This window comes from Myroides profundi, assembly GCF_000833025.1.
GTDB classification, from domain to species: Bacteria; Bacteroidota; Bacteroidia; order Flavobacteriales; family Flavobacteriaceae; genus Flavobacterium; species Flavobacterium profundi_A.
The window spans coordinates 1,095,758-1,211,100 of record NZ_CP010817.1 but is presented as its reverse complement, the minus strand read 5'-3'; the positions used below and the strand labels follow the sequence as shown (position 1 = coordinate 1,211,100).

General features: G+C 34.3%; 95 protein-coding genes and 1 other RNA gene (2 of these 96 running past the window's edge). 40 read left to right on the top strand and 56 right to left on the bottom strand.

Going from position 1 to position 115,343, the window contains the following annotated elements:
• From MPR_RS05455 to MPR_RS05440, 4 genes are all read right to left on the bottom strand, one after another.
• On the bottom strand, positions 1–119 hold the 5' portion of the coding sequence (locus tag MPR_RS05455; protein WP_235280569.1) for a phage tail-like protein. 1,282 nt of this gene lie to the left of the window's left edge; only the first 119 of its 1,401 coding nucleotides appear in the window; its start codon is at positions 117–119; the stop codon falls past the left edge of the window.
• A gap of 553 nt (positions 120–672) precedes the next feature.
• The gene (locus MPR_RS05450) at positions 673–1,212 is read right to left on the bottom strand and encodes a phage tail-like protein (RefSeq protein WP_041890022.1); all 540 of its coding nucleotides are present in this window, start codon (positions 1,210–1,212) and stop codon (positions 673–675) included.
• Positions 1,213–1,225: 13 nt separating this feature from the next.
• Positions 1,226–4,468 carry a DUF8202 domain-containing protein gene (locus MPR_RS05445; protein ID WP_041890020.1) on the bottom strand — a complete coding sequence of 1,081 codons (3,243 nt, stop codon included), beginning with the start codon at positions 4,466–4,468 and terminating at the stop codon, positions 1,226–1,228.
• Positions 4,469–4,513: 45 nt separating this feature from the next.
• Complete coding sequence (locus MPR_RS05440) at positions 4,514–5,641, bottom strand: phage tail-like protein (RefSeq protein WP_041890016.1); 1,128 nt, start codon at positions 5,639–5,641, stop codon at positions 4,514–4,516.
• A 925-nt stretch (positions 5,642–6,566) separates the two neighbouring features.
• On the opposite strand from MPR_RS05440, the gene MPR_RS05430 reads away from it, so the two are divergent.
• A complete protein-coding gene (locus MPR_RS05430) occupies positions 6,567–7,094 on the top strand; it encodes an NADPH-dependent FMN reductase (protein ID WP_041890010.1) in 528 nt (175 codons plus the stop codon).
• Between the two features lie 44 nt (positions 7,095–7,138).
• Here the strand turns inward: MPR_RS05430 and MPR_RS05425 are convergent, their stop codons facing one another.
• Positions 7,139–7,504 (bottom strand): hypothetical protein, encoded by a 366-nt coding sequence (locus tag MPR_RS05425; protein WP_041890008.1) that lies wholly within the window; start codon positions 7,502–7,504, stop codon positions 7,139–7,141.
• A 271-nt stretch (positions 7,505–7,775) separates the two neighbouring features.
• Here MPR_RS05425 and MPR_RS05420 point away from each other — a divergent pair, with 271 nt between their 5' ends.
• Positions 7,776–8,897 (top strand): FUSC family protein, encoded by a 1,122-nt coding sequence (locus MPR_RS05420; RefSeq protein ID WP_041890006.1) that lies wholly within the window; start codon positions 7,776–7,778, stop codon positions 8,895–8,897.
• 50 nt (positions 8,898–8,947) lie between these two features.
• On the opposite strand, the gene MPR_RS05415 is transcribed toward MPR_RS05420, so the two are convergent.
• The 3 genes from MPR_RS05415 to ggt all read right to left on the bottom strand — a co-directional run bounded on the left by MPR_RS05415 (position 8,948) and on the right by ggt (position 13,505).
• A complete protein-coding gene (locus MPR_RS05415) occupies positions 8,948–10,468 on the bottom strand; it encodes a WG repeat-containing protein (RefSeq protein ID WP_041890004.1) in 1,521 nt (506 codons plus the stop codon).
• Between the two features lie 105 nt (positions 10,469–10,573).
• Entirely contained in the window at positions 10,574–11,674 is a 1,101-nt protein-coding gene (locus MPR_RS05410) for a hypothetical protein (protein WP_041890001.1), read from the bottom strand.
• 154 nt (positions 11,675–11,828) lie between these two features.
• Positions 11,829–13,505 (bottom strand): gamma-glutamyltransferase, encoded by a 1,677-nt coding sequence (gene ggt, locus MPR_RS05405; RefSeq protein ID WP_041890000.1) that lies wholly within the window; start codon positions 13,503–13,505, stop codon positions 11,829–11,831.
• Between the two features lie 141 nt (positions 13,506–13,646).
• Here ggt and MPR_RS05400 point away from each other — a divergent pair, with 141 nt between their 5' ends.
• Positions 13,647–14,369 (top strand): DUF6348 family protein, encoded by a 723-nt coding sequence (locus MPR_RS05400; protein WP_041889999.1) that lies wholly within the window; start codon positions 13,647–13,649, stop codon positions 14,367–14,369.
• Between the two features lie 77 nt (positions 14,370–14,446).
• Here MPR_RS05400 and MPR_RS05395 read toward each other — a convergent pair whose 3' ends face one another.
• The 3 genes from MPR_RS05395 to MPR_RS05385 all read right to left on the bottom strand — a co-directional run bounded on the left by MPR_RS05395 (position 14,447) and on the right by MPR_RS05385 (position 16,003).
• Positions 14,447–14,881: a hypothetical protein gene (locus MPR_RS05395; protein WP_006263158.1), complete on the bottom strand. Its 435-nt coding sequence runs from the start codon at positions 14,879–14,881 to the stop codon at positions 14,447–14,449.
• 78 nt (positions 14,882–14,959) lie between these two features.
• The gene (locus MPR_RS05390) at positions 14,960–15,469 is read right to left on the bottom strand and encodes an HPP family protein (RefSeq protein WP_006256723.1); all 510 of its coding nucleotides are present in this window, start codon (positions 15,467–15,469) and stop codon (positions 14,960–14,962) included.
• Positions 15,470–16,003: a TetR/AcrR family transcriptional regulator gene (locus MPR_RS05385; protein WP_041889997.1), complete on the bottom strand. Its 534-nt coding sequence runs from the start codon at positions 16,001–16,003 to the stop codon at positions 15,470–15,472.
• Between the two features lie 407 nt (positions 16,004–16,410).
• Here MPR_RS05385 and MPR_RS05380 point away from each other — a divergent pair, with 407 nt between their 5' ends.
• From MPR_RS05380 to MPR_RS05370, 3 genes are all read left to right on the top strand, one after another.
• Positions 16,411–17,142, top strand: coding sequence for a hypothetical protein (locus tag MPR_RS05380; RefSeq protein ID WP_041889995.1), 732 nt, complete (start codon positions 16,411–16,413; stop codon positions 17,140–17,142).
• Between the two features lie 77 nt (positions 17,143–17,219).
• Complete coding sequence (locus MPR_RS05375) at positions 17,220–18,473, top strand: hypothetical protein (protein ID WP_041889992.1); 1,254 nt, start codon at positions 17,220–17,222, stop codon at positions 18,471–18,473.
• Positions 18,474–18,541: 68 nt separating this feature from the next.
• Positions 18,542–19,183, top strand: coding sequence for a hypothetical protein (locus MPR_RS05370; RefSeq protein WP_041889989.1), 642 nt, complete (start codon positions 18,542–18,544; stop codon positions 19,181–19,183).
• 37 nt (positions 19,184–19,220) lie between these two features.
• Here MPR_RS05370 and MPR_RS05365 read toward each other — a convergent pair whose 3' ends face one another.
• Complete coding sequence (locus tag MPR_RS05365) at positions 19,221–19,511, bottom strand: type II toxin-antitoxin system RelE/ParE family toxin (protein ID WP_041889987.1); 291 nt, start codon at positions 19,509–19,511, stop codon at positions 19,221–19,223.
• Positions 19,512–19,514: 3 nt separating this feature from the next.
• Complete coding sequence (locus MPR_RS05360) at positions 19,515–19,751, bottom strand: hypothetical protein (RefSeq protein ID WP_025126100.1); 237 nt, start codon at positions 19,749–19,751, stop codon at positions 19,515–19,517.
• 141 nt (positions 19,752–19,892) lie between these two features.
• On the opposite strand from MPR_RS05360, the gene MPR_RS05355 reads away from it, so the two are divergent.
• Positions 19,893–20,114 (top strand): type II toxin -antitoxin system TacA 1-like antitoxin, encoded by a 222-nt coding sequence (locus tag MPR_RS05355; protein ID WP_235280567.1) that lies wholly within the window; start codon positions 19,893–19,895, stop codon positions 20,112–20,114.
• A 187-nt stretch (positions 20,115–20,301) separates the two neighbouring features.
• On the opposite strand, the gene MPR_RS05350 is transcribed toward MPR_RS05355, so the two are convergent.
• Entirely contained in the window at positions 20,302–21,030 is a 729-nt protein-coding gene (locus MPR_RS05350; protein ID WP_006263154.1) for a ZIP family metal transporter, read from the bottom strand.
• 4 nt (positions 21,031–21,034) lie between these two features.
• Positions 21,035–21,766 (bottom strand): class I SAM-dependent methyltransferase, encoded by a 732-nt coding sequence (locus MPR_RS05345; protein WP_041889983.1) that lies wholly within the window; start codon positions 21,764–21,766, stop codon positions 21,035–21,037.
• Between the two features lie 226 nt (positions 21,767–21,992).
• On the opposite strand from MPR_RS05345, the gene MPR_RS05340 reads away from it, so the two are divergent.
• A complete protein-coding gene (locus tag MPR_RS05340; protein ID WP_025126097.1) occupies positions 21,993–23,141 on the top strand; it encodes a THUMP domain-containing class I SAM-dependent RNA methyltransferase in 1,149 nt (382 codons plus the stop codon).
• 3 nt (positions 23,142–23,144) lie between these two features.
• Positions 23,145–23,378 (top strand): hypothetical protein, encoded by a 234-nt coding sequence (locus MPR_RS05335; protein WP_025126096.1) that lies wholly within the window; start codon positions 23,145–23,147, stop codon positions 23,376–23,378.
• A gap of 231 nt (positions 23,379–23,609) precedes the next feature.
• Here MPR_RS05335 and MPR_RS05330 read toward each other — a convergent pair whose 3' ends face one another.
• The gene (locus MPR_RS05330; protein WP_041889980.1) at positions 23,610–24,155 is read right to left on the bottom strand and encodes a GNAT family N-acetyltransferase; all 546 of its coding nucleotides are present in this window, start codon (positions 24,153–24,155) and stop codon (positions 23,610–23,612) included.
• 191 nt (positions 24,156–24,346) lie between these two features.
• Between MPR_RS05330 and MPR_RS05325 the strand changes: the two genes are divergently transcribed.
• Complete coding sequence (locus MPR_RS05325) at positions 24,347–25,717, top strand: Gfo/Idh/MocA family protein (RefSeq protein ID WP_041889976.1); 1,371 nt, start codon at positions 24,347–24,349, stop codon at positions 25,715–25,717.
• 46 nt (positions 25,718–25,763) lie between these two features.
• Here the strand turns inward: MPR_RS05325 and MPR_RS05320 are convergent, their stop codons facing one another.
• The gene (locus MPR_RS05320; protein ID WP_041889973.1) at positions 25,764–27,968 is read right to left on the bottom strand and encodes a S9 family peptidase; all 2,205 of its coding nucleotides are present in this window, start codon (positions 27,966–27,968) and stop codon (positions 25,764–25,766) included.
• Positions 27,969–28,365: 397 nt separating this feature from the next.
• Between MPR_RS05320 and MPR_RS05315 the strand changes: the two genes are divergently transcribed.
• Positions 28,366–29,775: a glycosyltransferase family 2 protein gene (locus tag MPR_RS05315; protein ID WP_041889970.1), complete on the top strand. Its 1,410-nt coding sequence runs from the start codon at positions 28,366–28,368 to the stop codon at positions 29,773–29,775.
• A 159-nt stretch (positions 29,776–29,934) separates the two neighbouring features.
• Here MPR_RS05315 and MPR_RS05310 read toward each other — a convergent pair whose 3' ends face one another.
• From MPR_RS05310 to ffs, 7 genes are all read right to left on the bottom strand, one after another.
• A complete protein-coding gene (locus tag MPR_RS05310; RefSeq protein ID WP_041889968.1) occupies positions 29,935–32,883 on the bottom strand; it encodes a S9 family peptidase in 2,949 nt (982 codons plus the stop codon).
• A 59-nt stretch (positions 32,884–32,942) separates the two neighbouring features.
• Positions 32,943–34,598: a fatty acid--CoA ligase gene (locus MPR_RS05305; protein ID WP_041889965.1), complete on the bottom strand. Its 1,656-nt coding sequence runs from the start codon at positions 34,596–34,598 to the stop codon at positions 32,943–32,945.
• A gap of 178 nt (positions 34,599–34,776) precedes the next feature.
• A complete protein-coding gene (locus MPR_RS05300; protein WP_041889963.1) occupies positions 34,777–35,109 on the bottom strand; it encodes a hypothetical protein in 333 nt (110 codons plus the stop codon).
• A 137-nt stretch (positions 35,110–35,246) separates the two neighbouring features.
• Positions 35,247–36,656, bottom strand: a complete 1,410-nt coding sequence (locus MPR_RS05295; protein ID WP_041889961.1) for a sigma-54-dependent transcriptional regulator — start codon at positions 36,654–36,656, stop codon at positions 35,247–35,249.
• A 413-nt stretch (positions 36,657–37,069) separates the two neighbouring features.
• On the bottom strand, positions 37,070–39,379 hold the full coding sequence (gene tamL / locus MPR_RS05290; RefSeq protein WP_041889958.1) for a translocation and assembly module lipoprotein TamL: 2,310 nt from the start codon (positions 39,377–39,379) through the stop codon (positions 37,070–37,072).
• Positions 39,360–44,438 carry a translocation/assembly module TamB domain-containing protein gene (locus tag MPR_RS05285; protein WP_041889955.1) on the bottom strand — a complete coding sequence of 1,693 codons (5,079 nt, stop codon included), beginning with the start codon at positions 44,436–44,438 and terminating at the stop codon, positions 39,360–39,362. Before MPR_RS05285 ends, tamL begins: the two co-directional genes overlap by 20 nt.
• A gap of 122 nt (positions 44,439–44,560) precedes the next feature.
• An RNA gene (gene ffs, locus MPR_RS18260) (signal recognition particle sRNA small type) lies at positions 44,561–44,659 on the bottom strand.
• A gap of 88 nt (positions 44,660–44,747) precedes the next feature.
• Here ffs and MPR_RS05280 point away from each other — a divergent pair.
• The gene (locus MPR_RS05280; RefSeq protein ID WP_041895196.1) at positions 44,748–45,845 is read left to right on the top strand and encodes a glutaminyl-peptide cyclotransferase; all 1,098 of its coding nucleotides are present in this window, start codon (positions 44,748–44,750) and stop codon (positions 45,843–45,845) included.
• Positions 45,846–45,946: 101 nt separating this feature from the next.
• On the opposite strand, the gene MPR_RS05275 is transcribed toward MPR_RS05280, so the two are convergent.
• The 4 genes from MPR_RS05275 to MPR_RS05260 all read right to left on the bottom strand — a co-directional run bounded on the left by MPR_RS05275 (position 45,947) and on the right by MPR_RS05260 (position 49,649).
• A complete protein-coding gene (locus tag MPR_RS05275; RefSeq protein ID WP_041889953.1) occupies positions 45,947–46,936 on the bottom strand; it encodes a DUF6985 domain-containing protein in 990 nt (329 codons plus the stop codon).
• Positions 46,937–46,998: 62 nt separating this feature from the next.
• A complete protein-coding gene (locus MPR_RS05270) occupies positions 46,999–47,673 on the bottom strand; it encodes a DUF2461 domain-containing protein (protein ID WP_041889950.1) in 675 nt (224 codons plus the stop codon).
• The gene (locus MPR_RS05265; RefSeq protein WP_041889948.1) at positions 47,670–48,167 is read right to left on the bottom strand and encodes a DNA-deoxyinosine glycosylase; all 498 of its coding nucleotides are present in this window, start codon (positions 48,165–48,167) and stop codon (positions 47,670–47,672) included. The genes MPR_RS05270 and MPR_RS05265 overlap by 4 nt, the downstream gene beginning before the upstream one ends.
• Before the next feature lie 660 nt (positions 48,168–48,827).
• Entirely contained in the window at positions 48,828–49,649 is an 822-nt protein-coding gene (locus MPR_RS05260) for a helix-turn-helix domain-containing protein (RefSeq protein WP_041889945.1), read from the bottom strand.
• Between the two features lie 121 nt (positions 49,650–49,770).
• Here MPR_RS05260 and MPR_RS05255 point away from each other — a divergent pair, with 121 nt between their 5' ends.
• Complete coding sequence (locus MPR_RS05255) at positions 49,771–50,694, top strand: GNAT family N-acetyltransferase (RefSeq protein ID WP_041889942.1); 924 nt, start codon at positions 49,771–49,773, stop codon at positions 50,692–50,694.
• Positions 50,695–50,743: 49 nt separating this feature from the next.
• Here MPR_RS05255 and MPR_RS05250 read toward each other — a convergent pair whose 3' ends face one another.
• From MPR_RS05250 to MPR_RS05230, 5 genes are all read right to left on the bottom strand, one after another.
• The gene (locus tag MPR_RS05250; protein WP_041889939.1) at positions 50,744–51,274 is read right to left on the bottom strand and encodes a GNAT family N-acetyltransferase; all 531 of its coding nucleotides are present in this window, start codon (positions 51,272–51,274) and stop codon (positions 50,744–50,746) included.
• Between the two features lie 15 nt (positions 51,275–51,289).
• A complete protein-coding gene (locus tag MPR_RS05245; RefSeq protein WP_235280566.1) occupies positions 51,290–53,215 on the bottom strand; it encodes an endonuclease MutS2 in 1,926 nt (641 codons plus the stop codon).
• A gap of 335 nt (positions 53,216–53,550) precedes the next feature.
• Positions 53,551–54,399 (bottom strand): pyridoxal kinase, encoded by an 849-nt coding sequence (gene pdxY / locus MPR_RS05240; RefSeq protein ID WP_041889934.1) that lies wholly within the window; start codon positions 54,397–54,399, stop codon positions 53,551–53,553.
• 352 nt (positions 54,400–54,751) lie between these two features.
• Complete coding sequence (locus MPR_RS05235; protein ID WP_041889932.1) at positions 54,752–55,819, bottom strand: SDR family oxidoreductase; 1,068 nt, start codon at positions 55,817–55,819, stop codon at positions 54,752–54,754.
• A 90-nt stretch (positions 55,820–55,909) separates the two neighbouring features.
• Positions 55,910–56,482 (bottom strand): Crp/Fnr family transcriptional regulator, encoded by a 573-nt coding sequence (locus tag MPR_RS05230; RefSeq protein ID WP_041889929.1) that lies wholly within the window; start codon positions 56,480–56,482, stop codon positions 55,910–55,912.
• On the opposite strand from MPR_RS05230, the gene MPR_RS05225 reads away from it, so the two are divergent.
• From MPR_RS05225 to MPR_RS05210, 4 genes are read left to right on the top strand one after another with little or no spacing between them, the layout of a single operon-like run.
• Positions 56,481–56,939 carry a hypothetical protein gene (locus MPR_RS05225; RefSeq protein WP_235280553.1) on the top strand — a complete coding sequence of 153 codons (459 nt, stop codon included), beginning with the start codon at positions 56,481–56,483 and terminating at the stop codon, positions 56,937–56,939. The two genes, MPR_RS05230 and MPR_RS05225, sit on opposite strands and share 2 nt — an antisense overlap.
• A gap of 11 nt (positions 56,940–56,950) precedes the next feature.
• Positions 56,951–57,607, top strand: a complete 657-nt coding sequence (locus tag MPR_RS05220) for a hypothetical protein (RefSeq protein ID WP_041889926.1) — start codon at positions 56,951–56,953, stop codon at positions 57,605–57,607.
• A gap of 6 nt (positions 57,608–57,613) precedes the next feature.
• Positions 57,614–58,153, top strand: coding sequence for an NADPH-dependent FMN reductase (locus tag MPR_RS05215; protein ID WP_041889923.1), 540 nt, complete (start codon positions 57,614–57,616; stop codon positions 58,151–58,153).
• Entirely contained in the window at positions 58,150–58,638 is a 489-nt protein-coding gene (locus MPR_RS05210) for a GNAT family N-acetyltransferase (RefSeq protein ID WP_041889917.1), read from the top strand. The genes MPR_RS05215 and MPR_RS05210 overlap by 4 nt, the downstream gene beginning before the upstream one ends.
• Before the next feature lie 42 nt (positions 58,639–58,680).
• Here MPR_RS05210 and MPR_RS05205 read toward each other — a convergent pair whose 3' ends face one another.
• The 4 genes from MPR_RS05205 to dnaK all read right to left on the bottom strand — a co-directional run bounded on the left by MPR_RS05205 (position 58,681) and on the right by dnaK (position 62,536).
• Complete coding sequence (locus MPR_RS05205) at positions 58,681–59,838, bottom strand: aspartyl protease family protein (protein ID WP_082027818.1); 1,158 nt, start codon at positions 59,836–59,838, stop codon at positions 58,681–58,683.
• A gap of 83 nt (positions 59,839–59,921) precedes the next feature.
• Positions 59,922–60,266: a type II toxin-antitoxin system RelE/ParE family toxin gene (locus MPR_RS05200; protein WP_041889912.1), complete on the bottom strand. Its 345-nt coding sequence runs from the start codon at positions 60,264–60,266 to the stop codon at positions 59,922–59,924.
• Positions 60,267–60,270: 4 nt separating this feature from the next.
• Positions 60,271–60,507 carry a hypothetical protein gene (locus MPR_RS05195; protein WP_041889911.1) on the bottom strand — a complete coding sequence of 79 codons (237 nt, stop codon included), beginning with the start codon at positions 60,505–60,507 and terminating at the stop codon, positions 60,271–60,273.
• A 133-nt stretch (positions 60,508–60,640) separates the two neighbouring features.
• The gene (dnaK, locus tag MPR_RS05190) at positions 60,641–62,536 is read right to left on the bottom strand and encodes a molecular chaperone DnaK (RefSeq protein WP_041889909.1); all 1,896 of its coding nucleotides are present in this window, start codon (positions 62,534–62,536) and stop codon (positions 60,641–60,643) included.
• A 405-nt stretch (positions 62,537–62,941) separates the two neighbouring features.
• On the opposite strand from dnaK, the gene MPR_RS05185 reads away from it, so the two are divergent.
• From MPR_RS05185 to MPR_RS05160, 6 genes are all read left to right on the top strand, one after another.
• Positions 62,942–64,366 carry an L-serine ammonia-lyase gene (locus MPR_RS05185; RefSeq protein ID WP_041889906.1) on the top strand — a complete coding sequence of 475 codons (1,425 nt, stop codon included), beginning with the start codon at positions 62,942–62,944 and terminating at the stop codon, positions 64,364–64,366.
• A 4-nt stretch (positions 64,367–64,370) separates the two neighbouring features.
• The gene (locus MPR_RS05180) at positions 64,371–65,549 is read left to right on the top strand and encodes an SH3 domain-containing protein (RefSeq protein ID WP_041889903.1); all 1,179 of its coding nucleotides are present in this window, start codon (positions 64,371–64,373) and stop codon (positions 65,547–65,549) included.
• Positions 65,550–65,602: 53 nt separating this feature from the next.
• Positions 65,603–66,421: a 3-methyl-2-oxobutanoate hydroxymethyltransferase gene (gene panB / locus MPR_RS05175; RefSeq protein ID WP_006256766.1), complete on the top strand. Its 819-nt coding sequence runs from the start codon at positions 65,603–65,605 to the stop codon at positions 66,419–66,421.
• Positions 66,422–66,499: 78 nt separating this feature from the next.
• Positions 66,500–67,198, top strand: a complete 699-nt coding sequence (locus tag MPR_RS05170; RefSeq protein ID WP_041889900.1) for an RluA family pseudouridine synthase — start codon at positions 66,500–66,502, stop codon at positions 67,196–67,198.
• A gap of 92 nt (positions 67,199–67,290) precedes the next feature.
• Positions 67,291–68,370: a hypothetical protein gene (locus MPR_RS05165; protein WP_041889897.1), complete on the top strand. Its 1,080-nt coding sequence runs from the start codon at positions 67,291–67,293 to the stop codon at positions 68,368–68,370.
• 106 nt (positions 68,371–68,476) lie between these two features.
• Complete coding sequence (locus tag MPR_RS05160; protein WP_041889894.1) at positions 68,477–70,003, top strand: AbgT family transporter; 1,527 nt, start codon at positions 68,477–68,479, stop codon at positions 70,001–70,003.
• 48 nt (positions 70,004–70,051) lie between these two features.
• On the opposite strand, the gene MPR_RS05155 is transcribed toward MPR_RS05160, so the two are convergent.
• Both MPR_RS05155 and MPR_RS05150 read right to left on the bottom strand, forming a co-directional pair.
• Positions 70,052–70,894, bottom strand: a complete 843-nt coding sequence (locus tag MPR_RS05155) for a sulfurtransferase (RefSeq protein ID WP_041889891.1) — start codon at positions 70,892–70,894, stop codon at positions 70,052–70,054.
• A gap of 32 nt (positions 70,895–70,926) precedes the next feature.
• Positions 70,927–71,862 carry a hypothetical protein gene (locus MPR_RS05150; RefSeq protein ID WP_041889888.1) on the bottom strand — a complete coding sequence of 312 codons (936 nt, stop codon included), beginning with the start codon at positions 71,860–71,862 and terminating at the stop codon, positions 70,927–70,929.
• 525 nt (positions 71,863–72,387) lie between these two features.
• On the opposite strand from MPR_RS05150, the gene MPR_RS05145 reads away from it, so the two are divergent.
• Positions 72,388–74,922 carry a heavy metal translocating P-type ATPase gene (locus MPR_RS05145; RefSeq protein WP_041889886.1) on the top strand — a complete coding sequence of 845 codons (2,535 nt, stop codon included), beginning with the start codon at positions 72,388–72,390 and terminating at the stop codon, positions 74,920–74,922.
• 598 nt (positions 74,923–75,520) lie between these two features.
• Here the strand turns inward: MPR_RS05145 and MPR_RS05140 are convergent.
• On the bottom strand, positions 75,521–75,826 hold the full coding sequence (locus MPR_RS05140; protein ID WP_041889884.1) for a DUF6804 family protein: 306 nt from the start codon (positions 75,824–75,826) through the stop codon (positions 75,521–75,523).
• A 217-nt stretch (positions 75,827–76,043) separates the two neighbouring features.
• Here MPR_RS05140 and gcvT point away from each other — a divergent pair, with 217 nt between their 5' ends.
• Entirely contained in the window at positions 76,044–77,126 is a 1,083-nt protein-coding gene (gene gcvT, locus MPR_RS05135; RefSeq protein WP_006260805.1) for a glycine cleavage system aminomethyltransferase GcvT, read from the top strand.
• A 101-nt stretch (positions 77,127–77,227) separates the two neighbouring features.
• Complete coding sequence (locus MPR_RS05130) at positions 77,228–77,938, top strand: YebC/PmpR family DNA-binding transcriptional regulator (RefSeq protein ID WP_041889880.1); 711 nt, start codon at positions 77,228–77,230, stop codon at positions 77,936–77,938.
• Positions 77,939–78,013: 75 nt separating this feature from the next.
• Here the strand turns inward: MPR_RS05130 and MPR_RS05125 are convergent, their stop codons facing one another.
• Positions 78,014–78,991, bottom strand: coding sequence for a helix-turn-helix domain-containing protein (locus tag MPR_RS05125; protein ID WP_041889878.1), 978 nt, complete (start codon positions 78,989–78,991; stop codon positions 78,014–78,016).
• A 120-nt stretch (positions 78,992–79,111) separates the two neighbouring features.
• Here MPR_RS05125 and MPR_RS05120 point away from each other — a divergent pair, with 120 nt between their 5' ends.
• From MPR_RS05120 to MPR_RS05110, 3 genes are all read left to right on the top strand, one after another.
• Positions 79,112–81,517 (top strand): TonB-dependent receptor, encoded by a 2,406-nt coding sequence (locus MPR_RS05120; RefSeq protein WP_041889877.1) that lies wholly within the window; start codon positions 79,112–79,114, stop codon positions 81,515–81,517.
• Between the two features lie 148 nt (positions 81,518–81,665).
• A complete protein-coding gene (gene ypfJ / locus MPR_RS05115) occupies positions 81,666–82,520 on the top strand; it encodes a KPN_02809 family neutral zinc metallopeptidase (RefSeq protein WP_041889874.1) in 855 nt (284 codons plus the stop codon).
• Between the two features lie 74 nt (positions 82,521–82,594).
• Positions 82,595–83,374 (top strand): hypothetical protein, encoded by a 780-nt coding sequence (locus tag MPR_RS05110; RefSeq protein ID WP_041889873.1) that lies wholly within the window; start codon positions 82,595–82,597, stop codon positions 83,372–83,374.
• On the opposite strand, the gene MPR_RS05105 is transcribed toward MPR_RS05110, so the two are convergent.
• Positions 83,371–84,912: a YifB family Mg chelatase-like AAA ATPase gene (locus MPR_RS05105; RefSeq protein ID WP_041889871.1), complete on the bottom strand. Its 1,542-nt coding sequence runs from the start codon at positions 84,910–84,912 to the stop codon at positions 83,371–83,373. The two genes, MPR_RS05110 and MPR_RS05105, sit on opposite strands and share 4 nt — an antisense overlap.
• 311 nt (positions 84,913–85,223) lie before the next feature.
• Between MPR_RS05105 and MPR_RS05100 the strand changes: the two genes are divergently transcribed.
• The 3 genes from MPR_RS05100 to MPR_RS05090 all read left to right on the top strand — a co-directional run bounded on the left by MPR_RS05100 (position 85,224) and on the right by MPR_RS05090 (position 91,076).
• Positions 85,224–86,372, top strand: a complete 1,149-nt coding sequence (locus MPR_RS05100) for an efflux RND transporter periplasmic adaptor subunit (RefSeq protein ID WP_041889868.1) — start codon at positions 85,224–85,226, stop codon at positions 86,370–86,372.
• A 69-nt stretch (positions 86,373–86,441) separates the two neighbouring features.
• Positions 86,442–89,591 carry an efflux RND transporter permease subunit gene (locus tag MPR_RS05095; protein WP_041889864.1) on the top strand — a complete coding sequence of 1,050 codons (3,150 nt, stop codon included), beginning with the start codon at positions 86,442–86,444 and terminating at the stop codon, positions 89,589–89,591.
• A 12-nt stretch (positions 89,592–89,603) separates the two neighbouring features.
• Positions 89,604–91,076: an efflux transporter outer membrane subunit gene (locus MPR_RS05090; protein ID WP_041889862.1), complete on the top strand. Its 1,473-nt coding sequence runs from the start codon at positions 89,604–89,606 to the stop codon at positions 91,074–91,076.
• 339 nt (positions 91,077–91,415) lie between these two features.
• On the opposite strand, the gene mltG is transcribed toward MPR_RS05090, so the two are convergent.
• From mltG to dapF, 3 genes are read right to left on the bottom strand one after another with little or no spacing between them, the layout of a single operon-like run.
• A complete protein-coding gene (gene mltG / locus MPR_RS05085; RefSeq protein ID WP_041889859.1) occupies positions 91,416–92,453 on the bottom strand; it encodes an endolytic transglycosylase MltG in 1,038 nt (345 codons plus the stop codon).
• Positions 92,454–92,461: 8 nt separating this feature from the next.
• Complete coding sequence (locus MPR_RS05080) at positions 92,462–92,986, bottom strand: GNAT family N-acetyltransferase (RefSeq protein WP_041889856.1); 525 nt, start codon at positions 92,984–92,986, stop codon at positions 92,462–92,464.
• A 5-nt stretch (positions 92,987–92,991) separates the two neighbouring features.
• On the bottom strand, positions 92,992–93,774 hold the full coding sequence (gene dapF / locus MPR_RS05075; RefSeq protein ID WP_041889854.1) for a diaminopimelate epimerase: 783 nt from the start codon (positions 93,772–93,774) through the stop codon (positions 92,992–92,994).
• Between the two features lie 134 nt (positions 93,775–93,908).
• On the opposite strand from dapF, the gene MPR_RS05070 reads away from it, so the two are divergent.
• Together MPR_RS05070 and MPR_RS05065 are read left to right on the top strand one after the other, a co-directional pair.
• A complete protein-coding gene (locus tag MPR_RS05070; RefSeq protein ID WP_041889851.1) occupies positions 93,909–95,309 on the top strand; it encodes a trypsin-like peptidase domain-containing protein in 1,401 nt (466 codons plus the stop codon).
• A 113-nt stretch (positions 95,310–95,422) separates the two neighbouring features.
• Positions 95,423–96,871: a glyceraldehyde-3-phosphate dehydrogenase gene (locus MPR_RS05065; RefSeq protein ID WP_041889848.1), complete on the top strand. Its 1,449-nt coding sequence runs from the start codon at positions 95,423–95,425 to the stop codon at positions 96,869–96,871.
• Positions 96,872–96,944: 73 nt separating this feature from the next.
• Here the strand turns inward: MPR_RS05065 and MPR_RS05060 are convergent, their stop codons facing one another.
• The 3 genes from MPR_RS05060 to MPR_RS05050 all read right to left on the bottom strand — a co-directional run bounded on the left by MPR_RS05060 (position 96,945) and on the right by MPR_RS05050 (position 101,403).
• On the bottom strand, positions 96,945–97,514 hold the full coding sequence (locus MPR_RS05060) for a TlpA family protein disulfide reductase (RefSeq protein ID WP_041889846.1): 570 nt from the start codon (positions 97,512–97,514) through the stop codon (positions 96,945–96,947).
• A 173-nt stretch (positions 97,515–97,687) separates the two neighbouring features.
• Positions 97,688–99,007, bottom strand: a complete 1,320-nt coding sequence (locus MPR_RS05055) for a solute carrier family 23 protein (protein ID WP_041889843.1) — start codon at positions 99,005–99,007, stop codon at positions 97,688–97,690.
• 134 nt (positions 99,008–99,141) lie between these two features.
• Positions 99,142–101,403: an aconitate hydratase gene (locus tag MPR_RS05050; protein ID WP_041889841.1), complete on the bottom strand. Its 2,262-nt coding sequence runs from the start codon at positions 101,401–101,403 to the stop codon at positions 99,142–99,144.
• Positions 101,404–101,705: 302 nt separating this feature from the next.
• On the opposite strand from MPR_RS05050, the gene MPR_RS05045 reads away from it, so the two are divergent.
• Complete coding sequence (locus tag MPR_RS05045; protein ID WP_041889839.1) at positions 101,706–102,170, top strand: OsmC family protein; 465 nt, start codon at positions 101,706–101,708, stop codon at positions 102,168–102,170.
• Positions 102,171–102,277: 107 nt separating this feature from the next.
• On the opposite strand, the gene MPR_RS05040 is transcribed toward MPR_RS05045, so the two are convergent.
• The 3 genes from MPR_RS05040 to MPR_RS05030 all read right to left on the bottom strand — a co-directional run bounded on the left by MPR_RS05040 (position 102,278) and on the right by MPR_RS05030 (position 107,680).
• A complete protein-coding gene (locus MPR_RS05040; RefSeq protein ID WP_041889838.1) occupies positions 102,278–105,040 on the bottom strand; it encodes a bifunctional aconitate hydratase 2/2-methylisocitrate dehydratase in 2,763 nt (920 codons plus the stop codon).
• 410 nt (positions 105,041–105,450) lie between these two features.
• Entirely contained in the window at positions 105,451–106,824 is a 1,374-nt protein-coding gene (locus MPR_RS05035; protein ID WP_041895188.1) for a peptidylprolyl isomerase, read from the bottom strand.
• The gene (locus MPR_RS05030; RefSeq protein WP_041889835.1) at positions 106,811–107,680 is read right to left on the bottom strand and encodes a hypothetical protein; all 870 of its coding nucleotides are present in this window, start codon (positions 107,678–107,680) and stop codon (positions 106,811–106,813) included. The genes MPR_RS05035 and MPR_RS05030 overlap by 14 nt, the downstream gene beginning before the upstream one ends.
• A gap of 390 nt (positions 107,681–108,070) precedes the next feature.
• On the opposite strand from MPR_RS05030, the gene MPR_RS05025 reads away from it, so the two are divergent.
• Positions 108,071–109,663, top strand: coding sequence for a peptide chain release factor 3 (locus tag MPR_RS05025; protein WP_006256798.1), 1,593 nt, complete (start codon positions 108,071–108,073; stop codon positions 109,661–109,663).
• A gap of 346 nt (positions 109,664–110,009) precedes the next feature.
• Here MPR_RS05025 and MPR_RS05020 read toward each other — a convergent pair whose 3' ends face one another.
• From MPR_RS05020 to MPR_RS05000, 5 genes are all read right to left on the bottom strand, one after another.
• Complete coding sequence (locus MPR_RS05020) at positions 110,010–110,393, bottom strand: pentapeptide repeat-containing protein (RefSeq protein ID WP_052472643.1); 384 nt, start codon at positions 110,391–110,393, stop codon at positions 110,010–110,012.
• A gap of 133 nt (positions 110,394–110,526) precedes the next feature.
• Positions 110,527–111,396, bottom strand: a complete 870-nt coding sequence (locus MPR_RS05015; RefSeq protein ID WP_432416612.1) for an IS3 family transposase — start codon at positions 111,394–111,396, stop codon at positions 110,527–110,529.
• A 32-nt stretch (positions 111,397–111,428) separates the two neighbouring features.
• Entirely contained in the window at positions 111,429–111,962 is a 534-nt protein-coding gene (locus MPR_RS18095; RefSeq protein WP_052472632.1) for a transposase, read from the bottom strand.
• A gap of 134 nt (positions 111,963–112,096) precedes the next feature.
• The gene (locus MPR_RS05005) at positions 112,097–112,612 is read right to left on the bottom strand and encodes a hypothetical protein (protein WP_006256799.1); all 516 of its coding nucleotides are present in this window, start codon (positions 112,610–112,612) and stop codon (positions 112,097–112,099) included.
• Positions 112,613–112,751: 139 nt separating this feature from the next.
• A complete protein-coding gene (locus MPR_RS05000; protein ID WP_041889828.1) occupies positions 112,752–113,408 on the bottom strand; it encodes an HAD family hydrolase in 657 nt (218 codons plus the stop codon).
• Positions 113,409–113,508: 100 nt separating this feature from the next.
• Between MPR_RS05000 and MPR_RS04995 the strand changes: the two genes are divergently transcribed.
• The 4 genes from MPR_RS04995 to MPR_RS04980 form a co-directional block, all read left to right on the top strand.
• Positions 113,509–114,051 (top strand): RNA polymerase sigma factor, encoded by a 543-nt coding sequence (locus MPR_RS04995; RefSeq protein ID WP_006256801.1) that lies wholly within the window; start codon positions 113,509–113,511, stop codon positions 114,049–114,051.
• A gap of 43 nt (positions 114,052–114,094) precedes the next feature.
• Positions 114,095–114,508, top strand: coding sequence for a hypothetical protein (locus MPR_RS04990; RefSeq protein ID WP_041889825.1), 414 nt, complete (start codon positions 114,095–114,097; stop codon positions 114,506–114,508).
• 4 nt (positions 114,509–114,512) lie between these two features.
• Positions 114,513–114,944 (top strand): hypothetical protein, encoded by a 432-nt coding sequence (locus MPR_RS04985; protein WP_041895185.1) that lies wholly within the window; start codon positions 114,513–114,515, stop codon positions 114,942–114,944.
• 246 nt (positions 114,945–115,190) lie between these two features.
• Positions 115,191–115,343 carry the 5' portion of an RsmB/NOP family class I SAM-dependent RNA methyltransferase gene (locus tag MPR_RS04980; protein ID WP_006263112.1) on the top strand. Its footprint extends 1,059 nt past the window's final position, so only the first 153 of its 1,212 coding nucleotides appear in the window; the start codon lies at positions 115,191–115,193; its stop codon lies off the right edge, out of view.

Below are 115,343 nucleotides of genomic sequence, written 5' to 3'. Positions count from 1 at the left end.
CGCGGGATCAAAACTCCTTTATTATTAGAATAAATTTCTAATTCAGATGAGTTATTGGGCAAATGGGTTCCTATTCCAGTCTGACCATACACACTACTAACTAGTGTAAAAATTATCATAATAAGAAAATGTGGTTTTTTCATTTTATTGTATTTTTTATAGTTGAATCTTAATTATTTTTTATAAAATTACAAACAATTACAAATAATAAACACAAAAAATAACAACAAATATATATTTTTGTATAAACAAAAATTAATACACAGAATAACTAAAAAACAATCAATAAAAATTATTTATTTTAATAAAAAAAACAACTAAATAGTTAAAAAAATACCAAAAACACCAATAAAAAAAACCAATATTTTACAATAAAACAATAAATACATCAAAAAAAAATATTTTAAACCAGATCAAAAAACTGTAATTTTCATTCTTTTACAATAAAACACCTCTCGCAAACAAATAGTATTATTTACTTTTTCACTTCTTCTTATTTAACATAACCGCCCCTTCTTATATGCTTCTATAATTTTAAAACTTCCATAAAAAAGAAGAGTTACCTCATCACAAGGTAACTCTTCTCAAAAATTGCGTTATAAAAAATCACACTTTCGTGTTTCGTCAATCAAAACAATCAGAATTTAAACAATACTATCTTTTACTGACAGGTTACTCTGCTGTCCAAAAAGCCCACTCCTTACCATTAAAAACACAAATCATATTTGATTTTGTATCATAGACTATCGTACCTGTTGGTGGAGAAACTATGTTTAAATGTGGGCTTTCTACTCTAGGTAAAACCAATGCTTTACTTGGGCTATCTAATACAAGAACTCCATCTATGGCCACAGAAGGGTCATTTCCTATTAAAATCTTAGCACTTGCTACTTCAGTTAATTTATCTTGTGCTATTATATTTACCTCACCTGTATTAATCGATAAATCTACCCATTGGTTTATACCATTAGAGTACTTAATTTTTTTATCTACCACATCGTAAATTAATGTTCCTTCCACTGCACTAGTCGCAAGAGCACTATTAATCTTAGGTAAAACTATTCCTCGGGTATCATTATCAGGAAACTCTAGTATAGAACTTGGAGATAAAAAATAATCTTTACTCCCAATATTTACTTGTTGGCTCCATGCAGATAAAGGGATAATACCCACACAAAACAAAATACAACTAAAAAAAATCTTATTTTTCATTTTCTTCTTGCTTTTAATTGTCAGGGCATGATTGCACTATACAAGCCCATATTTTACCATTGTACAACTTCATACACTTATTAGTTGTATCATAAACCATCATCCCTGCTATAGGGTTTGAAAACGCCTTAATCTGTGTATCAGTTAATCGAGTAAGGACAAATCCTTTAGATTTAGACTCTAAATAAAGAATTGCATTTATACCATCTTCTGCTAAAAGCTCTCCATTGCTACGATCTAAACTAGTCATGATAACAAAATCAGCATTTTTCTTTACTATACTACCTTCTACTCCCGGGTAATAACAAATTAAACTACCTCCACAGAACGGAATTGTTGGATCTAATACAGTATACGCATCATCCAAGCTCGAATTAATACATACATCCTCAGAATTTCCTATTAACTCAATACTTGCTCCAAAATCAACCACTTGAGCAATATCTGCATCAGGGACTTCACTAGGTTTAGTGTATTTATTTCCTGTTGCGGCTTCTATTATTGCTAAGAAATCCAATGCCTGTAACTCATATGTTAATTCTAAGGTACTTCCTCCATTAATATTTAAGCCTTCGACAATGTGCATTCCTTCTTCACTTTCTATAATTCCTTGTCCCAGATTAGATTGAAATTTATTAAATCTAAAGTCTTCATGATACATAAACATAATTCTCAAATCAGCAAATGTAACAGTTGGATTTGGGTTTTTTACTTTAGCCTTAATTGTAATAAGGCCATTTTCTTTATAACATTTATTCAAAACAGGCTCAATACTTATTTCAGGAGATAATACTCTGGGCTGATAGATCATTTCAACTTTAGTAGATGTACATGATGTAAAATTATTGTAATCGCAACTCTCTATAGTCAGTACCTTATTCTCATTAAGGCTTGTATATGTCAATTTCCCTCTATTCTCGTAGATCTTTGCTACAGCATCATCTTTAAAACGTACCCTTGCAGTAATTGTAGTAAAAGTCATAGGGTCTAATTTAACCTTATTTATCTCTAATTTTCTGGTTCCTTCATAATTATTAAAGATCGCATCACTAAAAGCACCTTCTGTTGACATCACTCCACCATCAACCCAAAACATTCCTTCAGGTAATTCATCCTCAATCTTAACATAACGAGGATCACATGAATAATTCCACACTTTAAATGTATACTCAAAATCACTACATGATACCACCTTTGGTGGTGCTTGTAATGTAAACTCTATTCCATCTGGATTAGGAGATGCAGGTCTTGGACAATTTAACTCCAAATCCCCAATGGCAATTCCTTGATATCCTCTTGACTTAGTTCTATAATGAATTTTATGTTTTATTTCTATTCTTGTCACCTCATGCGGAAAAGTAACAACTGCTACCCCATTTTTATTCGAAATACTAGAACGTTTTAATCCTGTGACAATACCACCACCAACAGAGAAAGTCTTTTTACTACTATTAGAACTACTCGAAATTACACCTCTATAAGTCGTATTACCACAATACCCTATTACCTCTACCATATCGGTGCTTGTATTAGTTTTATCTATCCCATAAATTTTGAATTTAGCAAAAGTAGCCCCATCTTTAAATGTAATATTCGTAATCGAATAGTTATCATCACTTCCTTTTACTCCTCTAAATTTAGACTCTAAAAGAGTTCCATTAGACACTCTTGGATATTTTGACGCTTGCATAGAAGGGGTTTCCTTACCATTACTATACGTCTTATATGTAACATCAAATTTCAATCCATTCGATGCTGCTAAATTTGATACACTTTTTAATCCAGCAGTCCATTGACGTGAACTAAAATTAAACAATCCTGTTTCGTTCGTAGTACAAGCATCACATTGTGCTATAGCTGCATCTGCTCCAAAAGTTATATATAATTCGTCACTATTAATAGGCAATCTGAACAAATGCTCATCAAGCTCCCCTCCTATATATTGGCCAGGAATAACAGTTAGCCAATTTTGATTTCTAGCATCAGTTTCTGTTTTAGCTACCAACATTTTCACATCATACCCTTGACCACTATAAGGAAAATCTTCTCCACCTGCTCTCACTTCTACTATAGTACTTCCTAAGTTAGTCTTCCTAAATAACCAAAATTTTTCATCTAATATCTCACTATATCCACATCCATGATCATTTACTTTAGTAGAAGTATATCCTTGGCCAATATTAGTTCCCCAGTAGATTGCAGAATTATCTCTATTTAATGGTTCCTCTTGAATTACCCCAAGTCCGACTTCAAACTCTGTTCCTATAGTATTTACTGTCAAAGCTGCCCCTGAAGCAGTAGAACGAGATACAGAAATACTCGTGTTAGCATCATCTCTAAAAATACCTGCTACATTATTATGATACCCTAAACCTGTTCGCCCCCATGGCCAGAAAACACTTCCATAAGATGACATATAAGCTGCATTATCTAATGTAATACCATACTTAGTTGCTAAGTAACTCTCTATTTTACTTGTCTCAGCTCCACTTAACTTTCGATTATAAACAATAATTTCTCCTATTTGTCCCATAAAGAACCCTGAAGTCAAACTCGCTCCTCCAATAATAACTCCCTCATCTGGTTTTAAAGCTCCCTTAGCTGCTCCTGTTAATTTATTTCCTTTACTATCTAATGAATATTCTGTTCCACTAAACCTGAAAGTCACATAATTAGTTGCTCCTTCTGGCACATAAGTAGTCTGTAGAGCTGTTGTATTGATCTCATATCCACCATGTCCATCTCTAGCACTAGTAAGACGTACACGTCCCCCCGTTTCTTTTGGACTGAATCCAATAGAAGGTCTTCTTGTAGATTTAGATGAAGGGTCAGTACTTCCAAAGCCCATATAATACATCCTTTTCTCATTCTTACCTTTTTCCGCAATATATACACCAAAAACAGTCAATCCATCAACAAATCCACTAATACCAAGAGGTGTAGCTAAAAATTGGCTACCATTAAACACCAATGCATTATTAAAGTTCATTTTGTAACTTCCCTTTAATAAAGCAGGCCTTTGCTTTCCTGCCTGACTTACAGCACTAAAAGTCATATTCAAATGGCTATCAGTAGTTACAGATGCATTTGCCCATTCATCAACTTCATTAGAAGAATACATTTTGATTCTATTATCTGGTTTTAACCAAAGCTGTACATTCCCTACTCCTCCAGGGTATTCTCTTTGAGCAAATAAAGACATACTTGTCAATCCTAAAAATAAAAGGGCTAAAATCTTATATAAATATTTATACATATCCTCTAGTTTAATTAATTAAAATATAAAAAGACAAAATCCCTTTTATTCTTTTATATATTCAACAATTACATAATAGTTACCAGCTGGGTTATTCTGAATAATAGTACCTGCAGTACCAATAGCTAAAACTGTCTTTGTCCCACTGACTTGTTTGCTAATCACTCCTCTAGTCATCGAATTGCTACTCTCATTAATCAATTTAGCATCTACTACTAGACCTGAGATTACCTTTGGTAACTCAACAGAAGTAAAAGAAGTAGTTTTATTTAACTTCACTATATATCGCATCACATCTTTTTCATCCCATTTCCCTATAATCTCCTCTTTAACAGTTGAATAAAAATTATCATTCCCTTTTATTGTTTTTGCAATATTTTTTATATGTTCTGTATTTTCAGCTTGATTAACAATAGTCTTAAAGTTGTTACTAACATCTTGAGATACAGTAATATATTGCGGAATAGAACTCTCATTCACATATTTATAATAAATCATACCTGCACTAGGTACATTTGGAATATTCTCTTCTACTCCTTCTTTGTTATAACGAGTTACATTCGTAACTGTTTCTTTCACAGCAGACGGAACAAAACTCTCTATATATTCTGTAAACACAGTACTTCCTTTTAAAAGCTCTGTCAACTTCACCTTATTTTCAATACCTCGCTCAGGTTTATATACCACTACAGCCTCTCCCTCATCATACACCGTAGATAATGATGTCAAAGACTCGAACGTCTTAATAACCTCACTAAGTTTCATTGTCTCTTCAGTATTAGTATCCTTATTGATCCATTTAAAAATATAGTCTCCTTTATCATATGTAATCGTAACACTATTCGGATCTGCAATTTCTTTGATATAGTGCTCTAAAGTAGTATTACAAACTAAGGCATTCCAATGATCCTCAGCCCAAAAATAGTATCCCGCTAACATAGCTTTAGTTCCTGTATGATAAACCATCAAACTTTCAGGATACTCTGTTCCAACAATAGTAGACTTATCTTTAATGTTTTTTAATTCAAGACGTGGAATTAGAACTCCTTTATCTTTAGAGCTAATCTCTAACTCAGAAGAACTACTTGGAACTTGAGTTCCAATACCCGTTTGACCATACGCTCCTATTCCAAGTGCAAATATTATCAACATAAGTAGATGTGGTGTTTTCATTATATTGTGTTTTTTATTAATTACAACCTAAATACTCTTTCAAAAATACAAATACTAACATGTTTTTGAAATTAAAATACAATCTAAATTATATTTCTACATAAAACACAACAAAACAAATAAAAAATTAACAAAAATAAACAAAAAAACAACAATACAAAAGTTATAAACACTCAACAGTTAAACATATTATTAAAAATATTTATACCCTAACAGTATATTCAACATAAATGACAAATTAAACACACTAATCATAACTTTTCATCAATACAAAAAAGCTCTAAAAATGTAATTATTATACATATACCTTAAACAAGGTGTTTATTAAAAATTATAATTTTTATAACAAAAACATTTTATTATTATAGTTTTTTGTCTCAAAAATCATATTTATCGTCCTTCAATTGAAAAATCAAGATTCATTATCACTTCAAAAAGCATTTCATATACTTTGTTGAAAATAAAACGCTAATATGATTTGCTTCAGAATCATATTATATTATCACAGAAAAAAAACTACCTTTTACCTTCCAATTTGACTTATCCAACGTTAATTTAAACTGTCCTTTGACATCTAATCCCAACGCTAAAACCCTTCTTTTACCTCTGCTCTGGTAAAGTATTCTTACTACTATCATAAAATTTATACTAAGACTAAAAAACGCTAATTTATTTAACATTATTTATAATAATTATAATTTATACAATTACATTTCACACTCTCACTTACTAAAATCCTCTATATAATAAGAAAAAATTAAAGAAATCAATTATTTGACTATCAAATATCTTATACTTTAAATTCTTACTTAATAGTACAAATTTGACTACCCTTCTCCCTATTTCTGAAAAACTTATTCTAGATTAAGTATTAATTATCTCTCCTGAAATACCTTTGTCTTATCAAAACAGAAAAACAAATAGAATGAATATATTAGCTTTTGCTGCTACCAATAGCAGTACTTCGATAAACTTAGAATTAGTAAAAAGCGTAACTACCCAATTTGAAGGACATAACATTAATATTTTAGATATCAATGACTACGAGATGCCTATTTACTCTCAAGACAGAAATAACCAGGGAGTACCTCAACAAGCATTAGATTTCAATCAAGCGATTATAGAAGCTGATGCTATTATTATAGGATTAGCAGAACACAACGGTACGTTTAGTACTGCTTTTAAAAACATATTTGATTGGGGTTCTAGAGTGGAGAAAAACTTCTTTCAGAATAAACCAATGATGTTATTATCTACATCACCTGGGCCGCGTGGAGGACAATCTGTCATGGATAGTGCTTCAAGTATATTTCCTTACTTTGGAGGGAATATAAAATGTCAGTTTTCATTACCTAGTTTTCAAGATAATTTTAGCAATGGAACAATTAATACACCTGAATTAGCTTCTCAATTAACAGAGAAAATTAATAGTTTTAAACAACAACTTTCTTAAGTCTTTAAAAAAATCCCTACAAAAGCTTTGTAGGGATTTTTACTTTATATACTCATATTATTATATATAGAAGAAAAGGTTTTAATGATTTCTTTTAAATCTTCTCCACTAAAGTTCAATTGAATACGCTCTCCTGTTCGCAACCATAATATCAATTGCGATTTTTGACTATCTATCTCTGTGATAGAATAAGAGATTACTTGTTTTAATGGTAGTACCCTATACTCTACAGCACCTCCTGCTCTATTAAAGCTAAACATTAATTGAGAGTACGTCAGTGTAAACTGTCCATTTACTCCTCTATATCCTACTTTAAATCTAATCCAACTAGAAAACTTACTAAATGTTGTTTTAGTAACACTATTATCTACTTTCTTTAATCCATCTATTACATAGTTAACTTCTCCCATATTCACTTTTTTATTTTAAAGATATACATTTATACTAATATTCTTTACTTCAATAAAAGAATGAGTAAATAAGACTATAATAATATGTAATAATCACGATACAATTCTATTTCATCCCTATCATTTTACTTCTTTCATTCTATTTCCATACCTTTGTATTGTTCAAATGCTTACCAATATAAAAGAATAACTTATCTCTTATACTTACCTGATAAGTAAAGCATTTCCACAGTACCGATCTCTATTGAGAGAATTTTTTAGAATCAACAAAATGAAGAATAACTTTTTTGTCAACTTGTTACAACAAGAGAGCAAAACACTATTTAAATTAAAACACAGCGAACGACTATGGCATATCCCTTTAATGGCAATGCTTGCTACAGGACTTCCCTTATTAACAGGATGGTATTATGACAATCTTCAAGCAGGGCTTTTAGCCTGTCTAGCAGGATTAGTTATCTTATACCTCCCTTCTAATATTCCTACTGCTCAGCGCATGATCACCATGCTAGTATGTTCATTTGGTTTTATGTTATCGTTTGCGGTAGGTATATCGTTTAGCTTTAACTTTATCGCCTCTGCTATAGCCTTTGGTATATTCGTTACCGCAATCCATTGGGTCAACCTATATTTCAATACTCGACCTCCTGGTAGCTTCTTTTTTATTATGGTAGCTTCTATGTCTAGTAATATGCCATTTGACTTAGCTACTATCCCTACACGTTTAGGATATGTAGTCATGGGAACTATGTTTGCCTGTACTCTAGCTCTAATATACAGTGTTATAGTAGGCAAAAAATACAACAGTAAAACAACAATACGTTTAGTACGTCCTGTCCCAGTCAAAGACCAATTTGATTACCTAATCAAGGCTGTTATAGTTGGTGCTTTCATGTGTATATCTTTATTAGTAGGACATCTATTGAAATTTGACAATCCATATTGGATTCCTATTTCTTGTGCGGCCATTATGCAAGGGATTTCTTTATATCACGTATGGCAACGTGCATTACAGCGTATCGCAGGTACTTTTATTGGATTAGGACTTTGTTGGGCGCTTATCTCAGTCTCTACAGCACCCTTATATTTATGTATTTGTATAATGGTACTTCAGTTTATTATAGAAATGTTTATTTCACGTAATTATGCAGTAGCTGTTATCTTTATTACAGCTCTTACTGTACTTCTTGCAGAGGCGGGTAATCCTATTATCAGTACACCTAATATCTTAATTCAAGCTCGCTTTATTGATATTGTAATTGGAAGTATTATAGGAGGTATTGGTGGTTGGTTCTTACATCATGAGTACCTAAGAAAACAAACTCGCGATAGTTTGCGCAATACTCGATTACAATTACTCAAGAAAAAAAGGCATAAAATAGTACAACAGTAAATCTCATAACAAAAGCCCATATAGAATCTTCTTTTATATGGGCTTTTTCTTTATACTTTTCGAGATGTAAACTCTAATATATTTTTTCCAGGGTGGAACTCCTCTCCATTCAATAAGTTTATGTAAAAACAGTTATATACATTTTTTACTTCATCTTTCTCTCTTTCTAGCTCTACCTCAGCTAAGTATTCTACTCCATCTTTTACGTAGGTAAATATAGGTTCGTACACCACAGTTCTAGTAGTAATATCTAATATCCCATACAAGCCATTTTCTTTTAACTGAAATACACAGTACTTGATATTATCCATTAAGCGCAAAGAATAAAATACAGGTGATAATAACCACTCCTGAAGATCTACATTCCACACTCCTACTCTACTCACTTGATCCTTTTTAATCGACACAAAATAAAGAGGTTCTTTTATACTGCTTATCGTTCTAATCTTCTCTAATAAGAACCCCTGAGGGATATCTTTCTGATCTATTAATAGTTCTTTTGCAGGCCAAAGCACCTCATTGTAATAAGAGGTAATTGAGTAATCACTTGGCTTATCTAGACAATCTTTAAGTACTCCATGCTTTGTCAAGATATAGAATTCGTTTACTCTACTTTCCGCACTAATAGGTGCTACTTCCACTATAAAGAAATGCTTAGATACTACGGGATAAATATTCAATACATTCTTCCAAATATCTTGTATACTGCGTTCACTTTTAATATCAATTACTTTTAGATGCACAGGAATATACATATCAAACTCATAGTTGACATAATACCTTCCATTCCCTATAGTATCTCTACATATAGTTGGTTTAGCTATTAAGTGAGACTTAGCTGTCTGCATAGATACCTTATATTCCTTCCCTTTATAAGTAATTGGAAAAATAGGTTGAGGAATAACTTCGTAGGACTTCACTTTTTTACCTTTCAGATTATACACTCTTACCTCTTCATCATTCACTTTTCTCACCCATCGCAATCCATTGTCATAAGTACTAACTACTTTTTTGACTATACGTTTTAATCTATCTTTTTTTGCAAAATACAAATCATCTCCTACTTGAATTAACTTACTACCGATCTGTTTTATCTTGATAGAAGTACCACTTCTATAGAGCTTATCTTTAGTAACTGTCTTTGTATCTAGTACTTGTTTTGTATCTAATACTAATACAGTTACCTTCTCTCTTATGACCTCTGTTCCCCATAGTGGCTTAAAGGAAGAGCTAGTACTCATGATATTAAAGTTAGGCAAGAACTTCCATTGCCAGAAGCGACTATGGACAGTATACGACTGCACAATATTAGCAACTGTAAAACGCCCTACCTCATATAACTCTATTCGATCATATCGACACTTCAGTACCTCTTTATTCTCTAGGTCTATTACACCGTACATCCCTTGCTTATCACGTACTACAGCATAACCTGACTTAGTGAATAATCCTCCACTGGCATACTGTTGACTGATGACAATTTGTTTCTCTTGATTACAATATCCATACATTCCTTTCTCATCTACAAAAGGATATATAGCAGCGGTCTTATTAGTTAATGTGGTGTTCATAAGCCTGAAGTTTAAAAAGTCTCTTAAATATAGTGATTTTTTAAACTTCTTCTTTAAAAACAAAAACTTAATTAACTAAATACCAAATACTTTAACACACTTGTGTTATTCTTTTTGCAACAACTCTAATTCTAGAATGTACTTATTCTCTAAAACTTTATCTCCACTTAGTACAAAAACTTGTATCGCTTTCTCTAAGAGATTAGGGAAAACCTCTATTTTATTTAAAGTTGTTTTTATCCAAGGATATATATCTTTGAACATCATATCTTCTTTATTAGCAATTCCTATCAGTAAATTACAAGCATATATCACATAGTACCTTCCTAAGTTTATTTCATAACACTCCTCTACTTCTTCTAAGTATAGTATTCCTTCTTTTAACTTTAACCAAGCTTTGACATACTCGTTAATACTTAGATAATCCTCTATTAATTTACTTAAGAAGCTTGCTTTACCCCAAGCATCATCCTCTACATACTCCCATAGCGCTTCTCTTCCTACTATCACTTTATCTATATTTCCTATACACTTATAGAAAGATACATAATCCTCCCAACTTTTCTTATTCCATACAGTGATATTCTCTTCCCAAGATTGAATACACGCTTTGGCAATTTCATCTTCTTCTAAATCCAATGCATAATAAACAATGCCTTCTGTAGACATCTCTTCAGGACAAAGGCTATAATATCTTTGTTTTCTTTCCTTCCACTCTACAATGTCTTCTTCATCCCAATCACATTCTGCTAAATTTTCTCCAATTAAGTCATAAAAATCTTCTTTCCAACTCACCTCTTGATGGGCTATCCATTCAAATGTATTCTTTACTCCATTGTGTAGCAAATATTCTCTATCAAATCCACAATGCGTATCAAAGTTGGCATTCTTCGCTTGAATAAATAAGGAGATATAATCAGAACGTTGATATAAACTAACTAGATACGCGGCTAGATCTAATGCCTCTGTGAATCCCTGAAAATCATCTTCTCGCCTACTCGCTATCTCTGCTTCAAACAATTTAACTAACAACTGCTCCTCTCTCAATTCTTCTGAATGTAAGAAGCCTACTAATACTCGATGTCTATCTATTGCATTCTCATGATTTCTTTCTTTTCCTAAGTATTCATATTTCTTCAAATGGATAGGTTCAGAGACTAACTCCTCTGCCATCTTCTTATACTTTTCTAACATCAAGTTTATCATTTCTTTTCCTTCTTTTTATTGAAATTCAAATTAACCACATATATCTTAAACCTAAAATACAAAAGGCTATCTAATGAAAGATAACCTTTTGTAAATATTATGTGATATAGTTTGTTGTCTAGGACAGAGCGTTAAAAAAACATTCCTAATTCAACTAGTAACCTATAGCGATATCATCTCCACGAGTATCTGCTCCTGCTTGGTAAGTACCATTTTTATTGACTAAAATTCCCTCTACACGTCCATAAGGTTTGCGTTCTTTTAGGATATAACCTTTATCAGTAAGCGCTTTTCGCACTCCAGCCGTAATCGCTGTTGGTTCATAATCGATATGATCAGGAAGCCATTGGTGGTGAAAACGAGGTGCTGATACCGCCTCTTGCATATTCATCCCAAATTCAGTTACATTCAGAATCGTTTGAAACACAGAAGTGATAATTGTCGATCCACCTGGTGTACCTACTACCATATACAATTTACCGTTTTTCTCTAGAATTGTTGGAGACATTGAACTTAACATTCGCTTTTCTGGTTCTATCGCATTCGCTTTTCCTCCTACTAATCCATACATATTAGGTGTGCCAGGTTTCACAGAGAAATCATCCATCTCATTATTCAACAAGAATCCCGCTCCTCCTACTATCGTTTTAGAACCATAAGAATCATTTAATGTAGTCGTTGCAGACACGGCATTTCCCCATTTATCTACTACACAGTAGTGCGTTGTCTCATCGCTCTCATACCCACCTAACTCTCCTGCTTTAATATCAGTACTCTTCGTTGCTTTATCAAAAGACATAGACTCCATACGCCCTAGATTGTATTCTTTATTGACTAACTGATTTACAGGCACTTTATAGAAATCAGGGTCACCTAAGTGCTCAGCTCTATCTGCATATACACGGCGTTCTGCTTCTACCATTACTTGTATTGTTTTTTCAGATTGAAATCCCCACTTTGCTAAAGGGTATTTCTCTATGGATTGGAACAAAGAGATTAAGGCAATACCTCCACTACTCGGAGGTGGCATAGAGATTACCTTTAATCCTTTATACTCCCCTACTATAGGCGTTCTCCATTTTGCTTCATAGCGTTTTAAATCTTCAAGAGTTATCATTCCATTACCCCTCTTCATCTCTCCTACGATTAACTCAGCCGTCTTCCCTTCATAGAATCCTTTATGTCCTTCTTTTTGTACACGTTTCAGTGTTTCAGCCAAATCTTTTTGAATAAACACATCTCCTTTTGACCACTGTTCTTTTTCAGTAATAGCTGTACTTTGTGTACTAAACTTCACGAAGTTACCATGTTGTTTAGTGAACTCACCTGCTTGTTTTTCTGTAATACTGAATCCTTTCTCTGCTAAGTCTATAGCTGGCTGTACCAATTCTTCCCATTGTAGAGAACCGTACTTAGCATGAGCTTGTACCATACCTGCTATTGTACCTGGTACCCCTGTTGCCAAGGCTCCTCTCATACTCAATTCTGTTATCGCTTCTCCATCTCCTCCCCAATACATATTTTCTCTTGCTTGCATAGGAGCTTTTTCTCTATAGTCTAATGCGTCTATCTTTCCATCCTTACCGCGATACACCATAAATCCTCCACCTCCGATATTACCAGCATTTGGATATACCACAGCTAATGCTAACTCTACTGCTACAGCAGCATCTACTGCATTACCTCCTTTTTTTAGGATATCTACTCCTACTCTACTTGCCTCTGGGTGTGCTGATACAATCACTCCATTCTTATACGCCTGTGGATTCTGAGCTACTACTTGTAATAAGCTACCACATAAGATAAAGGCTGATAATATAACTTTCTTCATGTATTGTTGTTTTTGTTACCGCAAGATAGATATTTTGAATTTATTATTAAAATAAGTGTTCAGTTATAGACAAAAATTCAAAAATATATCAACATAAAGGAAATACACTATTAACACTTATCTTTACAATAAATCACAGCTATGAAACTATTTAATTTCCAGAACAATAAAAAAGAAAAACAAGATCATCTTCCTACTGAGGAGATGCTTTTAATGGATGAGTTAATTAATCAAATCACTACGTTAGACTATGCTGTATTAGTAGATGAAGCTACTCAGATTATCATCGTCGATGACCAATTACTACTAGAATTCAGAATCATCCGAAATCCTGATTATGCAAAAGAACTAATGCACCTCATGATTAATACTGCTCACCCTACTCATTTTCCTGACGGTATTATGGAAAGCATCGCTGGGATAGGCGAAACGGTACAAGATAGAATAGCATCTGTAGTAGAGAACTATATCACCTCTACCTTTAAACCCATAGCAGAGAGCCTTACAGATACCCATTCTCCAGAATATGATTTCACTAGTGATGAAGTACTATGGCATCCCGCATTAAGTGACTTACGTGTTCAGGGTTCTTTTAACAGAGAACTAAGTGGTGATGAATTATATTTACTATTAGCTTCTAAACTTGAGTCTATGTTATCTAGAGATCAAAAGTTCCATTGGCTAAAAATGTATATATCAAAACAACAGTCAGGAGAAATAATAGGTGACTGCCTCTTAGATAACGAACCTTGGGATGAAGGATTAGATATATTAGGTGACTATATCAATACATTCCCTGTAGAAAGTACATTTATAGGCATCAAACAATTTGTAGTGTTTAGACGATGTGATAAGTATGATTAGTACAAAAATTAAATATCACAAAAAAAACCATACTCTTACTAGATTATGGTTTTTTTTATTATTTATGTTATCATCACTTATACATCTACCTCATCAGGTAAATGACCTATAATCTCTTTCAGCGTCTTCTCACTATACCCTGCTAAATTCCATACCTTATTGCGCTGTCCACCCAAAGTCAGTACTAAACTATACCCAATCAATACCCCCGAATTTCTATGTTCTAACACTCCTATATCTTGAATATCTCTTACAGAATATAGCATCTTCTCACCTTTGACAGTTGTGATAATAAGATGATCTCCTTCAAAGTCAATACTATTACAATACTTAAACACATAGTATATCGCACCAATAATAAAGAAAGGCAATACAACTAATAAAAACCACTCTACTGTATCCGGTACTTTATTAGTAAGAGCTAATGCCATACTAACAATAACACCAATACCTCCAAACCATACTAGCTTACCTAATATAATCCCTATCAGATGGTTATACGATTTTTTCATATTTTTTTGCGCAAAAATATGAAACGCATAAACACTATCCCTATGGATATATAAATAGTACCGCAATTAATCTGATTATTACCACCAATACTTAGGGTACTTCCTCAGCTTGCTTATATTGTTAAATAACAAGGCTATTACTGTAATAATAACAGATCCTGCCAAAACAGGATTAACAATAAAAGACCAACTCGCTCCTCCTAGTATAATGACTAGAGGATCTGCACCTGCTGGTGGATGTGTAGTCTTAGTCACTAGCATTAAGCCTATCGCTGCACCTACTCCTATTGCTAGAGAATACCACTCTGTCCCTAAAAAAGTAAGACATAGCAGTCCTACTATACTCGCTAATAGATGACCTCCTATGATATTACGAGGTTGAGCCAAAGGACTATCAGGTACTCCAAATGCCAATACACAAGTCGCTCCAAAGGGAGCCATGATTAAAGGCATTTCTAATTCTTTAGTCATAAAGGCTATCACACCTATCGCTAACATACCTCCTATCCCTGAGTATATAGAATGCTTAGAAGTAGCTGATTGTGGGCTAGTCTCTGTTGTTTTAAATTTTGCTATATATCGTTTCATTTAGATTAAATCTTGTTTTAGTAATTCTATTGTTTTCTTTACGTAGGCCGAGTTCTGATAGACTTGACTCTCCGTCAGCCCAGCCTCAAACAGCATATATAACATAAAGGCTCTGTTCTCATCTGTCACTAATGCCTTAAAATATGCTTGTAATTCTGTCTTATGCTGGTGGATGACATTATAAATTTTCCCTTTATGCTCAGGTAGCTCTGACAACATATTAAGAAATGCACAGCCCCTATATCCCTCCTTCTCATTCATCTCTATAATATAGGTAAACGCTGCTATGATACGTTCCTTAACTGTACGCATCTTTTCTACACCTGCTGTCAATCCCATAAACCAATAGTCATGTCTAGCTTTTAGATACGCTACAGCTAGATCATCTTTTGTTTTATAATGGTCATAAAAGCTAGATTTAGCCACCTTAGCTTCTTCTATCACAGCATTGATCCCTGTGCTATTATATCCATATTGATGAAAGAGTAAAGTAGCAGCCTCTAATACTCTCTCCTTAGGTGAATTATTTTTCATGAAACAAAGATAGAAATAAAAACAGACAAGTCTGTCTGTTTTACCTTTCTTATAGATCATTTTTTAATCGAGATAGGTCATTTGTGGCCATTTTAGGACATTTGTGGCCATTTTTTCCCATCTCAAAAAAAAACATATTTATAATTCAAAACTTTGCAAAGAGAAAACGCAAGGATAAAAGCACAACAGAAACTGCTATCGCATTTGATGTCTGGTTGTATTCTAGTTAGGTTTTACTCGAATTGAGTCCGTAGTGAGTCCGTTATGAGTCCGTACTCACTCCGTTAAATCAACCAAAAAAACGGAAACGTATCTCACGCAGTACTCACATAATAATAAATGAACCAAATCAATAGTCAAAGAAGACTACTATGAAAGTAAAGTATAACCAATAAATTATAAATATTATGGCAAAAATTGATGCAAAAGGGAGACCTCAAGGAAAGTATCTAAACTCTGTATTCAGAATAGTAGATAACAAAGTCATTATGCAAGGCAAACCCTCTAAACAAAAACAGACTAAAAAAACGAAGCAGGCAGCTACAGACTTTGGTACGGTGCAGAAATGCAATAGGCAATTAAGACACCTCATCCAGCTCGCGATGAACAACAACCATTGTAAAAAAATGCACCTTAGAATGAACACGCTTGCATTAGCACAACTGCGTAATAATGAAGTATTCTCTTTAGGTCAACGCACTTACTTTAATACTGATCTAAGCGGGATGGTAGGTTTTGACTTTAATACGAATACTCCTTTTGGAGAGTATTGTACCTTACCTATCTCTTTCCAGAAATTAGATAGTCATAAAACACGTATTAGTATAGATACCTCTACTATCAATGACTATTTTAACTTTGAGGATAATACATCTGAGATCAAAGTAGAGTTATTTATACAATATCATCAACTTAACTATCAAGAAATACACAAAACAGAAAGTATTTCCTTCACTGTCAAAAAAGGAGAAATCCTCTCTGCTAAAGAGTGGGTTATACAGAATACGTTAGAAAGCAGTATTACACTTGTCGTAGGACAACTATGGTATCTAAAACAGACCTTAACTGGTCAATACGTTATGATTAATAATCGTGAATTCCATCCTAGTAGTATTCTATATCTAGATAATGACCTATAAAACACAATGAAAATCCTAGTAGATAAAGGTAGAGAATCACTGATATTCTCTACCTTTATCTTTTTAACTGTAAGTGTATGGGGTGGTTTTCGCATAAAAGTAAGTTTCCAAAAGAGAATAAGGATAGAGGAATCGTAAGAATAACAGATAACAAAATTATTATCAACAATAGATCTTATGAAGGTGAAGATGAAATAATCCTTATCCCTAAAATAGAATACATTTATCTAGAGACATCTGACTATAGTGAGCCAAGTATGTTCATCTACCAAGATAGACAGTACTACATCCCTGGTGACTACGCAGGTACAGAAAAACTATGGCTATACTTAGCCGAACAGTTTCATTTCGATATCAACTTAGTGACTCAACACCTCAACGATAAAACAAATAATATACATAAGCTATACAGAACTACCTACAAACAGAATTATAAACTAACAAATACATCTCATAATGATTATCTCGAGGGCTATGAAATTCTAGCTCCTACCCCAGTATTTGTGCCTTGGAACACGACTAAAGAAGAATTATTGGCACAAGAGTATATTCATTCAGATGGATTCTATGCAGAAATAACTTATCCTGTACGCATTGGCAATATCACAGTAGATAATTTAGGCACCTATATAGATGATGTACGTGCTGATGTAGCTCCTACGAGTTACTATACTAAATGCTTTGCTCCAGATGGATCTGACACTAGCTTATATCAACTAAAAGAGATTCTAGAGCACGATCTAGGTTCTACTGCTACCTATACGTTTTATAATGAACATCACTTGTTCTTCTATGCAGAATCTGATCATATCACATTCGAACTAAACTATACCGTAGATGATCCTGAGTTTAGAACTGTAGCATATAGCTTCACTTCACTGAATATCAATACTAAGTATGAATATCCCGACCTATTATCAGATGACATATATACACCTAAACTAGTATTATCAGCTACTTATGTATTCAACTACTCCCTTAGTGCACCAAGTAATTATCTAAGAAATGAAAGAATCAAAAGTACTCCTGATCTTGTAAAACTACAGAGTAAAAACAATTCTGTTATATGGATAGATAAGCCGAATAATAGGATTGGGTTTGCGGATAAAGCCTTCGCCATTACGTTTAATAAAGAAGAAATAGACTCTCTTACACTATGGAATACCCTACCTGCTAAAGGTGGTGGATTCTGCGTATTATCTGTAAATTTAAAAGAGGGTAATGCTGTCACTGTCTTTGAAGGAGCACACAATACGATTAAACATGATTTAGAGGATCTAGAGCAATTCTTAAATTTACAGATTAATTTTTATGAAGATTATAATTGTTGATTTTAGAGGTTAAAATACCATTATCTCAATAAAAATTCTTAGTTTAGAATAAATAAACTTGTCTTACTATGGGATTTCTATCAAAGTTATTTGGAAAAAAAGAAAACAAACCCTCCTCTACGAATGTATCAACGGTATCTACTGTCTATATTGACCTATCAGAGGAACAAAAAAAGGCGCTCAAACAGTCTACACTCCCACTCAGAACAGGGCAACTGTATATGCATTATTGGGAAGAGGATTTACCAGCCGAAGACTATGATAATGTAGACTGGGCTCATAGGGTAGTACACTTTTGGGAAGCTGAAGAAGTATTTGAAAAGAAATCATTACCACTCCCATTTTTAGATCTAGAAGAGAAACTCTTTCTATTTAAAGGAGACTTAACTAATATAAAACTACAAATTGGGCAAGTATTTCCTTGGTTTGGTTTTCCAGGAGGCGCCACGAAATATACTACCTACCTTAATGAACAACTAATCTCTATACCTCAACTCTCTACATACGGCAATATCGATTATATAGAACGTGTACCTCTTACTGAGCATAACTTAGATGTACTTACTGAAGGCAATGACCATCTACTCCTCCTCGATGAGAGAATAGTCCAATACAATAAAGGGGAGTTCTTCTTAGATAACACTATCATACCTATAGATATAGCGTATAGTACAGGTGGACTTCATTTAGTTAGAAAAGTAATGACGTAGTACAGTATATATCGATGCTTTATCTTTCCTATCTATATTAACAGAACCATTCAAATAATTCTGAATGTGACCCTACATGTTCTAATCTGATAATATTTGGGTTTTTCTCTTCAAACCAGATAATTAAATAATCTGATTCGAGGTGACATTCTAAGCGCCCATTCCAATTACCAATTAATTTATGTGGTCTCATTTCAATTGGAACATTACCTACACCTCCTTCTATCAATAAGTCAATAAGATCAAGCACTTTCTTTAAGCGTTTCTTATTGTTCTTAATTTTCTTAAAATCTTTTTTAAACTGAGATGTAAGTTGCAGTTGATACATACACTACATTTTATCAATAAAATCGTGAAACTCTTCTTTGCTAATAGTTTCTAAATTAGTTTCATTCATAGCATTTATACTATCTTGATTAGGCTCATGATAGTTAGTTGCTTTAATCAATAGTGTTTCTAATAGATTATTAAAACTACGATTATTCTTTCTTGCCAATTCTTCTATATGATTATATAGACCTCTATCTAATCTAAAAGAGCCAGCTTTTTTAGGTTCCTTTGTACTCATAAGTATATCTTTGTATTTATTTGTATTACAAATATATACAATTCTTATCATATTATAACACGTATAAAATACCTCCGTAAGAAAATAATACACTAAAAATGAATACTATACACAAAAAAACATAATCCTTAATAAGCTTTAGTGGAAACTGACATTGTACTTGGTGGATACCAAAGTTTAACAGATTTCATTCTCAAAGTTGTAAAAGAAAAAGAAGAGGAGCATAGTAAGAATAATGAGGTAATAATTGCTTCTAAACGAGATGCTGAAGTTTTTATTGACGCTATCTATACGATACAAGAACCTTCTATTCGATTAATAATGGCTTTTAAAGAGTATAATGTTATTATAAATAAAGGATAGTATTTTTACTGTAGTAGTATAAAACGACCATAATAAAAAGGAGTTTTGACTGTATTAAAATGTTTATCACTATGAAAACTCTAGGCATTCTATTTAAAGAAAGTTAATCTTAGGTCTTACGCTCAACTAGCTATAACAAAAAAGACGACTCTTTCGAATCGTCTTCCTCATATTATTATAATTCTACTTATATAAAATAAGCAGCTACTACTCCTAATATTATAGCTATAAGCTTATTGATATTAAATGAATGTCCTTCGTTACTCTCAAAGATAATAGTCGATGAGATATGGAATAAAATACCTACTACTATAGCAGATATCTCAGCGTAATACTGAGTCAAGAACTCTACATTACTAGAAACCAATGTTCCTAATGGTGTCATCAAAGAGAAAACAACCATAAAGAAAAGCACCACCTTCTTATTCATATTTGCATTAATAAAAAAGGCAGTTAATATCACTGCTATCGGCAAGTGATGTATCGCTATACCCCATGCTAACTCTTCGTGCTGACTCACTGGCATTCCCTCAAATAAGGCATGGATACACAAGCTGATAAATAAAAGCCAAGGTACCTTGTCTAATTTGTCATGGGTATGTACATGTCCATGCTCTGCCCCTTTAGAGAAAAACTCTAATATAATCTGGAAGACAATCCCGATCATAATAAAGAAACCAATATTACCAGAACTGTGGTCGTGTCCGTGATCATGACTATGTCCCGCATGCTCTGCTAATGATGCAGCTTCACTAGCTGCATACACATCAGGTAATAAATGGGTGACTGTCAATGCTAACAGGAATGATCCACTAAAGGCCATTAGCAATTTTAAATTCTTTTTGTTTTTGGGTTGTAATAGCACTGCTATTAAATACCCTACAATAACTGATAATAAAGGTATAATATAAACCATTGGCTTATTTGAAAATCATAATTAATCGATCTGATTCTTTTTTATAAAACTTGCGTAACTTATAATCACCAAAAACATCTAAAAGGTAGATTTCTTTCTCATTCATCATCGCTTCAAAGTCCTCTAGTCTTAACGCCTTAACACGTTCTTCGTATTCGTGGTGTTCTCCATCTGCATCAAAGACAATCTCTTTGATAATAAACCCATCTTCGTATTTTCTAGTGATATGGAAGTCAATTCCGTCTACCGTTTTAACCTCAGAAGGCACTAGATTAGCAATTACTTTATCTACATTCATAAAGTCAATTACTGCTAATCCGTATTCATTTACACTCTGATGAATAGCATCTAATGTACGCATATTATCAACTGGATCAGGAAAATATCCGAAACTAGTAAACAAATTAAAGATAGCATCATACTTCTCTGTAGAAGGCTCTCTCATATCACGTACTTCAAAATGAAGTGTATCCGTAGCATACTTGCTAGCTTCTTCTATACTATTAGGCGACAGATCTACTCCAGTAACATCATAGCCTAAAGAATTTAAATATATAGAATGTCTTCCTTTTCCACAAGCTAAATCTAACACTTTAGCCCCTTCTTCTAAATTTAAATAATGAGTTAAATTATCAATTAACACTTGTGCTTCTTCGTAATCCCTATCTTTGTATAAAGTATGGTAATAAGTGGTGTCAAACCACGACTTATACCAAGCTTTGTTCTCTTTTGACATACTTTTATTTTAAAACTTTTTAATTAGCCTGCAAATTTACTTTATTTTTGCGGATTAAACCTAGCATATATCACAGACATATCAGGATTTTATAACTAACTAAAATAGTCTTGAAATAATGAAAAAAACGCAGTAAATTATAGCGTTTTTATCAGACGTAGTATATTGGTTTAAAGCAGAATAGTCAATTATTCCTTATATAAGAAGAAAGATGGAAAATTTTAAAATGGTGGCTAAGACCTTCTTCGGTTTTGAAGAAGTACTAGCAAAAGAATTACAATTATTAGGTGCATTAAATGTACAACAGGGTACTAGAATGGTGAGTTTTAAAGGAGATAAAGGTTTTATGTATAAAGCCAATCTATCTCTGCGTACAGCTTTAAAAATTCTAAAACCTATTGCTACTTTTGCAGTATATAATGAAGCAAACTTATATAAAGGAGTTCAAAGTATTGACTGGAGTGAATATCTAACAGCTAATCAGTCCTTCGTAATAGACGCTACAGTATTCTCAGATAATTTTAATAACTCTCAATTCGTTGCGTTAAAAGCAAAGGATGCTATCGTAGATCAGTTTAGAAATAAAAGTGGAGTACGCCCAAGTATAGATAAAGATTATCCGGACTTAAGAATTAACGTTCACTTACAAAAAGATCTGTGTACAATATCTCTAGATTCGTCAGGAGCCTCTCTACACCACCGTGGATATAGAACAGCTACTAATATCGCTCCTATCAATGAGGTGTTAGCAGCAGGAATGTTATTAATGTCTGGATGGGATGGTAGAAGTGATTTTATGGATCCAATGTGTGGTTCTGGTACAATCTTAACAGAAGCTGCTATGATCGCTTGTAATATCCCTGCAAATATCAATAGAAAAGAGTTTGCTTTTGAAAGATGGAATGATTGGGATGCTGAGCTTTTTGACAAAGTACAAGAGTCGCTATTAAAAAGAATACGCGAGTTCCATTATACAATAAAAGGATACGATAAGGCTCCTTCTGCAGTATTAAAAGCAATAGATAACGTAAGAAATGCTAACTTAGACGAATATATCGAGATAAAAACTGCGAACTTCTTCGATACTCAAAAGGAAACTGAAGGCCCACTACACATGGTGTTTAACCCTCCTTATGGAGAACGTCTAGACATAGATCTAGAGCGCTTCTACAGAGAAGTAGGTGATACATTAAAACAAGGATATCCTGGTACAGAAGCTTGGTTTATCACAGGTAATGTAGAAGCCTTAAAGTTCGTAGGATTAAGACCTTCTAGAAAGATTAAACTATACAATGGAAAACTAGAAGCTCGTTTAGTAAAATATGAACTATACGAAGGAAGTAAAAAAGGAAAATATATTAATAAAAATGATTAAACCATGAGTGTATCTACTAAAACCATCATCTTACAGTTTCTGAGTTTTGCTGTACTATTCATTTTATGTCGTTTAGCATTCACTACTTTTACAGCATTAAGTGGTTTTTGGTTACCACTGACAAGTGCTGTAACTGCTACAATCTTAGCTCCTCAGTTTAAAGTATTCAAAACTGATAAAGGAGATAAAATCTGTATGCGTTGGATATTCTTAAAAGGTGTGAAAATTTTAAACTAATAAAAGGAATAAAGCATAAAAGACTTTATTTTTATCCTTTAATTAAACAGATAAACTCCTTTATTGATAAAAGAGTATTATCCTCTAAAAAAGACATTTTTTGGCTTTTATACTAGTTATAAATGCGCTACATTTGTCTCATATCCCTTTAAAAATTTAAATACTAAAAAGCCAATTGGTCATTAATCATGAACAATTGGCTTTTTCCTTTTTCTAAAAGAATATAACTCCCTATTTATCAGTCAATATAGATAGCAACTCTGCATCTACATATCTTCCCTTCTCAAAAAAGTAATCTCTAAGAACACCTTCTGTTTTCATTCCATTTTTCTGTAATACACGACGAGAAACATCATGTGCTGGATCAATAAAAGCTTCTATACGATGTAAGTCTAATGTATGGAAACCAAACTGTAACATTAAGGCTACTGCTTCACTAGCTATTCCTTTGCCCCAATAGGCAGGAGTTACTTCATATCCTATCTCTGCTCTACTGTTCTCTGGTGATAAACTATGAAATCCGCATGTTCCTATTAGTTCATCATTTCCCTCTAAAGTTATAGCCCATCGAAGACCTTGTCCATTTATCGTTCTATCATTCCATATCTGAATCAGTTCTTCTGCTTGTTCTACAGTCGTAAACGTTGCTAAATCATAATACTCTGTTACTTCATCTTTAGAGAAATAATGAAATACTTGAGGAGCATCACTTATTCTTAATTCTCTTAAAACTAGTCTATCGCTTTTTATAATTGGAGTCTCTTTTATTATTTTCATCTTATTGCTTTTTTACAAAGTACTACATTTTACTTCTGAAAACCACAATACCTTTATACAAACACCATTAACATAAATACGCTTACTCAAACTAGTACTTAAGTACATTGTGAGAAATAATTAACTATTTTACTTTTTATTCCCCTACTTATCTTCTATTTTTGAGTTCTAACCTATTAACTATAACTATTATGAATAGAAGAGCTTTTCTTCAAAATACCAGTATGGCTGGTATAGGTGCATTAATTGTACCTTCTTCTTTATTTAGCTTTTCCAACAACACTAAAAAAGTGCGTATCGGAATGATTGCTGTTGGGCTAAGAGGGCAAGTGCATTTAGATGAATTATTAAAAAGAGACGATGTAGAAGTAATCGCAATGGCTGATCCTAATGACAGAATGATTAAACGCGCTCAAAAAATCGTAGATAAACACAATAAGAAACAACCTATCGTATATGACAAAGGAGATTATGACTATCAAAATCTTCTAAAACGCAATGACATTGACGCTGTCATTATCTCCTCTCCTTGGGAATGGCATGAGAGACAAGGAACAGAAGCGATGCGTGCAGGCAAGATAGTGGGTATGGAAGTATGTGGAGCCATGACGTTAGAGGAATGTTGGAATTATGTGAATGTGTATGAAGAGACAAAAGTCCCCCTGATGATGTTAGAGAACGTGTGTTATCGTCGTGATATTATGGCTGTCTTCAATATGGTGAAGAAAGGTAAGTTTGGGGAATTAATCCACGGTACTGGTGGATATCAACACGACCTTAGAAATGTCTTATTTAACGATGGAGTACAACCTTATGGTGGAGGTGTAGAATTTGGTGAGAAAGGATTTAGTGAAGCGAAATGGAGAACAGATCACTATGTCAATAGAAATGGGGAACTATATCCTACGCATGGTGTAGGGCCTCTAGCTGCTATGTTTAATGTCAATAGAGGAAACAGAATCACTCATCTTACTTCTATGGCTTCTAAAGCAAGAGGACTACATCAATATATCGTAGAGAATGGTGGTCAAGATCACCCTAATGCAAAAGTAAACTTTAAGCAAGGAGATATCGTCACTACAACACTTAAATGTGAGAATGGTGAGACAATGGTACTTACTCATGATACTTCTCTACAACGTCCATATAATTTAGGTTTTAAAGTACAGGGTACTGATGGTATCTGGCAAGAGATAAGCTCTGGTGGATTAGACAAAGGATTTATCTACTTCGAAAAAGAGATGGATCATTCTCATCAATGGGCTAACTCTAAAGACTACTTAGAGCAATATGATCATCCGCTGTGGAAAAACAATGAGGCTAAAGCTGTAGGTGCTGGTCATGGTGGTATGGATTACTTTATGATCAATGCCTTTGTAGAAAGTATCAAAAGAAATATAGAGTTCCCATTTGACATTTATGACCTAGCGACTTGGTATGCTGTGACACCTTTAAGTGAGAAGTCTATAGTTGCACATGGTCAAGTACAAGAAATGCCTGACTTTACAAGAGGTCAATATGTGAATAGAAAGACAGTATTTGGCTCTAATAGCGAATATTAATAGATAAAAAAATCCCTGTTATGTATAACAGGGATTTTTTTGTCCTTTATTTTAAGTGCTCTGAGATAAAGCCCATCATACATTTATAAAAAGCAATACTATTCTCTTCTTTTGCAAAGCCATGCCCTTCATCATATTTTACCATATAAGGCACTTCAAAACCACGTGCTCTTAGCGCTTCTACAATTTGATCAGACTCTGCTATTTTTACCCTTGGGTCATTCGCTCCTTGAACAACGAAAAGAGGCTTGTTAATTTTGTGTAATTGATATACAGGAGACACTTCACGAGCAATCTCTCTTTCTTGTTCATTATCTAAATCATACCATATCTCTTTAACCATATCTTTATAAGGCTTCCAATATTCTGGGAATGATTCAAAGAATGTGAATATACTAGATACACCAACATAATCTACTCCACAAGTATACAGCTCCGGAGTCTTCACTAATCCCATCAGTGTAGCATATCCTCCATGGCTAGCACCATAAATAGCAATCTTAGAAGCATCTACCCATCCTTGTTCGATAACGTATTGTACTCCATCTTCTACATCGTCCATTACTTTTCGTCCGATTTGTTTAAAACCCGATGTAAAGAATTCTTTTCCATAACCTCCTGATATACGGAAGTTCACTTGTAATGTTGCATATCCTCTACTTGCGAATAACTGTGTCTCTGGGTTAAAGCCCCAACTATCTCTAATACCTTGTGGTCCTCCATGTGGATTCACAATTAAAGGGACTTTATTTCCTTCTTTAGCAGATTTAGGTAATGTAATATATCCGTGTAGTTTAATCCCATCACGACTCATAAACGAGATAGGTAACATCTCTGCCATATCCTCTTCTTTTAATTGAGGCATTAGATCGTAAAGCAGAGTAACATCGCCTGTTGCTTTATCATAATTATAATACTTACCATAAAGCTTATCACTCTGTACTATAATCAAATAACGGTCTTCTTTTTCTGTCTTAGCTGCTATAGAGTACTCATATTCTCCAAAGTGTCTGTCTAGATCAGCACTAATCTTCTTAAAAGTCTCACTTACTGGTTCTATCACAACTTTTTCGCCTTCGTACCCTAAGTAGTCTATCTCCCAATTTCTATTGCGAGAAAGTCCAATAATAGAAGCATCATACTCTGCATTAGCATATACTTCTTTAACTACAGACTTTGTTCTAAAGTTATACAGTACAATGCGTTGCTTATCAAAATCTAAATTAGTCAAAACATAAGCTTCATCTTTATCTGTAGACGCATAGTTAAATGCCATAAGAGAGAAGGTATCAGACCAATTTATAGTATGAAATAATTGGTAAGTTGTTTCTCCTTCTGCTTTATAAAAATACTGTGTCTGTATACCATTATACATCTTAGAATACCCTCTAAGATTACCATCTTTATCAAAATCATAATCAGATACAGGATTAGATGGGTCATCATTCGTAAATAGCTTCACGTATTCACCTGTATTTATATTAATCTTATAAGGCTCAAATATTTGAGCATTTTCAAGGTTCATTGTAATGATGATATAGTCTTTTTGCTCTTTAAGCATATTCAGAATACCTGCTTGAACCTTCTCAAATGGGGTTAGATCTATGTTATTAGTACCATCTACATTCACAGCATATATATGGTAGTTCTCATCTCCTCCATTATCCATTACATACGCTAAACGGTCATCATTAATCCATCCATACCCTCTTACCAACTCTTCTCCTTCTTCTATTACGCGGATGATATTACCTGTCTCAATCTCTTTTACATACACATGGCGTTTATTCTTCTCGTCTTTTTCTCTATAAGATAAATACTTCCCATTAGGTGAGAGTTGAAATCCAGATGATGTAGGACGTTGAAAGTAATCTTCTACCTTATACTTATACTCCCCTTGTTCTTTATTAGCTAAGACCGATAATTCTTCTTCTGTAGATACTAACGAAGGATTTCCTGGTAGAGTAATCACTGTCTTTTCAAAAACAAGAGGTAGTTCTTGTTCCATTTGATTCATCTTTCCTTCTATTCTATCTTCTATATACTCCCCTGCAAAGCTCATTCCCATAGCTGAAACTGAGAAACTTAAGTTGGCTTCTTTAAAAACTATATTGGTAGCTTCGATTCCCATCGCTCCTTGACTAGGTAAGTCTAAAGTAACTTTATCTATATCTTCTATATGCAATACTAGATCTAGTTTCATTTCTCCTAAGTCTAAGACTGCTTTATAATCTCCTATAATTTCTTTCATAATCCTATTTTTCTTTTCTATTTACACTCCTTTTCTAATCGGGAACTTTACAAAAATACTGTTTTAAATATTCTTTTTAGCTACCTTATCAATTAAGTATAGACACTAAAAAGTGTAAATATTCTATTCCACAAGAGTACTAATAAATACTATTCTAAAGCAAAAGAGAGTATAATGACCTCACTTCATTCCCCAACTATCTACACTATGTGTCATTTATTTTGTTAAAAAGAGGCCCAAACCCTCTAAAACAGTGATGGCACAACTATTGAAGGTATTTAAGTAACTATTTGGTTAATAAAACTTTTATAATGAGAGATATTCTCAAATACAAACACTAAAAAATAAGTTATAAAACAAACACACAAATAGTATAACAATATTAAAAGATAAGGTTATGCAAAACAACAAAACGATTAATACGCCACAATCAATTCCTTTAGACAAACAAGAAGGAAAACCTTTAAAGACAAAATCATTATCCACAACTGATTATATCGTTTTAGGAGGTACCTTTTTATTAATGGGGGTAGGAATATTTTTAATTTATAAATTACAACCATACTTCGAAAGAATACGATTTGAACAATTAAAAACTTTTTGGGGTTCTACTGTAATTAACTTTGGACTTGTTCTATTTGTATTACAAATGAGCTTCTTGCTTTATATAGTATATCTTTATTTTAGATATAAACCTGTTGCTTCATTAAGTGACGACGAATTACCAACATGTACTGTTATCGTACCTGCTTATAATGAAGGACGTCTAGTGTATGATACACTGCTTAGTTTAGCTAATAGTAACTATCCAGCAGAGAAATTAGAAATAATCTCTATAGATGATGGTAGTAAGGATGATACATGGAACTGGATGATTAAAGCTAAAGCAGAATTAGGAGAAAGAGTATCTATCTTACAACAACCTAAAAACCAAGGAAAGAGACATGCGCTATACAGAGGTTTTAATATCGGGAAAGGTGAAGTTTATATCACAGTAGATAGTGATTCTATTGTAAAAACAGATACACTTAGAAACTTAGTTAGCCCATTCGTATACAACGAGAAATGTGGTGCTGTAGGAGGAAATGTGAGAGTATTAAATACTGAAGATGGTGTTATTCCTAAAATGCTTAATGTAAGTTTTGTATTCAGTTTTGAATTTATACGTTCTGCTCAGAGTGCTTTAGGATCAGTACTATGTACCCCAGGAGCATTAGCAGCATATCGAAGAGAAGCTGTAATGAACTGTTTAGAAGATTGGATCAACCAAACTTTCATGGGACAGCCTTCTGATATCGGTGAGGATAGAGCCATGACAAATATGATTCTAAAACAAGGATACCACGTACTATTCCAACGTAATGCTTATGTGTTAACGAATACTCCTGAAGAGTATAAAACATTATACAAGATGTTTATTCGCTGGGAAAGAAGTAATGTGAGAGAGAACATTGCTATGAGTAAATTTGCTTTTAAGAAGTTTAGAGAAGGATCGACAATAGGGCCAAGAATTTTATTGTTAAACCAATGGTTAAGAGTATTAATGGCTTATCCTTTATTAATCTTAATGTTATTCTTCATAGCGACTAAACCTTTAGTATTTATCACTTCTGCTTTAGTAAGTATTTTTATCTTCTCGAGTATTCAAGTATTTTTCTACTCGAAAAGATATAGTGTAGTAGAGTCTTTCTGGGCGTATCCATATAGTATCTTCTATACGTTTACACTATTCTGGATTACTCCTTACGCAATTGCTACCGCTAACAAAAGAGGTTGGCTAACAAGAACATTACCCGCACAAAAATAGAGTAGTTGAATATATTGATTTAAGTAAAAAAGACAGCATGCACTTCGCTGTCTTTTTTCATTTCACTCTATTCATTTATTTCATTTTAAGTAAATTAGCATAAACAAAGAAGGGCTATTCTGTGAAGAATAGCCCTTCTTTGTTCTTATCTATTTTAGATTATTTCACTTGATCTTCTGTTAGATCAAATCCCCAATCTTTTCCTTTCATTGTAGCAGGAACTCCTTTTACCATCCAAACTGGTGCTTTACCATCTTTTAAGTAGTAATCGAAGAATTGTTGTTGACGTACTTGAATATCTTTTCTATTTTGACGTTTCATCAAGTTGTGCTCATCTCCATTATAGTTTAACATCCAAGCTGGTTTTCCTAAACGTCTTAATGCCATAAACATTTCTATACCTTGATACCATGGCACTGCCCCATCGTTATCATTATGCATAATCACCACTGGTGTTTTTACATATGGCATTCTAAATAATGGTGAGTTTTCAATATATAAGTCATGTCCTTCCCAAAGTGTTTTTCCTATTCTACTTTGTGTTTTTTCGTATTGGAATTGGCGACTCATTCCACTTTGCCAACGGATACCTCCATAAGCTGATGTCATATTCGCTACTGGAGCTCCTGACCATGCAGCTGCGTACATATCTGTTACTGTAATTAAATGAGCAACTTGGTATCCTCCCCAACTTTGTCCTTGGATAGCAATTTTATCAGCATTAACCCATTTATTTTGCTTTAAATACTCTACTCCTGAGTTGATATATTCTTCTGCTGATTTACCTGGATGTCCATCTACATAACTAACATCTGGAGTAAATACTAAATAACCATTACTCACAAAATATGAAATATTTAAACGAGATGGTGTTGGTGCTGGAGCTTCATATCGATGCAAGTTATCTGATAACTTCTCATAGAAGTATACAATCATTGGATATTTTTTATTTGCATCAAAATCTTCAGGTTTAAATAATACTCCTGTTGACTCATATCCTTTAGGCGTAGTCCAATGTACTAACTCTGCAGTTCCCCAATTGTACTCTTTTTGTTGTGGATTAATATCGCTTAATTGAGTAGCTGATACTAAGTCATTCGTAACATAAAGATTCATTGACTCTGTAAAAGAACCTTTTAAATAACCATATACATTAGCATCCTTCGCTTTAAACAAAGAACTATAACCACTATATGGTTGCATTAATATTTCTTTAGGTGCTTTTGTACTTTTTATTTCTGTAGTAAAGAATCCTGCATCTTTTGTTTGTTCATTGAATGCTGCTAAGATTACTTGTTCAGTTCTATTGAATGAACGTTTTTCATCATCTAACTTTAATACATCAAAAGCAATATTATTTTGACGTCCATATCCATTAGTAACCATTCTAGGAGCTTTATTACTACTCAAATAAAATTCCCAAATATCAAAACGGTCTCTAATTAAAACTGACTCGTCGTTATCTGTCCATGCTTGGATTCCATAAGAAGAAGCATTGTCAGGCATATCAAAAGTCTCATCAGCAAAAGATACAGTTAAACCTTTATTTAAGTGTTTTGTAATCTTTGTTTTAACATCATAAGCATACCAATTACCTTCTTCACTATTGTAGTATACTACAGCTGTTCCTTTTGGTGATATGCGAGCTGAACCTGGTAAGTCAGCAACTACCTCTACTTCTTTACCTGTATTTACATCTACAATGTAGTAAGAAGAAACTCCTGAGATATTCCACTGTCTTTCTACTCTTCTTCCAAAGTCTGAAGAATTAAACACAATATTAGCATTTCCTTCATCTACTAATTGACTTCCATTGATTTTTTCATCAGCTAAAGCAACAAGTTTATTTCTATCTTTAAGGTTAATAGTAGCTAAAAAACTTCTCTTTAAGTCCTTATCTAGATTCACCAACTGTTGAGGCTGAATATAATCTTCATTATAATGCCAAATATCTACTACTGCATGATCTTCTGCTATAAGTGTAGTATCTTTAGCAATAGGTTGTGGTGCAATACCTAGATACAATCTTCCTCCATTCTTACTAAAACGAGGTTTGTTATTTTCTGAAACAACCCAATCTTTAGGCATTCCTTTAGTTGTATTAGATGCTAATACTGTAGCGCCTGTCACAAGATTAGTATAGTATAAGTCATACTTCTTTACTAATACCTTCTCCTCATCATTCGTTCCAATAAATACTAATTGCTTACCATTCTCATCAAAAGAGAACTGAGAATACTTACCTGTCCCTTCTAAAATTGTTTTGACTGCTTTTGTTTTCAAATCAACTACAAATACTCCGAAAGGCCCTTTTGCTTTCTCTTCTTTAGTAGTTTCGTCTTTTGTATCTGCTACTTCTTTAGTTTCCTCAGTCTTAGTCTCGTCTTTTTTATCGTCCTTTTTCTTTGCATTAGGATCTTTTGTAACAAAAACCAAGTACTGTCCTAAATCATCAAAGTAATAATCTGTTACATTCTCATAAGAGATTTTCTCTCCAGTTACTAGATTTTCAAATACTAATTCTAAAGGAGCATCTTTGTCTGCTTTTTTAGCAGGTTTCTTTACCTCTTTTTTGTCTTTTGACTTTGCAGTATCTTTAGCTGGCTCTAATAAATATGCTAGGTAATCCCCTTTCTTTTCTGGTACTTTAAAAGACTTAATATCAGATTTCTTAACTAAAGCTCCTGTCTTTAAATTATATATTCCTAAAGAATCTTTTGCTATCTCATCCTCTTTTTTCTTCTTCGTTCTTACTGCTTTTAAATCAGCGTAAGTAGGGCGAATAGAAAAAACAGAGAAATTAGACGTCCCTGTAAATACAGTTTTCTCTCCTCTTGGAACTACAAGTTTTTTAGTTTTTTTAGCTGTCTCTATATATAGAGTTTTATCTCCTTCCTGTGGATTCACTTGATATAAGATCCAGTCTCCATTATTAGAAAAAGTTTTTGTTCCAATAGATTGCCACCCATCGTAAACAGAATGGTCTAAAGGCTTTTTTTGTGCTTGGGTAGTCAAACTCCCCAAAACAAAAAGACCTAACCCTAACTGCTTCCAAAAGTAACTAGGATTAGATCTTTTTGTAGGTTTTGTTGTTGGCGTTAATTTCATATTACGTTAGTTAATTTACGGATTGGAAGTTACCGCAAATTTAGTACTTGACCAAACAACTATCCTAATTGGTTTAACTCATGTAATTCTCTTATACGTTTCTTACTGATTTTACCTACACTTGTTTTAGGAATATTATCTACAAATACAAAGCGATCAGGTATAGCCCATTTATTGATAACTTGCTTATCAACATACTTTTGCATATGCTCTACTAGGTCTTTTTCTGTAATCTCTACTCCTACTTTCGCTACCACTAATGCGAAAGGACGTTCACCCCATTTATCATCAGGAATCCCAATAACTGCGGCATCTACCACACCTGGATAACTACTTATCATCTCTTCTAAAGCGAGTGAAGACATCCATTCACCTCCCGTTTTAATCACATCCTTAGAACGGTCTACTATTTTCACATCATTATTCTCATCAATCCAAGCTATATCTCCAGTATGCAAGTACCCTCCTTCCCACAGCTCTTCACTCTTCTTTTTGTCTTTATAATATCCCATGGTAAGATAAGGTGCTCTTACTACTATTTCTCCTAGTGTTTTACCATCTTTAGGTACTTCTACTCCATCCTCATCTATTACTTTTAAATCTACTAACAATGCAGCTCTACCCGTCCTTGTTCTAATATCTAATTGAGACTCTAGATCGTTTTGAATAGTCTCTAATGATAAATAAGAAGTTGTTAATAATGGGCAAGTTTCAGACATTCCATATCCCGTTACTACTGATATACCTCTTTCCATAGCTCTTCTTGCTAATGGTTTACTCAAAGCTGAACCTCCTATTAATACACTCCAATTTGAAAGATCAATATCACTGGCAGCAGGGCTAGTCAAAAGCATATTTAATATCGTAGGCACACAATGTGATATCGTTGGTTTCTCTTTTCTAAAGATCTCTAAGAAACTCTGAGGTTCAAACCTACCAATATACACTTGTTTTAAACTTAATGCAGTCGCTACATAAGGAAGCCCCCAAGCGTGGACATGGAACATTGGTGTTAAAGGTAAATACACATCTTTTGATGTAATTTTAAACCCTTCATTCATCAGAGATAACACACTCATCTCTACCATAGTGTGTAGTACTAACTGGCGATGCGTGAAATATACTGCTTTTGGATCCCCTGTAGTTCCTGTTGTATAAAATAAAGTAGCTACTGCTTCTTCAGAAAAATCAAGAAAACTATACTCTTTAGAAGAAGAACTAACTAAGTCATCAAAGTATCCTTTTATATTTAAAGTGGTCTTAACTTCATTAGTATGATCACGAATAATGATAATCTGTTTAACTGTTGTCATTTTATCCTTAATCGATTCTACTATTGGTAAAAAATCCTCATGTACAACTAATACCTCATCTTCAGCATGATTGATGGTATAAAGCATTTGTTCTGGAGCTAAGCGCCAATTAATCGTATGCAATACATTCCCTGAAATAGGAACTGCAAAATAATTCATTAAGTAGCGATGACTATCATAATCTATAACACCTACAACACTCCCACCTTCTAAACCTAATTCTTGATATACATTACACAACTGCTTCACTCTACTATATAATTCATAATAGTTGAAACGCTCTTGATTCTTATAAACTATTTCATGTTTAGGATTCACACGAAGCGAATTCTCTAATAAGTCTTTTATCAGTAGCTGATAGGCATGTGCATTATTTGCCGATTCTATTGTTTTTATTTTCATTTGATTATTTTTTGTTGGTTTACTACAAGATAGTAAAAAAGTTTTAAAACTTATCTTACCAACTAATTATCAAACCTATATGATAATAAAAACCTATTCTTATAACATCACAACTAAGCATAAAAAAGCCTGTAAACATTTATATTTACAGGCTTTTTTAAAAATATATCATAATTCCTTAACTTCTCAATGATGCTATGAACTCTTCCACATCCGCATCAAATGTAGTTTCTTGAATCAATTCAAGAGATAAGGTTGTCATCTTTTTAAAATGTGTTTTAGAAAAACTTCTTCCTCCAAAACTCTCTCTACAGAAATCTCCTATAATACCAAACACTCCATTTACCTCGTCTAAAGTAACTTCTTTCTGTTCTGCATATCTTCCTCTTAATACTGCAGCCCCTACATAAGCTCCTATCTTCACAACTAAGTCTGTATCTAAAATTCCCTTTTTATCGGCTAAATAAAATAACTCATCTAAATTATGATGTATTAGCGTTTTTATATCCATATTCTCTACTTCTCTTATTTTAAGCAAAGGTAAAAATAAAAGTAGAGATATACTTATACTTTCAGTATGAACTACTTTACATTAAACCCATAATTGAATAAAAAAAGGTGTTGAATCACCTTCAACACCTTTTAATTTTATAATTCGATATTATACAATTTCATTTTATTGTACAATGTCTTTCTATCTATTCCTAATACCTGTGCAGCCTTAGTTTTATTAAACTTAACTTTTTCTAGTGCAGTACGAATAGCTTGTTCTTCATTTCTAGAAGAGAATAACTTGAGATCATCCTCTACTGTTTCACTACTCACATTCGCTTTAATCACTTCTGATTTTGGCACTAAAATCTCTTGTGGTAGTACATCTTTTTCTATAATCTCTCCACGAGTTAAAAGAACTGATCTTTTAATGATATTCTTCATTTCTCTTAAGTTCCCTGGCCAATCATAAGTTAAAAAGATACATTCTACTTCAGAAGAGAATTTCTTTACTTTTTTCTCAAGTTCAATATTAGACTCATTTAAGAAATGCATTGCGAACATTAATATATCTGCGCCTCTATCCGCTAATCTAGGTGCTACAATACCAAACTCATTTAATCGATGATATAAATCTTCTCTAAACTCTCCTTCTCTTACAGCTTTTGGCAGATCTTCATTTGTTGCAGCAATAACTCTTATATCTACGTCTATTTCGTTACTACTCCCTACAGGTTTTACTTTTCTTTCTTGAAGCGCTCTTAGTAATTGTACCTGTACTTCATAAGATAAGTTACCTACCTCATCTAAGAATATCGTACCGCCATTAGCAGCCTCAAAGTGTCCTACCTTATCCGTAACAGCCCCTGTAAAAGAACCTTTAATATGCCCGAAGAACTCACTAGAAGCCAAATCCTTAGGGATTGCACCACAATCTACTGCAATATAAGGCTTATCCTTACGCTTACTTTTTAAGTGAATAGAATGTGCTATATTTTCTTTACCTGTACCACTATCTCCAATAATCAAAACAGACATATTAGTAGGTGCTACTAAATCAATGTACTCGTGTAACTGCTTAGACACATTACTTTCTCCTCTTACATAATCTAGCTCTATATTATTCTCGTCTGTATCTTCTACATCTTTTACCACCGTAGCCTTAGCTTTCGATTTTAAAGGTTCACCACTTTCCACACTAGCTTTTCTTTCGAGAGCTTGTTTAATTGTCAAAAGTATTTCATCTGGATTTATTGGCTTTGCTACATAATCAAATGCCCCTAACTTCATTGCATTCACAGCTGTTTTAATTTCAGTATACCCTGTCATTAAAATAACTTGTGAAGTTCTACATTTTGATTTTATATATTTAAGTAATTCTAAACCATTACTATCAGGTAGTCTAACATCTGTAAGGACAATATCATAGCACTCGTTATCAATACACTGTTCTGCTTCTGTACTACTAAATGCATTAGAAACCGTATACCCTTTTTTAGATAAAAAAGTTTTTAGCATTTCGCAGAAAGGAACATCATCATCTATAACCAGAATCTTGTGACTCATATTTTTATTTTTTATGTGCTAAATGCAAATTTAAACTTTTTATTATTCATTACCAATGTAGACCAAAAATTAACGGCTATAAACAGCAAAAGGGAGCATGAGCTCCCTGTTTGCTTGAAGATTTCTCTTCTTCACCTTACTAACGATCTAACTTGTTATCTCTCGATAACATAACTTTTAAATAAACACTTAAATTTTCTTTTTCAAAAGCAGGAAGTTTTTCAACTTCTTTACTTTTTTTATAACACCTTACTGTAATAGTATATATACAAAACCATGCCAAATCCAACAGACATAAGAGCTAAACACATATCTGTTTTAAATTCAACACATTATGCGAATTATAAAAAAACTCCCCAACTTTCCACAATAGGAAAAGGTGGGGAGTTTTTTGTGTATTGTTTCCACACATATTAGAAAGGATACCCAATAGCGAAGTTAAACATTAGATTGTCTTTTCGCCATCTACTACTTCCAAAATTAATATCATCTATTACCCAACGCTCGCCAGATGCATGATATGGCACGCGCAATGGAAAAGCAAAATCAAAACGAAGAACTAAGAATGTTACATCAAATCGCAACCCTGCTCCTGCTCCAATTGCTAACTCATTTAAAAAGTCTCCACTGAACTTACCTCCAGGTCGATCTGATACATCATTTAGATTCCAAATATTTCCTGCATCAACAAACAATGCACCATGAACAATGCTGAATAGTTTTTTTCGGTACTCTAAGTTCATTTCTAATAACATATCTCCTGATTGATCTGGTATAAACTTAGCATTGTTAATCTCTGGATTAAATGAACCTGGTCCTAAAGTACGTGCTCTAAACGCTCTAATACTGTTTGATCCTCCTACATAAAACTGCTTTGTATAAGGCATCTGTTTAGAGTTACCATAAGCTACCCCTATACCAGCGTGTATTCTACTTACTAACTGTGAAGTTTTACTTAGTCTTAAGTAATGTCTAAAGTCGTGTTCTGTTTTTATATATTGACTAAATGGAACTCCTATCAAACTTTTTTCCTTATCCTTATCCACATTAGCCCCCATTAATAAACCTGTGATATTAGCAGACAAATCTAATCCTCCACGATAGTATATTGTCCCTTTTTTAAACTTCTTACTAGTATTTGTATAAGTATAGGTATAAGTAGGTCCAAAAGTCAATTGCTTATCTAATACCCTCTCCAGTGATGGGTTCCCCTCTGCATACTCTTTATAATAATCTGTAACATGCCCAGGTTTTACATAGTTAATATCAAATACTTTCAAATCATGCTCTCTAAAAGCACTCTCTTTCCATAGATACCCCCAAGAAGCTTTAAAAGACTGCAATGAATACAATTGGCTACGTTCTAAATATTCTCCCCCAAGAATAGCACGTGTCTTAGGGATATAAGCACTAGTCGATTGTAGATTAAATGGAGAGATAATCTTAGGCCAAGTCAGACTAGTCTCAAGACCTACCTTATATACATTATATCCATTATTAGCTGATGACATCTGGAAGTCTGCTCCACCATAAGCTGACACAGAAAACACCTCAGCCCCTCTCATAAAGTTCTTATTACTCCAGTTCAGATTTAACTCTGCTCCATTATAACTCGCAGAATTCATCTTTCCTAACAACTCAAGTCTAATAGCCTTAGGGTTATCAGGAGTTAAGAAATAATAAGCGTTTAATTTATGATTTAAACTATCTGATATCTCAAACTGATTCTTCACAAATTTAAAAACACCTAAACTCACCAATCTATTTAGAGATAAGTTATGATCATTTCTATTATATGTATCTCCATGTTTTAAGTGAATCGCTCTATCATAAATAGAAGGTTTAAACTTTCCTTTAGGATCTACTATTTTAAAATCTTTATACACTTGTGCAGAATCAAGAGCCTGCATATAATTCGTATCAGACAAAACATAATCTGAAAATATATAGATATTATCTATCGTATAAGGCTCTAGTGCTAACTTAGGGGTATTCTCTTTGATCTTTAATGCCAAGTCTACCTGATGATGTCCTACACTACTATCTACCTGTACTAGTAAATTATCAGCACTGAAGTAATAATATCCCTTATTCTTCAGATAATTATCAAATCTAGTACGTTCATCTTTAATAACATCTAAGTCATAAGCTCTACCCTTTTTTAATCTTGTATAAGGCATAGCTTGAGACAATACTTGCTTGATACCTGTAGAATCTTTGGCAAAGGTAAACTCACGTATTTTATATTGGTCACCAGGGATTACAGTATACTCTACTCCTTTCTTTTTTGCACTTGGTCGAAGCGTATCATAAGTCACATCTACGTTGAAGTACCCTTGATTCTCTAATCGATTAGATAGAATAGCTTTATTATTCTCCATGTCTACTTGATCGAATAATACAGGTGGTTCACCTAACTTATTTCGCATCCATCGACGCATTTTATTACTCTTTTCTGGATCTCCTGCTAGGTTATAAAAAAACAATTTAGGATGCATACCTAACAGTGTAGCATTAGGGATAGGACGTAATAACCCATGTAACTCATCGTTCATCTCAGACTTTTGAGACTTAGACAATGAATCACTGTTAATCACTATTTTTCCTCCAGAATACAGATACTCATCTTCTGCCAAATGACGAGTTGTATTACATGAGAATATAAATAATAGTCCAAGACATCCCGCTAATCCATTATATATTTTACTCTGCTTTAGCTTCATCTCTTAATTGCTTTTTTAATTGTCTTTTATCTTTACTACGTTCAAATAATTCGCGGAATCTCTCATAACTCATCGTTATTATAAATCCGACTCCTGTCTCTACGATTTGACCCTGAAGAGCTACTTCATAGCGGTTCTTTCTATACACTTTCATTAAGTATCTACCGTCTTTTGACAGTGCATACTCTAATTCAATATCTCCTGCTATATTAGCTGCTTGTTCATTCTGACGGGCATTCCCTTCTACTTCGAAGCTACTTCCTACTGTTACTTTTAATCGATCAGAGAATAAGCGTTTTGACACTGCCACATTTAAGTCTGTTCTATTCTCTTTGCTTCCAGAAGAATAATCTTCTGACGATTCTAAGTTGAAGTTAAGCTCTACACCTGCGATTAAGTTACCAGCCAAATTATTCAACTGATCTGATAGTAATCTACTCACACTCTGTCTAGCCATTGACCCTGCACTCATTCCTCCTGCACTACTCTCAAAAGGATTCTCACCTATAAATCTGTTTAGTAACAGTAACGCAAATACTTGTTTATTTAGTTCAGACTCATTCTGTCTTAACTGTTCTAACTTCGTCTTCGTATTGCTTAGCACATCTCCAGATACACTTGTAATTCCTTCTTTTAACTGCACATCAAAAGATATTTCAGGCTTCAGTAGCTCTCCTTCCATCTTTAATAATGCTTGGAATGGTATCTTCTGCTTATACATATTTTGCTGTGTAGGCGATAGACTGCTTAGCTGATTTCCTAATAGATCTATTGGAGCAGTCTTCGTCTCATAGATAGCTGTCAAGTTTAGATTTGCATCAGTTGGATCACCTGCCCAAACAATATAACTTCCTTTCTGAATCTCAAACTTTCTCTTCATCATATTAAATGACAAATCATAAGAACCTTGAGAGAATTCATATCGTCCAGATAACGTTACTTTACCAGATGGGTCAATACCTCCCACTAAGTCTGCTTCTCCTTTTAGAATGATCTTATCTCCACTTGATTTATCCATAATCATCGTAAAGCTAGCTTCTTTATCTACTTTAATCGAAACAGAAACATCTAATCCTTTAAGTGCTGAGTTATTAAAATCCTCTTCATACTTCTGCATTTCAGCCAATTGTAAACTGTGCTGATCTACGAACTCCACAATACCTTCTCTATCTGCTATACTAGGGTCTTCCTGTGGTAATACAAACGAGAAATCTGTCTTCTTACCAACCTCTATTCCTCCAGTAACAATAGGTTTATTTAAATCCCCTTTAATCTTAATATCGCTGTCAAAAACCAGTTTACCATAATACATCTCATTATCTTTAGATGTAGAATTCACTGCTTTAAAATCAACTGCCTTAATACTTAGATTAAAAGCAAAATCTTGATATGACTTAGTAAGTACCTGACCATCTACCACTAGTATATTTCCATCTGTATCTGTGATACTAAACTTATCTAACTCTATCCCTCTGTTTGTAAAAGAAATCTTTTCGTTAATCTTTCTGAAATCAGCATTTAAATCATTCACATGGAAACCTATATCATTAAAGTTCATCGCTCCTAATATTTTAGGGTCTGTAAACTTTCCTCCTATTTTCAGATCACCTGAGAAGAATCCTTCTGCCTTAGACAACTGATCTTTTGCAAAATATTCTATCGCTGCCATTTGGAACTTAGCCAAATTCACATTCATATTCATCTCTTGAGTATCCGCATCAGCCCATCCGTCGATAGATATCTTATTCTCTCCTCCTTGTAAGGTAATATCGGTTATAAACTTACTAGCACTCTCATTCTTCACGCCAACATGTAAGTCACCTAACCCTATCTCCATCACCTGTAACTTAGAAATATCAATATCTGATATAAATCTAAAGTCTGTTGCTAAATCTTTTAAATATACCTCACCATCAATAAACCCACTAGCCAATAGAACATCTTTCTTAACCATCTTAGTCAACATCTCAATGCTAAAATCATTAAACAATATTCTCATTGGGCTATTCGCTACTTCATCCTTAGACTCTATAACTAAGGCACTATCGTCGTGTGATAATTTAAAGTCTTTCACATAAAACCCTTCTGGTTTTAGCACAAATCTATTCTCTGGTTCCACCACCCACTTTTGATAGTCTAGTATAAAACCATCTGGATATAACCTCGCTATCATATCTCCATCCTCAGCACGAACATCCCCAGCGATAAGATAACACACCGCATCTGACTTATCTTTTAGACTCAAATTATAACTAATCGTATTATCTTTTATACCACCTGCTAATGATACTCTTCTAAGTGCCACACTAGCATTCGCTACCCTTTCTACAGACAGCCCATAAGTTAATGCGTCATTGACAGGTTTTAATTCTATAGCGATATTATTAATCTCATTTTCACCGTAGATTATTAGCGGAATCAATCCTTTTAAACTAATATAATCAGTACTCGCATCATACTTACCCGATACCTCTATTGGTTTTAATTCTTTTAGATCAGGTACCACAGAGTGAATAACAGGACTTTCCTTAACCAAAAGTTTATAAGTAAAGTAGTTTTTATCTTGTTCCTTTTCCTCTGCTCCATTTTGATCAATTACAGTCTTTTTAGCAATTTCTTTTTTAGGCTCTTCTGTTGCATAATAGACAGCCACTGTCTTCATTAGCGCATCTGCTAGTTGAGTAATTTTATACTCTCCTTGCATATTGAAATCTACCAATTCAGACGTCAGACCTAATGATTTATGAGTATCCTTACTCGTAGCAACTATCTCTATTGGCTGAAGTTTATATGCTCTAGAAGCAGACATATAAGACAGTCCTTTTAAAGCCACTGTACCATCTAGATCATCAGGCATAATATTAGCCAACTTCCCTTCTATAGTACCTTTAAAGCTAGCCGGAGCTTCTTCTATACTTAATTTATATAAATCAATATTTTTAAAATCAGCCAATAAGTCTAAGCTAATTCCCTTATCCGTCCACAGCCCACTAGCATCTAATGCAAAGTTTAGATTAGGATCATTGTTAATAGAATGAATAGTATATTTTCCGTCTTCAATAGCTCCATCTAACTCAATATTGTTATAACTATACCCACTGTATTCAGCCTTTACAACATTGATATTTCCTTTTGCGTTTATATTCTTAGGGTCTAGTCCTATCCCACTTACAGAAGCAGACATAGATAGCGTACCGATAGAGTCATTCTTTAAGATTTGACCTAATTTTAGTTCAGCGATATTTGCTATTAAAGAATACTTCTCTTTCCCTTTTATGCGTTGATCGAAGAATACTTTTACATCTGCATTACCAGAAGTCGTTTTAAGGGCTAATTGAGACTGTATCGCCTTCATCCCTCCCTTTACATTACCTGATAGTGATAAGTGCGAAGGAATCTCTATATTCGTTGGCAGCACGCCTTTTGGAGCGATGCTGAAGATATCCTTAGCAGAAGTCTGAAATTTATTCAGTTTTAAATCTACTATCGCTTTTTCAGGAGTAGTTGCTCCTTTTATATTCCCAATCACATTGATAGTTGTAGACTGTAATCCTGTCAATAAAAACTGTTCAATAGACAAATCTCCTACTACACCTTTTGCTTTAATGTCTACAGCTAAATTTTTATTCGTTAAACTTGTTAATCCAGCTTCTTCAAAAATAGTAGGCATAGCTAGATATACATCTCTTAATCCTAGATGAGACTCTTTGATTAGAACATCCACTGAAGTATCCTCTAAATGCTCTGACAACTTATTCACATCTTTATAATTCAATGTTACGTTAGCGTCAAACTTAGAGTTAGGGGTTTCTAAAATGAAGTCTTTAATGAAAGTAGTTTGATCACCGTATAGAAAATAAGTTTTGAATTTATCTACTTGCAACCCGCTCTTTTCTTTAAAAGAAAAACCTTCTAAATTTCCTCTGATCACATTAGGAGAAAACTGAAAATCTTTTAAATCAAAATTAATATCTGTAAAAGCGATATGATTAGGGTCTAACCCAAAAGTCAATGCTTTAAAGTTATCGTTGTCAAACTTGACATCAATAGAGTTTAGAGCAAATTCTTTTATACCCAGTTTCCATGGAGCAGACTCTTCCACCACAGGAGTATTTTCCTCTTCTTTTACAGGCTCTGCAGCCTTAATAGCTGTAGGAAATAAATGAACTACAGCCTTGGTATCATCTAATCGGATCTCTTTTAAATCTATCTGTTGATTCTTTAAATCAATTTGCTCAAATGTAGTTTTAAAAGCTCCTAACGCCAGATTAGCATATAACTTGCTCTCCTTATCCTCAAAGACGATATTACTATCTGTCCACTCTATAGTACCTAAATCTACTATAGGCATCGCAGAAGTATTCGACTCTTCTTCTTTTGGCTCTACAACTAACTGTGCTGCCTCAATAGAAGCCTGAGAAGGCAATTCTTTTTTATAATTTAAGTCTATTCCTGCAATCGCAATCTTAGGAATAGCAAATTTCATCTCCTCTAAATCAAATTGTTTAAAACGCGTAATAAATCTCTTTAATCCAAACGAAACGTGATGACCATCATAATCATCATTGTACTTTACCTGGATATCGCTAAGGCTTATCTCACCTACATCTATAGCCATAGAGCTACTGTCCTCTTTATCCTCCTCTTCATCTGAAGCGAAGGCTTCGATGATATAATCAAAGTTAAAGCGTCCTAGACTATCGCGTTTAATATCTGTCTTTAGTCCATCTAACTGAACACTATTGACATTTACAGAGCTTTTCAGCAGGGCAAATAAGCTAATATCTACACCTAGATAATTAGTATACAACAGAGTATCCTTCTGCTGAGACTCAACATAAAGATTCTTAACTACTATTTTTTTAGGAAAGGCAATCTCTATCCTATCTAAGGACACAGGAGTACCTATTTTATCCTGTACAAAGGTGATGGCAAAATCCTTCACCTTATTTTGGACAGCAGGTATCTGTATCGCAACGATAAGAAGTAGTAATATTAGAAATAAACTAAGTAAGAACCAGCCTAGTATCTTACCTATTTTAATTGTTATCTTCTTCAAAACAAATTTTTTATACAAAAATAACAAAAATCGTACCCACCCAACAACGATATTCAAAGTAAAAGGAAAAAACTTTAGGGCAAAAAAAAAATCTCCAACACGGAGATCTACAAATAAGAAAAAAATGGCAAGCTACCTACATCGCACCGCTACAACCTCAGACCTTTGCTGCGTTCCCACCCTGGAGGATTAAGAGGGAGCTGGTCGTGTAGGACTTGCCACTGCAAATATACAACGGTTTTTTATTTTTCCAAGCTTTTTCAACTATTAGCATTAGATTTGTATATTGTATCAAATTAAAAAATGACAATGAAAAAATATAACATTCTAGTTCCGTTAGTATTAGGAGTAGCTTTTATGAGCTGTTCGAACAAAAAAAATTTAGAAAAAAATGTTTTATCTATTGATACTACTCATCTAAAACAGCTATATAAGGGAAATGAAGACATAAAACTGAGTCTAAAAACTACCGAAAATGCGCAAGTAGACTCTGTAATTTATTACTTCAACGACAAAAAAGTAGGTGCTTCTATCAAAAATGAGGTGTTAAATCTAAACTTAGGTGAACAAAAATTAGGTAAAACAACGATTAAAGCTGTCGCTTATGCTGAAAATTCGAATAAAGAATTCACTACAAGTATAGAAATAACAGCTCCTAAAGAGCCTTCTTTTTACAGCTATAAATTAGTAAACACTTATCCTCATGACCAAGATGCCTATACACAAGGTCTAGAATTCTACAATGGTATTTTATACGAAAGTACAGGTAATGGTGAAGGTGGAGGAACAACAAACACAGGAAGAGGAACAGGTAAGAAAGGAATCTCTAGTGTGCGTCAAGTAGATTATAAAACAGGTAAAGTCATCAAGATTCACAAACAACCAGCAGAAATCTTCGGTGAGGGGTGTACTATCTTAAACGGTAAACTATACCAACTAACTTATCAAAACAATGAAGCTCATGTATTCAATGCAGAAACATTAACAGAGGAGAAAACACTTCCTTATTTTCAGAAGATGGAAGGTTGGGGACTTACGAATGACGGTAAGCATCTTTATATGACATCAGGTTCTGAGTTTATCTATAAACTAGATCCAGAGACTTTTAAAGAAATAGACAGAGTAAGCGTATATACAGATAAGAATGTTATTCCATACGCTAATGAATTAGAATGGGTAGATGGTAAGATATATGCTAACTTCTACGCACAAAATGCAGTAGCTGTAATCAATCCTCAAACAGGAGCAATAGAAGCTGTTATAGACTTCAGCGAATTACTAAACCTAACTACATATCACGAAGACAGAGATGTAATGAACGGTATCGCTTATAACCCACAGACTAAGACATTCTTCCTAACAGGTAAAAACTGGGACAAAATGTTCGAAGTACAGATTATTAAATAATTTAGGGAGCTGGAAACAGAGAACTGGAAACTGGAAACAGAGAACCATAAACTGAAAACAAAAAATGCTGACCATGGTCAGCATTTTTTATTATATGTATTTTATTCTTCTTCCCAATAATCACTACCAAAGTCAATCCTAAGAAAATCTAATTGTTCATTATATATAAAGTGAATTCCATGTTCTTCCTCCCAATAACAATTATTATAGTGAATAAAAACAAGTTGTTCATTGGCGTTTAATACTATTCTTACACTATTAGGTGGCGCAACTAATTGCCATAATAACGCTCTATTCTCATTAGCTTTTTCTAATACAAAATCCTTTTCATACTCCTCATTATAGTCTTGCCAAGCTACATTAAAAGATTCCTCCAAAGCGCCCATAACAGCTATATAAATCTCATTTTTATTCTTCTGCTCATATTTCTTTATACAATTTATTATTCTCGCCTCCATCCCTTCTCTTGCAAATAATCCTTCCTGTATGGAAATACGACACCCCCGACGAATTCCCCATACTAATGAAGATATAAAACGAGTACTTATCCATTCATAAATATCTTCACTATAATAAAATTCTAAATCTAAATCGAGTGATTTATACTCCGTCTTTATAGGAGTTCTACTGTCATTTAAGTCTCGTGAAACCCAATTTCCATCTACAGTAAACAGTACTGATAAATGGGTATCAAAGCCTGAAACATCAAATTTAATAGACCATTCTTCTACATCTTCATCCAATAAAACGATAATTTCCACATCTAAACAATCCCAAAGTTGTTGAGGAGATATACCCTCTACTGGTGTAGTGTAAATATATTTTTGTTTATCAAAAGCATACCCCTTCTTTAGTATTAATTGATGATATAAGTAAGTAGTAAATCTTTCAAAATCGACCTCCCATTGTTCAGAAAAAACTTGTTCAACAAATGAATCTACTTGGCTAATTAACTGACTATTTTCACTTAAGAAATAGCTATCCAAAATAACATCACTAAAAATGCTATCTGCTATTTGTAGTTTATTCTCAAACTTCCAACTTGCAAACTGGATAGGAATCAAATTCCCCAAATACTTAGAATACGTCATATACTATTGATTAATATGATAGACTAAACGGTTTCACAAAAAAACACCTTCACAAAAATCCTCTACTCATACAGACTCACTCCATTCACATCAGTAGTCAGTACATCTGACATATAGTCAAACAGTGGTCTCATCGCTATAAATGTCTTGATTACTTCCTCTTTAAAACTAGGTGCTAATACCTCTTTATCTGTGAATGAACGCATCACGAGATACTGCTTCTTGCGCAATAAGTCGATAGCGGGATGCTCCTTGTCAAATCCCTTAGGAGCTGTCTTTAGCTCCTCCCCTTGTAGTTCTCCAAAATACTGATGGAATTGTTCTTCTGCTATAATCTCACGAAGTTCACTATCGTCCATAGCGATCTCCTTGCGGATACGTAATAAATCTTCTTTATTAGGCTCCCAAAAACCACCTCCTACAAAACTTCTACCTGGCTCTATATTCACATAATACCCTCCTCTAAGCATCGGTTTAGTACGTCCTAAATGCAATCCAAAATAAGTTTTATAAGGTGTCTTGTCCTTCGAGAAGCGTACATCTCTATAGATGCGATGTACGTGTAACAGATCTATACTATCATGCTGTAACATCTCATCGTGTACTTCTTTAAAGAAAGCCTTCACCTCAGCGAATAACTTATCGAACTCAGGCTTATGATCTGCAAACCAAGGTTTATTATTATTTTGACTTAACGTCACTAAGAAGTCTATATGTTCTTTTTTTAACTGTTTCATACTTTATTTTTTAATTCTTGCCAATGCGCCACTTTCTCTTGAAAACTCATTCTTGCATTTGCTCCACTCGGCGAAGGTAAAGTTAGTAAAGATACTCCCTCTATCTGCCCTATGTATTTGTCGAAATATTGTCTTGCCTTTTGACTAGAGAATACGATTGTACGAATATTAGGATATTCTATCAGTAATCCCTTGATATCGTTAGCTTCTTCTGCTATGATATCACTGTCTAAGCTACTCTTGCGTTCACAAGACTGCAAGACATCCCATAAGGCAATACCATTTCGCTGAAGCAAATCGAGCTTATCCTTATACACATCACTATACTCTTCTTGAAAAACACTAAATAATATCTTCCAAAACACATTCTGCTTATTGCCGTAATACTCCTGAAAGTCTAACGATTTAATACTTGGCATCGTACCCAATATCAACACTTTAGCCTCATCAAACACCACAGGTTTAAAAGAATGTATTCTACTCACTTCACTCATATCCCAAAGATATTAATTTTTATCTCAACGAAATAGCTATCAATTCTTTACTGCTTATTTTGCTATAATTTAGAACAATCCCCTAAGCTTCATTTTATTTAAAAATTGTTTTAGAGCTCACTCCCTATTTTTGATAAGCACAGTATTCCTTCTACAACAACACACTAAAAAAAGCATCTCATTTTTTTTATTTTTCACTAAAAAAGCGTTCTAAAAATGGCTCTTAAATATTTTATTTACTCATTTTTTTACAAAAACACCCTAAAAATAGCTTCTATCACATTAATATTTTAAAAAAGAGGTACATTTTTTTTAGCATCAAAAAACAATTAAAACACTACATATCAATACATTAAATCAAAACAACATCAAATCTATTAAAACATAAAACAGCTCTTAACCCTAGTAAATACAAGTATTGTTTTGATTTCCTTCGACAATACATGGACAATAACCCGAGAATGGTGGACTAGAGATATTGTTTGTCCAAGAAATGTTCTTTTACTCTCCTGCTATTCTCCTCTGATCTAATACAAAAAATCACTGAAGATTCTACTTCAAATAAAATTGAATTAACCCCATATAAAAAGTAAATTGCCTCAAGAGCATTTCTAAGTTTACTCCTAAAAGAATGAATATACTTGCCTCTAAACTGAGTGCTTATAGATGTGCTTGTCTATACGCCAAGGGAGATAGACCTGTAGATTTTTTAAAATAACGACAGAAGCTAGTCGCATCTAAGAAATGAAGCTCTTCAGCTATTGTGTAGATAGGTTTATCCGTTGCGATAAGGTAAGACTGCGCTTGAGTGAGTACTAGCTCATTAATAATCGCAGATACCGTTTTGCCCGTCTGCCTGCGTACCAAAGTCGTTAGGTACTTAGGAGTGAGCTTTAGTTGATCAGCGTAGAACTGTACTGTGCGCTCAGCTAAATAATGCTGATGAACCAAATTATACAGTCTAAAAACAGTTGTTTCTTTCTTCGAACTTGGCTTCAACTTTACCTCATCTTGTTCATAAAATCGGTTGATATGAGCGATTAAAGAATACAATAAATACTTCATCGCATCAGGATAAAACACAGATGTATCTGTACTGCGATTGGCCAGCAATAACTGATAGTAATCTATAAACACTTTTTGATCACCTTCATTCAAATGAATAATAGGATGTCTGACCAGCTCGTTTAAAAACTGATAATTAGTAGGTAGAATAAGATCCTTTATACTATCCAGATCAAACAGCACACATAGATACTTCCCCTTGCTTTCTGTAGTAGGAATAGAGAACAAACGCTGTGGAAATACCGTCAATAGAGAACCTACCGTGAACTCTTCTGTACGGTTGTCAACTTTGAGTTCATTACTTCCCTCCATACAATAAGACAGCAGTATTCCTTTCTCTCTATATGTGGTAGTAGAGAATAAAGAAGGAATAATACTATCCGATGTTATAATCTGAATAGGGAAATACTGACTCATCACACTGTATTTAATAAGTCAAAGTTAACAATAAAAACAACTTATTGCACATTTATAAAACAATACTGTCAATAGATAAATAAGGTCTTATTCAGAACTTTGCATCAAATAAAAAAGGATTATGACCAGTAAATCAGTAATTATAAAAGATACATCTTACACCCTATATATCAACTATCAAGATGATGAACAAAAACGAAAAGAGTTCAATAGAATGTGTCAGAAGGTGTGGGAGTTTGACTTCGAAGGATATTACCAATCGGGATATTGGGGAGAGGCCTGTATCATATTTTCTTTATTCCAAGAAGATAAGATAGTCGCACATACAACTTTAAGCCTATTCGAAATAACGAAGGATAATAAAACGTATAAAACAGGACAATTAGGTACTGTAATGACAGCCCCTGCTTATCAAAACAAAGGTTTATCAAGATTCTTATTAGAATATATAGAAGCAGAATATAAAGATATCGTAATAGGTTACTTCTTGTTTGCAAATGATGCAGTATTGGACTTCTACCCAAAATTTGGTTATGTGCCTATAGAAGAATATCAAGCGACACTAAAGGTGAATGCAGAACCTTCTCCTCTATCGAGCTTAGAGAAATTAGATTTAGACAATCCTACATCCCTTGCTCTATTTGAAGAATATGTCAAAAACGGATATACCTATAATAGGCTAGATACTAAAAATGTAGGCTTAGCTTTCTTTTATTGTTATGCTAATTTAGATTTTGGTTTTAAAAACTCTATTTATTACAGCAAGGCATTGGATGCCATTATCATCTATGAACAAGAAGAAAGTGAACTGACACTCTATTCTATTTATCAAAGAGATCACCATGTCAAACAACTCGATGCTATAATAGATGCATGCTGTACAGAAGAGACACAGACTGTCTATTTTGCGTTTAGCCCTGAGATAGCACATGCTACTTATAGCTTATATAAAGAAGATGACGATATCACACTAATGGTGACCAAAGAATTAGTAGACTTATTCTCTGATCAGAAGACTATGGTAGCTTCGCTATCACATACATAAAACTTATTAAAGAAACAGGAGTACCTCAGTAGAGATACTCCTGTTTTTATTATTCCACAAAAACTGAAGAATATTTCACTGTTCCTTCTACACCCTTCAATCCATCAGGCACTAACTCACACGCCATACAGTATTCGTCTGGTACATCAAAAGGCAAGCGAATATTATAACTCTTCATCGGTACATATCCAAACTTTGGGTAATAACTTGCATGTCCTAAAAGAACTACTGACTTATAACCAAGGTTTCTCGCACGACGATGCCCTTCCTCTATTAAAGCGCCTCCTATTCCTTTACCTTGAAACTCTGGTAAAACAGCTACAGGAGCCAACGCTAAAGCTTGATAGGTAGTATTACTTCCTATTATATCTACTGTAGTAAATAAGATATACCCAACTATCTTTCCGTCCCATTCATATACTAATGATAACTCTGGTATAAAGCTGTCCGATTGTCTCAATCGTTCTACTAAAAACTGCTCTCTATGATCACTTAATTCTTCAGTTTCAAACGCTTTTTCTACTAAATTAAAAACTATGTCATAGTCCTTTGTTTCTTCCTGTCTTATCTTGTTATTCATTTCTTCTCATCTCATTTAATTAATTACTACTAACTCTTCCAATTTAAAAGTAAACTTCATGCTCTCGATTAACACAGTCGCTTTATTGCCACGTATCTCGAGTATAGTACCTTGCTTACCTTTCCCCTCTCTCTTCACGATATCTCCTACGATTAATGGGATAGGCTCTGTACTTATTGGCACTATTACTTCCTCCTTCTGAATAGGTGTAGACTTATCAGCTTCTACTATAGAAAGTTCTTCCTCCCTGATATCAAATTCTTGTTCTTTTCGCTTTAATTCTGCTACTTTTTCAGCGACAACTTCTTGTAACTGTTGTTCTATCATTAAATAATCTGCCTCTATCTTATGCGAAGCATTGATTAATATCTCTTCTGACAGACCTATTCTTCTGGCTACATCTAAGGCATAAGAACTTCCCGGATGTCCTTGAGACAACTGATATAATGGTTTCATTTCTTTAAAGTCATATAGCATAGCTCCGTTTTGCAAACCTATAGTGCGCTGTGCAAACCCTTTTAGATTATAGAAATGCGTAGTGATAATACCAAAACAACTGCGATGATTTAGCTGTTCTAAGATACTTTCTGCTATCGCTCCTCCCAATTCTGGTTCTGTACCTCCCCCGAATTCATCTATTAGAATCAAGGTTTTCTCATTAGTATGTTCTAAGAACAACTTCATATTATTTAAATGTGAAGTATAGGTACTCAGATTATTCTCTATGCTCTGCCCATCTCCTATGTCCATAAACAAATGCTCAAATACACCTGCCTTAGAATCTGTATGTACAGGGATCAATAATCCACACTGAAGCATATATTGTAATAGAGCTACTGTCTTTAGCGTAACTGACTTACCACCTGAGTTGGCACCTGATACCACCAATATACGATTATCTCCCTCTAAAGTAATATGCAGTGGATTAAGCTCTTTATCTTGTGCTTTTAGACTAATCTGTAAGATAGGATGATACGCTTGCTTAAAGCAAATCTGCTGTTTGTTTTCAAAGACTGGCTTAACTCCACCTATCTTCTCTGCTAACAATGCCTTCGCTCTAATCAAGTCAACTTCTCCAATGAAGTTATACAGTTTCACTAAAGGTAAATACTGCTTTCTAATAACATCTGTCATCTCCATCAATACTCGCACTACTTCTCTTCGCTCATCTTGTTCTAAAACAAATAGGCGTGTATTCTCTTTTACTAATTCTTCTGGCTCTATAAAAACAGTTTTACCAGAACGAGACTCATCGTGTACTACCCCTTTAAACCTGCGCTTAAATGAGGCTGTGACAGGGATAACCATACGCCCATCCCTTATACTTGCAGACATCTCATTATCTGTCAGTCCTGATGCTTGCGCTTTTCGCCAGATAGAATCAAACTTCTTCTGTATAGCATTCGCTACCTGTATCTTTTCTTTTCGAATAGAAGCCAACTCTTTAGACGCGCTATCTCGTACCAATCCATTTTTATCAATGACCTGCTCTATGCGTTCTGATAGTTCGTTTAACAATACTACCTCTTGCCCTATCAAGGCTACTGTTGGGTAATGATACACTTCATTAGTCTGCTGCGTAATAATATGGAATACCCTTTCGGCATTGTATAGTGTGTGTTTAATCGCCATAAACTCTTCGGCGGTACACCACAGTCCTTGATCTGCCACTACTTGATTTACGATAGTACGGGTGTCTATATAGTTATCTAATGGGAAACTGCGCTCAATCTGCAGTAGTTGAACAAACTCTTTGACTTGGTCTAATTGGTAATTGATTGTGTTATAATCATATTTAATGGTTAGTTGATTCACTTTCTCTACACCAAAAGGACTTAAACATCTGTCAATAAGCATTTCGCGGATTACATTAAAACCGCATTTTTCTTCGTAATTATTAGGGAATATCATGTTGATTCGATATCGTATTATTTGTCCCATAGTACAGGACAACGCATTATAAAATAGATTTAATATTTTCGAAACTTATACAACATATAACATCTGCCTCACTACTCTCTTCTCTAACAGAAAGTGTGAAGTAAACAACTTATATTAAAGCATTAAAATCGTCATACGATCTCAATATAAGTAAGCATTAAAGAATAGCTTTTACTCGAAAATAGACTATAATACGGACATCAAACAGATTTAGATATGAATACTCTTTTTATTACGCTTTATCGTAATAATTCGCTGACAAAGATAGCAATACAAATCTGACTATAAACACCGTTCGTATAATTCACAAAAAAAGCAGGTAAATACCTGCTTCATTATACTTGTAATACTCCTTGCGCTTGTAAGATAGCCATAGCATTCATCTCTTTCAATCCGTGCTGATGAACATATCTCAATACTTCAGACAAGAAGTTCATACTAATCTGTATAGCTTCTTCTATCGTACGACCCTTCGTTAGCTGTGCTGCGAGTGTTCCTGTGAACAAATCTCCTGTTCCTACTACTTCTACAGGTATATTATCAGCATAAAAATGAGTCAACTTACCTTCATTAATCAAGATGACTTCTACTTGATGATTAATATTCTCTTTCATTTCGGCTGTAGTCAAAACAATGATTTTAGAAGACAATACCTCATCTGTCTGTACCGCTTCTATTAGTTCTTGCTCATTCGTTATACGCTTGCCTAAAAGGTATTCTAATTCGAAGTGATTAGGGGTTAAGATATCACTTAACGCTAATAATCGCTCTTTAGAATAATCTGCTTGTTCTTTAGGAATATATAGCCCGTCTGTACGTGTATCTCCAAATACGGGGTCATAAATATAGGTGATAGTATGCTCTGCTTTTAATTGTTTTATAAACTGTGCTGTCGCATCTATTATCTCTTTGCTTTTTAAGTAACCACTTACTACATACTGCGTAAGTTGTGCTGTATTAATTTCTAATACTCCACGAGCCAACTTTTCGAATAATTCTTTAGGTACAGCCTCTCCATAATAAACAGGCTTATCTGTATGACTTGATAAAAGAATGGTAGGCATCGCTACACAATTAATTCCGTGAAGCTGTATCGCAAAACTGGCTGAGTTATTCCCCACATACCCAGTAGAGACAGTACTCTGTATGGATATAATATGAGGTTCTATTGTGTTATTTGTCATGATAATGAAATGAGAAAACACTTCTATACTCTTATCTGTTTACTTCCATAAGACAAGGAAAATATACATCTGTGCTTCTTAAATTATTTCTTACAAAAATACAACTATAATCAGCAAGCGAGATAGTCCAGTTTAAAGAAAATTGATTAAACCCAGAATCAATGATAGACAGATAAACGAAAAGTAATTATACAAAATAGCTCTGAATTAGTGATACAAGCATACTATAGTATGGTTTTAGAGCTAATGAAAGAGATATGAAGTAGAATTGCTTTGTAGTATTTGGCTAACGCTTATTCTGGGTTAAAATAACACCAATAAAAAAGCAGACCGAAGTCTGCTTAATTCTATTTTATGGTATAAGGCGTTCTGCTTTTAATTGTTCGAATAATTCTATAAAAGAGTCTTTTGTAGGTTTATAAGTTGTAAAGCCTAATTTCCTACTCTTAGACATATCAGTAATCACTTCTATGGGACGACCTAAGTCTGCGTCTGTATGCCATGGAGATACTAATGTACCTAAATCCATTGATTGTAGTTTATGCTTCGCTATAATAGTCTGCCATACCTCACTCTTCTGTAACAAGGTTGCTTCTAATGGTCTGATAGTATCCTTATACCCTTCAAAAGGTATGTCAAAGTAATTAGCTATTTCTTCCCATAGCCACTTCCATCTAAACACATCTCCATTGGTAACATTGAAGGCTTGATTCTTAGCTGTATCTGTAGTGGATGCCCATACCAACTGTTTTGCTAATACGCTTACATCCGTTACATCTGATACCCCATTCCACTGTGCTTCTGATCCTGGCCAAACCATAGGAAGTCCTTCTTCCTTACATATACTCGCATACACAGCAAGTGTAATTCCCATATTCATCAGATTACCTACTGCATGTCCTATCAAAGTATGAGGTCTGTGTATACTCCAAGTAAAACCGTCTCGCTCAGATGCTTTATACACCTCATCTTCTTGCGCATAATAGAAATTCTCTAATTCTAATCGAGGGTGTTCTTCTCTAACTGGTGTAATAGGTAAGATACCAGACTTCACATAAGATTCAAATGGTCCTAAATAATGTTTTAATCCAGTTACTAAGCCTACATGCTTTACGCTCTGTTTAGAAGATAATACATCTAGTAAATTCCTAACTAAAGTAGCATTGACAATAATATTCTCTGCCTCCGTGTCCTTACGCATCCATGTGGTAAAGTAAACATGGGTAGGAGCTATATCTTGTATGGCTACAGCTAAACCTTCTGTGTCTAATAAGTCCGCAGCAATGGGAATGACTCCATCTATAATTCTTTTTGGGTTTCTTGCCAATCCATATACTGTCCAATTTTGAGCGATAAGTTCTTTTGCTAGATTACTACCAGCAATACCACTAACGCCTACTACTAATGCTTTGTTTTTCATGATTCATTTCTTTGAAGACAAAGCTAAAGCAAGTAAAATAGCTGTGCATTGACCTAAAATAAGTCAATCCCTTGATCTAGATCAAGTAGATTACTTCAATTTTTTCTTAATACGGCTAACTGTTTCTGGGGTTAGACCTAAATAGGAAGCCAAAAGATGCTGTGGAATACGGTTGACTAAGTCAGGATAACAAGTAATGATTTGCGCATACTTCTCCTCTGCATTATAGGCTATATTACTCAGTATACGTCTATCTTTATTCGCTAAGCTACGTTCATAGAGTATTCTGAAATAGTTACTCATTACAGGCATATCTATTACTATTCTATCGTAGTCTTCCTTGCTTATAAGTAGTAATTCCACTTCTTCTAAAGCATCAATGTTCAACACACCCTTTTCACCTGTAAAGAAACTATAAGAATCTGCCATCCACCAGCCTTCCCAACCAATGAAGTTAATATTCTCTACTCCTTTTTCGTCTATCACATAAGACTTCAATACTCCTTTCGCAACAAAAGCCATGTACCTACATACTTCTCCTTCTTGTAGTAGGTATTGCTTTCTCCTTAGTTTTTTAACTGTAAAATAATCTTCTAAACGAACAGTTTCTTCTGTGGTCAAGTGTACTTTTTCTTGAATGTGTTGAATTAATAAATCGAACATGGGAAGTAGTAAAAATATGTTATCTACAAAAATAAACAATTACAAGCTGAAATGTTTACCTTTAGCTATTCATTATAACATTATGCCGATTATATCTCAACAAAACTTACTTATTCCTTATCCTCAAAAAGTAGCACTCTCTATACAGTTTGACTACGCTATCGTAGATATACACAACAGTTTTGATTACTTAGAAGATCTATGGGATGATATTGTTTTGGCGATTGCAAATGCTTTTAATGATAGAGGAATTAGTATTCTAGAGGGCACAACCAATATCAATGAGGACTATACTATTATCAGCTATAAAGTGGTAATATTGGCTGTTCCTCCCTATATTAATTTCTCATTTATACATGACGAACTTATAACTAATGAACTACCACATCAGTTACTATTAACTACTCCAAATCATTACAATAATGAGGAGCTTGATATATTATTAGAAACGAAATAATCTAGACTATTATGAAATTGAACACAACAAATAGAGCTGACTTACCTAATCCTAAAATATTAAAAGAACTGTGTAAATCACTTGCTACATTAGATGCTATACTATGTCAAGATTGGGAATATAGATACTATTTATACAATCATCTTTGGTCTGATGATGAAGAGTTCTTTCAGATGCGAGATGGTGAAGGCAATGATATGGTTATCCTGTTTAGAGTAGATGGAACAGTAATCAATGGATTTGACCATGAACTATATGATTTTGAGGAGAACCTTCCTAATAAAGAAGATCTAACAGCAGGACTTCCTAATCAATATATAGAGTTTATTTTTGGAGAGTATATTAGTGATATTGGTACAACTTATTGTATCTGGAGTGACAACAACCAACAATGGGCAATAGGTCAGGTAGATAATGAGGAAGATGGTTCAGATGATCAATTATACATCTTTGACAATAATCCAGATACATACATTAATTGGGCAACCAACTATTACTTCGATGAAGAAGAAGAGTCTATGACAGCTGATAAGAAAGATATTATCAGACAAATTTATCAAGGTAAGACACTAACTAAAGAAATGATATTAACTCTAAATCCTGAATTAGAAGATTGGGAATTACTAAAAGAAGATATTATTGAGATTAATTACCCTCATTCTTTATAATTACAAATGAAAAACATAGTAGCTATTATAGGGAGTGCTAGTGCTAATTCCTCTAATCATACACTGATTAACTACATTAAACAGCAAGTAAAAACTGAACTAAACATCACTATTTATGACAGTTTAAAGGAGCTACCTCACTTTGACCCTATACTTACTGACGAAAACACACCTATTGAAATTACTAATTTTAGAGAGTTAATTCTAAAAGCTGATGGAGTATTAATCTCTACACCTGAGTATATATTTAGCATTCCGAGTGGTTTAAAGAATGCTTTAGAATGGTGCGTATCTTCACCTACCTTTATGCATAAGCCTTTAGGGATAATTACAGCATCAGCTAATGGAGAAAAGGGACATGAAGAACTACAACTTATAATGCAAACACTAATGGCTGTTTTAAATTCAGATACAACACTCTTAATTCGTGGAGCAAAAGGCAAGACAAACATGCCCAATGAAGTAACAGACACACAAACAAAAGAAGCATTAGATGCTTTCATCTCTTCTTTTATTGAGCTAATCAATACAAATCAAAAGCAATGATAAGACCAATTCATAGTACCGACTTACCTCTGACTTTACAAGTATTAGAAGAAGTAAAACAATCTATGCTCAGTCAAGGTATTGATCAATGGGATGAACACTATCCTAATAAAGATATTATCTCTAATGACATTCAAAAGAAGCAAGCTTATATCTATACAGAAAACGAACAGATCTTAGCCTATATGGTCTTAAACGAAGAATATGATGTAGAGTATAATGATCTACATTGGACTAGTCCTACTCCATTTATTATTATCCACAGATTATTTGTCAGTCCTAAGGCACAAGGTAAAGGGATATCCAGTAAGATGATTCTATTCGCAGAACAATACGCCAAAGACAATAACTATGCGTCTATTCGCTTTGATGCATATTCACTAAATACTACTGCTAATGCGGTATACACTAAAAAAGGTTATCAATTAGTAGGTACAGTTCAGTTTAGAAAAGGGGTGTTTAATTGTTATGAGAAAGAGGTGTGATATATAAAAGCCCTAAACAGATTGTTCAAGGCTTTTCTCTTACTATTCATTCCACTTAAATTTATAAGTATAATCAATATCCATTTCTTGATTAGCACGTAATATTCTAATTTTCTTTACTCCTTTATTTCTTTCAATCTGTTTAAAAAATTCTTTTATATCACAGTGCGACAAAGGAAGTTCTTGATCATTTATTTTTAATACCACATCCTCTATTTGGAGTAAATCATTATCAGAATTAATTGAGTTAACATAAAAACATCCATTGTCATTTAAACCTAATGTAAAGCCTTTAAATATTTCCTCTTCTGCGCAATAAAACTTATTATCTATTTTTTTTAGGTAAATTATTTTATTATAAAAATCAATGTAAGTATGGTATTCTTTTATAAACTGAAAGCCAATATTATTAAGCAAATTATCTTCAAGTATAAAAGACTGTTCTTTAATTTCAAGATTACCAAACTTTATAGGTGCATTAGCCAAATATATTCTTTTATTAATTGTTTTTTCAAGTCCATATACCCCTCTTCTTCCTTCGCTATAGACAACTTTATTTTTATAATTACTAACAAATTTCTCCATCTTAATATTAGGAATAGCTAAATATCCTGTACTTCCTGTATCAAATAAGAGTTGTGTCTTAATCCCATTAACTATTGCAGTTATACTAGGTCGTCCATTATTATCTTTTGATTTATATTTATGCTTTGTATATGTATCAAATACTTTTTTGTCTAACATCTTATGATTATACAATTTAATATGCTGTCCAATAGGATCTATTTCAATTATATAATTTTTCAACATATGTATTCCTATTATTCCATGTAATTTCACATCACACATAAAATGATGTTGTTGACTCATATTATCATTATTTATCCCTATTACATTATTAAATACTTTGCCAGAGATAGTTAATCTATCCAAACTAACTAACGATTCTTGGGTTTCTTTATTAGAAATATCACTTAGTGTTATTTCTCTAATAACATTTTTTATATCAAAATATTTTTTATCAAATAGAGAAATAGCAGCTCCTGTATCAAATAAAAAATCGTATTCCTTCCCCTCTACCTCAACTTTAATAATAGGCCAACCATTCTTTTCCTCATAAGGAATAGTCAATACTTGAGCATAAGAAACAAAAAAACCATACATCAAGAATAACAGCAGATAAATACTTTTACTTTTCATAAGTATATTTTATTAAATTACAGATAATCAATATAATAATAAATACACATTAAAAAAAAAACAAATCAAAAAAAACCGAGCCTTTACAGACTCGGTTTACTATTATTTCTCTGATATTCTTCTCTATCTTCATTGACATACATCTTATGAGGAGATTGCTTGGTATGAAAGATATCCAGAATAACAATATTCTCTTCAGTTACCTCATATAGAATTTTATACTCATAAACTAAGAGATACCTTCTCTCGAATCGACTATACATCATACCTTCTTTCTGCCCTAAATAGGGAAAATTAATTAACTGCTTGATTGCTTTAATAATATTATCCTTTACCTCTTTAGCCTTGCTTACACTGACATGATTAACATAATAGAAGTATATATCCCTTAATTGACTGGCTGCAAAATCAGATAATATTATTTTCATACTACTACCATTTAGTACTCATCTCTTCTACTTCCTCTAAGGTATAATACCTTCCCTCCTCATAGTCTTTACGAGATATAGCTAATCTGCTCTCTAACTCCTCTTCTGTCATAGGTATAAACATCTCCTCTTCCACTCGTTTCAGAGCATTGACATACTCATTTATTTGATCGATCAATACCTCATCGGTAATATCCATAAGGGATTTAACTATCTGCTGTCTCTTTATCTCTACACTCATAACTAATTCATTTACAATACAAAGTTAAACAAAATAGATAAACACATTCCCCCTAACTATAAATTTACCACATAAAAAAAACCGAGCCTATACAGACTCGGTTTCTCTCTTTATAACTATAAAACGGGGAGGATTATTTCACCTCTTCGTATTCTACGTCTTGTGTACCATCAGCATCACCTCCTTGGTTTGGCTGTCCTTGTTCAGGACCTGCTTGACCACCTTCAGCTTGTGCTTTGTACATTTCTTCAGATGCTGCTTTCCAAGCTTCGTTAATTTTGTCTAACGCTGGTTGGATAGTATCTAAGTTCTTAGTTTCAAAAGCTGTTTTTAATTCAGCTAAAGCTCCTTCGATATTAGATTTATTTCCTTCAGATAATTTATCTCCGAATTCTTTTAATTGTTTTTCTGTTTGGAAAATCATAGCATCAGCTTCATTGATTTTCTCTACAGTTTCTTTTGCTTTTTTATCAGCATCAGCATTAGCTTCAGCTTCTTTTTTCATTCTTTGGATTTCTTCTTCAGTTAATCCAGATGAAGCTTCAATACGAATATCGTGAGATTTACCAGTTCCTTTATCTGTAGCAGATACTTTGATAATACCGTTAGCATCGATATCGAAAGTTACTTCGATTTGAGGCACTCCTCTTTGTGCAGGTGGTAAACCATCTAAATGGAAACGACCAATTGTTTTGTTATCATTAGCCATTGGTCTCTCTCCTTGTAATACATGGATCTCAACCGATGGTTGGTTATCTGCAGCAGTAGAGAATACTTGAGATTTCTTAGTTGGAATAGTTGTATTAGATTCGATCAACTTAGTGAATACACCTCCCATAGTTTCAATACCTAATGAAAGTGGCGTAACGTCTAATAATAATACGTCTTTTACATCTCCAGTTAATACACCTCCTTGGATAGCAGCACCGATAGCTACAACCTCATCAGGGTTAACTCCTTTGTGTGGTTTTTTACCAAAGAATTTCTCTACTTCTTCTTGGATTCTTGGGATACGTGTAGATCCCCCTACTAAGATTACCTCATCAATATCTGATTTAGATAAACCAGCATCTTTTAAAGCTTTCTCACATGGAATCATAGAACGACGTACTAAATCATCTGATAATTGCTCAAATTTAGCTCTTGTCAATGTTTGTACCAAGTGTTTTGGTCCTGAAGCAGTAGCTGTTACATAAGGCAAGTTAATCTCTGTTTGTGTAGCAGAAGATAACTCAACTTTAGCTTTCTCAGCAGCTTCTTTTAAACGTTGTAATGCCATAGCATCTTTACGTAAATCTACTCCTTCAGCAGCGTTAAACTCATCTGCTAACCAGTTGATGATTACGTTATCAAAGTCATCTCCTCCTAAGTGAGTATCCCCATTAGTAGATAATACTTCGAATACACCGTCTCCTAACTCAAGGATAGAGATATCAAATGTACCACCACCTAAGTCATATACTACTACTTTTTGATCTTTTCCTGTTTTGTCTAATCCGTATGCTAATGCAGCCGCTGTAGGCTCGTTAATAATACGTCTTACTTTTAATCCTGCAATTTCTCCTGCTTCTTTTGTCGCTTGACGTTGTGCGTCATTAAAGTAAGCTGGTACAGTGATAACTGCTTCTGATACTTCTTGTCCTAAGAAATCTTCAGCTGTCTTTTTCATTTTTTGTAGTGTCATCGCAGAGATTTCTTGTGGCGTATATAAACGTCCATCGATATCTACACGTGGAGTATCATTATCTCCTTTTACTACTTGGTAAGGTACTGCTGTTGCTTCTTTCGCAGCCTCACTATATTTCTCTCCCATAAAACGTTTGATAGACGCAACTGTTTTTGTTGGGTTAGTTACAGCCTGACGTTTTGCAGGATCACCTACTTTAATCTCTCCACCTTCTACGAAAGCTACGATAGATGGTGTAGTTCTTTTTCCTTCAGCGTTTGAAATTACTACTGGCTCGTTTCCTTCCATTACAGAAACACAAGAGTTTGTAGTTCCTAAGTCAATACCAATTATTTTACTCATAATATTTTCTATAGTTTATTTTTATACATAATTCATTGTCGTGAGCTTCATGCTCGGTTACTCTTAAACAATCTTTATGCCAACAGAAAAAATTGAATATTTTGTCTGTTTTTAGGTCATTTTATCATTTAAACAATGTCATATTGTCATTTCCCTCTCTTTTAGATAAGAAATAAATACACATAACGTCAGTATAGACTGACAACGATACCTCTCTTTTAAAAGCCTTCTCTCTAAAAACAGATCACTTACTATCTCTATTTAATAATCAATACAAGAAACATAAAACAACTATATAATTATCTATCCACATAATTCCCTTCACATCTTGCGTTAAATAAGTCTCTAAAAGTTGTCTCTGATTAGAATTTAGCTATCTTCGTATTATTAAATCACTACTATTTTATGGAATGTATTTCTGTATTTGATATGCTCAAAATCGGTGTAGGACCATCTAGTTCACATACTTTAGGTCCTTGGAGAGCCGCTGAGCTTTTTTTAAAAGAATTGCGTGATCGCCAAATCTTTGACCAAGTTTCTTCTCTGAAAATAGATTTATTTGGTTCACTTTCTCTTACGGGAGTAGGGCATGCTACTGACTTAGCTGTAATGCTAGGGCTAAGTGGAGCTGATCCAGAGTATGTCCCTGTCGAAGACATTAGTGGTATTATTGATCATATTAATACCTCACAGTCTTTATTATTAGGAGGAACAATGCCTGTAGTATTTAATCCTAAGGAAAATATTGTATTTAATAGAAACTTCCTTCCTTTTCATGCCAACGGAATGACATTCACTGTACAATATGGTGAACACAATCTATATGAATCTACCTTTTATTCTATCGGTGGAGGATTTGTGGTAAAAGAAGAGAACCCAGAAAATCAAGAGAAAGAAGAAATTAAAGCTACTTTCCCTTTCCCTATAGAAAAAGCTACTGAGTTATTAGCCTACTGCAAAGAGCAGAATATGTCTATCTCTGAGTTAGTATATGAAAATGAAAAGTCTATACGCTCAGAAGAAGAAATACATCATGAGTTATTACGCGTGTGGAATACCATGCTAGAGTGTATGTATATCGGATGTCATACTGAGGGCATACTACCAGGAGGCCTTAATGTACGTAGACGTGCTTATGACACTCATTCTAAACTGAAAGGAGAACTTCCTTATAACACACCTCAAGAATGGTTACAGACCATCCGTAAGACAAAAGTATACTTTAGACAGATATTAAAATGGGTAAGTTGTTTTGCCTTAGCTGTTAATGAAGTGAATGCTTCTCTTGGACGTGTTGTGACTGCCCCTACTAATGGTAGTGCAGGGGTTATTCCTGCTGTATTAATGTATTATCTAGTAATAGAAAACCACAAAGCAGGCGATAAAGAAATAAAACAGTTCTTAATGGTGGCTGGTGAGATAGGAAGTATCTTTAAAAAAGGTGCTACTATATCTGCTGCTATGGGAGGATGTCAAGCAGAGATTGGTGTATCGAGTGCAATGGCTGCAGGTGCCTTATGTGAACTAATGGGAGGTACTCCAGAACAAGTAACTGTAGCTGCTGAGATAGCTATGGAACATCACTTAGGACTGACATGTGACCCTATCGGCGGACTAGTTCAAGTACCTTGTATCGAGAGAAATACCATGGGAGCTATTAAAGCTATTAATGCAGCAGAGCTTGCTTTAGATACCGACCCTAAAAATGCAAAAGTTCCTTTAGATAAAGTAGTAAATACAATGTGGGAGACTGCAAAAGACATGAATAATAAATACAAAGAGACTTCAGAAGGTGGTCTTGCTGTAGCTGTAAACTTATCAGACTGTTAAACAGATGAAACAAACGATTGGAATATTGTGTTTCCTAGTCTCTGCCTATGCTTTAGGACAGAGTCAACTATATGTAACTACTCCTACTGTAGCTTACAGTGATGCTAATGGCACTACACAGATAGGTGTCTATACACGTGGTGCATATCTAAATAACGTAGATAAAGTAAATAACGATGTATTTAAAGTAACTAATGAACTATTAGGAACTGCCTATATATTAGATACTGATCATCTAAAAGAAGTGTTGTCTGCAGAAGACAGTACTGAGGCCTCTCCTTCTCCTATTATTGACTTTGATGATTACTACGGAAGTCCTCATCTATTTACTGTAGTAGGTGGACTTAAAGTAAGAACAGCACCTAATCATCAATCAGAAACAACAGGAGTGCTATACAACGGAACACCTGTAGGGATAGATTATTTCCCTTATGATAAAGAAGCTTGGGTCAAGATAAACTTTAATGAAGGACAAGGGTATATACCTGTTAAATACTTAGGAAAGAGACCAAACCTAAACAACCTAATTACAAGTTATAAAAAGGCTACTGAACCTAAAGAGCAAAAGCGCTTTATACAGCGTATTATCGAGCTTGGTTGGAATAGTAATGACGATGACAATGCTAAGGCATTATTAGTCTTTGCTGATTATGCAGATAAAAACAGTCAACCAGAACGTGCTACCATTGCGAGACTACAAGCAGAAGTATTAAAAGCAATTCCTGATGAAGGTATTTATGACAAAACATTAGATTTAGTCACAAAAAAATTAATTGGTTTTACCTTAAACAATGTGATAGAACCAAAAAAAGGTTTTAGTTTAGCCACATTAGAAAAGACCTTTGGAAAGGTAAAAGAGAGCTATAGCAATTTAGAGGATTGCGCTCTAGACAATTACGAAAGTAATATTATATTTAACACAGCAGAGTGTATTGGACATGATGTCAACAAAACATATACCCTGAGAATTGTCGAGATGGGCAATGGTGCTGGATTTAAAATCAACAATAACATTCTAAACGAGAATACAACAGAAACAGAGTTTTTAAAAACTGGAAAAGGCTTAATCAATACTATTTTAAATACCGAAAAAGCTTATCAGATCCCTGCTGGAGATTCTGCATATAGATTCACATTTAAAGAAGGTAAATTGAGTAAAGTGGAATTGATTTATTTCTGCTAATTCCTTTTTTTATTCTTTAATAAAATTTACAATAACCCAAAAAAACAAGAAAAATGTCTGTAGCAAAAAAAGACTATAAAAAAGTGACAACTAAGTCGCTAATAGATATGAAAGCCAATGGAGAGAAAATATCAATGTTAACATGTTATGACTACTCTATGGCTAAAGTATTAGAAGCAGGTGGAGTTGACGTAATGCTTGTAGGAGATTCTGCTAGTAATGTAATGGCTGGTCATGAGACTACCCTACCGATTACATTAGACCAGATGATCTATCACGCACAGTCTGTAGTACGTGGAGCTGACAGAGCGCTAATTGTTGTGGATTTACCTTTTGGTTCTTACCAATCTGATCCAAAAGAAGCATTGCGTTCAGCTATCCGTATCATGAAAGAAAGCGGGGCTCATGCTGTAAAAATGGAAGGTGGAGAAGAGATTAAAGATGGTATCAAACGTATCTTAGACGCAGGCATCCCTGTTATGGGACACTTAGGTCTTACTCCTCAGTCTATCTATAAATTCGGAACTTATACAGTAAGAGCTAAAGAAGAAGAAGAAGCTAATCAACTTATCAAAGACGCTAAAATGCTAGAAGAAATAGGATGTTTCGCTCTTGTATTAGAGAAAATACCTGCTGCTTTAGCAAAGAAAGTTGCTGAGAGTATTTCTATCCCTGTTATCGGTATCGGTGCTGGTAATGGTGTAGATGGACAAGTATTAGTAGTACATGATATGATAGGGCTTACTCACGAATTTAGTCCTAAATTCTTACGTCGTTATATGAACATTTTTGAAGATATGAAAAATGCAGTATCTCAATACGTTGAAGATGTTAAGTCTGTTGATTTCCCTAACGAAAACGAACAGTACTAATAGATCCTAACTTATTTAAAATACAAAGAATATCCTTTTTACATATAAAAAGGATATTTTTGTTTAAAATTATTACAAATGAAAATCGTCTCTACACCCGACAATCTACAAGTACTACATGAAGATAACCATATCATCATCATTAATAAACGCGTAGGCGATATCGTACAAGGTGATCAGACAGGTGATATGCCACTAAGTGAAATAGTCAAACTATACTTAAAAAAGAAGTATAATAAGCCTGGTGAAGTGTATCTAGGGGTAGTACATCGCTTAGATCGCCCTACTTCTGGGTTAGTCGTATTTGCAAAGACTTCTAAAGCACTAAGTCGCTTAAACGAATCATTCAAAAATAGAGAGACACAGAAGACCTACTGGGCAGTAGTAAAAGATGCTCCTCCTAAAGTAGAAGACACATTAGAACATTTCTTAGTGAGAAACCCTAAGAATAACACTTCTAAAGCTCATAAAAAAGAAGTTCCTAATAGCAAAAAGGCAAAGCTAACCTATCGAATGTTTCACCAGCTAAAGACCTACTCTACTCTAGAGATAGATCTATACACAGGTCGTCACCACCAGATAAGATGCCAGTTATCTGCTATAGGATGTCCTATTAAAGGAGATTTAAAATATGGAGCAGACAGAAGTAATCCAGATGGAGGTATCCACTTACACGCACGTAAGCTTACCTTTATTCATCCAGTGACCAAAGAGACACTTACTATAGTAGCTCCTACTCCTGATGAAGTAATATGGAATAATATAGAACCTAAATAAAACTAAAGGCTATTCAGAGATGAGTAGCCTTTACTATTTTTTTTGATAACTACATTAAGATAGCTTCGTATCTTCGCTATAAAATAGAATATATGACTATAGAACAGAAATACAGCTATGTGCAGCAGACTGATGATACCATACTTGCTTCTACACTATCTAATACTGACGAAATAGTAATGCTACTGAGCAATGGAGATATCGTAAAACATAATTTTCTGACAGGTGCAACTACCCTAGTATCCACTTTAAAAGATAGTATGGGGTATACTGATAACGGTTTTGACCTCACTGCTCCTATTTCTATCTATACGCTAGATGATATTATCGTTATAGTAAACGACTTTAAGCGTCATGGTTATATCATTAATCCTAAACAAGAATACCGATTACATCTATGGAGAGGGGATTATTACGCTAATATCACGAAATACCCTATCGCGCTATATAAAGATGATAATCAAGTACCTCATATCATCTATGCTGACGATTGGAACCATGTCCAAATCATGAATCTAGATACTCGTCAAATACTAACTGCTGCTAAATCTTTAATAGAAGACGCAGCAGAAGAGAAGCATATCGAATTTTATAAAACTCGTAAAGAACACAATAAGCTAGCTTGGCCAAGTACCTATGATTATTTCTATGGTAAATTACTATTATCTCCTAATCATCAGTACTTCGCAAGTGTAGGATGGGTATGGGGATCTTCTGATTGTATTAATGCTTATGATGTCAATAACTTTATCACTAACCCTAGAATACAAGATATCATCGTTCATCAAGGGGAACATGAATCAAGAAAAATATGTTGGGTAAGCAATAATATCCTTGCCGTAGAACACAATCCCTATATAGAAGAAGAGGAAGAGGCAACAGAGGACTCCTTAAATGAGATACACCTTTACCTATTAGAAAACAACAAAGCTACCTTATTAGATAAAATACAACTACAACATAAAGGTATCCAATACAACGCTATGTACTTTGACACTATACTCGATGCTTTCGTATTAGTTAACTCAGATGAAGGGGTATATATCGTATCTAAGAATGGAGAAGTACTTTATCAGGATGATACTATTCGTACTTATACATATAACACTACCTCTCAGCAGTTCTTATCATGTAATGAAAAAGACGTGTCCATCTATGACCTAAAGTTATAATAACACCACACATGCTACATCAATATAAATTACTGTAAAAAAACGAACCCCATTTCATAGATAAGTAAAAAATACTATCTTCACTTTTTACATAATTTTTTGATAAATGAATGATAACCCTAAAAAAAGTTTAGTAGATAAGTTTTTATCTAGTGTTGAGAAGATTGGTAATATGTTACCTCATCCAGCAACTCTGTTTGCTAGTTTTGCTATATTAGTTATTATAGCCTCATGGATAGCCAGTTTTTTCGATCTCTCCGTACTCCATCCAGGTACTAAAGAAGAGATAAAGTCATTCAACCTAGTAAGTGCGGAAGGATTACACATGATCCTTTCTAAAATGGTTACTAACTTTACCAACTTTGCACCTTTAGGTACGGTACTAGTCTCTTTATTAGGTATTGGTATTGCAGAAGGTTCAGGATTAATAGGTACTATCCTAAAAAAGATAGTACTATCCTCTCCTAAGAAGCTACTGACATTCGTTATCGTATTTGCAGGAATACTTTCTAATACGGCTAGTGAGGTAGGTTACGTTTTATTAGTACCCTTAGCAGCTATTATATTCTTAGCAGCAGGTAGACATCCTATAGCAGGACTAGCAGCTGCCTTTGCAGGAGTATCAGGAGGATATAGTGCTAACTTATTATTGGGAACTATAGATCCGTTATTAGCAGGATTATCAGAAGAAGCAGCTAGAATTATAGATCCAGCTTATGTAGTTAACCCTGCTGCGAACTATTACTTTTTATTTGTATCTACCTTCATTATTGCTATTCTAGGTACATGGGTTACAGAGCGCATAGTTGTACCTAGGTTAGGAGAATACACAGGAGATGAAAAAGCAATTTCGATAGATCCTTTAACCAAAGAAGAAAAGAAAGGTCTGATCTATGCCTCTATAGCAGGTCTTTTATTCACTGCATTTATACTAGGAGGTCTAATTCCAGAGAGCGGTTATTTAAGAGGTACTGATGGAGGGATTCTGAAGTCTCCTTTTATGTCAGGTATTGTTGCTTTATTATTTATTGGAGCAGCACTAGCAGGTATCGCTTATGGTATCGGAGCTAAAACCATCAAAAACGACACCGATGTAATGAAAGGAATGTCAAAAGCGATGGAAACTTTGGGGTCTTATATTGTTTTAGTGTTCTTTGCAGCTCAATTCGTTGCTTATTTTAATTGGACTAATCTAGGGTTAATCTTCGCTATAGAAGGTGCTGAAACACTACAGAAGTCAGGTTTAGGAGCTATTCCGTTAATGTTGATGTTTATTGTAGTCTCTGCTTTAATTAACCTAATTATGGGAAGCGCCTCTGCTAAATGGGCTATTATGGCACCTGTATTTATCCCTATGTTCATGTTATTAGGGTATTCTCCAGAACTAGTACAAGTGGCTTACCGCATAGGAGATAGCGTTACTAATATTATCTCTCCTATGATGAGTTATTTTGCCTTAATTGTTGCCTTTATGCAGCGTTATGACAAAAAAGCAGGTATAGGAACTATAGTCTCTACTATGCTTCCTTATACTATTGTATTCTTTATAGGTTGGTCTATTTTATTTGTGATTTGGTTACTTCTAGAGTTACCTCTAGGTCCAGGAGCACAACTATTCTATACTGCACAATAAAACAATAAGAGCTAACTATATACAGTTAGCTCTTATTATTTATACTATTTACACCTCTGTTGCGATAGGCTTATTACTTCTAGACCATTCACTCCACGAGCCCACATATAGCTTAGGTGTTGGGATACCTGCTGCTGTAATAGCTAATAGAGTATGACATGCTGTAATACCAGATCCACAGTGTACTGCTCTATTCTCTAACGGATAATCTTGTAGAATAGCAGTGTACTTCTCTCTTAATTGTTCTTCTGTCAAGAACATCCCCTTCTCATCTAGATTAGACATAAACGGAACATTGATCGCTCCAGGGATATGCCCTGCTACTGTATCTATAGGTTCTGTTATTCCTTTATATCGATTTGCCTCACGTACATCGATCACTACATAATCCTCACGTGATACATTCGCCTCTATTTCATTAATATCAGCTAGTGGTAGTTGCCACTCCGTTACAGGGTACACTCCTACTTCACTTGCTTTGACCACATTATTATTACTTGGAAAACCTACCTGCTGCGCAGCACTCATTCCTCCGCTTAGCACCTGTACTTTCTGATGACCTACAGCAGTCAGCATCCACCAAAAACGTGCAGCAGAATTACCTCCGAATACAGTGTCGTAAATAATCACATGACTATCAGGCATTATACCTAAAGACTGTAGACTATGAGCAAATTGTGCTACAGAAGGCAAAGGATGTCTCCCTCCTTTTGACGCATCTTCTCCTATATGAGCTAGCTGTGTATTCCCATCTACAAATAAAGCTCCATCTAAATGCTCTTGATCATACTCAGCTCTAGCCACCTTACTATTCGTAGCATCTATTAATATATAACTACTCCCTTGTTCTTTTAAGGATAGCAGTTCACTAGGTTGGATAATTGGTTTCATATTTATAATTATTGTTTGTTCTATATCTTACTTTATAAGCTCAGTGGTGCAAAAATACTAGCTAACCGTTCTTCTAACTTAGCTAAATCATCTTTCGTTTTAGTTCCATAAAATCGTTTAGTAGCTAATACAACCGTTTCTTGTTCTAACAACTTTCGTTCTACAGCCATCTCTGCCTCATATACCATCTTCACATTATGAGGTACACCAGCCATCTCTATTTCTAGTTTTAAGATTCCACCTTCTTCATTTAAATAATAAGGCAGTACTTTATTGATCACAGGGTTAAATAACTTACTTGTATAGAGCGTCACAGATACAGGTAAATTCTTATTCTCACTCTTTTCATTTATAGTATAGATTACCTTCTCTACCTCATAGCCTGCCACATTGCTTATTTCACCAGTTGCTACGCGATTATAGTTCTCTAAAGTAATCTGTTTATGCAATTGTTCTCTTTCTAAGAACTCCTTTTGGTAGGAGAAATTTAATTCTGTATTAGGAACTATCGTTGAGGATGCATAAACAAATCCTTCATCTAATATATCATTCCACTTATTCTCTAGAATATACGTAGCTCCTTCTCCTTTATACACTACTTCATAGCCCGCTACATATACATTATTTTTAATAAACGGTAATGTACTGTACTCCTTTAAAAACAAAGGATTATTCGTCAGAAACTGCTTAATTCTATCTCTGTCTGCTACTGACTGCTCTTCTATATACTTCTTCGCTAATTCTTTACTATACAGAGGGTCCTGACTGATATGCTCTATAAGTCGTCCTATAAGAGAATCACTTAATGACATTTTATACACTAAAGTACCTTCTATAAACTTAGTCTTCTTTATAGTCGTTTTCTCTTTAGATTCTACATTTACCTCAGTAGCCTCTTGTTGTTTATTTTCCTTACACCCCATCAGCGCTATCCCTACGATCAACAGTCCCAAACTTAGTCTTCTCATTCTATCTTATATTGAAAATCTAAAGTACAAAAAATAACTACGCTCACTTATTCCTTCTGTGTATAATAAATAATGAATATATGTTCTATACTTGGAATTAACATTATAGAAGATAAACGCAAGAAAAATAACTTGTATAATTATAATAGGATTATAAAAACAAGTGTAGAGTTAAAAGCAGGATTATAAACAATAACTGTACAGCTATAGTAGGACGAGACAAGCTTTTTAGGCAGTGGTCGCATAGTGGTCGGCTAATGATCGCATAGTGGTCGCATAGTTTTGGCTATTTTTAATGCGACCACTATGGGAGCATGACCCTATCAAGACTCAATCATTTACACTCAATATAAAAAAACATAAAAACATAACCTTTAACACATTAAATCACATCTATAGTTAAAAACAGTAAGAGATTTAGCTGTCATAAGTTCAAAACTATATAATCCTTCTTCAAAATTGTATAACACTATATCTGTCTTTTTATTCGTACTTTGTATCTGCACAAAAAGAATTATTGTACAAATGAAAAAAGAATATAAAGTAAGCGGTATGAGCTGTAATGGTTGTAGAACCAAAATAGAAGATACCCTAAATGAAATACATGGTATACAAGCAGAAGTTTCATTAGAAAACGAAAATGCTCATATAGAGTCTCATCACGATATAGATACATTAACTTTACAAAAGGCTTTATTGAAAAAAGGGAATTATATCCTTCAAGAAGTCGTAACCAAAGAAGATGGATCTCAAGAGATTCTACCAGCTGTAGAAGTATCTGAAGAAGATATGTATCAACAAGAACTGCCTAAGGGCATGGAAGATAAAGCAGGTAAATACTTCTGTCCGATGCTATGTGAGGGAGATAAAGTCTATGATACCAATGTAGGATGCCCTGTGTGTGGGATGAACTTAGAACAAATCCCTGCACCAAAAATAGAGAAGACAGTATACTACTGTCCGATGCTATGTGAAGGTGATAAGACGTATGACAAACCAGGGAATTGTCCGAAGTGTGGAATGAACTTAGTACCTAAGACCATTCTAGTAGAACAAGAAGATACTACATATACAGATATGCTGAAGAAACTGCGTATATCAGTAGCCTTCACCATCCCTGTATTTATACTTGCTATGGGATCTATGATTCCTGGAGACCCGATCGGAAAAATCGTACCTCATGAATGGAATAACTATATACAGTTATTATTCACCATTCCGGTAGTTTATGTATGTTGGATGTTCTTTAGTAGAGCATGGACTTCTTTTAAGACATGGAATCTTAATATGTTTAGTTTAATAGGATTAGGGTCTGCCGCTGGGTTAATCTTTAGCGTTGTAGCCTTATTCTTCCCTAATCTATTCCCAGATGACTTTAAAGGAGAGCATGGTATTCACCTTTATTTTGAGTCTGTAGCTGTGATCCTTACCCTAGTATTAGTAGGGCAAGTAATGGAAGCTAAAGCGCACAGTCGTACCAATACAGCCATAAAAGAATTATTAAAACTATCTCCTACAGAAGCAACTTTAGTTACTGAAAATGGGGAAGAAATAATACAAATAGACAAAATCGTAAAAGGTAACCACCTGCGTGTAAAACCAGGAGAAAAGATACCTGTAGATGGTGAAATCATAGAAGGAGAATCAAGTATAGATGAATCTATGATCACTGGAGAGCCTATCCCTGTACATAAAGTAAAAGGAGATAAGGTAGTATCTGGTACCATTAATGGTAATAGTTCGTTTATCATGATGGCAGAAAAAGTAGGTGATGAAACTCTACTGTCTCAAATCATCGAAATGGTAAATAATGCAAGTAGATCTAGAGCGCCTATCCAAAAGCTAGCAGATCAGGTAGCGAAGTACTTCGTGCCTATCGTAGTGATTATCGCGATAGCTACTTTTATTCTATGGAAAACATTAGGGCCTGAGCCAAGATTAGCTTACGCTTTTGTTAATGCATTAGCAGTATTAATCATTGCCTGTCCTTGTGCCTTAGGATTAGCTACTCCGATGTCTATCATGGTAGGAATAGGTAAAGGGGCTCAGAATGGAGTGCTAATTAAAAATGCCGAAGCATTAGAAACGGCAAATAAAGTAGATGTATTAATCACGGATAAGACAGGTACCCTGACAGAAGGTAAGCCATCAGTAGAGAAGATCGTAAGTATCTCATCAGAGTATACAGAAAAAGATTTACTACTACTAACAGCTTCACTTAACCAAAATAGTGAGCACGCATTAGCTACATCTTTTACTAAAAAAGCGAAAGAAGATGGTCTAAGTCTAACATCTGTAAAGATGTTTAACAATATCACTGGAAAAGGTATACAAGGTCTAGTAGACAAGAAGCGTATCTCTCTAGGGAATAAAGCACTTATGGATGTAGTACAAGCTCCACTAACTGATAGCTTACTACAACAAGTAGAAAGAGAACAAAGCCAAGGGAAGACAGTATCTTATATCGCTGATAACAATACAATTATAGGATATGCAGTATTATTCGATAAAATAAAAGAATCGAGTAAACAAGCTGTAAAAGATCTTCAAAATAAAGGAATCGAAGTGATTATGATCACTGGTGATAACCCTAAGACAGCACAGGCTGTGGCTACAGAATTAAATATTAAACACTTCTTAGCTGAGGCAATGCCTGAGGATAAATTAAACGAAATAAAGAAACTACAAGAACAAGGTAGAATAGTAGCTATGGCTGGTGATGGTATAAACGATGCTCCTGCTCTAGCTCAGGCTAATGTAGGTATCTCTATGGGTACTGGAACTGATGTTGCTATCGAAAGTGCAGAAATAACACTATTACAAGGAGACCTGATCGGTATACCTAAGGCTATCAATCTAAGTCATGGAGTAATGAAGAATATAAAGCAAAACTTATTCTTTGCCTTCATATATAATAGTATCGGTATTCCTATTGCGGCAGGTATTTTATACCCAGTATTTGGAATCGTATTATCTCCAATGATTGCAGCTGTAGCGATGAGTTTTAGTTCTGTATCAGTTATTACAAACTCATTAAGACTAAAGAACTTAAAATTATAATCATCATTTTTTTTATAATACCTTTCATTTTTTAACCAGAGCGATAACCATAGCTCTGGTTTTTTGTTTTGTGCTCTTTAGTAACTTATGTCTATAAAAAAAGCCAGGGTTGAACCCAGGCTTTTTACTCACCTTAAAAACTAAAATTGCAAACACAAATACCAATTTTTAGTTTGTCAAACCGAAAAAAAGGCCATCCTTAAGAATGGCCTAATCAGAATCATCTATATAAGAAAAAACAAGTCCCCACTCTGTTTTTTATTAAAGTAATTAGATGTTCTTAAATATCTTTAAGTTCAACAGTGCTAATATACAAAAAAAACATAAATATTAACATTTAAAACACCTAGACGTAACAAATTAATATAAAAACAGAAAATCAATCAATAAAATAACATTTAATAAACCCTATAATCAACTCAATACATCATTTTCAATAAAACACAACTTTATTCATTAAAATGTGATTTTACCTAACTCAATGCTCAATTACAGTACTCTTTCAATCCTTTAATCATCATAAACCACTCATTTAAAATAAATAAGCATATTACTGCAAACTCAGTAATATGCTTATATGTATTATTTTTAGATAAAATTAATTCTGTTCTACTGTTTGGGTTTTAGAAAATATAGCAGATAAGACTAGATATGCAGCTACAACTAGCTCTATTATTACCCACCATTGATGTGCTATAGGGATAGCATAAAAGGGTTGGAACATTCCTATAATGAGGATATACATTCCCATTTCGATTAGCTTCTTATTGATATGAGAGTTATAGGCTAGTATACCTAATCCTACTACAACGATAAAACCAACTAATAGATCAAGATCTGATGAAGAAGTAAACGCACTTAAGATCAATAATAGTGCTACTAATATTTTAATTGCTCTTTCCATACTTTAATTCTTTATAAATTAGATTACTCTAAGATAATAAAAAGTATAATCAATTAAAAATCAATAACAAAGAATTATATATAATAAAACAAAGTAGTTAATATCAATAATATAATTAATTCATACTAACACAACAATCTCCATACAAAAGCACTTTTATTTGAGGTAAAAAAAACTTACTTTAGCACCTAATTATAATTAAATCATTAACAACACAATGAAACAAGTAACTTTAAACCATATCCATGAAGCTTTAGGAGCGAAGATGGTTCCATTCGCAGGATTTAATATGCCTGTACAATATGAAGGAGTAAACATTGAACACGAAACAGTTAGAAACGGTGTAGGTGTCTTTGATGTATCTCATATGGGAATCTTCAAAATTTCTGGACCAAATGCTTTGGCATTAATCCAAAAAGTTACTTCTAATGATGCTTCTGTATTAGTAGACGGTAAAGCTCAGTACTGCTACTTCCCTAATACTACTGGAGGAGTTATAGACGATATTATTACTTATAGAGTGAATGAAAATGAATATTTGATGGTAGTAAATGCTTCAAATATTGAGAAAGACTGGAACTGGGTAAGCTCTCATAATGATATGAATGCTACATTAGAGAACCTATCTGACGGATACTCTATCTTAGCAATACAAGGACCTAAGGCTATTGAATCTATGCAAAGCTTAACTGACGTTAACTTAGCTGATATCAAATTCTACAACTTTGTGATTGATACTTTCGCTGGAGTAAAAGACGTAGTAATCTCTGCTACTGGATACACAGGTTCAGGTGGTTTTGAAGTATATGTAAAAAATGAAGATGTAGAAGCACTTTGGAACAAAGTATTCGAAGCTGGGGCTAACTGGGGAATCAAACCTATCGGATTAGCTGCTCGTGATACATTACGTCTAGAGATGGGATACTGCCTATATGGAAATGAGCTAAACGATGAGATCTCTCCATTAGAAGCAGGGTTAGGATGGGTAACGAAGTTCACAAAAGACTTTATCAACTCTGATAATTTAAAAGCTGAAAAAGAAGCAGGTATCAAAAATAGATTGATTGGTTTCGAACTAGTAGGTAAAGGTATTCCTAGACATGACTACGAAATCGTAGACGCTGAAGGTAACGTAATCGGAAAAGTTACTTCAGGTACACAATCTCCTTCATTAGGTAAAGGAATCGGTATGGGATATGTTCCTGTTGCACTAGCTGCTGAAGGAAGCCAAATATTCATCCGTATTCGTAAGAATGATGTTGAAGCAAAAGTGGTAAAAACACCTTTTTATAAAAAATAAGACAAAAGAATAGGGAGCTTAAAAATAAGCTTCCTTTTTTTTTATGATATATTTGAATAATGAGTTATTTTTGCGTTTATAAAATTAAGTAACAAATTATTATGGGAAGAGCGTTTGAATTTAGAAAAGGACGTAAGCTAAAACGTTGGTCTGCTATGGCAAAAACGTTTACAAGAATTGGTAAGGATATCGTAATGGCTGTAAAAGAAGGTGGACCTAATCCCGAGGCTAATGCTCGCCTTCGTGCCGTAATACAAAATGCTAAGGCAGCTAATATGCCTAAAGATAACGTAGAGCGTGCCATTAAACGTGCTACTGATAAAGATACTGAAAACTATAAAGAAGTAATATTCGAAGGATACGGGCCTCATGGTATCGCTTTCTTAATCGAATGTGCTACAGATAATAACAATAGAACTGTTGCCAACATTAGAAGTTACTTCAATAAATGCAACGGTACTTTAGGTACACAAGGGTCTGTTGAGTTTATGTTCGACCATACATGTAACTTCAGAATCCCTGCTGAAGAAGGTAGAGATCTAGAAGAGTTCGAATTAGAATTAATTGATTTTGGTATTGATGAAATCTTTGAAGATGAAGATGGTGTAATGATTTACGCTCCTTTTGAAAGCTTCGGATCTATCCAAAAAGAGTTAGAAGGTAGAGGAATTGAGATCTTATCTTCTGGATTCGATAGAATACCACAAGTAACAAAAGAACTTTCTGAAGAAGAAATAGCTGACGTAGAAAAGTTATTAGACAAAATCGAAGAAGATGACGACGTACAAAACGTTTTCACAACTATGGCATAATCCACAGTTTCGATTATAATATAAAAAGACGGAATACTTTAGATAAAGTATTCCGTCTTTTTTATTTAAGTTATACTAAGTCAGGTGAAATCGTTTAGGAGGGTATCCGAAGTGCTTCTTAAACGCTTTAGAAAAGGCAACAGAAGAAGAATATCCTAAGTCAAAAGCTATCTCTGCAATAGTATGATGAGCTTCTTCTAACTTCTGTATAGCGATATTCATCCGTCTATGTTGAGCATATTCGAATAGTCCAAGATTGTATAGATGCTTAAAGCCTCTCTTTAGTTTATATTCATTGATAAAAAACAGCTTAGACAGTTCTTCTGTAGTATAAAACTCTCGATAATTAAGGTCTATAAATTCTTTTATATTAGATAGTATTAGTTCATCTTCTGGTGTCAGTTTTACTCCAAGCTGTAACTTAGAGCACTCCTCTACTCCAACCTCTTTCTCATGCAATAACACAGATATTACTTCTAGTACCTTCCCTTTGATATACATATCCTTTGCTATACCTTTATAACTACATGTTTTGATCTCATTTAATAGTACTAAAAGCTCTTGTGTTAGTTTAATATCCTTAATTAACCTAGAAGTCTGGTCATTCTTTATCGCAGTAGTAAACTCAGCTATAGTCTCATCTTGTTGTCCCCATTCATTAAAGAACTCTAAAGGTAAGTAGATATCTAAATGCTCATATACGGCATCTTTTTCGAATATAACATCTGCTACCGATCCTGTACTCAGATAAGTCAAATAGCAGTGAAAAGGCAAGTACTTATTAGGTGTCCCATTAATGACATCTCTGACGATATGCTTCCCGAAAAAGAAGCTTAGCTCTACATACTCTATTTCTTCAAAGACGTAGTGCAAGGCATAATCTTGTGTGTACTTCAGATAATACTGTCTAATAATAATATCAGCTGAATCAAAGATATGATAAGTCACGAAAGTTCCAGAATCATTTACTAATTCCTTTTTACTCTGATACATCTCATTAGTTACCATATTCTCTAACTCAAAAAACTCAACGATTTGATCACCTTTACTCATAAAACTACCTATTGATTACTAAACTGCTAATTTTTACTCCCTTTTGGCTAAGTCATTCCATGATATAGAATCTACTTTTGTTTCCGCATTCAAATTTATTCAATCTAAATTAAGTATCAGATGAAAAGATTCTTTTTAATCAACACAAGTCATAAATTCATACTTACTGGTCTACTTTTGATCAATATAAGTACCTATGCCCAAGAAAAAGGGAATATCAAAGGAACTGTTGTAAGCCATAATCAAGAGAAATTAGCAGGAACTACAGTTACCTTAAACAACAACTTATTTAAAACCGTTTCAGATAATAACGGATACTTCTTACTAGAAAATATCGAATCAGGTAAATACCTTATCACTCTTCAGTATAAAAATAGTATTACAAAAGACAGTATCGTTATACCTGCAAATCAAACTGTCATAAAAGACTTCATGCTATTTGATGACAACAATGAAACCTTAGATGCAGTAGTCATTAATACAAATAAAAACATCCGTTCTTCTTCTTCTTTGCGAACAGCTGCTAACCTATTAGACGTACCACAAAACATCCAAGTAGTTGATAAAGGATTAATGGATGATCAGATTAGTATGACCATGAGTGATGCCATTGCTCAGAATGTGAGTGGTGTAAGATCTGTATTACATCAAGAGCAAGCTAGTGCTGGAATATATGTACGTGGTTATGGCGCTAGTAATCTAAGAAATGGTATGGATATCTCAGGAAGCTTTGGCCCTATCAGAGAAGACAATACCTTTATAGAACGTGTCGAGTTTGTAAAAGGACCTGCAGGTTTTATGATGGGAAATACTCAACCAGGTGGTTTCTATAATATCGTAACTAAGAAACCAATGGGAACAAACAAAACGACAGTAAAGACTATACTAGGTAGTTATAATCTATATCGCGCAGAAGTAGATGTAGATACTAAGCTAACAAAAGATGAGAAACTGCTGTTCCGTATCAATGGGATGGCTACAAAAGCTAGTTCTTTCCAATTGTACAACAAAAATAATTACTTATCATTAGCACCTTCATTAAAATACAATATTAGTGATGATACAAATATTACCTTTGAGTATATATTCAACTCTAATGAGTTCGAAGGTGGGTTCTCTAAATATGCCTATTCTAAAAATGAGTTTAAAGAACTACCTCGCAAATTCACGTTCACTGATCCTATCATAGATCCTACTATGATTAAAGAACACAATGTATTCATTAATCTTAATCACAGACTAAGTGATGATTGGAATCTTACTGCTAAACTAGGTTATGTAGAAGCTACTATGGAAGGAGAAAGCTTGTACTCAATCTATAATTCTATAGACGATAAAGGTAATGTACAAAGAGCACTTTCTGTAAATGATGCGTATAACTCAGCTAAAGTTGGGCAAGTTTATATGAATGGCAAATTTAAGATCACAGATCAGATTAAAAACAATGTGCTTTTCGGTCTAGATATGGGGCAAAAAGAGCACATGGCAGATTGGTCTGAAGTTGCAGATGATAAAGGAGTTATTATTCCAGTAGGTCCATTGTTTAATATATATAACCCTGTGTATGGTAAGCTTACTAAAAAAGACATCCCTACTTATGACCGTTCACATTCACTAAGAGAACGAGCAGCAGGTAATATTCAAGAATATAGCTATATCTCTCTATATGTACAAGACGAGTTTCTTCTATTAGATGAGAAACTTAGATTAGGGCTTGGGGTACGCTACACCTCAACAGAGAAAACAACGAGTGCTTCTAAAGGAGATGTTGTAAAGAATCAAGCGTATACTCCACGTTTTAGTATTACGTATAATATCTCTCCATCATTCTCAGCTTATGCCTTATATGATCAGAGCTTCCAAGAACAAGTTGGTCAATTAGAAAACAACAAAACAGCTGATCCTTCTAAAGGAACCAATAAAGAATTTGGGTTAAAGAAAACATGGTTTGAGAAAAAGCTATTTACTTCATTAGCTTTCTATCAAGTAGATAAGACCAATATCCTAACCCCACGTGATGCCTCTGCTAATAACCAAATTATGGTACAGAGTGGTAAAGCTACATCTAAAGGAATAGAATTTGACTTAAATGGGCAAATTACAGATGGCTTAACCTTGACAATGAACTATGCGTATACAGATGCTAAGATAACAGAAGATAATAATCCTGCTAAAAAAGGACAACTATTACCAGGAACTGCTAAGCACAGTACTAATGCATGGCTTACTTATAGAGTTCAATCAGGTACATTCGAAGGTTTAGGATTCTCTCTTGGATACCAATACCAAAAAGACCGCTCACAAGCTCCTGTACAAGCTAAAAAGTTCTTACCAGATGACTACTTCACACTTGATGGAGGAGTATCGTATAAAAAGAACAACTATGCATTTAACCTAATTGTAAATAATATCACGGATAGATATAATTATGTAGGTCACTTCCCTGGTGCGTGGGGATACACACACTATGGATGGAGAGCCACTACTCCACTATCATTCAAACTTAGTTTAGCTTATACATTCTAATAAGATAAAAGATACCTAAAGACCATCCCTTTCTAAAACAACTAGAAAGGGATATTTTGTTTTAAAACATTCGTTCTTCTAGCAATATTCTCACATATTGACCTATACTCCTCTATTTTTCCTATTTTTGCAATAAAAATTTTTCATTATGAAATGGGAAGGTAGACGAGAAAGTAAAAACGTTACTGACAATAGAGGTAAATCCACAGCTGGGAAAACAGCTATCGGAGGTGGTTTAATTGGTATTATAGCGATGTTGCTATACCTATTTGGAGGAGAGACAGGAAAACAAATAGCTCCTGTATTAGAACAAATGGGTGAAGGTCAACAAACAGAACAAGTAGAAACTAGAAACCTTTCTCAAGAAGAAGTAGAAATGGGTAAGATGGTAGCTGTGATGTTTGCAGACACTGAAGATGTATGGCACAAGATATTCAAAGAAAACGGAATGCAATACCGCGAGCCTAAAATGGAACTATTCGATGATAAAGTGAACACACAATGTGGTAGCGCTACTGCTGAGGTAGGTCCTTTTTATTGTCCTGCTGACGAAACAGTGTATATGGACTTAAGATTCTTTGAAGAACTACACACTCGTTTTGGAGCAGAAAGAGGTAACTTTGCTATCGCTTATGTTATCGCCCATGAAGTAGGTCACCATGTACAGACTCTGTTAGGTACTAATAGTAAAGTACACCAAGCTCAACAAAGTATGAGTAAGAAAGAAGCGAATAAACTATCAGTAGGTTTAGAACTACAAGCAGACTTCTACGCTGGTGTATGGGCTAAGTATAACCAAAAGTACTTAGATGCTAAAGATATTGATATTGCCTTAAGTGCCGCACAAGCTGTAGGAGATGACGCAATACAAAAAAGAGTAACAGGTCAAGTAAACCCTGACTCGTTCACACATGGAAGTTCTAAACAGAGAAAAGAATGGTTTATGAAAGGATTTGAGACTGCGGATATCAAACAAGGAAATACTTTTGACTTTATCCGATAGATACATATCCTCCTATCACAAACAAACTAATATTTATAGACAATTAAAAAGACTCTTCTAAAGAGCCTAACCTTATGACAAACTTAAAAGATATACTAGACAATATTAAACAGAATAGTTTTGCACTAGCTCCATTTCAGGTAATGAGTGAAGCATTTAATTACTACAGAAAGACCTTCTTACTAGTAATTACGACTTTATTACTAACCTTTTTTGCAGCGACATTACTAGGTTCTTTAATATTAAGTCAGTTCGTCACCTTAGATCCTAATCAAGATGTTCTACAAGAACAAATACAGGAGATGACTAGACAGCTAACAGAACCTCCTTTTTTCTATTACTATCTTTTATCTTTTGCTGTATTTAGTGCACTAGGAAGCATACTTATAGGTGGTTTTTATAAATTAAATGCACAAGTACACTTAAATGAAGTTCCCTCTTTCTTTAATGCATTTAAGTACTTCTTCAATATAAAAGGGCTTTATATCTTTATATCACAATTATTGATATCACTTGTCTTTATGGCGATTACTATTCCTTTAAAGTTACAAAACCTTGAAATGGTTTCTATGGCTATTAACTGGATTATTAGTACTTTGACCATATTCACTATTCCCTTAATTATATTCGGACACCAGAAGCCTATCGCAGCGATAAAGAATAGTATCATGGTCGTGAATAAACAACCTATCCCTATTATTCTAACAATTATACTGAACTACTTCTTTTTGATTAGTGGTTTATTATTCTTTGTTATTGGTATTTTATTTGTTTTACCTTATTTATTCGCAGTATACTTTGTGTTGTATAAACAAGTTATAGGATATAATCTAGAAGAGAATAAACAGTGCTAACCTAGCCATCCTTCTCTATCTAGACTACGATATTGTATTGCCTCAGCTATATGCTGGGGCTTTATATTTTCTGAGCTATCTAGATCAGCTATAGTACGGGATACTTTTAATATTCTATCATAGGCTCTGGCTGATAAATTAAGCTTATCCATAGCTGTCTTTAATAGGTTCAATGAATCTTCTTGTAGGGCACAGTATTTTCTAAGTAGTGCAGTAGTCATCTGCGCGTTATAATGAACTCCTTTATGTGGATTAAACCTAGTTGACTGTACTTCTCTTGCCACTACTACCCGCTCCCTGATATCTTGACTTGGTTCTGACAATTGTTTATCTGATAGTTTGTCGAACGGCACAGGGTTCACTTCTATATGTATATCTATTCTATCTAGCAGAGGACCTGATACTTTACTTAAATAACGTTGCATCTCTGCTTGTGTAGACTTGACAGGTGCACTTGGATCATTAAAATAGCCACTCGGACTAGGATTCATACTTGCCACTAGCATAAATGAAGAAGGATATGTAATCGTAAACTTTGCCCTTGAGATAGTCACTTCCCTATCTTCTAATGGCTGTCTCATCACCTCTAATACCTCTCTTTTAAACTCAGGCAACTCATCTAAGAACAACACCCCATTATGGGCTAAGGATATCTCACCAAGTTGTGGATAACTTCCCCCGCCTACTAGTGATACAGATGACGCAGTGTGATGAGGACTTCTAAAGGGTCTAGTTCTCATCAGCCCGCAGTCCTTGGCCTTTCCTACTACACTATGAATCTTAGTTGTCTCCAATGCTTCCTCTAAGGACATCGGAGGCAATATACTCGGTAGTCTTTTGGCTAGCATCGTCTTTCCAGAACCAGGAGGTCCTATTAAGATGATATTATGCCCACCTGCTGCAGCTATCTCCATTGCTCTCTTGATACTCTCTTGTCCCTTCACATCCTTAAAGTCTATCTCTAAGTGACGTGCAGACTCTTCACTAAACATCTTAGTGAAGTCTAACTCCACAGGTACTAACTCCCCTTTGCCTTCTAAGAAGTCTATCACTTCCTTTATATTACTGACACCATATACCTCTAGTCCTTCTACTATAGCCGCTTCCTTCTCATTTTCTTTCGGTATAATAATCCCTTTGTACCCTTCTTCTTTTGCTTTTATAGCGATAGGGAGCGCTCCATTAATACACTGTACAGTTCCATCTAAAGATAGTTCTCCCATGATAATATAATCTGATAATTCTTCTTGTAATGACATCTGGTTAGAAGCTGCCAAAATACCAATAGCGATCACTAGATCATAAGCAGAACCTTCCTTGCGCAAATTAGCAGGTGCTAAGTTGATTGTTATTTTCCTCCCTGGGAATTTATAACTATTATTCTTCAGTGCTGCAGCTATCCTATAGCTACTCTCTTTTATCGCATTATCAGGTAGCCCTACTAAGTGATATCCTACTCCTCCATCTATGTGTACCTCTACTGTAATAGTTGTAGCTTCAATGCCAAATACAGCGCTTCCAAACACCTTTGTTAACATAATTTATGAGTATTAATTAATATTCACCTAATAAATTCAGTCATTTCTTACTATTCTAAAAACATTATCTTTGCCAATATGTGGAGGGATACCACAAAAAGCAACAACTTTTATAAATAAGAATAGCTAAATTTAAACAATAACAACTATTACTCAATAATACAAATCAAACACAAAAACCTACAAATCAAAGATTTAAATTCATTAAATTAGTTTTTGATTACAAATAAAGCCTTTTTGGCATCAGTATTGAATAAGGTTACTGTGGAGATAGACTCTCACCTACAACAACAAATAGTATTTAAAGAATTATGATTACAAGTAGAAAAACAGTTTTAGTAGCATTTTCAGCGTTGATTATGTTTGGTACATTGATAGGAATTAACAGCTGCAATATAGGTTCATCTAAAACATTAGATCCTAAAGAAAATGCTTTAGCCTTACCTATCATAAAAGTAGATACAACAACTGCAATTACAATCAAAGATTATATAGGAAATATAGAAGGAAAAGTAAACGTAGAAATCAGACCTCAGGTAGAAGGTATACTTGAGAAGATTTTCGTAGATGAAGGTGCTTTCGTAAAAGAAGGACAACCTCTATTCCAAGTTGATCCACTACCTTACCAAGAAATCTTAAACAATATGATCGCTACTGAGAATGTGGAAAAAGCAAAGCTTAAAAATGCGAAACTAGAAATAGATCGTCTAAAGCCTCTTATCGATAATGAAGTTATCGCTCAGGTACAATTAGAAACAGCGAAGTCTAACTACGATATCGCTAAAGCTTCTTTGGCTAAAGCTACTGCTGCTGTTAATAGTGCTAAGATTAGTCTTGACTATACTATTATTAAAGCTCCAGTAAGTGGATACATCGGACGTATGCCTAAGCGTATCGGTAACTTAGTCTCTAAAGGGGATAAAGAACCGCTAACTGTACTATCAGACGTGAGTGAGGTATATGTGTACTTCGGTATGAGTGAGTCTGACTTCTTATACTTCAGTAAAGACAATAAGAAAACAGATACAGCTAGTATCAGCAATGGGCACTACTTACCAGACGTTTCTCTAATCTTAGCAGATGGACACGAATACCCTGAGAAAGGTAAAGTAGATATGATCAATGGACAAGTTAACAGAACAACAGGTTCTATTTCTTTAAGAGCATCGTTCCCAAACTCTAAAGACGTGATGAGATCAGGTAATACAGGAACAATCAAACTAAAAGAAACAAATCCTCGTGTTATTTTAATTCCACAAGAAGTAACTACTTCTATACAAGACAAGACTTTTGTTTATATCTTAGATAAAGAAGACAAAGTAAAATTACAGTCTATCGAATTAAATGGAGTGTCAGGAAATAACTTTATCGTGTCTGAAGGATTACAAATCGGAGATAGAATTATCAAAACTGGTTTTGATAAACTTACTGAAGGGATGTATGTAAAACCTTTAAACTAGACAAAGTACTATCCAAAAGACAAAAACAGAACTTAGAGTATTTGTACTCGCCTTACAAAACAATTTAATATGTTAAAAGCCATTATAGAACGCCCCATATTAGCCACTGTAATCTCAATTATGTTTGTGTTACTAGGACTAGTAGGGCTTACCTTACTGCCAATTACAAGGTTCCCAGAGATTGCACCTCCTAGTGTAAGTGTATCAACTTCTTACCCTGGTGCCAATGCAGAGACTGTTGCTCAGAGTGTTTTACTTCCGATAGAAGAATCTATTAACGGGGTAGACAATATGACCTACATTAGCTCTAAAGCGAGTAACAGTGGATCAGGAACAATCAACGTATTCTTTAAAGCAGGTACTGACCCTGATCAAGCTGCGGTAAACGTACAGAACAGAGTAAGTAAAGCTGCTGGTGATCTACCATCAGAAGTGAATGAGAACGGTATATCTGTGACTCCTCGTCTTAGTGGTAACATTATGACGATCAACTTCTACAGTGATCACCCAGAAGAAGTATATGACGAAACTTTCTTACAAGCTTATACACAGATTAATATTAACCGTGAATTACTTCGTGTACCTGGAGTAGCTTCTGTGAGCCGTATCGGTGCTCGTGACTACTCTATGAGAACATGGTTAAACCCTGATAAGCTTGCCTTATATAGTTTAACTCCACAAGATGTCATCAGTGCGATCAAAGATCAAAACTTTGAGATTGCACCAGGTAGCTTTGGAGAGACATCTGATGAAGCCTTTGAGACTGCTTTAAAGCACAAAGGGAGATTTAACTTACCAGAACAATACGAGAACATCGTTATTAAAACGAATAAAGACGGTTCTGTTCTACTGCTAAAAGATGTAGCTAGAGTAGAGTTCGGAGCCTCTAACGTAGGTAGTGATAACAGTGTGAACGGGTACCCTGGTCTAACGATGAATATTACACAGACCAACGGTTCTAACGCACGTGATATCGATATCGCAGTACGCAAAACATTAGAGAGACTGTCTAAATCATTCCCACAAGGAGTTCACTACGATATTAGCTATTCTGTAAAAGCGCAGATAGACGAATCTATTAGCCAAGTAAGAAGTACACTATTCGAGGCATTCTTCTTAGTGTTTATTATTGTTTACTTGTTCTTACAGGATTTCCGTTCTACTATTATCCCAGTTATTGCTATTCCTATCTCGCTAGTAGGTACTTTGTTCTTTATTTATTTAATGGGATTCTCTATTAATATATTGACCATGTTTGCCTTAGTACTGGCCATCGGTATTGTGGTAGATGATGCCATCGTAGTAGTGGAAGCCATCCACGAGAAGATGCATCATACAGGAATGAAGGCAAAAGAAGCGACAATCACGACGATGAACGAGATTACGAGAGCTATTATCTCTATTACGTTAGTCATGTCAGCAGTATTCTTACCAGTAGGATTTATGCAGGGGCCTGCAGGGATATTCTATAAGCAGTTCGCCTATACCCTAGCCTTCGCTATTTTGATTTCTGCTGTAAATGCCTTGACACTGAGTCCTGCACTATGTGCTTTATTCTTAAAGCAACCATCAGGAGAAGAATATGCTGCTCAGAAACCTCAAGCAGGATTTAAGAGAGTGCGCAATAAGTTCTTCTTTGCGTTTAATACTGCATTTGACAGTTTTACAGAGAAGTATGTCGTAACGATCAAGAAATTAATTACTAACAAGAAGGTAGCTATCGCAGGATTAGCCCTAATCATAGGAGTTGGAGTTCTATATCTATACAAGACCCCTTCTTCATTTATCCCTAGAGAAGATGATAGTTATATCACTTACTCTCTAGCGATGCCTCCTGGGGCTTCATTAGCACGTACTAAGGTAGTATTAGCAAAAGCAGATAGTATCTTGAAACAGCGTACGGATATCGAAGGGATGACAGCTATCTCAGGATATAATACGATAGACGGTAATGCCAGCCCATCATTTGCGGTAGGGTATATTAACCTTAAACCGTATAAAGAAAGAGGTAAAGTAAAGAATATAGACAAGATTATCGCAGAAATACAAGGCGATTTATCACAGATACACGAGGCTTCTTTTAACGTATTCCCTAGACCTACTATTTCTGGTTTTGGTGATTTCGGAGGAATTGAGTTCGTATTACAAGACCGTATGGGAGGTGGATTTACAGAGTTCAACCAAGTGAGTGATGAGGTAATTAAACAATTAAATGACAGAGAAGAAATATCGAATGCCTTTACTTCATTTAAAGCAAACTACCCACAGTATTTACTTGAGATCGACTATGTAAAAGCAAAATCGTTAGGTGTAAGTGTAAAAGACCTTATGACTACTATCAAGAACTACTATGGTCGTGTAAAAGCAGGAGACTTTAATAGATTCGGTAGAACGTACCGTGTATATATGCAGGCAGACATCCCATTTAGAGAGAGTCCACAATCATTCTCTTCTATCTATGTGAAAAACAAAGATGGAGAAATGCTACCTGCTAATACCTTGATTAAACTGAAGAAAGTATTAGGTCCGGAAACCGTGACTAGATATAACTTATATAACTCTATCTCTATCAAAGCTAACCCTGCACCAGGATATAGTACAGGAGATGCGATGAAAGCGATAGAAGAAGTAACAGAACAACTACCTGGTAACTACTCTTATGAGTACACAGGTATGTCATTAGAAGAAAAAGATTCGGGTAACCAAGCGATTATCATCTTTGGGCTAAGTATCATCTTTGTATACTTCTTATTATGTGCTCAGTATGAGAGTTACTTATTACCAGTAGCGATTCTATTGACAGTACCAACAGGATTATTAGGGGTAGCCCTATTCGTTAATCTAGCTGGATTACAAAACAATATCTATGTACAAGTAGGATTGATTATGTTAATCGGGTTATTAGCGAAGAATGCCATCCTTATCGTAGAGTTCGCTCTTCAACAACGCAAAAACGGATTATCAATATTCGATGCTGCTGTAGAAGGTGCAAAAATGCGTCTAAGACCTATCCTAATGACATCATTTGCTTTCGTAGCAGGTCTAGTACCGTTGATGTTTACAGTAGGACCATCAGCTCAAGGAAACCACTCGATCAGCTTCAGTGCTGCTGGTGGTATGATATTTGGAGTAATTGCGGGTATATTCATTATCCCAGTATTATTCTATATCTTCCAGACTTGGGACGAAAAACTTAAATCTAAACTTACTAATGAATAAAAGATAGAAACCATGAACACAAAAAGAATTATAACAAGCACTTTATATGTATCGGTGGTTTCCGCAGCTTTAGCCTTACATTCTTGTGCTCCACAGTCTAACTATAAAGCACCAGAGTTTCAATTGCCAGAACAGTATAGAGGTCAACTAGACTCTATAAACAATACGAGAGACTCAGTAGGAATAGCAGATATTGATTGGAAGACGTTCTTTGAAGATGAGAAGTTGATTGAATTAATCAACAGTGGATTAGAACACAACTTCGATATGACTAATGCGATAAAGAATATCGAAATAGCTGACCAAAAAGCTAGACAAGCTAAGCTAGAATGGCTGCCATCAGTAGATATGACACTTGGTAATGTAGCCTATCAGTATCGCTCTTCTAATTACTATGGATCAGCAGCAAGTAAATACTACGAAAATAAAGGAAAAGATGCTCCTGAAAATATGTATGTCAACTCTGCTCAATACGTCTCTTCTCTAAGTGTAAGCTGGGAATTAGACGTCTGGGGAAAGATGAAAAGCATGAGTGCTGAAGCTCTAGCGAACTATCTACAGACTCACGAAGCTCGCAAAGCGGTACAGACTACTCTAATCGCTAATATAGCAGAAGGGTATTATAACTTACTGCTGCTAGATGCACAGATGGAAGTAGCCCAGTCTAACTATGAATTGACAAAGAATACACTAAAGATAGTTGAACTACAACGAGATGCTGGACAGACCACCTCTCTTGCTATTCAACAGACGCGTAACCAGATGTTAGTCGCTAAGGCGTTAATCCCTTCTCTAAAACAACAAATAGCAGTTCAAGAGAATGCGTTATCCTTGCTTACTGGACAGTTACCTGACGCTATCGAGCGAGATGCTAAACTAGCTGAAGTCAACTACCAAGAAACACTGACTACAGGAGTACCACTATACTTAGTGAGTCAACGCCCTGATGTACAACAAGCAGAGCTAGCTCTAAAAGCGAGTAATGCCAGAGTAGGAGTAGCACAGACTAGCAGATACCCTTCTCTTACGATAGATGTAACGGGAGGATTAAATAGTATGTTAGGTAAGAATTGGTTTAATATACCTGGTTCTTTATTCGGTGGATTAATAGGTGATGTAGCTGCTCCTCTATTTAATAAGCGAAAACTAAAAACAGATTATGAAGTAGCTAAAATAGAAAGAGAAAAAGCAGAAATAGACCTTCAGAAGTCCGTTTATACAGCTATCACAGAGGTATCTGATGCCTTAATCACATTAGAAACAGTGAAAGAGCAGATAGAGATTGCCGAAGAGCAAGTAGCGACTTCTAGATTAGGGGTAAAGCAATCTAACTTACTGTTTAACAGTGGATATGCAAACTATATCGAGATTATCAATGCACAAAAGAATATGCTAGATAGTGAGCTGAACCTAAACAAATTAAAACAGAACAAACTAATATCAAGAGTAAAACTATACCAAGCTCTTGGTGGTGGATGGAAATAGTACTCCACATTTATAATCTTATAATCTATACCAGAAAAGGCTGTCCGTGGACAGCCTTTTTTATTACTCTTATTTTAGCTAGATTGTACCTAGATTGCGAATACCTCATTAGTACCTATATCATATGTCCTTACTCACTCCGTTATTTTATCCAAATTAACGGAGTCGATACGGACTCATAACGGACTCACTACGGACTCATTCAAAACGAAATAGCATGAGTACTAATAGTAAAGTCATACAACATTAAATCCCTATAAACTATATTTATATTCCACTTCAAAAATATAAGTATAAAAAAAGCTGTCCAAAATTAGACAGCTTACTTCTATTATTTTTTTAATTGATACCTGCTTGGTTTAACCATGCGCTATACTTTCTACTGTTAGCATTATGCTGAGCTAGTGTCACCGCAAACTCGTGATATCCTAATCTATCTACACTTGCACAGAAGTATACATAATCATGTTTCTCTGCATTTAACACTGCATCTATACTAGACTGATCTGACATAAAGATAGGTCCTGGAGGTAACCCTGTATTTTGATACGTATTATAAGGTGATGGTATCTGAGTATCCTTTAGGTATACTCTTTTGATCACTTGTTTAAAATCGTTAGTATATAATTTCTTAGCATATACTACAGTAGGGTCTGCTTGTAACGGCATTCCTAACTTAATTCTGTTTAGGTATACTCCTGCTACTTTTTCTTTCTCGTCTGCTTTACTCGTTTCTTTCTGAACAATAGAAGCTAAGATAGATACCTCTACAGGTGTTAGCCCTAGAGCTTTTGCTTTCTCTTGACGCTCAGCGTTCCAGAAGCGGATGTACTCCTTATGCATCTTATTACGAATCTTCAAAGGGCTTACATTCCAATAGAATTCATACGTCTCAGGTAAGAAAGAGACTAATACACTTTCTTTAGTAAATCCATTTTCTTCTAAGAAACTAGGTTCATAGAACGTCTCTAAGAAACCTATACTATCCGTTTCAAACATAGAACCTAATCTCCCTGCGAAATCTTCTATTCGCTCAAGATTGTTATACGTTAGACGCACAGGTACATTCTTTCTAAGTGCCTCGATGATATCATAGGTATTCATCCCGTTTTTAAGTTTAAAACGACCACTGAATACATTAGATGGATAACTGCGCTGTTCTGCTATTTCTACGAAACCTTCTTTATCATTTAGATAAGGTTCTAATATTTTCAATACTGAATGGAAGTTGTCTTCTTGCTTAATGTAGATAAACTGTTCTTCATCCCAACCTTTTAAGTTAGGCGAAAACGCCTTACCATACCATATATATAAATACCCTAATAGTCCAAATCCCCCTAGAACAACTAGAAAAACTAAGATGTTTTTTAACTTCATAATTTTATTTAAAATAATAATTGATACAATGCTTCGTCTTTATAAACTCCGCCAACTCTTTCCCAATCTTTCTTTATACCTACTAGTTTAAAACCGTATTTTAAAAACAGTTGTTGACTAGGATAATTATCTACCGAAATATTAGCATACAGCTGGTGCAAACCTAATACTTCTTTGCCATAATTAATAACTAATTCTAATGCTTCTGCTCCTGCTCCTTTCCCTCTATCCTCTTGGTGTTGGATTACAATACCTACACCTGCTCTATTGTTCTTAGGGTCAAAATCAAATAGATCGATTAACCCTAATGCCTGTTCTGTATCTATATCACAGATCACTAATCGCAACTGCTTTACTTCATAGATATCGAGATGAGCATTCTCTAAATACTGTCGAATCAAGAAGCGACTATAAGGTGTCACTGTATTACTAACTTCCCATAAATCAACATCATTCTCTATCTGATAGATGAACTCTAAATCTTCTGGCTCTAAAGCACGTAAAAATATAGCATTCCCACGAATATGTAACATCTTTTTTATATTTCTATTGTCCCTTCAAACGCTAGTTTGGCCGGTCCGCTTAATACTACATTTCTATAACTAATACGATCATCTGTCTCAAAACTAATCGTCAGACTTCCACCCTCTACATCTATCTTCACTTCATTGTGATCACACTTCCCCTGAGCATACATTGAGATAGCTACAGCAGTAGCTCCTGTACCACAAGATAACGTCTCGTCTTCTACCCCTCTCTCGAATGTGCGTATTCTGAAATGATTAGGTCCTTCCTGCTCTACGAAGTTTACATTAGTACCTCCTGGTGCATATAATTCGCTCTCTCTTATCTCTTGCCCTATACCGAATACATCATAATTTCCTAAATCTCTCACTACCTGTACATGATGAGGTGATCCCGTATTTAAAAAGCTGTATGACTTCTCTATCTCTATCCCAGACACATTGATCATCTGTAGTGATACTATTCCCTCGTTACTAATGGTAGCGGTATGTTCTCCATCTATAGCTATAAAACGGCAATTGTCATTAATTATTTTTAATTGTTTCGCAAAGGCTACTAGACATCTACCTCCATTACCACACATAGTACTCTCACTTCCATCTGCATTATAATAGACCATTCTAAAATCATATCCTTCTGCTTCTTCTAACAAAATCAAACCGTCTCCACCTATTCCAAAGTGTCTATGACATAAATGTGCTACTAATTCCTTATCTTCTTTAGGAAAAAAACTAGTGCGGTTATCTATCATTACGAAATCGTTACCAGTTCCCTGATATTTATAAAATCTCAACATATAGCTAATCTTACTTAAAGTGGTAAAAATACAAATAATGTATGTTAAAACACGGTGTTAAGTGATGGTTAAACATCATTTTGTTCAAATTTTTATTTAGTAATTTTAGTCTTATTTAATTAATAGATTTATATATGAAAAAGATCTTAGGTGTTTTTTTAATTTGTTTATTAAGTGGTAGTATGACACTGGTTGGTTATAAGTATTTTTTTGAAAATCAAAACAATACTGAACTGAGTAAACTAGAGGAGATGCCCTCTGCAATTTCTACTACCAAATCTTCTATCATCCCAAATTCGTCTATTGATTTCGTTGAAGCTGCTGAAAACACTGTAAATACAGTAGTACACGTCAAGAATCTAAGTTATGTATCTTCTCGTTCTAACCCTATCATGGAACTATTCTATGGGTATAAGCCTTCGCCAAAACCTCAGATAGGAACAGGGTCAGGTGTTATCATTACTGAAGATGGTTATATCGTCACGAATAACCACGTGATTGCTAATGCTTCTGAATTAGAAGTGACACTCTCGAATAATGAAACGTATAAAGCGAGACTAATCGGTACGGACAAAGAAATGGATATTGCACTATTAAAAATAGAACCAAAAGAGAAATTGTCTTATATCGTATTTGGAGATTCTGACAATATTCAACTAGGAGAATGGGTTATCGCTGTTGGTAATCCTTATAACTTAACCTCTACAGTTACAGCAGGTATTGTATCTGCTAAAGCTCGTAATCTATCTAAAACAAGTATTCAATCCTTTATACAAACAGATGCTGCTATCAACCCTGGTAATAGTGGTGGTGCCTTAGTCAATACTAAAGGAGAATTAATCGGTATTAACACCATGATTTCCTCTAACACAGGCGCTTATGTAGGATATGCCTTCGCTGTGCCTTCTAATGTAACGCGTAAGATAGTTGAAGATTTATTAGAATATGGAAATGTACAGAACGCTACACTAGGAGTATCCGGATATGAATTAACTCCTCAAATCGTCAAAGAACTCAATATTAGTAGTACTTCTTTTGGTTTTTATATTCAAGATATAATAACGAACTCTGGTGCAGCTCAGGCTGGATTAAAAAATGGAGATATTATCACTAAGATTAATAATAAAGAGATTAAGACCTTTGTAGACCTCCGCTCAATCATTAATACTAAACGCCCTAAAGATATAGTAGCGATAGAATATCTAAGGGGTAACGATACACATAGTACTTCTATAACACTAGGTAAGAATGAACCTCGCAAAATAGAGTTTAGAGGATTAGAATTACAAGAACTAGATACAGCCGAAAAAGAAGAATTAAACATCAGCTACGGGTTTAAAATAACGAAGATATTAGACAAAGATTTTGCGAAATATGAGGACGATTTGATCGGTAGTATTCTCCTTTCTATCAATGATCTCAAAGTTTCTAACATCAATCAAATTAAAAATATCGCCTCTCAGATTAATCAAAATCAAAAAATAAAGCTCACTTTAATGAATAAAAACGGAGAATACCTTCGTTTACTAATATAATCGTAAGGTTCACCCAATAAATACACTAAAAAGAGTATTTTAAACTTTACAACTTGATTAATTCATTAAAAAAACAGACTTTTGCAGTAATTTATCACAACACAATTTAATATATGAAAAATACTAGTCTTTACGAGAAAGAATTAGCTTTTCAAGCAGATCGTAGAAAAGCATGCGTAGAGTTTATTAAGATTATTAGTGACCTATGGTATGACAAGTCTATTGAACTATTAATGTTCCGTAACCAACTTATCGACCGTAGCGTTAGCGATATCATTAACTTACACGAGTATGCTGCAAAATTTGTTGGGAAACCAATCAATATCTTTGATTCTGTAGAAATAGCTGAAGCGATTCAACGAGCTGACTTACCACCTTCTAGAATCGATATCGGTCGTTTAACTTATGAATATCACTTAGAAGACAACAAGCACAGCAATGCTTTAGACTTTGTTATTTCTAAATTAAAAGACGCTAAAGAAACAGAAGAATTAGTACCTAAAGACGTAGTACTTTACGGATTCGGACGTATCGGACGTTTATTAGCTAGAGAGTTAATGAATAAAATCGGTAAAGGACAACAAATGCGTTTAAGAGCAATTGTAACTCGTGATAAAAACGATGCAGTTCTTTTAGAAAAACGTGCTTCTTTACTTAAATATGACTCAGTACATGGAGACTTCGAAGGCTCAGTAATTGCTGATCCTGAAAACAATGCTTTAATCATCAACGGTACTACAGTACACATGATTTCTGCTAATGCTCCAGAAGAAATCGACTATACTCAATACGACATTGAGAATGCTTTAATCATCGATAACACAGGTGCTTTTAAAACTGATGAAGATTTAAAACGTCACTTAACTTCTAAAGGTGCTGCTAAAGTATTATTGACAGCTCCTGGAAAAGGTGTACCAAACATCGTTCACGGTGTTAACCACACTGAGTATGATCCAAACCAAGTAGATATCTGGTCTGCTGCTTCTTGTACTACAAATGCTATTACTCCTATCTTAAAAGTAATGGAAGATAACTTCGGTGTAGTAAAAGGACACTTAGAGACTATCCACGCATATACAAATGACCAAAACTTAGTAGATAATATGCACAAGAAATACCGTCGTGGTAGAGCTGCTGCATTAAACATGGTTATCACTGAGACAGGTGCAGGAAGTGCTGTAGCTAAAGCGTTACCATCATTAGCTGGTAAACTTACTTCTAACGCTATCCGTGTACCAGTACCTAATGGATCACTTGTAGTATTAAACTTAGAAGTTGGAAAAGAAACTTCTGTAGAAGATTTAAATGAAGTAATGCGCAAAGCTGCTCTTAACGGAGACTTAGTAGAGCAAATTAAATATTCTATCAATAACGAATTAGTATCATCTGATATCGTAGGAACATCTGCTCCATCTATCTTTGATAGTAAAGCTACTATCGTTTCTGCAGATGGTAAAAACGTAGTTATGTACGTATGGTATGATAACGAGTATGGTTATAGCCACCAAGTTATCCGCTTAGCTAAGTACATCGCTCAAGTTAGACGTTACACTTACTATTAGTAGATAGTAAACTTAATATACAAAAAAGTCCAGCATTAGCTGGACTTTTTTTATACTTCTATGTATTATATTTTTACTTCAATAACTCATCTAGCATAACTCTAAACTTAGAGCTATTCCAGTCAGCTGCCCTAAACTTACGCACTACTATATTTCCTTTCTTATCTATTACATAAGATGCTGGTATAGATTCTGAAAATAAAACAGCAGGAGCTGCATTCTGCTCAAAATAAATAGGTAAAGTATACTGATGCTTCTCTTTAAATGCCTTTACCTTATCAGGAGACTCTGAGGTAACGAATAGAAAAACCACTTTATCTTGATAATCATTATAAAGCTCTTGAAAACTAGGTTTCTCAGCTAAACATGGAGGACACCATGTTGCCCAAAAGTTAATGATAACTACTTTTCCCCTAGTCTTATCTAAATCAAAAGTTTGTCCGTGTTCATCTATTAAATGCCATGACTCGTAATTCACTGTTTGTTGATTCTCGACTTTCTCTAAGCTTGGACTCATGGCCACAAGCCTATTCAGCCACACCTTGACACTATTCCCTAAAGGAGTAAATAAAAAAACTCCTAATACTATAATAAATATAGCATTAGATATCCATCCTTTCTTCTTGGTATTCTTCTCACTCATACTCTTACTTTATTCAATATTTAAATCTAGAATACTCATTATACAAATACTACAAGCCTATTCTACGTTATAATTATTGTACAATCACTTTTCGTTTATCTTTCTATAATGTATTCTGAGTTAAATATATAAAGAACTCGCCACAACAAAAAATGTACTCATCTAAAACTGCACTAAGATTTTCTAAACATATCGTCAAAGTCTACATCTACTCTTCCTGGTAATACAATATTTAATACTATCCCTATAATAGATGCTAATGCCATTCCTTCTAATGAGAATAATTCTCCTATATGAATAGCCGCTCCTCCAATACCGATAATCAATATAACTGATGAAATAATCAGGTTTCTCTTTACCTTAAAGTCTACATCATTCTCAACTAACATTCTCAATCCACTTGATGCTATAATACCAAATAAAAGAATAGATACACCTCCCATTACAGGTGCAGGTATCGTACTTAACAAAGCTGATATCTTACCACAAAAACCAAATAGAATAGCAAAACATGCTGCTCCCATAAAAATATATATACTAAAGGCTCTTGTAATAGCTAATACTCCAATATTCTCACCATAAGTAGTATTAGGTGGTCCTCCTATCAATGAAGCTAGCATAGTAGCTACCCCATCTCCTAACATACTCTTATGCAATCCAGGGTCTTTAATTAAATCTTTATCAATAACTTTACTCAACACTAACTGATGTCCTATATGCTCTGCAATAGGAACAATAGCTACAGGTAACATCAATAAAATAACATACCAAGACACAGTAGGCTCGTAATGTACAAAAGGCACCATAAAACTAGGTACTTCAAACCAATTAGCTTCAATCACTTTTTCGAAGTGAACTACTCCCATTATCGCAGAAAAACAATAACCTCCTACAATACCTACTAGTACAGGTATAACGCTAAGAAAACCTCTTGTAAATATTGCTGTAATAATCGTTATGGCTAACGTTACTAGACCAATCAGAACGTAAGTTAAGTCATATTCCCCTTGAGGATTATTAGTCACCATACCTATAGCTGTACTCGCTAGTCCTAATCCTATAACCATAATAACAGGCCCAACTACGATAGGTGGTAATAGTCTCATTAACCAATTAGTACCTGCCTTAGCAATTAGTAATGCTACTAAAGAATAAACAACTCCTACAAGAAAACTTCCTACTAAAAAACTTCCTACTGGCATCCCTGAAGAAGGATCTGCTTCTAAAGCTTTCATTGCTATAATAGGATTTATAAAAGCAAAAGAAGAACCTAAATAAGAAGGAACTTTTCCTCTAGTTATAAATATAAAAACCAATGTACCAATACCACTCGATATTAATGCTATAGCAGGATTCATTCCTGTCAACGTAGGAACTAAAACTGTTGCTCCAAACATCGCAAATAAATGCTGGACACTCAATAGAATCCACTGCCCTAATTTAGGCTTCTCATCTACTGCTAATACTATTTTCTTATCCTCTATATCACTCATCTGTTGTCTTGTTTACTAGTTATAACTAGAGTGCAAAATTAGTTAATTCAAAGTTAATAATACCTCTATTCACATAGATAAAAAAAGGGTACCTCAATTGAGATACCCTTTGTAATATAGAATTGTATAGTTAATTACTTACCTGCTGCAATTAAGTTTAATGCAGAACCTGCTTTAAACCATTCTATTTGACTAGCGTTATACGTATGGTTAGCCATGATGATGTCCTTAGATCCATCAGCATGTACAAACTCTAATGATAACTGTTTACCTGGTGCGAACTCAGTTAAATCTAAGAAGTTGATTGTATCATCTTCTTTTATCTTATCATAATCAGCTTCATTAGCAAACGTTAAAGCTAACATTCCTTGTTTCTTTAGGTTTGTTTCATGAATACGAGCAAAAGACTTCACCAGTACAGCTTTTACCCCTAAGTGACGAGGCTCCATAGCTGCATGCTCACGTGACGATCCTTCACCATAGTTCTGATCTCCTACTACGATAGTAGGAACATTAGCAGCCTTATACTCTCTTTGTACTGCAGGTACTGCTCCGTAGGCTCCTGTCAGTTGATTCTTCACTTTATTTGTCTCGTGGTTAAATGCATTCTCTGCTCCTATCAACATATTGTCAGAAATATTGTCTAAGTGTCCACGGAAACGCAACCAAGGACCTGCCATAGAGATATGATCCGTAGTACATTTACCAAAAGCTTTAATCAATAATTTAGCTCCAGTAATATTTTTTCCATCCCATGGAGTAAATGGCTCTAACAATTGTAAACGACTAGAAGTAGGGTTCACATCTACTACTACATTTGAACCATCAGCAGCTGGTGCTTGATATCCTGGATCCTCTACTGCAAAACCTTTAGTTGGTAATTCATCACCTGTAGGAGGTACTAATTTTACTTCCTCTCCATTATCGTTAATTAATGTATCTGTTATAGGGTTAAAACCTAAATCACCTGCGATAGCTAATGCAGCTACCATCTCAGGAGAAGTTACGAAAGCATGTGTATTTGGGTTACCATCCGCACGCTTAGAGAAGTTACGGTTAAACGAGTGAACAATAGTGTTTTTCTCTTGTTTATCTGCTCCTTCACGATCCCATTGACCGATACATGGTCCACAAGCATTGGTAAATACTTTAGTTCCCATCTTCTCAAAAGTCTCAATGATACCATCTCTTTCGATCGTATAACGAATCTGTTCAGAACCTGGGTTAATACCAAACTCCGCCTTAGGAGTGATTCCTTGAGCTACTGCTTGTTCTACAATAGAAGCTGCTCTAGACATATCTTCATAAGAAGAGTTCGTACAAGAACCAATTAATCCCCATTCTACTTTTAATGGCCATCCGTTAGCTTCTGCTTCTGCTCTCATTTTTGACACAGGAGTTCCTCTATCTGGTGTAAAAGGCCCATTAATATGTGGTTCTAATTCTGATAAGTTTATTTCGATTAACTCGTCAAAATATTTTTCTGGGTTAGCATATACTTCAGCATCTGCTGTTAAGTGTTCAGCTACCTTATCAGCAGCATCCACTACATCTTGACGATCTGTAGCAGCTAAATATCTTCTCATTGAATCATCGTATCCAAAAGTAGAAGTAGTCGCTCCTATCTCTGCTCCCATATTACAGATAGTACCTTTACCTGTACATGACATAGAAGTAGCTCCTTCACCGAAATACTCTACGATAGCTCCAGTTCCTCCTTTTACAGTAAGGATATCAGCTACTTTAAGGATAACGTCTTTAGGTGCTGTCCAGCCATTTAATTTACCTGTTAACTTCACACCTATTAATTTAGGAAACTTCAATTCCCAAGCCATACCAGACATTACATCTACTGCATCAGCTCCACCTACACCTATAGCTAACATACCTAGACCACCAGCATTAACTGTATGTGAATCTGTACCAATCATTAATCCTCCTGGGAAAGCATAGTTCTCTAGAACAATTTGATGAATAATACCTGCTCCTGGTTTCCAGAAACCAATACCATATTTATTAGATACAGAAGATAAAAAGTTAAACACCTCTGATGATTGATTTTGCGCTGTTTGAAGATCTGTAGCAGCACCTACTTTTGCTTGGATTAAGTGATCACAGTGTACTGTAGTTGGCACTGCTACCTTTTCTTTTCCAGCATGCATAAATTGTAATAAAGCCATCTGAGCTGTTGCATCTTGACACGCTACACGGTCTGGTGCAAAGTCTACATAGTCTTTACCTCTCACAAATGATTGTGATGGTGTACCATCCCATAAGTGAGTATATAAAATCTTTTCTGAAAGTGTTAATGGACGACCTACTAATTCACGAGCTTTTGCTACGCGGTCAGGCATCTTATCATACACTTTTTTAATCATTTCAATATCAAAAGCCATAATAAAGTTCTTTTTTTACAATTTAAATTATTAAGACAATTTACAGTTTTTTACCTCTAATAAATTCTATATAAATGTTAAAACAATATATTTAAAATGATTCTATTTAACTGAAGTAAGTTTAAAAAACTTACCTTAATGTAATATTAAGGCATTATATCATAAATGATACTTAGTTAAGTATTTTATTTAAATTTGAATAATAAAGGGAACTATACCCTCCCTACCTAAACTCACGAACTAAAATATATAGGTACGCAAATGCTACTTAGGAATTCATCATCTTATTTAAAACAAATATTATGTACAAACATCTTTTTAAAGCAGCGCTAAATTGGATTGCTATCGACAAGCAAAAAGAGTCAAACAAAAAGGTGTATGCTAAAAGCCATACCGTAAAAATAGAAGGAAAAGATATTTTATGTATTTCAGCAGCAAAAGCCTTTAAAGGAGATCCTGCATTACTAAATCCAGAAGACTTGTTGCTAAGCGCTCTTACATCCTGCCATATGATGTCGTATTTATACGCATGCCAGCAACACGATATAGAAGTACTTGCTTATGAAGATAATTCGGAGGCTACGTTAGTACTAAATGATGATGGTAGTGGACGTATAACCAAAGTGGTTTTAAATCCGATAGTACGCATCAGAGATGAATCACAAAAAAAACTAGCGCTACAACTACATGTTCAAGCCAACAAACTTTGCTTTATTGCTAATTCTTGTAATTTTGAAATAGAACATCATGCACAATGCATTGATTAACGTGAGTGCTTGATTAAAGCAGAATATCCCATAAAAAACGAGCCTATCTAATATTAGATAGGCTCGTTCTATATTGACTACGTTTAAATATTACTATTTAGCGTATATTATTTAGTAGGAATTGGTTTGAACTTCGTTAAGTTAATTCCTTCTACAGAAGATTTGTACTCTTCGATAGTAGGGATTCTTCCTAAGATAGCAGAAAGTACTACTACTGGAGTAGAAGCTAATAAAGACTCTCCTTTTTTACGTTCAGAATCTTCTACCACACGTCCTTGGAACAGACGAGTAGATGTAGCCATTACTGTATCTCCTTTAGCTGCTTTCTCTTGGTTCCCCATACATAAGTTACAACCAGGACGTTCTAAGTACATAATGTTTTCGTATTCTGTACGGTTAGTTGTTTTTGGTAATAAATCACTAAACTCAAATCCAGAGTATTTTTGTAAATATTCCCAATCTCCTTCAGCTTTTAACTCATCAATGATATTATAAGTCGGAGCAGCCACTACTAATGGAGCATTAAACTTAACCTCACCATTTTGTTTTTCAAGGTTTTTAAGCATTTGAGAAACAATCTTTAAGTCATCTTTGTGAACCATACATGATCCTACGAAACCTAAATCAACTTTCTTATCACTTCCGTAGAAAGAAAGCTCTCTAATAGTATCGTGAGTATAACGTTTAGATACATCATCATTATTTACGTCTGGATCAGCGATCATAGGCTCATCAATGATGTCTAAATCAATCACAACCTCAGCATAATATTTAGCATTAGTATCTGGAGTTAATGCTGGTTTTTCACCAGATCTAATCTCTTCGATTCTCTTATTTGCTTTATCTATTAATCCTTGAAGAACTTTATTGGTATTATCCATACCTTTCTCTATCATGATTTGGATACGGCTCTTAGCGATTTCTAAAGACTCAATTAAAGTATCATCCTGAGAAATACAGATAGAAGCTTTTGCTTTCATCTCTGCAGTCCAGTCAGTAAATGTAAATGCTTGGTCAGCAAGAAGAGTTCCGATGTGAACCTCGATAATTCTACCTTGGAATACGTTCTCTCCTCCGAATTGTTGTAACATTTGAGATTGAGTAGCATGTACTACATCACGGAAATCCATATGTGGCTTCATATCTCCTTTGAAAGTTACTTTCACTGACTCAGGAATTGGCATAGAAGCCTCTCCTGTTGCTAATGCTAAAGCTACTGTTCCAGAATCCGCTCCGAAAGCAACCCCTTTAGACATTCTAGTGTGAGAGTCACCACCAATGATGATAGCCCAATCGTCGATTGTAATATCATTCAATACTTTGTGAATAACGTCAGTCATTGAGTGATATTCTCCTTTAGGGTCACGTGCTGTAATTAACCCGAAGTCATTCATAAACTTCATTAATTTAGGGATATTAGCCTGTGCTTTTTTGTCCCATACAGAAGCAGTATGACATCCAGATTGGTATGCACCATCTACGATAGGAGAAATAACTGTAGCAGCCATTGCTTCTAACTCTTGAGCAGTCATTAATCCTGTTGTATCTTGAGATCCAACAATATTAACTTCTACACGTACATCTGATCCTGCGTGTAATACTTTTCCTGGAGTTACTCCTACTGCATTTCTATTGAAGATTTTCTCAACAGCAGTAAGCCCTTGTCCTTCTACAGAAATCTCTTTTGAAGGAGCGAATACTACAGGAGCTTGTACTCCTAATACTTTTGCAGCAAAAGTTTGGATCTTTTTACCAAATACGATAGCATAAGAACCACCTGCTTTGATAAACTCCATTTTTTGTGGAGTAAGTGCTTTAGCGATATCGATAAGCTCTTGTTCTCCGTTATATAATTTTTTAGCTTTTGTATCAATAGTCAATACAGTTCCAGTCTCAACAGAGTAAACTTGTTCTAATACAGGCTCACCTTTTTCGTTGCGAACTACTTCTCCATTAGCATCTGTTTTCTTTACCCAGTTTTTAAGGTCAAGTCCGATACCTCCAGTTACGTCAACTGTAGTTAAGAAGATAGGAGAAATACCGTTAGTACCACCTACGATTGGAGCAATGTTTACGAATGGTACATAAGGACTAGCTTGTTTACCTGTCCATAAAGCCACGTTATTTACTCCAGACATTCTTGAAGATCCTACTCCCATAGTACCTTTCTCAGCAATCAACATTACACTCTTACCAGGGTGTGCAGCTTGTAGCGCTTTAATTTCTTGTTGAGCAGCAGGAGTGATCATACACTGTCCGTGTAACTCACGGTCAGAACGAGAGTGAGCTTGGTTACCTGGAGATAATAAGTCCGTAGAGATATCTCCTTCACCAGCGATGAAAGTTACTACTTCTATTTTCTCAGCTACTTCAGGAAGTTTTGTAAAGAACTCTGCTTTAGCATAGCTCTCTAAGATATCCTTAGCAATAGCATTACCAGCTAAGAAAGCCTCTTTTAGACGTAATGTATCTGCATCGTATAAGAACACTTGTGTCTTAAGTACTTTAGCAGCTTCTAAAGCGACAGCTTCATTATTACCTAAAGCTAAATCTAAAAGAACCTCGATAGAAGGTCCACCCTTCATATGAGATAATAATTCGAATGCAAAAGCCGGAGTAATTTCTTTTACTACAACCTCGCCTAAGATAATTTCTTTTAAAAACTTCGCTTTAACACCAGCAGCACTAGTAGTACCAGGTAAAACATTATAAATAAAAAGCTTAAGAGAATCCTCATGGTATTCGTTCTCAGCATCTTTTACTTGTGCTATAACTTCACTTAATAGTTCAGCACCGTCAATTGGCTTAGGGTTAAGCCCTTGAGTTTTTCTTTCTTCGATCTCGTTGATGTAATCCTTGTAAAGACTCATAGTTATGTCTATTTAATAAAAGGTTGAGGATAGAACCCTGTATCAACCTATAAATGTTATTTTGTATTAGTTCTTTTTCGAAGCTTAATCCTCACATACTCATCCTTCTTAGTTTAGATAATTATATTTGGTTTATCACTTTGAATTTTTGTCAGTACAAATTTAATCAAACTAATTTATTTTCAAAAGTTTTTAATGAATCCTACAAATACAAAAAATATTATTTACAAACATTCTTCTTTACTGAATTAAATTCAATAGTTTTAATAAACAGAACCTCTTTTTCTGAAATTAATTAATTTTTAATGCTTAATATATCATATTGCGATATTTATCCCCTAAACATAAAAAAAACGACATTCTAGCCTATTGCTAAAATGTCGTTTTCATTCCTTCAGATTATTATATTCTTATTTTTTAAGCCAATTATTACGGAATGTACAATTACGAAATTCCCCTTGAATGTTAATATAAGCATCATTTACCTTACGAGACACCCATTTATTCACTTCTTCAGCTTGTTTTTTATTTAAAGCCATATTTCTAACCTTCGTATAATCCTCTGCAAAATCAATTTTATGCTCTGCATATTTCTTATTGATTTTTACTATACGATAGTATTTCTCTTGTTTTTGCATATCGTTCTTTAATGCTACTTGAGATACTTCGCCTTCTTTTAGATTAGACACTAAGAAATATAGTTCTCTATCTTCCATATTATTCAATTCAAAACGTGGGTCTAATGATCTAGGATCTTTCATGATACCACCATTTTGTTTTGTATCCTTATCATCTGACTCACTCGCTGCAGCAGCTGCAAATGTGATTTCTTTATTAGCAATCTTCGTACGGATATTCTCTGCTTTTTTCTTAGCTTCTTCTAATGCAGCATCAGTTGGTTTTGGTTTTAATAAGATATGTCTTAGATCTAAGTGCTGTCCACGTATCTTCTCTAAGTATATGATATGATATCCGTATTCTGACTCAAATGGCTCAGAGATCTCTCCCTCTGCCATATTAAATGCTACCTCTTTAAACTCTTTTACGAAAGGAGACTTTTTAGTGATCGAATAGAATCCTCCATTACTAGCAGATCCTCTATCATCTGTGAATAATACCGCTTTACTAAAGAAACTAGCACCATTCTCTAATACGTCTTTCTTCATCTCATTCAGACGATCGATTACTTTTTGCTTCTGCTCTTTAGAAATCTCTGGTTTAATCACAATCTCAGCTATCTCTACCTCATCTCCTACAGTTGGCAACTGATCTTTAGGAATCTCGTTAAAGAACTGACGTACTTCTTCTGGAGTAATAGTTACCTTCTCCACGATATGCTGTTGCATATTCTGCGTCAGTTTATTTTGCTTTACGATTTCGAATAATGCCTCACGTAGTTCCTCTTCGTTCTTTTTATTATAGAACTGGATAATCTTATCTATAGAACCTACATCTTCCACCATACGGTTGATCTGTTCGTTCATAAAAGTAGTCACCTCAGCATCTGTCACCTCTAAACTGTCTTGTACAGCTTGGTGCGCAAATAATTTGTCTTCTAATAGTTTTTCAAACAAATCACATCTTGATAAATCACCTGTAGGGATACGTTGTGCTTTTAGCTCTATCAACGTTTTATCAATTTCTGATTCTAAGATAATGTAATCTCCTACTACCCCAACTACTCCATCTATTTTTCTACCTTGTTTAGTCTGCCCTTGCGCAAATCCTACAAAAGAAAGAGCTAGCCCTAAAGCTACCATTACCTTCTTATTAAAAAACTTCATACCTTTTATTTTTTTTAGCATCCTTTAATATATCTTCTTCGTATTGTTTTAGTAATTCCATTTTACGATCATTAATGACCATCATCTTTAGTGATTTCTTTAAATAACTAAAAGGAATTACACTTCCTCTAGATAATACTGTATTCACTTTTACAAAATAAGTACTATTTTCTTCTTCTACCTCAAAAAAGGCATTGTTTTTTAAGTAATTATCTTTGTTACTATTATTTAAGAAAGGAAGCTTCTCATATATCTGCTTCACATCCACCCATATAGAGTCATTTAGAGCATACGATTTCATGTGCAGAGACATTCCATCTAACTTCTCATGATCTTCTTTTCGAGATGAACTAAAGTACTTTCTGATTGTACTATAATTACTATTATCCTTTAAGACATTAGCATAAGACATTTTCACTAGCATATCTTCTACAAGGAAATTACTCTTATACTTATCGTAATACACTTTCAAATCCTTCTCTTGAATGATTGTATCTATACTCTTCTGTACTAGTTTTTCTAGATAATCCTTAATCAACAAATCACTTTTAAATTGATCGACTAATTTATCTATTTCTTCTTTCTTATCACTAGATAGATTAAACTCTGCTGCCTCTATCAAGAGTTTTTTAGTAGCCCACTTATCTATAAATCGAGTCACGATGGCTAAACTATCCTGTTTATCAGCACTAGATGGTACTATACCATGCACCTCATCTCTATCTAGATAAGTATCATTCACCCTTGCTACAGCATTCTCCTTAGTACCAGCACTACCTAGCTTATCACAAGATACCACCATAGCACCACATAACACACTCAAAAACAAGGTTCCTACTAAGCGATATTTATTCATATACTATTTCTATTTATGAAACTAATTCCCAAAAATACTTATTTTAAAATAAAGTTTTATACCCAAAAACAAGTTACTTTATATTTATCCCTCTCTCCTTTTAAATTCCAACACACAATAATACAAATCTTTACTAAAGTACCTACACTAGTTAACGAAGTATTGATAATAATTATGTAATTATTTTACATAAAGGATAACTACTTTCCTTTCTAAATATTGCTTTTTTATACTGCCAACGTTAGTTCTACTATCTACTCTAACCATCGCTATCCCATTACATCAGTCTATCTGAGTATGAACTAGCGACTAAATGTATACATCATTCTCCAAAAAACAACTTTTAATTCCGCAAAATATAAGTACTTTTGTACCTTAAAATTTTTAATAATGAGTTTTTTAAAGGAAATAGATCGTAGACGTACATTTGGTGTAATTGCTCACCCTGATGCTGGTAAGACAACATTAACTGAAAAGTTACTACTTTTTGGTGGAGCTATTCAAGAAGCTGGTGCAGTAAAAAACAACAAGATTAAAAAAGGAGCTACTTCCGATTTTATGGAGATTGAACGCCAACGTGGTATTTCTGTTGCAACTTCGGTTCTTGCATTTAATTATAAAGACAAAAAGATTAATATTCTAGATACACCTGGTCACAAGGACTTTGCTGAAGATACGTTCAGAACACTGACTGCAGTAGACAGTGTTATCGTAGTAATCGACGTTGCTAAAGGGGTTGAGGAACAGACTGAGAAGCTTGTAGAAGTATGTAGAATGCGTAACATACCAATGATCGTATTCATCAACAAACTTGACCGTGAAGGACGTGATGCTTTTGAACTAATGGATGAAGTAGAACAAAAACTTCAACTAAAAGTAACTCCTTTAAGTTTCCCTATCGGAATGGGGTACGACTTTAAAGGTATCTATAATATCTGGGAAAAGAATATCAACTTATTCAGTGAAGATAGCCGTAAGAACATTGAAGAAACTATCAATGTATCTGACCTAGCATCTCCTGAACTAGACAAATTAGTAGGTGAGAAATCTGCTAATAACCTACGTGATGAATTAGAAATCATAGAAGGTATCTACCCAGAATTTGACAGAGAAGAGTATATCAGTGGTAACCTACAACCTGTATTCTTCGGTTCTGCGTTAAACAACTTTGGGGTACGTGAGCTATTAGATTGTTTTATCCAAATCGCTCCTTCTCCTCGTGCTAAAGAATCTAGTACAAGAGTAGTAGAGCCTAAAGAAAATACATTCTCAGGATTTGTATTTAAGATCCATGCTAATATGGACCCTAAACACAGAGACCGTCTAGCATTCATCAAGATTGTATCTGGTACATTTGAGAGAAACACTCCTTACTTACACGTAAGACAAGGTAAGAAGCTTAAGTTCTCTAGCCCGAATGCTTTCTTCGCTGAGAAAAAAGAAATCGTAGATGTATCTTATGCTGGAGATATCGTAGGGTTACACGATACTGGTAACTTTAAGATTGGAGACACACTTACTGAAGGAGAAATCATGCAGTTCACAGGTATTCCTAGTTTCTCACCTGAGCACTTCCGTTATATCAACAACGCTGACCCACTTAAGTCTAAACAATTAGAGAAAGGTATCGATCAGTTAATGGATGAAGGGGTAGCACAGTTATTCACCCTAGAGATGAATGGTCGTAAAGTAATCGGTACTGTAGGAGCACTTCAGTACGAGGTTATCCAATACCGTTTAGAGCACGAATACGGAGCTAAATGTACGTATGAGAACTTCCCTGCTTATAAAGCATGTTGGGTACGTCCGGAAGATCCTAAAAACGAAGAGTTCAAAGAATTCAAACGTATAAAACAGAAGTTCCTAGCTTTTGATAAATCAGGACAACTAGTGTTCTTAGCAGATAGTGAATTCTCTATCCAAATGACACAAAGTAAATTCCCTACTGTGAAGCTAGCATTCACATCAGAAGAAATTAAATAGTCAATATACTATAAAATATAAAATCGCTTAAGAGATAATCTTAAGCGATTTTTTTTTCTTGCTAATGTCATTTTACTTTCCTCTCTAGCCATAACACCACTGTTATTAAGGCTTCTCACCATGATGAACCTACTGGATTAGCTCGAGATATATGTAGTTAACTCAAGAAAACACTGTTGGTTAAAAATCAACACACTACTAATCTACCTTTACTATTTATAATATCTAATCTAACAGTAAACGTTTCTTTTCTGTTAGAAAACCTGTTAAGTAACCTTACAGCTCTATTATGTATATAAAACAAAAGACTTAACTATAATGGTTAAGTCTTTTGTTTCTAAATTCGCTATTCTGTTATATAATCAGGTATATCCATATCTGTAAATTGAGATAACTTAGGAAGAATACAACCTTCCATTTTCACTCCTCTAAAATCACATTTAATAAATGTCGTATTAGTGAAATTACAATTATAGAATTTTGAAGCTCTGAACTCTACTCGAGCAAATTGTGCATCAGTGAAATCGCAATTATAAAATTTGGTTCTACGTCCACCATATTCATGTCCATATGTCCCTATACCTATCTTAGCACCAACAAAAGAACAATCTTCAAAAACAGCATCATCTGCATTAAATACCAATTTAGCTTCCTGAAAATTACATTTTTTTATTATAGATTTATCTAGCATACATCTATCAAACTTTGCTTTGGTAAAATTGACTAACATCCATTCACTTTCAAATGTTGCTACTTCTATAATAGAATAAGATAAATTAACATTATGTCTCGTCCTACTATAACTGTACAGTTATAGTTAATAATCCTACTTAATACTGTACAGATTTTTATTAATCCTTTTATTACTGTACAGGTTGTTGTTTTTGTTTATTAGTCTTGTAATAATTCTTCCATCTCTTAGTTAGAATACCTGTCTTTAAATGAGCTTGATTTGGAGTTAACCTATCACAACTATCATGAGGTCTAATTTGGTTATAAGCTTCTATACTATTCTTAATTTTATCAATCGTTTTTTGATAACCTAAACTTGAATAGTTTAAATCAAATTCACCTTTAATTATACCATTTACACGCTCAGCTATTGCATTATCTCTTGGTTCACCACCTTGTGTTGTACTAATAGATATGTTGTTTTCTATCAGTATTTTAGTATAAACACTACTGCAGTATTGACATCCTCGATCTGAATGATGAATAAGTTTCTCTGTATAAATCCTGTTCTTTAATGCCATTTTCAAGGCTTGTAAGCATCCATTAGTGGTTAAATCTAAGCTAAAACTATAGCCCATTATTTTATGAGAATAAGCATCTGTGATTAAACTTAAATAGCCCCAAGTATTATTTAACCTGATATAGGTGATGTCACTTACCCAAAATTGTTCTGGTCTAGTAACTTTTACTCCATTATACAAGTCTAAATACTGTCCTCTCCAAGCTCTGGAGTCTGTTGTATATGCTTTGCGCTTTCGTTGCCTAACCAACATTTTATGACTGTCTAATAAATCAAACAGATAATCTCTTCCTACGCTTATATTGTGCGAACCTAAGCGTTCTTGTAACATATGTTGAAGTTTTCGAGTACCTACTCTTGGTAGAGTAGCTCTAATATTTAAAACTTCTTGAAGAATAATCTCATCTTTAATAGATTGACTTGCGTATCTGTCTATTGACTGATAATAAGCACTTCGAGTTTTACCAAACAGTTGACATATTTTTTTTATTCCCTTATTAGGGTATAAGAGTTTTACTTCTTCAACTGCTTGGAACCAGACTTTTTTCTGATATCAATATCCAAACTTTTCTCTGCTACATCTATCAATGTATTTAAAGCTACTATCTTAAATTGTGCCTCTGATAAAGCCTTTTTTAAAGCTTTAATTTCTAAAGATTCTGTATTGGATGTTTTTTCTTCCATAAGTGACGGAATAACAATTTCATTACAAATATCTATGTTTTTATTATAATTAACTAACAACCAGTTATTTATTGTACTTATACTTTCTACACCATACATTATACAGGCTTCTTGTGCTGTCATATGGTGTTCTGTAATACTATGAACTACTTGACGTTTAAGGCTTTCTGAATAAACTTTATTCTTACGTGTAGCATGATACTCGGGACTTGCATATTTCTTAACCCAACGATTTAGCGTAGATTTATTTAGGCTATACTCGCGAATTACCGAATTTTGACTTGCTCCATTCTCTATTTCTTGAACTATTTGTTCTATGAATTTTAAATGATAACGCTCTTTGTTTTTTGGTTCTCTTCCCATCTTTTAATGTTTTAAAAACTGTACAGTTTTTTTAGGACGGGTCACGGCAACTAAAACTAAAAGAACCTAACTAGTAGATACAAAAAAAAGCTACACCGAAGTGTAGCTTTCTATATCTTTAACAAAGTCTAAGATTAGAATCTCTTCATTTGTTCTTTCATCATTTTGATTTGGTCTTTTAACATCCCTTGTTTATCAAGCTTCTGCGCTTCTCCTAGAAGTTTAGTAGCTTCTAGCTTACGTCTCTTCGTCATCGCGATACCTGCTAACTGAAGTTTAGCCATTGCTAAGTCTTGATCCATGTTTAATCCAAGTTCTACAGCTTTCTTCATATACTTCTCTGAAGCATTTAAGTTAGTCTGAGAAGTCATGATTCCCATTAAGTAGTTATAATATCCATTCTGCTTACGCACTAATGCTGTCTCTGGATTTTTGATTTTATTCAACCATTTTTGGGCACCGTCAAAATCTTGTTTTCTCAATTTTAAGAAAGCTAATAAGATAAACTCATTTTTATAGTAAAGTAATATTACTAATGAAATAAGGAACAATAAGAAAATACCGTTACCAATATTACCTTCTACGAATTGCCAAACTGATACTGCGAATAATACCGCAGCGATACCTAATTTAATATATCTATGAAACATCTACTTAATAAGCTTTTATTATAAAGAACGCAAAGTTAATAATTTCTATCCATTATAAAAATAAAAGAAAGTCAAATTAAACGCCTTTATATTCCTAAATCATTATATTTTCTCTTATCGACTTTTTATCTACTCTGTCTTAGAGCTGGATGACATAGTCTGCATCTATTGCCGTAAAATCGTGTACGATATAGTTAGCCCCTGTATAGTCTTGTTGTTTAGAGTTAGCACTCTTATATCCTATCACCTTAATGCCTGCTGCATTAGCTGCCTTGATACCATTAGTACTATCTTCTATTACAATGCAGTCATCTTTATCACTATACTTCGCTAGTGAAGCTGCCTTTAAGAATATCGCTGGGTCTGGTTTAGACTTAGGAAGATCCTCACCACTTACGATATGTGTAAAGAACGGATACAGCCCAAAACGAGTGAACACTCTATCTATCGTACTCTTAGATGCTGATGATCCTACGATAAGCTCTATCCCTTTAGCATGTAATCCTTCTATCAAGTCACGTACACCATCTATTAGCTCTAGATCAGGCTTGGTATCAAAAGATTCGTTGAACAACGCTCTTTTTCTCAATACCATATCCGGAATATTACCTTCTACACCATATATTTCTTTTATGCGCTCATACGTATTCTTAGTAGAGTGCCCTGTAAAGGAATTATATACGTGCTCTGAAACTTCTATTCCCAATTCTTTAAAGTGACTGTGATATGCATAACGGTGTACCGGCTCAGTATCTACAATCACCCCGTCCATATCAAATATAACCGTCTTGATCATTTTTTTTCTGACAAAAATAATCCTTTATATCAATATACTGACTTTATTTATCTACATTTACTCCTCTCATCCAAAAACAAACTATAAAATATCAAAACTCTTGTCTGACGAAATTTCACTCTTACATCGATTACAAAATAACGACACAAAGCATGAAGCATTTCGTGAATTACTAAGCCTCTATCAGCAGCGCTTATATATGCATATCCGTACTATCGTGCTGAATCACGATGATACAGATGATGTGCTACAAGAAGTATTTATAAAAATCTACCAAAACATAGATACCTTTAAAGGGAATAGTCAATTGTTCTCATGGATGTATAGAATAGCGACTAATCAAGCACTAGACTTTCTAAAGTCAAAAAGCAGAAAAATGCAACTAGAAGATGATGAGCTAAATGAGTATCTAGTCAATCAACTAGAAGCAGACAGTCTATTCGATGGAGATGAAGCAGAACTCATATTACAAAAGGCAATAGCATCATTACCTCAAAAACAACAACTCGTCTTCAAGATGAAATACTATGAAGATCTAGACTACCAGACTATATCAGAAATTTTAGAGACCAGTGTAGGAGCACTAAAAGCTTCTTATCACCACGCAGTAAAGAAAATAGAACTTTTTATAGAGTCAAATTAAACCTTTGTACTTTTTAATCGTCTAACTAATAAAGGAGAAGAATATGGACAATAAATATTTAAATACGAAAGATCCTAAAGGCACTTTTAAAGTACCTGAAGACTACTTTGCTAATCTAGAGAGTAGAGTATTAGCTAATATTGACTCTTCTATCACTCCTACTCCTAAAGTAGTACCTCTGTATAAAAACCGTTATATTTGGACCACAGCAGCAGCGGCTATTGCATTGCTGTTTGGTATTAAGTTCTTCTTTACTCCAGATTCTAATACTTTAAATAAAGATAGTATAGAGAGTTACTTAGAATACAATCAAAGTTTTTCTTTAAACAATGATATTATCAATGCATTAGATGAAGAGGACCTCAACGACCTAAAAGACAATATAGAAATAAAACAATCCCAAATAGATCATTATGTGTTATCACATATTGACATCGAGTATTACTTAAATGAATAATACAATGAAACAATTATTAAGTATTTTAATGGTGCTTATGTTTAGTGTAACTACTTATGCACAAGACAAACATGATCAGATTAGATCATTAAAAGTTGCTCATATCACAGCCGAATTAAACTTGAGCAGCGAACAAGCCGAAAAGTTCTTACCAATCTACATCACTTATGATAAGAAGATGTCAGAACTACGACACACTAATGTATTTAAATACATCAAAAACGCAGATATACAAGACTTAAACAAGCTTAGTGATAAAGAAGCGAATAAGAAGGTACAAGAACTAATAGACTTCGAAGAATCTTATTCTTCTGCTCGAATCAAGTTTGTAGAAGATGCTAAAAAAATCATAGGTGAAAAGAAAATTCTTATTCTAAAGAAGGCAGAAGACGACTTTAACCGTCAACTCCTAAAAAAGTATAAAGACAAGAAGTAATTCTATTTAACCCGAATTATGCAATAGACATATAAACGAAAAGTAATTATACAAAATAGGTCTGAATTAGTGATTAAAGCATACTATAGTATGGTTTGAGAGCTAATGAAAGAATTATGAAGTAGAATTGCTTTGTAGTATTTGGCTAATGCGTAATTTGGGTTTAACTTAAAATAATATTAATCCATACCTATAAAGCCCACAAATCAACGTATATTTGTGGGCTATTTTATATATAATATAATAATGAGATTACACAGAAACCTTGTATTTACAGTTATAGACTCTATTTTAGCTATATTCAACGATGGTGAGTATGCAGATAAAATGGTAGCTAGAGCCTTGAAAAAAGATAAACGCTGGGGAAGCGCTGATAGAAAATTCGTAGCTGAGACTATC

Bases quoted from the DNA above. Each gene is read 5' to 3' on its own strand.
- MPR_RS05415 (WP_041890004.1), bottom strand. From the start codon at position 10,468: ATGAACACCACATTAACTAATAAGACCGCTGCTATATATCCTTTTGTA.
- MPR_RS05315 (WP_041889970.1), top strand. From the start codon at position 28,366: ATGCAAAACAACAAAACGATTAATACGCCACAATCAATTCCTTTAGAC.
- MPR_RS05450 (WP_041890022.1), bottom strand. From the start codon at position 1,212: ATGAAAAATAAGATTTTTTTTAGTTGTATTTTGTTTTGTGTGGGTATT.
- pdxY (WP_041889934.1), bottom strand. From the start codon at position 54,399: ATGACAAATAACACAATAGAACCTCATATTATATCCATACAGAGTACT.
- MPR_RS05035 (WP_041895188.1), bottom strand. From the start codon at position 106,824: ATGAAGTTTTTTAATAAGAAGGTAATGGTAGCTTTAGGGCTAGCTCTT.
- MPR_RS05335 (WP_025126096.1), top strand. From the start codon at position 23,145: ATGAGTGTATCTACTAAAACCATCATCTTACAGTTTCTGAGTTTTGCT.
- MPR_RS05215 (WP_041889923.1), top strand. From the start codon at position 57,614: ATGAAAAACATAGTAGCTATTATAGGGAGTGCTAGTGCTAATTCCTCT.
- MPR_RS05055 (WP_041889843.1), bottom strand. From the start codon at position 99,007: ATGAGTGATATAGAGGATAAGAAAATAGTATTAGCAGTAGATGAGAAG.
- MPR_RS05370 (WP_041889989.1), top strand. From the start codon at position 18,542: ATGGGATTTCTATCAAAGTTATTTGGAAAAAAAGAAAACAAACCCTCC.
- MPR_RS05390 (WP_006256723.1), bottom strand. From the start codon at position 15,469: ATGAAACGATATATAGCAAAATTTAAAACAACAGAGACTAGCCCACAA.
- MPR_RS05200 (WP_041889912.1), bottom strand. From the start codon at position 60,266: ATGAAAATAATATTATCTGATTTTGCAGCCAGTCAATTAAGGGATATA.
- dapF (WP_041889854.1), bottom strand. From the start codon at position 93,774: ATGTTGAGATTTTATAAATATCAGGGAACTGGTAACGATTTCGTAATG.
- MPR_RS05210 (WP_041889917.1), top strand. From the start codon at position 58,150: ATGATAAGACCAATTCATAGTACCGACTTACCTCTGACTTTACAAGTA.
- MPR_RS05330 (WP_041889980.1), bottom strand. From the start codon at position 24,155: ATGAAAATAATAAAAGAGACTCCAATTATAAAAAGCGATAGACTAGTT.
- MPR_RS05340 (WP_025126097.1), top strand. From the start codon at position 21,993: ATGGTGGCTAAGACCTTCTTCGGTTTTGAAGAAGTACTAGCAAAAGAA.
- MPR_RS05410 (WP_041890001.1), bottom strand. From the start codon at position 11,674: ATGATAAACTTGATGTTAGAAAAGTATAAGAAGATGGCAGAGGAGTTA.
- MPR_RS05145 (WP_041889886.1), top strand. From the start codon at position 72,388: ATGAAAAAAGAATATAAAGTAAGCGGTATGAGCTGTAATGGTTGTAGA.
- MPR_RS05170 (WP_041889900.1), top strand. From the start codon at position 66,500: ATGAAAATCGTCTCTACACCCGACAATCTACAAGTACTACATGAAGAT.
- MPR_RS05295 (WP_041889961.1), bottom strand. From the start codon at position 36,656: ATGAGTCACAAGATTCTGGTTATAGATGATGATGTTCCTTTCTGCGAA.
- MPR_RS05430 (WP_041890010.1), top strand. From the start codon at position 6,567: ATGAATATATTAGCTTTTGCTGCTACCAATAGCAGTACTTCGATAAAC.
- MPR_RS05310 (WP_041889968.1), bottom strand. From the start codon at position 32,883: ATGAAATTAACGCCAACAACAAAACCTACAAAAAGATCTAATCCTAGT.
- MPR_RS05260 (WP_041889945.1), bottom strand. From the start codon at position 49,649: ATGAGTCAGTATTTCCCTATTCAGATTATAACATCGGATAGTATTATT.
- MPR_RS05250 (WP_041889939.1), bottom strand. From the start codon at position 51,274: ATGAATAACAAGATAAGACAGGAAGAAACAAAGGACTATGACATAGTT.
- MPR_RS05230 (WP_041889929.1), bottom strand. From the start codon at position 56,482: ATGTTCGATTTATTAATTCAACACATTCAAGAAAAAGTACACTTGACC.
- ggt (WP_041890000.1), bottom strand. From the start codon at position 13,505: ATGAAGAAAGTTATATTATCAGCCTTTATCTTATGTGGTAGCTTATTA.
- MPR_RS05420 (WP_041890006.1), top strand. From the start codon at position 7,776: ATGAAGAATAACTTTTTTGTCAACTTGTTACAACAAGAGAGCAAAACA.
- MPR_RS05045 (WP_041889839.1), top strand. From the start codon at position 101,706: ATGTACAAACATCTTTTTAAAGCAGCGCTAAATTGGATTGCTATCGAC.
- MPR_RS05270 (WP_041889950.1), bottom strand. From the start codon at position 47,673: ATGAAACAGTTAAAAAAAGAACATATAGACTTCTTAGTGACGTTAAGT.
- MPR_RS05090 (WP_041889862.1), top strand. From the start codon at position 89,604: ATGAACACAAAAAGAATTATAACAAGCACTTTATATGTATCGGTGGTT.
- MPR_RS05030 (WP_041889835.1), bottom strand. From the start codon at position 107,680: ATGAATAAATATCGCTTAGTAGGAACCTTGTTTTTGAGTGTGTTATGT.
- MPR_RS05025 (WP_006256798.1), top strand. From the start codon at position 108,071: ATGAGTTTTTTAAAGGAAATAGATCGTAGACGTACATTTGGTGTAATT.
- MPR_RS05050 (WP_041889841.1), bottom strand. From the start codon at position 101,403: ATGGCTTTTGATATTGAAATGATTAAAAAAGTGTATGATAAGATGCCT.
- MPR_RS05080 (WP_041889856.1), bottom strand. From the start codon at position 92,986: ATGTTACATATTCGTGGGAATGCTATATTTTTACGTGCTTTAGAGCCA.
- MPR_RS05185 (WP_041889906.1), top strand. From the start codon at position 62,942: ATGGAATGTATTTCTGTATTTGATATGCTCAAAATCGGTGTAGGACCA.
- MPR_RS05095 (WP_041889864.1), top strand. From the start codon at position 86,442: ATGTTAAAAGCCATTATAGAACGCCCCATATTAGCCACTGTAATCTCA.
- MPR_RS05360 (WP_025126100.1), bottom strand. From the start codon at position 19,751: ATGAGTACAAAGGAACCTAAAAAAGCTGGCTCTTTTAGATTAGATAGA.
- MPR_RS05225 (WP_235280553.1), top strand. From the start codon at position 56,481: ATGGGAAGTAGTAAAAATATGTTATCTACAAAAATAAACAATTACAAG.
- tamL (WP_041889958.1), bottom strand. From the start codon at position 39,379: ATGAAGCTAAAGCAGAGTAAAATATATAATGGATTAGCGGGATGTCTT.
- MPR_RS05235 (WP_041889932.1), bottom strand. From the start codon at position 55,819: ATGAAAAACAAAGCATTAGTAGTAGGCGTTAGTGGTATTGCTGGTAGT.
- MPR_RS05140 (WP_041889884.1), bottom strand. From the start codon at position 75,826: ATGGAAAGAGCAATTAAAATATTAGTAGCACTATTATTGATCTTAAGT.
- MPR_RS05395 (WP_006263158.1), bottom strand. From the start codon at position 14,881: ATGAAAAAATCGTATAACCATCTGATAGGGATTATATTAGGTAAGCTA.
- dnaK (WP_041889909.1), bottom strand. From the start codon at position 62,536: ATGAGTAAAATAATTGGTATTGACTTAGGAACTACAAACTCTTGTGTT.
- MPR_RS05195 (WP_041889911.1), bottom strand. From the start codon at position 60,507: ATGAGTGTAGAGATAAAGAGACAGCAGATAGTTAAATCCCTTATGGAT.
- MPR_RS05100 (WP_041889868.1), top strand. From the start codon at position 85,224: ATGATTACAAGTAGAAAAACAGTTTTAGTAGCATTTTCAGCGTTGATT.
- MPR_RS05325 (WP_041889976.1), top strand. From the start codon at position 24,347: ATGAATAGAAGAGCTTTTCTTCAAAATACCAGTATGGCTGGTATAGGT.
- MPR_RS05120 (WP_041889877.1), top strand. From the start codon at position 79,112: ATGAAAAGATTCTTTTTAATCAACACAAGTCATAAATTCATACTTACT.
- MPR_RS05125 (WP_041889878.1), bottom strand. From the start codon at position 78,991: ATGAGTAAAGGTGATCAAATCGTTGAGTTTTTTGAGTTAGAGAATATG.
- ypfJ (WP_041889874.1), top strand. From the start codon at position 81,666: ATGAAATGGGAAGGTAGACGAGAAAGTAAAAACGTTACTGACAATAGA.
- MPR_RS05275 (WP_041889953.1), bottom strand. From the start codon at position 46,936: ATGACGTATTCTAAGTATTTGGGGAATTTGATTCCTATCCAGTTTGCA.
- MPR_RS05220 (WP_041889926.1), top strand. From the start codon at position 56,951: ATGAAATTGAACACAACAAATAGAGCTGACTTACCTAATCCTAAAATA.
- MPR_RS04985 (WP_041895185.1), top strand. From the start codon at position 114,513: ATGAAACAATTATTAAGTATTTTAATGGTGCTTATGTTTAGTGTAACT.
- MPR_RS05060 (WP_041889846.1), bottom strand. From the start codon at position 97,514: ATGAGTGAGAAGAATACCAAGAAGAAAGGATGGATATCTAATGCTATA.
- MPR_RS04990 (WP_041889825.1), top strand. From the start codon at position 114,095: ATGGACAATAAATATTTAAATACGAAAGATCCTAAAGGCACTTTTAAA.
- MPR_RS05180 (WP_041889903.1), top strand. From the start codon at position 64,371: ATGAAACAAACGATTGGAATATTGTGTTTCCTAGTCTCTGCCTATGCT.
- MPR_RS05265 (WP_041889948.1), bottom strand. From the start codon at position 48,167: ATGAGTGAAGTGAGTAGAATACATTCTTTTAAACCTGTGGTGTTTGAT.
- MPR_RS05105 (WP_041889871.1), bottom strand. From the start codon at position 84,912: ATGTTAACAAAGGTGTTTGGAAGCGCTGTATTTGGCATTGAAGCTACA.
- mltG (WP_041889859.1), bottom strand. From the start codon at position 92,453: ATGAAGTTAAAAAACATCTTAGTTTTTCTAGTTGTTCTAGGGGGATTT.
- MPR_RS05440 (WP_041890016.1), bottom strand. From the start codon at position 5,641: ATGAAAACACCACATCTACTTATGTTGATAATATTTGCACTTGGAATA.
- MPR_RS05365 (WP_041889987.1), bottom strand. From the start codon at position 19,511: ATGTATCAACTGCAACTTACATCTCAGTTTAAAAAAGATTTTAAGAAA.
- MPR_RS05020 (WP_052472643.1), bottom strand. From the start codon at position 110,393: ATGTTAGTCAATTTTACCAAAGCAAAGTTTGATAGATGTATGCTAGAT.
- MPR_RS05245 (WP_235280566.1), bottom strand. From the start codon at position 53,215: ATGGGACAAATAATACGATATCGAATCAACATGATATTCCCTAATAAT.
- MPR_RS05070 (WP_041889851.1), top strand. From the start codon at position 93,909: ATGAAAAAGATCTTAGGTGTTTTTTTAATTTGTTTATTAAGTGGTAGT.
- MPR_RS05300 (WP_041889963.1), bottom strand. From the start codon at position 35,109: ATGGATATAAAAACGCTAATACATCATAATTTAGATGAGTTATTTTAT.
- MPR_RS05205 (WP_082027818.1), bottom strand. From the start codon at position 59,838: ATGAAAAGTAAAAGTATTTATCTGCTGTTATTCTTGATGTATGGTTTT.
- MPR_RS05345 (WP_041889983.1), bottom strand. From the start codon at position 21,766: ATGTCAAAAGAGAACAAAGCTTGGTATAAGTCGTGGTTTGACACCACT.
- panB (WP_006256766.1), top strand. From the start codon at position 65,603: ATGTCTGTAGCAAAAAAAGACTATAAAAAAGTGACAACTAAGTCGCTA.
- MPR_RS05005 (WP_006256799.1), bottom strand. From the start codon at position 112,612: ATGTTTCATAGATATATTAAATTAGGTATCGCTGCGGTATTATTCGCA.
- MPR_RS18095 (WP_052472632.1), bottom strand. From the start codon at position 111,962: ATGGGAAGAGAACCAAAAAACAAAGAGCGTTATCATTTAAAATTCATA.
- MPR_RS05000 (WP_041889828.1), bottom strand. From the start codon at position 113,408: ATGATCAAGACGGTTATATTTGATATGGACGGGGTGATTGTAGATACT.
- MPR_RS05425 (WP_041890008.1), bottom strand. From the start codon at position 7,504: ATGGGAGAAGTTAACTATGTAATAGATGGATTAAAGAAAGTAGATAAT.
- MPR_RS05130 (WP_041889880.1), top strand. From the start codon at position 77,228: ATGGGAAGAGCGTTTGAATTTAGAAAAGGACGTAAGCTAAAACGTTGG.
- MPR_RS05065 (WP_041889848.1), top strand. From the start codon at position 95,423: ATGAAAAATACTAGTCTTTACGAGAAAGAATTAGCTTTTCAAGCAGAT.
- MPR_RS05165 (WP_041889897.1), top strand. From the start codon at position 67,291: ATGACTATAGAACAGAAATACAGCTATGTGCAGCAGACTGATGATACC.
- MPR_RS05040 (WP_041889838.1), bottom strand. From the start codon at position 105,040: ATGAGTCTTTACAAGGATTACATCAACGAGATCGAAGAAAGAAAAACT.
- MPR_RS05160 (WP_041889894.1), top strand. From the start codon at position 68,477: ATGAATGATAACCCTAAAAAAAGTTTAGTAGATAAGTTTTTATCTAGT.
- MPR_RS05155 (WP_041889891.1), bottom strand. From the start codon at position 70,894: ATGAAACCAATTATCCAACCTAGTGAACTGCTATCCTTAAAAGAACAA.
- MPR_RS05375 (WP_041889992.1), top strand. From the start codon at position 17,220: ATGGGGTGGTTTTCGCATAAAAGTAAGTTTCCAAAAGAGAATAAGGAT.
- MPR_RS05380 (WP_041889995.1), top strand. From the start codon at position 16,411: ATGGCAAAAATTGATGCAAAAGGGAGACCTCAAGGAAAGTATCTAAAC.
- MPR_RS05305 (WP_041889965.1), bottom strand. From the start codon at position 34,598: ATGAAAATAAAAACAATAGAATCGGCAAATAATGCACATGCCTATCAG.
- MPR_RS05385 (WP_041889997.1), bottom strand. From the start codon at position 16,003: ATGAAAAATAATTCACCTAAGGAGAGAGTATTAGAGGCTGCTACTTTA.
- MPR_RS05400 (WP_041889999.1), top strand. From the start codon at position 13,647: ATGAAACTATTTAATTTCCAGAACAATAAAAAAGAAAAACAAGATCAT.
- gcvT (WP_006260805.1), top strand. From the start codon at position 76,044: ATGAAACAAGTAACTTTAAACCATATCCATGAAGCTTTAGGAGCGAAG.
- MPR_RS05445 (WP_041890020.1), bottom strand. From the start codon at position 4,468: ATGTATAAATATTTATATAAGATTTTAGCCCTTTTATTTTTAGGATTG.
- MPR_RS05255 (WP_041889942.1), top strand. From the start codon at position 49,771: ATGACCAGTAAATCAGTAATTATAAAAGATACATCTTACACCCTATAT.
- MPR_RS05110 (WP_041889873.1), top strand. From the start codon at position 82,595: ATGACAAACTTAAAAGATATACTAGACAATATTAAACAGAATAGTTTT.
- MPR_RS05320 (WP_041889973.1), bottom strand. From the start codon at position 27,968: ATGAAAGAAATTATAGGAGATTATAAAGCAGTCTTAGACTTAGGAGAA.
- MPR_RS05350 (WP_006263154.1), bottom strand. From the start codon at position 21,030: ATGGTTTATATTATACCTTTATTATCAGTTATTGTAGGGTATTTAATA.
- MPR_RS05280 (WP_041895196.1), top strand. From the start codon at position 44,748: ATGAAAAAATATAACATTCTAGTTCCGTTAGTATTAGGAGTAGCTTTT.
- MPR_RS05150 (WP_041889888.1), bottom strand. From the start codon at position 71,862: ATGAGAAGACTAAGTTTGGGACTGTTGATCGTAGGGATAGCGCTGATG.